General features: G+C 73.8%; 101 protein-coding genes and 1 tRNA gene (1 of these 102 cut by a window edge). 49 read left to right on the forward strand and 53 right to left on the reverse strand.

Features of this window, described 5'->3' with window-relative positions:
* From BIV57_RS06340 to BIV57_RS06355, 4 genes are all read left to right on the forward strand, one after another.
* Positions 1-229 (forward strand): substrate-binding domain-containing protein (locus BIV57_RS06340; protein WP_175548679.1); only part of this gene is annotated, 229 nt, incomplete at its 5' end.
* A gap of 142 nt (positions 230-371) precedes the next feature.
* On the forward strand, positions 372-575 hold the full coding sequence (locus BIV57_RS06345; RefSeq protein WP_336445510.1) for a DUF3311 domain-containing protein: 204 nt from the start codon (positions 372-374) through the stop codon (positions 573-575).
* A 38-nt stretch (positions 576-613) separates the two neighbouring features.
* Positions 614-2,008 carry a sodium:solute symporter family protein gene (locus tag BIV57_RS06350; protein ID WP_245797460.1) on the forward strand — a complete coding sequence of 465 codons (1,395 nt, stop codon included), beginning with the start codon at positions 614-616 and terminating at the stop codon, positions 2,006-2,008.
* 197 nt (positions 2,009-2,205) lie between these two features.
* A complete protein-coding gene (locus BIV57_RS06355) occupies positions 2,206-3,027 on the forward strand; it encodes an SAM-dependent methyltransferase (RefSeq protein ID WP_071655672.1) in 822 nt (273 codons plus the stop codon).
* A 6-nt stretch (positions 3,028-3,033) separates the two neighbouring features.
* Here BIV57_RS06355 and BIV57_RS06360 read toward each other — a convergent pair whose 3' ends face one another.
* Positions 3,034-3,540 (reverse strand): hypothetical protein, encoded by a 507-nt coding sequence (locus BIV57_RS06360; protein WP_071655673.1) that lies wholly within the window; start codon positions 3,538-3,540, stop codon positions 3,034-3,036.
* Positions 3,541-4,055: 515 nt separating this feature from the next.
* On the opposite strand from BIV57_RS06360, the gene BIV57_RS06365 reads away from it, so the two are divergent.
* The 9 genes from BIV57_RS06365 to BIV57_RS06405 all read left to right on the forward strand — a co-directional run bounded on the left by BIV57_RS06365 (position 4,056) and on the right by BIV57_RS06405 (position 13,179).
* Entirely contained in the window at positions 4,056-5,774 is a 1,719-nt protein-coding gene (locus BIV57_RS06365; RefSeq protein ID WP_071655674.1) for an NsdA family TPR-like regulatory protein, read from the forward strand.
* Positions 5,775-5,822: 48 nt separating this feature from the next.
* Positions 5,823-6,590: a GntR family transcriptional regulator gene (locus BIV57_RS06370; protein WP_071655675.1), complete on the forward strand. Its 768-nt coding sequence runs from the start codon at positions 5,823-5,825 to the stop codon at positions 6,588-6,590.
* A 100-nt stretch (positions 6,591-6,690) separates the two neighbouring features.
* Entirely contained in the window at positions 6,691-7,809 is a 1,119-nt protein-coding gene (locus tag BIV57_RS06375) for a TIGR03364 family FAD-dependent oxidoreductase (RefSeq protein ID WP_071655745.1), read from the forward strand.
* 5 nt (positions 7,810-7,814) lie between these two features.
* Positions 7,815-8,513 (forward strand): phosphonatase-like hydrolase, encoded by a 699-nt coding sequence (locus BIV57_RS06380; protein ID WP_071655746.1) that lies wholly within the window; start codon positions 7,815-7,817, stop codon positions 8,511-8,513.
* Positions 8,510-9,646: an ABC transporter ATP-binding protein gene (locus BIV57_RS06385; protein WP_079170063.1), complete on the forward strand. Its 1,137-nt coding sequence runs from the start codon at positions 8,510-8,512 to the stop codon at positions 9,644-9,646. Before BIV57_RS06380 ends, BIV57_RS06385 begins: the two co-directional genes overlap by 4 nt.
* Positions 9,639-10,532, forward strand: coding sequence for a 2-aminoethylphosphonate ABC transporter permease subunit (locus BIV57_RS06390; RefSeq protein ID WP_419185689.1), 894 nt, complete (start codon positions 9,639-9,641; stop codon positions 10,530-10,532). Before BIV57_RS06385 ends, BIV57_RS06390 begins: the two co-directional genes overlap by 8 nt.
* Entirely contained in the window at positions 10,519-11,316 is a 798-nt protein-coding gene (locus tag BIV57_RS06395) for an ABC transporter permease (RefSeq protein ID WP_071655676.1), read from the forward strand. Before BIV57_RS06390 ends, BIV57_RS06395 begins: the two co-directional genes overlap by 14 nt.
* Before the next feature lie 48 nt (positions 11,317-11,364).
* Positions 11,365-12,450, forward strand: coding sequence for a 2-aminoethylphosphonate ABC transporter substrate-binding protein (locus BIV57_RS06400; protein WP_071655677.1), 1,086 nt, complete (start codon positions 11,365-11,367; stop codon positions 12,448-12,450).
* Between the two features lie 165 nt (positions 12,451-12,615).
* The gene (locus BIV57_RS06405) at positions 12,616-13,179 is read left to right on the forward strand and encodes a GH25 family lysozyme (RefSeq protein ID WP_071655749.1); all 564 of its coding nucleotides are present in this window, start codon (positions 12,616-12,618) and stop codon (positions 13,177-13,179) included.
* A gap of 3 nt (positions 13,180-13,182) precedes the next feature.
* Here BIV57_RS06405 and BIV57_RS06410 read toward each other — a convergent pair whose 3' ends face one another.
* The 3 genes from BIV57_RS06410 to BIV57_RS06420 form a co-directional block, all read right to left on the reverse strand.
* Positions 13,183-13,962, reverse strand: coding sequence for an HAD-IIA family hydrolase (locus BIV57_RS06410; protein ID WP_071655678.1), 780 nt, complete (start codon positions 13,960-13,962; stop codon positions 13,183-13,185).
* Between the two features lie 89 nt (positions 13,963-14,051).
* Positions 14,052-14,741 (reverse strand): response regulator, encoded by a 690-nt coding sequence (locus tag BIV57_RS06415; protein ID WP_272868241.1) that lies wholly within the window; start codon positions 14,739-14,741, stop codon positions 14,052-14,054.
* On the reverse strand, positions 14,738-15,934 hold the full coding sequence (locus BIV57_RS06420) for a sensor histidine kinase (RefSeq protein ID WP_079170065.1): 1,197 nt from the start codon (positions 15,932-15,934) through the stop codon (positions 14,738-14,740). Before BIV57_RS06420 ends, BIV57_RS06415 begins: the two co-directional genes overlap by 4 nt.
* A gap of 180 nt (positions 15,935-16,114) precedes the next feature.
* On the opposite strand from BIV57_RS06420, the gene BIV57_RS06425 reads away from it, so the two are divergent.
* Together BIV57_RS06425 and BIV57_RS06430 are read left to right on the forward strand one after the other, a co-directional pair.
* Positions 16,115-16,696, forward strand: a complete 582-nt coding sequence (locus BIV57_RS06425; RefSeq protein WP_071655679.1) for a GlcG/HbpS family heme-binding protein — start codon at positions 16,115-16,117, stop codon at positions 16,694-16,696.
* 191 nt (positions 16,697-16,887) lie between these two features.
* A complete protein-coding gene (locus BIV57_RS06430; protein ID WP_071655752.1) occupies positions 16,888-17,502 on the forward strand; it encodes an ankyrin repeat domain-containing protein in 615 nt (204 codons plus the stop codon).
* Positions 17,503-17,590: 88 nt separating this feature from the next.
* On the opposite strand, the gene BIV57_RS06435 is transcribed toward BIV57_RS06430, so the two are convergent.
* The 3 genes from BIV57_RS06435 to BIV57_RS06445 are packed head-to-tail and all read right to left on the reverse strand — an operon-like array spanning position 17,591 to position 20,503.
* Positions 17,591-18,409 (reverse strand): ABC transporter ATP-binding protein, encoded by an 819-nt coding sequence (locus BIV57_RS06435; protein WP_107409483.1) that lies wholly within the window; start codon positions 18,407-18,409, stop codon positions 17,591-17,593.
* Between the two features lie 25 nt (positions 18,410-18,434).
* Positions 18,435-19,487: a FecCD family ABC transporter permease gene (locus BIV57_RS06440; RefSeq protein ID WP_071655681.1), complete on the reverse strand. Its 1,053-nt coding sequence runs from the start codon at positions 19,485-19,487 to the stop codon at positions 18,435-18,437.
* Entirely contained in the window at positions 19,484-20,503 is a 1,020-nt protein-coding gene (locus BIV57_RS06445; protein ID WP_071655682.1) for a FecCD family ABC transporter permease, read from the reverse strand. Before BIV57_RS06445 ends, BIV57_RS06440 begins: the two co-directional genes overlap by 4 nt.
* Before the next feature lie 151 nt (positions 20,504-20,654).
* Between BIV57_RS06445 and BIV57_RS06450 the strand changes: the two genes are divergently transcribed.
* Positions 20,655-21,920, forward strand: a complete 1,266-nt coding sequence (locus tag BIV57_RS06450; protein ID WP_071655683.1) for an MFS transporter — start codon at positions 20,655-20,657, stop codon at positions 21,918-21,920.
* Here BIV57_RS06450 and BIV57_RS06455 read toward each other — a convergent pair.
* The gene (locus tag BIV57_RS06455) at positions 21,904-22,314 is read right to left on the reverse strand and encodes a DUF2000 domain-containing protein (protein WP_071655684.1); all 411 of its coding nucleotides are present in this window, start codon (positions 22,312-22,314) and stop codon (positions 21,904-21,906) included. The genes BIV57_RS06450 and BIV57_RS06455 overlap by 17 nt on opposite strands.
* A 76-nt stretch (positions 22,315-22,390) precedes the next feature.
* Here BIV57_RS06455 and BIV57_RS06460 point away from each other — a divergent pair, with 76 nt between their 5' ends.
* Positions 22,391-23,254 carry an AraC family transcriptional regulator gene (locus tag BIV57_RS06460; protein WP_245797454.1) on the forward strand — a complete coding sequence of 288 codons (864 nt, stop codon included), beginning with the start codon at positions 22,391-22,393 and terminating at the stop codon, positions 23,252-23,254.
* 635 nt (positions 23,255-23,889) lie between these two features.
* Here the strand turns inward: BIV57_RS06460 and BIV57_RS06465 are convergent.
* The gene (locus BIV57_RS06465; protein WP_079170067.1) at positions 23,890-25,299 is read right to left on the reverse strand and encodes an MFS transporter; all 1,410 of its coding nucleotides are present in this window, start codon (positions 25,297-25,299) and stop codon (positions 23,890-23,892) included.
* A 66-nt stretch (positions 25,300-25,365) separates the two neighbouring features.
* Here BIV57_RS06465 and BIV57_RS06470 point away from each other — a divergent pair, with 66 nt between their 5' ends.
* Positions 25,366-26,175 carry an ArsR/SmtB family transcription factor gene (locus BIV57_RS06470; protein WP_071655686.1) on the forward strand — a complete coding sequence of 270 codons (810 nt, stop codon included), beginning with the start codon at positions 25,366-25,368 and terminating at the stop codon, positions 26,173-26,175.
* Positions 26,176-26,223: 48 nt separating this feature from the next.
* On the opposite strand, the gene BIV57_RS06475 is transcribed toward BIV57_RS06470, so the two are convergent.
* The 4 genes from BIV57_RS06475 to BIV57_RS06495 all read right to left on the reverse strand — a co-directional run bounded on the left by BIV57_RS06475 (position 26,224) and on the right by BIV57_RS06495 (position 31,299).
* Positions 26,224-27,618: an extracellular solute-binding protein gene (locus BIV57_RS06475; RefSeq protein ID WP_071655687.1), complete on the reverse strand. Its 1,395-nt coding sequence runs from the start codon at positions 27,616-27,618 to the stop codon at positions 26,224-26,226.
* Entirely contained in the window at positions 27,615-30,338 is a 2,724-nt protein-coding gene (locus tag BIV57_RS23390) for a vWA domain-containing protein (protein WP_079170068.1), read from the reverse strand. The genes BIV57_RS06475 and BIV57_RS23390 overlap by 4 nt, the downstream gene beginning before the upstream one ends.
* An 86-nt stretch (positions 30,339-30,424) precedes the next feature.
* Positions 30,425-30,805, reverse strand: a complete 381-nt coding sequence (locus BIV57_RS06490; RefSeq protein ID WP_071655688.1) for an effector-associated constant component EACC1 — start codon at positions 30,803-30,805, stop codon at positions 30,425-30,427.
* A 23-nt stretch (positions 30,806-30,828) separates the two neighbouring features.
* Complete coding sequence (locus BIV57_RS06495) at positions 30,829-31,299, reverse strand: effector-associated constant component EACC1 (protein WP_071655689.1); 471 nt, start codon at positions 31,297-31,299, stop codon at positions 30,829-30,831.
* Between the two features lie 156 nt (positions 31,300-31,455).
* On the opposite strand from BIV57_RS06495, the gene BIV57_RS06500 reads away from it, so the two are divergent.
* Complete coding sequence (locus tag BIV57_RS06500; RefSeq protein WP_245797455.1) at positions 31,456-31,950, forward strand: NUDIX hydrolase; 495 nt, start codon at positions 31,456-31,458, stop codon at positions 31,948-31,950.
* A gap of 69 nt (positions 31,951-32,019) precedes the next feature.
* Positions 32,020-33,402, forward strand: a complete 1,383-nt coding sequence (locus BIV57_RS06505) for an MFS transporter (protein ID WP_071655691.1) — start codon at positions 32,020-32,022, stop codon at positions 33,400-33,402.
* Between the two features lie 46 nt (positions 33,403-33,448).
* Here BIV57_RS06505 and BIV57_RS06510 read toward each other — a convergent pair whose 3' ends face one another.
* From BIV57_RS06510 to BIV57_RS06530, 5 genes are read right to left on the reverse strand one after another with little or no spacing between them, the layout of a single operon-like run.
* Positions 33,449-34,045, reverse strand: a complete 597-nt coding sequence (locus BIV57_RS06510) for a GAF domain-containing protein (protein ID WP_071655692.1) — start codon at positions 34,043-34,045, stop codon at positions 33,449-33,451.
* Positions 34,042-34,719 carry a GTP-binding protein gene (locus tag BIV57_RS06515; RefSeq protein ID WP_071655693.1) on the reverse strand — a complete coding sequence of 226 codons (678 nt, stop codon included), beginning with the start codon at positions 34,717-34,719 and terminating at the stop codon, positions 34,042-34,044. The genes BIV57_RS06510 and BIV57_RS06515 overlap by 4 nt, the downstream gene beginning before the upstream one ends.
* Entirely contained in the window at positions 34,697-35,074 is a 378-nt protein-coding gene (locus BIV57_RS06520; protein WP_071655694.1) for a DUF742 domain-containing protein, read from the reverse strand. The genes BIV57_RS06515 and BIV57_RS06520 overlap by 23 nt, the downstream gene beginning before the upstream one ends.
* The gene (locus BIV57_RS06525; protein ID WP_079170069.1) at positions 35,071-35,565 is read right to left on the reverse strand and encodes a roadblock/LC7 domain-containing protein; all 495 of its coding nucleotides are present in this window, start codon (positions 35,563-35,565) and stop codon (positions 35,071-35,073) included. Before BIV57_RS06525 ends, BIV57_RS06520 begins: the two co-directional genes overlap by 4 nt.
* The gene (locus tag BIV57_RS06530) at positions 35,559-37,445 is read right to left on the reverse strand and encodes a sensor histidine kinase (RefSeq protein ID WP_071655695.1); all 1,887 of its coding nucleotides are present in this window, start codon (positions 37,443-37,445) and stop codon (positions 35,559-35,561) included. The genes BIV57_RS06525 and BIV57_RS06530 overlap by 7 nt, the downstream gene beginning before the upstream one ends.
* A gap of 685 nt (positions 37,446-38,130) precedes the next feature.
* On the opposite strand from BIV57_RS06530, the gene BIV57_RS06535 reads away from it, so the two are divergent.
* The 6 genes from BIV57_RS06535 to BIV57_RS06560 all read left to right on the forward strand — a co-directional run bounded on the left by BIV57_RS06535 (position 38,131) and on the right by BIV57_RS06560 (position 44,944).
* Positions 38,131-39,477 (forward strand): acyl-CoA dehydrogenase family protein, encoded by a 1,347-nt coding sequence (locus BIV57_RS06535; protein ID WP_079170070.1) that lies wholly within the window; start codon positions 38,131-38,133, stop codon positions 39,475-39,477.
* A gap of 221 nt (positions 39,478-39,698) precedes the next feature.
* Positions 39,699-42,191, forward strand: a complete 2,493-nt coding sequence (locus BIV57_RS06540; protein ID WP_071655696.1) for a sensor histidine kinase — start codon at positions 39,699-39,701, stop codon at positions 42,189-42,191.
* The gene (locus BIV57_RS06545; protein WP_071655697.1) at positions 42,188-42,682 is read left to right on the forward strand and encodes a roadblock/LC7 domain-containing protein; all 495 of its coding nucleotides are present in this window, start codon (positions 42,188-42,190) and stop codon (positions 42,680-42,682) included. Before BIV57_RS06540 ends, BIV57_RS06545 begins: the two co-directional genes overlap by 4 nt.
* Positions 42,651-43,127, forward strand: a complete 477-nt coding sequence (locus BIV57_RS06550) for a DUF742 domain-containing protein (RefSeq protein WP_175548680.1) — start codon at positions 42,651-42,653, stop codon at positions 43,125-43,127. Before BIV57_RS06545 ends, BIV57_RS06550 begins: the two co-directional genes overlap by 32 nt.
* On the forward strand, positions 43,108-43,692 hold the full coding sequence (locus BIV57_RS06555; protein WP_071655698.1) for a GTP-binding protein: 585 nt from the start codon (positions 43,108-43,110) through the stop codon (positions 43,690-43,692). The genes BIV57_RS06550 and BIV57_RS06555 overlap by 20 nt, the downstream gene beginning before the upstream one ends.
* 136 nt (positions 43,693-43,828) lie before the next feature.
* Positions 43,829-44,944 carry a PP2C family protein-serine/threonine phosphatase gene (locus tag BIV57_RS06560; RefSeq protein ID WP_079170071.1) on the forward strand — a complete coding sequence of 372 codons (1,116 nt, stop codon included), beginning with the start codon at positions 43,829-43,831 and terminating at the stop codon, positions 44,942-44,944.
* Between the two features lie 32 nt (positions 44,945-44,976).
* Here BIV57_RS06560 and BIV57_RS06565 read toward each other — a convergent pair whose 3' ends face one another.
* From BIV57_RS06565 to BIV57_RS06595, 7 genes are all read right to left on the reverse strand, one after another.
* Positions 44,977-45,636, reverse strand: a complete 660-nt coding sequence (locus tag BIV57_RS06565) for a carbonic anhydrase (RefSeq protein WP_071655700.1) — start codon at positions 45,634-45,636, stop codon at positions 44,977-44,979.
* Between the two features lie 32 nt (positions 45,637-45,668).
* On the reverse strand, positions 45,669-46,643 hold the full coding sequence (locus BIV57_RS06570; RefSeq protein ID WP_079170084.1) for a P1 family peptidase: 975 nt from the start codon (positions 46,641-46,643) through the stop codon (positions 45,669-45,671).
* 12 nt (positions 46,644-46,655) lie between these two features.
* Complete coding sequence (locus BIV57_RS06575; RefSeq protein ID WP_071655702.1) at positions 46,656-47,945, reverse strand: GNAT family N-acetyltransferase; 1,290 nt, start codon at positions 47,943-47,945, stop codon at positions 46,656-46,658.
* Between the two features lie 21 nt (positions 47,946-47,966).
* The gene (locus BIV57_RS06580; protein ID WP_139275482.1) at positions 47,967-48,557 is read right to left on the reverse strand and encodes a hypothetical protein; all 591 of its coding nucleotides are present in this window, start codon (positions 48,555-48,557) and stop codon (positions 47,967-47,969) included.
* Between the two features lie 90 nt (positions 48,558-48,647).
* Positions 48,648-50,249: a multicopper oxidase family protein gene (locus BIV57_RS06585; protein WP_217651698.1), complete on the reverse strand. Its 1,602-nt coding sequence runs from the start codon at positions 50,247-50,249 to the stop codon at positions 48,648-48,650.
* The gene (locus BIV57_RS06590; RefSeq protein WP_071655704.1) at positions 50,246-50,770 is read right to left on the reverse strand and encodes a hypothetical protein; all 525 of its coding nucleotides are present in this window, start codon (positions 50,768-50,770) and stop codon (positions 50,246-50,248) included. Before BIV57_RS06590 ends, BIV57_RS06585 begins: the two co-directional genes overlap by 4 nt.
* A gap of 301 nt (positions 50,771-51,071) precedes the next feature.
* Positions 51,072-51,518, reverse strand: a complete 447-nt coding sequence (locus tag BIV57_RS06595) for an anthrone oxygenase family protein (protein ID WP_071655705.1) — start codon at positions 51,516-51,518, stop codon at positions 51,072-51,074.
* Between the two features lie 126 nt (positions 51,519-51,644).
* Between BIV57_RS06595 and BIV57_RS06600 the strand changes: the two genes are divergently transcribed.
* Together BIV57_RS06600 and BIV57_RS06605 are read left to right on the forward strand one after the other, a co-directional pair.
* Positions 51,645-52,232: a TetR/AcrR family transcriptional regulator gene (locus BIV57_RS06600; RefSeq protein WP_071655706.1), complete on the forward strand. Its 588-nt coding sequence runs from the start codon at positions 51,645-51,647 to the stop codon at positions 52,230-52,232.
* 84 nt (positions 52,233-52,316) lie between these two features.
* Positions 52,317-53,627 (forward strand): D-arabinono-1,4-lactone oxidase, encoded by a 1,311-nt coding sequence (locus BIV57_RS06605; RefSeq protein WP_071655707.1) that lies wholly within the window; start codon positions 52,317-52,319, stop codon positions 53,625-53,627.
* On the opposite strand, the gene mce is transcribed toward BIV57_RS06605, so the two are convergent.
* Positions 53,628-54,065, reverse strand: coding sequence for a methylmalonyl-CoA epimerase (mce, locus tag BIV57_RS06610; protein ID WP_071655708.1), 438 nt, complete (start codon positions 54,063-54,065; stop codon positions 53,628-53,630).
* A 169-nt stretch (positions 54,066-54,234) separates the two neighbouring features.
* On the opposite strand from mce, the gene BIV57_RS06615 reads away from it, so the two are divergent.
* Positions 54,235-56,187: a S53 family peptidase gene (locus BIV57_RS06615; protein WP_071655709.1), complete on the forward strand. Its 1,953-nt coding sequence runs from the start codon at positions 54,235-54,237 to the stop codon at positions 56,185-56,187.
* A 48-nt stretch (positions 56,188-56,235) separates the two neighbouring features.
* Here the strand turns inward: BIV57_RS06615 and BIV57_RS06620 are convergent, their stop codons facing one another.
* The gene (locus BIV57_RS06620; RefSeq protein WP_079170085.1) at positions 56,236-56,967 is read right to left on the reverse strand and encodes a FadR/GntR family transcriptional regulator; all 732 of its coding nucleotides are present in this window, start codon (positions 56,965-56,967) and stop codon (positions 56,236-56,238) included.
* Between the two features lie 93 nt (positions 56,968-57,060).
* Between BIV57_RS06620 and BIV57_RS06625 the strand changes: the two genes are divergently transcribed.
* The 3 genes from BIV57_RS06625 to BIV57_RS06635 are packed head-to-tail and all read left to right on the forward strand — an operon-like array spanning position 57,061 to position 59,980.
* Entirely contained in the window at positions 57,061-57,867 is an 807-nt protein-coding gene (locus tag BIV57_RS06625) for an SDR family NAD(P)-dependent oxidoreductase (protein WP_071655711.1), read from the forward strand.
* A gap of 56 nt (positions 57,868-57,923) precedes the next feature.
* Positions 57,924-59,069 (forward strand): galactonate dehydratase, encoded by a 1,146-nt coding sequence (gene dgoD, locus BIV57_RS06630; protein WP_071655712.1) that lies wholly within the window; start codon positions 57,924-57,926, stop codon positions 59,067-59,069.
* A 56-nt stretch (positions 59,070-59,125) separates the two neighbouring features.
* On the forward strand, positions 59,126-59,980 hold the full coding sequence (locus tag BIV57_RS06635) for a hypothetical protein (protein WP_071655713.1): 855 nt from the start codon (positions 59,126-59,128) through the stop codon (positions 59,978-59,980).
* Positions 59,981-60,030: 50 nt separating this feature from the next.
* Here BIV57_RS06635 and BIV57_RS23975 read toward each other — a convergent pair whose 3' ends face one another.
* Entirely contained in the window at positions 60,031-60,945 is a 915-nt protein-coding gene (locus BIV57_RS23975) for an HNH endonuclease (protein WP_107409484.1), read from the reverse strand.
* A 436-nt stretch (positions 60,946-61,381) separates the two neighbouring features.
* Between BIV57_RS23975 and BIV57_RS06645 the strand changes: the two genes are divergently transcribed.
* Entirely contained in the window at positions 61,382-62,566 is a 1,185-nt protein-coding gene (locus BIV57_RS06645) for a DNA cytosine methyltransferase (protein ID WP_336445550.1), read from the forward strand.
* A 53-nt stretch (positions 62,567-62,619) separates the two neighbouring features.
* On the opposite strand, the gene BIV57_RS06650 is transcribed toward BIV57_RS06645, so the two are convergent.
* The 10 genes from BIV57_RS06650 to BIV57_RS06695 form a co-directional block, all read right to left on the reverse strand.
* Positions 62,620-63,123: a very short patch repair endonuclease gene (locus BIV57_RS06650; RefSeq protein WP_071655715.1), complete on the reverse strand. Its 504-nt coding sequence runs from the start codon at positions 63,121-63,123 to the stop codon at positions 62,620-62,622.
* Positions 63,120-64,073: a NaeI family type II restriction endonuclease gene (locus BIV57_RS06655; RefSeq protein WP_071655716.1), complete on the reverse strand. Its 954-nt coding sequence runs from the start codon at positions 64,071-64,073 to the stop codon at positions 63,120-63,122. Before BIV57_RS06655 ends, BIV57_RS06650 begins: the two co-directional genes overlap by 4 nt.
* A gap of 309 nt (positions 64,074-64,382) precedes the next feature.
* Positions 64,383-64,553 carry a hypothetical protein gene (locus tag BIV57_RS24950; RefSeq protein WP_175548681.1) on the reverse strand — a complete coding sequence of 57 codons (171 nt, stop codon included), beginning with the start codon at positions 64,551-64,553 and terminating at the stop codon, positions 64,383-64,385.
* Positions 64,554-64,646: 93 nt separating this feature from the next.
* A tRNA-Lys gene (locus BIV57_RS06665) sits at positions 64,647-64,720 on the reverse strand.
* Between the two features lie 77 nt (positions 64,721-64,797).
* Positions 64,798-65,625, reverse strand: a complete 828-nt coding sequence (gene ehuA, locus BIV57_RS06670) for an ectoine/hydroxyectoine ABC transporter ATP-binding protein EhuA (protein WP_071655718.1) — start codon at positions 65,623-65,625, stop codon at positions 64,798-64,800.
* Positions 65,615-66,235 carry an ectoine/hydroxyectoine ABC transporter permease subunit EhuD gene (ehuD, locus tag BIV57_RS06675; RefSeq protein ID WP_071655719.1) on the reverse strand — a complete coding sequence of 207 codons (621 nt, stop codon included), beginning with the start codon at positions 66,233-66,235 and terminating at the stop codon, positions 65,615-65,617. Before ehuD ends, ehuA begins: the two co-directional genes overlap by 11 nt.
* 46 nt (positions 66,236-66,281) lie before the next feature.
* Entirely contained in the window at positions 66,282-67,028 is a 747-nt protein-coding gene (gene ehuC / locus BIV57_RS06680) for an ectoine/hydroxyectoine ABC transporter permease subunit EhuC (RefSeq protein WP_071655720.1), read from the reverse strand.
* A 13-nt stretch (positions 67,029-67,041) separates the two neighbouring features.
* Entirely contained in the window at positions 67,042-67,962 is a 921-nt protein-coding gene (gene ehuB / locus BIV57_RS06685; protein ID WP_071655721.1) for an ectoine/hydroxyectoine ABC transporter substrate-binding protein EhuB, read from the reverse strand.
* 193 nt (positions 67,963-68,155) lie between these two features.
* Positions 68,156-71,095: an FAD-binding and (Fe-S)-binding domain-containing protein gene (locus tag BIV57_RS06690; protein ID WP_107409485.1), complete on the reverse strand. Its 2,940-nt coding sequence runs from the start codon at positions 71,093-71,095 to the stop codon at positions 68,156-68,158.
* A 305-nt stretch (positions 71,096-71,400) separates the two neighbouring features.
* Positions 71,401-72,723, reverse strand: a complete 1,323-nt coding sequence (locus tag BIV57_RS06695) for an aspartate aminotransferase family protein (RefSeq protein WP_071655722.1) — start codon at positions 72,721-72,723, stop codon at positions 71,401-71,403.
* A 162-nt stretch (positions 72,724-72,885) separates the two neighbouring features.
* Between BIV57_RS06695 and BIV57_RS06700 the strand changes: the two genes are divergently transcribed.
* The 3 genes from BIV57_RS06700 (at position 72,886) to BIV57_RS06710 (ending at position 75,667) form a co-directional block, all read left to right on the forward strand.
* Positions 72,886-74,394 carry an NAD-dependent succinate-semialdehyde dehydrogenase gene (locus tag BIV57_RS06700; protein ID WP_079170075.1) on the forward strand — a complete coding sequence of 503 codons (1,509 nt, stop codon included), beginning with the start codon at positions 72,886-72,888 and terminating at the stop codon, positions 74,392-74,394.
* A 16-nt stretch (positions 74,395-74,410) separates the two neighbouring features.
* Positions 74,411-74,917 carry a DUF3830 family protein gene (locus BIV57_RS06705; RefSeq protein ID WP_071655723.1) on the forward strand — a complete coding sequence of 169 codons (507 nt, stop codon included), beginning with the start codon at positions 74,411-74,413 and terminating at the stop codon, positions 74,915-74,917.
* 105 nt (positions 74,918-75,022) lie between these two features.
* The gene (locus tag BIV57_RS06710) at positions 75,023-75,667 is read left to right on the forward strand and encodes a dihydrofolate reductase family protein (protein WP_071655724.1); all 645 of its coding nucleotides are present in this window, start codon (positions 75,023-75,025) and stop codon (positions 75,665-75,667) included.
* A gap of 65 nt (positions 75,668-75,732) precedes the next feature.
* On the opposite strand, the gene BIV57_RS06715 is transcribed toward BIV57_RS06710, so the two are convergent.
* The 3 genes from BIV57_RS06715 to BIV57_RS06725 all read right to left on the reverse strand — a co-directional run bounded on the left by BIV57_RS06715 (position 75,733) and on the right by BIV57_RS06725 (position 79,313).
* Complete coding sequence (locus tag BIV57_RS06715; RefSeq protein ID WP_071655725.1) at positions 75,733-76,785, reverse strand: ADP-ribosylglycohydrolase family protein; 1,053 nt, start codon at positions 76,783-76,785, stop codon at positions 75,733-75,735.
* A gap of 66 nt (positions 76,786-76,851) precedes the next feature.
* Entirely contained in the window at positions 76,852-78,291 is a 1,440-nt protein-coding gene (locus BIV57_RS06720) for an amidase (protein ID WP_071655726.1), read from the reverse strand.
* Positions 78,292-78,356: 65 nt separating this feature from the next.
* Positions 78,357-79,313: a D-2-hydroxyacid dehydrogenase gene (locus tag BIV57_RS06725; RefSeq protein ID WP_071655759.1), complete on the reverse strand. Its 957-nt coding sequence runs from the start codon at positions 79,311-79,313 to the stop codon at positions 78,357-78,359.
* A gap of 181 nt (positions 79,314-79,494) precedes the next feature.
* Here BIV57_RS06725 and BIV57_RS06730 point away from each other — a divergent pair, with 181 nt between their 5' ends.
* The 4 genes from BIV57_RS06730 to BIV57_RS06745 all read left to right on the forward strand — a co-directional run bounded on the left by BIV57_RS06730 (position 79,495) and on the right by BIV57_RS06745 (position 83,214).
* Positions 79,495-80,424, forward strand: coding sequence for a maleate cis-trans isomerase family protein (locus tag BIV57_RS06730; RefSeq protein WP_079170076.1), 930 nt, complete (start codon positions 79,495-79,497; stop codon positions 80,422-80,424).
* A gap of 59 nt (positions 80,425-80,483) precedes the next feature.
* Positions 80,484-81,257: a maleate cis-trans isomerase family protein gene (locus BIV57_RS06735; RefSeq protein WP_071655727.1), complete on the forward strand. Its 774-nt coding sequence runs from the start codon at positions 80,484-80,486 to the stop codon at positions 81,255-81,257.
* 32 nt (positions 81,258-81,289) lie between these two features.
* A complete protein-coding gene (locus BIV57_RS06740) occupies positions 81,290-82,000 on the forward strand; it encodes a GntR family transcriptional regulator (RefSeq protein ID WP_245797458.1) in 711 nt (236 codons plus the stop codon).
* A 146-nt stretch (positions 82,001-82,146) separates the two neighbouring features.
* Positions 82,147-83,214, forward strand: a complete 1,068-nt coding sequence (locus BIV57_RS06745; RefSeq protein WP_071655728.1) for an LLM class flavin-dependent oxidoreductase — start codon at positions 82,147-82,149, stop codon at positions 83,212-83,214.
* A 31-nt stretch (positions 83,215-83,245) separates the two neighbouring features.
* On the opposite strand, the gene BIV57_RS06750 is transcribed toward BIV57_RS06745, so the two are convergent.
* Positions 83,246-85,537, reverse strand: a complete 2,292-nt coding sequence (locus BIV57_RS06750; protein ID WP_071655729.1) for a putative bifunctional diguanylate cyclase/phosphodiesterase — start codon at positions 85,535-85,537, stop codon at positions 83,246-83,248.
* A gap of 445 nt (positions 85,538-85,982) precedes the next feature.
* Between BIV57_RS06750 and BIV57_RS06755 the strand changes: the two genes are divergently transcribed.
* The 6 genes from BIV57_RS06755 to BIV57_RS06780 all read left to right on the forward strand — a co-directional run bounded on the left by BIV57_RS06755 (position 85,983) and on the right by BIV57_RS06780 (position 92,590).
* Entirely contained in the window at positions 85,983-87,140 is a 1,158-nt protein-coding gene (locus BIV57_RS06755) for a trypsin-like serine peptidase (RefSeq protein WP_139275484.1), read from the forward strand.
* A 46-nt stretch (positions 87,141-87,186) separates the two neighbouring features.
* Positions 87,187-87,669, forward strand: coding sequence for a MarR family winged helix-turn-helix transcriptional regulator (locus tag BIV57_RS06760; RefSeq protein ID WP_071655730.1), 483 nt, complete (start codon positions 87,187-87,189; stop codon positions 87,667-87,669).
* Between the two features lie 130 nt (positions 87,670-87,799).
* Positions 87,800-88,846: a Gfo/Idh/MocA family protein gene (locus tag BIV57_RS06765; RefSeq protein WP_071655731.1), complete on the forward strand. Its 1,047-nt coding sequence runs from the start codon at positions 87,800-87,802 to the stop codon at positions 88,844-88,846.
* Positions 88,843-89,856, forward strand: coding sequence for a Gfo/Idh/MocA family protein (locus tag BIV57_RS06770; RefSeq protein WP_071655732.1), 1,014 nt, complete (start codon positions 88,843-88,845; stop codon positions 89,854-89,856). The genes BIV57_RS06765 and BIV57_RS06770 overlap by 4 nt, the downstream gene beginning before the upstream one ends.
* Before the next feature lie 677 nt (positions 89,857-90,533).
* A complete protein-coding gene (locus tag BIV57_RS06775; RefSeq protein WP_071655733.1) occupies positions 90,534-91,445 on the forward strand; it encodes an SMP-30/gluconolactonase/LRE family protein in 912 nt (303 codons plus the stop codon).
* Positions 91,446-91,504: 59 nt separating this feature from the next.
* Positions 91,505-92,590 carry a Gfo/Idh/MocA family protein gene (locus BIV57_RS06780; protein WP_139275486.1) on the forward strand — a complete coding sequence of 362 codons (1,086 nt, stop codon included), beginning with the start codon at positions 91,505-91,507 and terminating at the stop codon, positions 92,588-92,590.
* A gap of 7 nt (positions 92,591-92,597) precedes the next feature.
* Here BIV57_RS06780 and BIV57_RS06785 read toward each other — a convergent pair whose 3' ends face one another.
* Both BIV57_RS06785 and BIV57_RS06790 read right to left on the reverse strand, forming a co-directional pair.
* Positions 92,598-93,866: a trypsin-like serine peptidase gene (locus BIV57_RS06785; RefSeq protein WP_139275488.1), complete on the reverse strand. Its 1,269-nt coding sequence runs from the start codon at positions 93,864-93,866 to the stop codon at positions 92,598-92,600.
* Between the two features lie 113 nt (positions 93,867-93,979).
* A complete protein-coding gene (locus tag BIV57_RS06790) occupies positions 93,980-94,579 on the reverse strand; it encodes a TetR/AcrR family transcriptional regulator (protein ID WP_071655736.1) in 600 nt (199 codons plus the stop codon).
* A 117-nt stretch (positions 94,580-94,696) separates the two neighbouring features.
* Here BIV57_RS06790 and BIV57_RS06795 point away from each other — a divergent pair, with 117 nt between their 5' ends.
* Positions 94,697-96,166 (forward strand): MFS transporter, encoded by a 1,470-nt coding sequence (locus BIV57_RS06795; RefSeq protein WP_071655737.1) that lies wholly within the window; start codon positions 94,697-94,699, stop codon positions 96,164-96,166.
* On the opposite strand, the gene BIV57_RS06800 is transcribed toward BIV57_RS06795, so the two are convergent.
* Entirely contained in the window at positions 96,150-97,259 is a 1,110-nt protein-coding gene (locus tag BIV57_RS06800; protein ID WP_071655738.1) for an AAA family ATPase, read from the reverse strand. The two genes, BIV57_RS06795 and BIV57_RS06800, sit on opposite strands and share 17 nt — an antisense overlap.
* Complete coding sequence (locus BIV57_RS06805; protein WP_071655739.1) at positions 97,256-99,925, reverse strand: hypothetical protein; 2,670 nt, start codon at positions 99,923-99,925, stop codon at positions 97,256-97,258. Before BIV57_RS06805 ends, BIV57_RS06800 begins: the two co-directional genes overlap by 4 nt.
* A gap of 392 nt (positions 99,926-100,317) precedes the next feature.
* Between BIV57_RS06805 and BIV57_RS06810 the strand changes: the two genes are divergently transcribed.
* Entirely contained in the window at positions 100,318-101,523 is a 1,206-nt protein-coding gene (locus tag BIV57_RS06810; RefSeq protein ID WP_071655740.1) for an aldose epimerase family protein, read from the forward strand.
* A gap of 51 nt (positions 101,524-101,574) precedes the next feature.
* Here the strand turns inward: BIV57_RS06810 and BIV57_RS06815 are convergent, their stop codons facing one another.
* Positions 101,575-103,596 (reverse strand): NPCBM/NEW2 domain-containing protein, encoded by a 2,022-nt coding sequence (locus BIV57_RS06815; RefSeq protein ID WP_419185690.1) that lies wholly within the window; start codon positions 103,594-103,596, stop codon positions 101,575-101,577.
* A 159-nt stretch (positions 103,597-103,755) separates the two neighbouring features.
* The gene (locus BIV57_RS06820) at positions 103,756-104,307 is read right to left on the reverse strand and encodes a DUF2087 domain-containing protein (protein WP_139275490.1); all 552 of its coding nucleotides are present in this window, start codon (positions 104,305-104,307) and stop codon (positions 103,756-103,758) included.
* Between the two features lie 247 nt (positions 104,308-104,554).
* On the opposite strand from BIV57_RS06820, the gene BIV57_RS06825 reads away from it, so the two are divergent.
* Entirely contained in the window at positions 104,555-107,260 is a 2,706-nt protein-coding gene (locus tag BIV57_RS06825) for a beta propeller repeat protein (protein ID WP_071655741.1), read from the forward strand.
* Positions 107,261-107,357: 97 nt separating this feature from the next.
* Here BIV57_RS06825 and BIV57_RS06830 read toward each other — a convergent pair whose 3' ends face one another.
* The 5 genes in view from BIV57_RS06830 to BIV57_RS06850 are tightly spaced (at most 13 nt apart) and all read right to left on the reverse strand, a layout consistent with a single transcriptional unit that may run on beyond the window.
* The gene (locus BIV57_RS06830; RefSeq protein WP_175548682.1) at positions 107,358-109,193 is read right to left on the reverse strand and encodes an ABC transporter substrate-binding protein; all 1,836 of its coding nucleotides are present in this window, start codon (positions 109,191-109,193) and stop codon (positions 107,358-107,360) included.
* Positions 109,190-109,453, reverse strand: a complete 264-nt coding sequence (locus BIV57_RS06835; protein WP_071655742.1) for a hypothetical protein — start codon at positions 109,451-109,453, stop codon at positions 109,190-109,192. Before BIV57_RS06835 ends, BIV57_RS06830 begins: the two co-directional genes overlap by 4 nt.
* Before the next feature lie 13 nt (positions 109,454-109,466).
* The gene (locus BIV57_RS06840; protein ID WP_071655743.1) at positions 109,467-110,513 is read right to left on the reverse strand and encodes an ABC transporter ATP-binding protein; all 1,047 of its coding nucleotides are present in this window, start codon (positions 110,511-110,513) and stop codon (positions 109,467-109,469) included.
* Positions 110,510-111,694 carry an ABC transporter ATP-binding protein gene (locus BIV57_RS06845; RefSeq protein WP_071655744.1) on the reverse strand — a complete coding sequence of 395 codons (1,185 nt, stop codon included), beginning with the start codon at positions 111,692-111,694 and terminating at the stop codon, positions 110,510-110,512. The genes BIV57_RS06840 and BIV57_RS06845 overlap by 4 nt, the downstream gene beginning before the upstream one ends.
* A protein-coding gene (locus BIV57_RS06850; RefSeq protein ID WP_217651699.1) for an ABC transporter permease crosses the window boundary here: on the reverse strand, positions 111,694-112,417 show its 3' portion. It continues 155 nt past the right edge of the window; only the last 724 of its 879 coding nucleotides appear in the window; the start codon falls outside the window, past its right edge; it ends in the stop codon at positions 111,694-111,696. The genes BIV57_RS06845 and BIV57_RS06850 overlap by 1 nt, the downstream gene beginning before the upstream one ends.

Genomic DNA, 112,417 nt, shown 5'->3' on the forward strand with positions numbered 1-112,417 from the left:
GGGGGTGGCGGTGCCGGGGGCGGTGTCGGTGGTGGGTTTCGACGACGTTCCCGCGGCGCGCTGGATCGAGCCGGAGCCGGGTCTGACGACGGTGCGGCAGCCGGTGGCGGAGATGGCGGGGATGGCGATGCGGATGCTGCTGCGGCGGGTCGAGACGGGCGAGTTCGACTCGCTGCGGGTCGAACTCGCGACGGAGCTGGTGGTGCGGGGCACCACCGCGCCGCGTTGACCTGTCCGGTCCGCTGTCCTCGCTGTTGCCGCCCCCCCCGCCCCGGCACCCTCCCCGGCACCCCACCCGGGGGCGGTGACATGTCCGCGGCCAGTCTGCGGCGGGGGATACTGCGGGGATGTTGCGGAGATTGCGTGAGAGGGTGTCAGTGGTCTGGCTGGTGGGGCCGTTTGTGCTGTACGTGGGGGCCCTGCCGTTCGTCAACCGGGTGCATCCGATCGTCCTGGGCCTGCCGTTCTTCCTCTTCTGGATGCTGCTGGCCACCGTCCTCACCCCCGTGACGATCGCCCTCGCCGCCCTCGGCGATCCCCGCTTCAAGCGGGACCGGGAGGGGGACGCGCAGTGAGTGACGCCGCCATCGCGCTGGGCATCTTCGCGTTCTTCATGCTGGTGACCGTCGGACTCGGCGTCCTCGCGCTGCGCCGGTCCGCCTCCCGCTCGCTGACCGACTGGTCCGTCGGCGGGCGGAGCCTCGGGACGGCCCTGGTGTGGGTGCTGATGGCCGGGGAGAGCTACACCAGCTTCAGCTACCTCGGCGCCGCCGGCTGGGGCTACGGCTACGGCGTCCCCGTCCTCTACGTCGTCGCCTACCTGGGCTGCGGGTACGCCGTCGGCTACCTGGTCGGGCCGCTGCTGTGGCGGTACGCGCGCGACCACGACTGCGTCACCATCTCCGACATGGTGGCGCACCGGTTCCGCACCCCGGTGCTCGGCGCGGCGGTCGCCGTCTTCGCCACCGTCTTCCTGCTGCCCTACATCCAACTGCAGTTGACCGGCATGGGCGTGGTGGTCTCCACCATCAGCTACGGCAGGGTGAGCCTCGACTGGGGCTACGCCGTGGCCTTCCTCGTCACCACCGCGTTCGTCGTCGTCAGCGGGCTGCGCGGCAGCGCCTGGGTGTCGCTGCTCAAGGACGTCCTGGTGATCCTGACGCTGCTCACCGTCGCGGTGTGGATCCCGGTGCACTTCTTCGGCTCCGGCGGGCTGGGCTATCCCCATCTGCTGCACCGGATGGTCGCGGAGAAGCCGGAGTGGCTGACGCTGCCCGGCCACGACTCGCCGGGCCTCGGCATGGGGTGGTTCGCCTCCACGACGCTGCTCTCCGCGTTCACCATCACCGTCTTCCCCACCACGGTGGCCGGCTACCTGGGCGCGAAGAACGCCGGCGCGCTCCGCCGCAACGCCATCTACCTGCCCTTCTACCAGGTGCTGCTCTTCATCCCGCTGCTGCTGGGGATGGCCGCGGCCTTCGTGGTGCCGAACCTCAAGGACTCCAACCTGGCGCTCTTCCGGATGGTGGTGGACGCCCTGCCGGCCTGGCTGGTGGGGCTCACCGGGGTGGCGGCCGCGCTGTCGTCGATCGTCCCGATGGGCGTCTTCATGCTGGTGATCGGCACCATGTGGGGGCGCAGCGTGCTGGGCGCCAGCCCGCGGCTGGCAGACCGCCAGAAGGGCCTCTCCCAGCTGGTGGTGGTGATCGCTGGGGCGGCGGCGCTGCTGCTCACCTACACCTCGCCCAACACCCTCGTCCGGCTCTCGGTGGTCAGCTACGAGGGCATGGCGCAGCTGCTGCCGGTGGTGCTGGGCGGGCTGCTGTGGCGGGGGATGACGCGGGCCGGGGCGGTCGCCGGGCTCGCCGCGGGCACCGCGGTGATGCTGGCGCTGGTGCTGAGCGGCAACGATCCGCTGTGGGGGTGCAACGCCGGGGTGCCGGCGCTGGCGGTCAACGCCGTCGTCAATCTCGCGGTGAGCACGGCCCGTTGGCGCCGCGCGGACTGAACGGGCTTGGCGAAGCAGGGCACACTCCCCGCGCCGCCCGGCACGCACATCTGCGGCGTTGCCCAAGCACGCACGTAGGAACCACGACGAACGAGCTCGGGCGCCTTGCAGCTGCACGCACCGAACGACGCGGAAAGCGCACCCTACTTCGCCAAACCCGCTTAGGATCCGCTCATCGCCGGTGACCGGGAGGCGCGATGACGACGCAGAAGCAGGGCTCCGAGCAGGACTGGGTCCCCGAGGGCGTGGACACCTCCCGCCCCAGCATCGCCCGCTGCTACGACTGGTACCTGGGCGGCCGGCACAACTTCGCCGTCGACCGTGAGGTCGGCGAGCAGGTGCTGGCGGTCGAGCCGAGCAGCGCCCTCAACGCCCGCGCCAACCGGGCGTTCCTGCAGCGCGCGGTGCGCCACCTGGCCGTCGAGCGCGGGCTGCGGCGCTTCGTCGACCTGGGGACGGGAATCCCGACGGCGGGCAACGTCCACGAGGTGCTGGCGGAGTGCGCGCCGGAGGCGCGGGTGCTCTACGTCGACCACGACCCGGTGGCGGTGGCGCACAGCCGGGCGCTGCTGCGCGGCTCCGGGACGGCGACGGTGGTGCAGGCCGACTTCCGCTCGCCGCGGGCTGTCCTCGACCACCCCTTCCTGAAGGAGGCGGTGGCCGCCGGGGAGCCGGTGGGCGTGCTGATGGTGGCGGTGCTGCACTGCATCACCGACGAGGAGGACCCCTGGGGCATCGTCGCGGAGTTCCGCGACGCGCTGCCGCCGGGCAGCGCGTTCGCGATCTCGCACGCCACCGAGGACGGGCTCACCTCGGAGCAGGCGCGCCGCATCGAGGACCTCTACCGCAACTCGGCCTCGCCGCTGACGCTGCGCGGGCGGGCCGAGGTGGAGCGGCTCTTCGCGGGGTGCGAGCTGGTGGAGCCGGGCGTGGCGATGGTGACGGACTGGCGGCCGGCGGCGAGCGACGCGCCGGCCCCGGACACCGTCTTCGTCTGGTGCGGCGTCGGGGTCCACTAGGTCCTGTCAGACCGCGGCCGCCACCTCGTGGAAGGCCTTCCGCAGCAGCGGCAGCAGCGCGGCCGCGTCCCAGAGCCTGACCTCCGCGCCGCGCGAGGGCGCGGTGAGGCGGGGCGGCTCCAGCCACCACACCGGCTCCTCGCGGAAGGAGCGCGACGAGGGCAGCCACAGCAGGGCGTTGGTGGAGAGCCGGCGCGGCGGGGCGCCGCCCTCGCCCTCGCACTCGTCGAGCCCGTCCGCGGCGGGCGCCCCCGCGCCGTCCGCCGCGACCAGGAAGTAGGCCTTGCCGGCCGCGCAGTCCGCGACCGGGCCGGGCTCCTCGCCGTCCCCCGGGCGGCGGCCGCCGGCCCGCAGCGTCTCCAGCGCGCGCAGCGCCACCGGCGTCGGGACGACCAGGGCGTCGAAGTACTCCCCGAGGCGGACGCAGCGCATCGGCGTCGGCTCGGTGTAGGGGGCCCACCACAGCGGGGCGGCGCCCTCGCTGGTGACCGCCCGCGCGAACCAGCGCGTCACGGCGGGCGGTTCGGAGCCGGGCGCGGCGACGGCGGCCTCCTCCGCGGGGACGGCCGTCGCGCATCCGGTCGTGCACCTCTCCGCGGCGGCCGGTCTCCGCGTCCTGCGACGCGCTGCGGGCCGGCTCCGGGGAGCGAAGAACGACATGGGGGCTGCTGCCTGCCTCTCTGGGTCCGTCTACCGTCCGGTGGTGCGTGTGGTACGCGCGGAGGAGGTGAGGGCTACCCTTCGGCATGCGCGAAGGCGCGACAACCCCGTCCGGTGGGGAGGAATCCGCTTCGGGTGTCGCCCGGTCGCGGGTCCGCCCCCTGCAACCCCTCGCAAGGGTTGCCTTTGGACCATGCGTCCGATTCTCAGGCTCGCCGCAGGGGTGGCGATCTGTCCTCGGTTCGCAGAAACTCCCCGGCGGCCGGGGAGTGATTTCCCCGAGCGGCACCGCAGCCCCGGCCGCAGTGGGTAGCCTCCTGAGCACGGAACGTTCCCAGTCCGCGGGTGCGAAGGCAGGGGGGTGCGGTGTGGCCGGCCGACCGCGCAGCCTGAAGCAGGCCCAGCTGCTGCTCACCGCGGAGATGCGGGCCCGCGGGCGCACCTGGGTGGAGATCGCCGAGGAGTTCCGCCGCCGCTTCCGCGTCAACGCGCGGGTGGCGTTCCGCCAGGCGCACGGCTGGAGCCAGCGGCAGGCCGCCGAGCAGTGGACGTCCAACTGGCCCGACGACCCGAAGACGTTCAAGAACTTCTCCTACTGGGAGATGTGGCCCAGCCCCACCGGGCACGCGCCCTCGCTGGACGTGCTGGACCGGCTGGCGCAGCTCTACGAGTGCGCGGTCGCCGATCTGCTCGCCGACGCCTCCGACTACGGCGGGCGGGACCGCTCGGAGTCGCGCGGCGCCGGGTCGGCGGCGGCGGGCCCTGCGCAGGTCCCGCAGCAGCCGGCGCCGGGCGCGCCCCGGGGCGGTGGCGCCGAGCGCCCCGAGCCCTCCCCGGTCGCCGCGCTGCTCCGCTCGGACGGGCCCGAACTCGTCGGCTGGGCCCGCCGGCTGCGCGGCGTCGACTTCCGCGAGCTGACCCGCGCGGTGGTCGCCGAGGCGCAGCGCGTCGACCCCACCGCCGACCGCCGGGCGCTGCTCTTCCGGCTCAGCAACGCCTTCGCGGTGGCCGCCGCCGCCCCCACGTTCGAGGGGCCCGACCCCGACGAGCGGCGCCGCCCGAGCCGGCCCGCCGTCCTGCCGGTGCCCTCCCGGCTGCGCCCCGCCCGCCTCGACCCGGCCACCCTCGCCCACACCGAGCAGGTGCTGCGCAACTTCCGCCGGCAGAGCGACCTGCTGGGCCCGCGCTCCGCGCTGCAGGCGGCGCTCGGCCAGCGCACCGTGCTCGCCTCGATGGTCCGCGAGGCGCCGCCCCATCTGCGCCCCCGCGCGCTCTCGGTGTACGCGGACGTCACCCAGCTGATCGGCTGGCTGATGTACGACCTGGGCGACCAGCCCGCCGCCGTGCACTACTACGACGACGCCCGGGAGGCCGCGCACGACGCCGGCAACGACGAGCTGGTCTCCTATGTGCTGTGCACCGGCGCCCAGTTGTCGCTCTCCCGGGGCCGCCCCCGGCTCGGCGCCGACCAGGCGGAGGCCGCCCAGCACTGGGCGGCGCGCACCAGCAGCCCGCACGCCCGCGCGTACGCCGCCGATGTGGCGGCCCGGATGCACGCCGCGATCGGCGACGAGGCCAAGGCGCGCGCCGCGCTGGACGCCGAGCGCGCCCACCTCGCCGACGCCCGCCGGCTGACGGCCGCCGCCGCACCCGGCGCGCCGCCCGGGACGGGCACGGGCGCGGGCGCGGTGCCGTCGCAGCCGGTCGCCGGCTGGTGGTACTTCTACGACGAGTCCTTCTACTGGGGCACCGAGGCCGAGGTCGCCCTCCAGCTCGACCAGCCGGTGGACGCCTGGGACGCGGCCAGCAGCGCGCTGCGCCTCATCGACCGCTCCAACCTCCACGACCACGCCATGACGCTGGGCTTCCACGCCGAGTCGCTGCTCGGGCAGGGCGAGGTGGAGCAGGCCTGCGGGGTGCTCGGCGAGATAGCGCGGCTGGCCGGGATCAACAACTCCGCGCGGATCGTGGGCAGTCTGGGACGGCTGCTGCGCCGGCTGGAGCCGTGGCGGCGGCTGCCCGCGGTGCGCGAGCTGGAGGAGCGGGTGGCGCTGCACCGCGACGTCGGGCCGCGGGCCGTCCCCTGAGCCGTCCGGCGGGACGCTTCGGGACCTGCGCCGGTTACCCTCGGTCGCGTGAACGCGAGCGAAGCGATTGGGCCGGTGGCGGACGGTGTGCCGTCCCATGGTCGGGTGCCGAAGTACTACGCGGTCAAGATGCGGCTGCTGGAGCTGATCGAGACGCTCGGCGTCGGCGGGCTGCTGCCCACCGAGCGCGAGCTCGCCGCCTCGCACGGCGTCAGCCGGGAGACCGTCCGCCAGGCGCTGCGCGAACTGGTGCTGGAGGGACGGCTGCGCCGCCAGGGGCGCGGCACCGTGGTGGCCGGCCCCAAGCTGGAGCAGCCGCTCTCGCTCGGCTCCTACACCGAGGGGATGCGCCGCCAGGGCCTGCGCCCCGGCCGCCGGCTGATCGGCTTCGAACGGACCACCGCCAGCCCCGAGTTGGCCTCCGACCTGGCCCTGGAGCCTGGCGCCCCGCTGCTGCGGATGGAGCGGGTGCTCTACGCCGACGAGGAGCGGGTCGGTCTGGAGACCACGTTCCTGCCGGGGGAGCGCTTCCCGCGGCTGGAGGAGGAGTTCGAGCCGGACTCCTCGTTCTACGGCTTCATGCGGGAGCGGCACGGCATCCATCTGACCCGCGGCACCGAGCGGATCGAGACGGTGCTGGCCACCCCGCGCGAGGCGCTGCTCGTCGGGATCTCCCCGGCGCTGCCGATGCTGCTCCTCAACCGGGTGACCTCCGACCAGCACGGGGTGCCGGTGGAGCGCTGCCGCCAGCTCTTCCGCGGCGACCGGTTCAGCTTCTCGGTGGACCTCAACCCCGAGGAGCAGCAGCCCCGTTGATAACGGGACGGTAACGGGTGTAGACCCTTTGTTCCCGCGTTCGCCTTCCGGACAGCTTCCCGACACGAACCGCTCACCGCCGGACCCGAGCGTGTTCGGCATGAGAATCGCAGTGGTCGGGGCCGGTGCCCTAGGAACGATGCACGCCTGGCACGCCGTCGCCCGCGGGCACGAGGTCGTCCATCTGGAGCGCGAGCCGCAGGCCCGCGGCGCCTCCGTCCGCAACTTCGGCTTCGTCCAGGTCGGCTGCCGCGCCGAGGGCGAGGAGCTGGCCGCCGCCCGCCGCGGCCGGGAGCTGTGGGAGGAGATCGGCGCCGCCGTCCCCGGTGTCGGCTTCCGCCCCTGCGGCTCGCTCGTCCCCGTCCGCACCGACGCCGAACTGGCCGTCGCGAAGGCCCTGGTCGGTCGGCACGACGCCGCCGACCGCGGCTTCGCGCTCCTCGACGCGGACGAGGCCCGCACCCGCAACCCCGCGCTGCGCGGCGCGTTGCGCGCCGCCCTCTTCGCCGAGCGCGACGCCGTCGTCGAGCCCCGCAGGGCCGTCCGCGCCGTCCAGGAGCACCTCGCCGGCTCCGGCCGCTACACCTTCCTCGGCGGCCGCGAGGTCGTCGAGGCCGCCGGCGGCACCCTGCGCGACGACCGCGGCGAGCGCCACCACGCCGACGCCGCGGTGCTCTGCACCGGCGCCTGGCTCGGCGGCCTCGTCCGCGACCTCGCCCCCGACCTGCCGGTGCGCCGAGTCCGCCTGCAGATGATGCAGACCGAGCCGCTCGGCGAGGACTTCGGCACCGCCGTCGCCGACACCGACACCTTCCGGTTCTACCCCGGCTACGCCGGCCCCTGGACCGACGCCCTCAACGCCGAGCAGCCGCAGCACCCCACCGCCGCGTCCTGGGGCATGCAGACGCTGATCGTGCAGCGCGCCGACGGCGGCCTGACCATCGGCGACACCCACGCCTACGACGAGCCCTTCGACTTCGACCTCGACGAGGCGCCCTACGCCCACCTCACCGAGGTCGCCGAGGCTCTCCTCGGACGGCCCCTGCCGCCGGTGCGCCGCCGCTGGGCCGGCGTCTACGCCCAGGGCCTCGACCCCCGGCCCGTGGTGCAGCGCCGCCGCGTCGACGACCGCACCTGGCTGGTCACCGGCCCCGGCGGGCGCGGCATGAGCTGCTCCCCCTCCATCGGCGAAACCACCCTCGACGAGATGGGGCTGTGAGCACCATGACCGACCGCCAGAACCCCGCCGCCCAGGTCGCCGTCCTGGACATGGCCGGCACCACCGTCGCCGACGACGGCGCCGTGGAGGACGCCTTCCGCACCGCGGTCGGCCGCCTCGGCATCGAGGACCCCGCCGAACTGGACCGGATGCTCGGCTACGTCCGGGAGACCATGGGCCAGAGCAAGATCACCGTCTTCCGGTCGCTGCTCGGCGACGAGGACCGCGCGCACGCCGCCAACGCCGCCTTCGAGGACGCCTACGCCGCACGCATCGCGGCCGGCGCCGTCGCCCCCGTCCCCGGCGCCGCCGACGCGATCGCCGAACTGCGCGCCGCCGGGGTGCGGGTGGCGCTCGCCACCGGCTTCTCCCGCACCACCCAGGACACGCTGCTCGCCGCACTCGGCTGGGCCGGCGCCGTCGATCTGACGCTGTGCCCGGCGGATGCCGGCCGCGGCCGCCCGCACCCCGACCTGGTCCTCACCGCAGCGCTGCGGCTCGCCGCGGACGACGTCCGCGCGGTCGCCGCCGTCGGCGACACCGCCGGCGACATGGAGAGCGGCCGCCGCGCCGGAGCCGGCACCGTCGCCGGGGTGCTCACCGGCGCCCACGACGCCGAGACGCTGCGGGCCGCCGGCGCCACCCAGGTGCTGGGCAGCGTCCGCGAGCTGCCGGCGCTGCTGCTGGGCGGTGAGCGGCCGTGACGGCGCTCGCCGACAGCGCGGTGGAGGCGGCCGCCGCGGAGCAGCCGGCCGGGATCCGCTTCGAGGACGTCACCGTCTCCTACCACGGGACCACCGTCCTGGACGGCCTCACCCTGGACGTCCGCCCCGGCGAGGTGATGGCGCTGCTGGGCCCGTCCGGCTCCGGCAAGACCACCGCGCTGCGCAGCGTCGCCGGCTTCGTCGAGCCCGAGCGCGGCCGCATCCACCTGGCCGGCCGCGACATCACCGAACTGCCCCCGCACCGCCGCGGCATCGGCATGGTGGTGCAGAGCTACGCGCTCTTCCCGCACATGCGCGTCGACCAGAACGTCGCCTTCGGGCTCCAGGCGCAGCGCGTGCCGCGCGCGGAGATCCCGGCCCGGGTGGCGGACGCGCTCGGCAAGGTCGGCATGGCCGACTACGCCCGCCGCCACCCCCGCGAGCTCTCCGGCGGCCAGCAGCAGCGCGTCGCCATCGCCCGCGCGCTGGCCATCCGGCCGCGGGTGCTGCTGCTGGACGAGCCGCTCTCCGCGCTCGACGCGCAGCTGCGCACCGGGATGCTCGCCGAACTGGCCCGGCTCCACCGCGAGCTGCCCGAGCTGACCATCCTCTATGTGACGCACGACCAGATCGAGGCGCTCACCCTCGCCGACCGGATCGGCGTGATGCGGGACGCGAAGCTGGTGGACTGCGGCACCGCGGAGGAGCTGTACCGGGCGCCCCGGGACGAGTTCGTCGCGCGGTTCCTCGGCGGGGCCAACCTGCTGCCGGTGCGGATCGTCGGCGACGGCCCTCGGGCCGGGACGCTGGCCGCCGCGCTGGTCGGGCCGGACGGGGTGGACGCGTCCGCGGAGCCGCTCGCGGTGACGGGCGGCGGCGTCGCGGCGGGGGAGCGGGCGCTGGTGTGCGTGCGCCCGCACCTGCTGCGGCTCGCCGGGGACGCGGGCCTGCCGGGCACGGTCGTGGAGGTCCAATGGCGCGGCGCGGTGCACCGGTTGACGGTGGACGTGGCGGGCCACGCGGTGACGGTGGACGCGCCCGAGCTGAAGGCTCCGCCGGCTCCGGGCGAGACCGTCCGCCTCAGCGTCGCCGCGGAGGACGCGGTGCTGCTCGGGAGCGGACGCCGTGGCTGAGTTGACGCAACCCGGCACCACCACGACCGCGCGGCGGCCGGGTGGGGTGCCGGGGCGGAGGGTCGGCAGACCCCGCACCGCACCCACGTGGCTGTGGGCGCTCCCGCCCCTCGCCGCGCTCGCCGTGTTCTTCCTCTACCCGCTCGCGCTGGTCGCCTGGCAGTCCGTCAGCCCCGACGCCGGAGGCCGCAGCCTCGCGGACTACGGCCGCATCCTCACCTCCACCGCGTTCACCGCCGCCCTCGGCAACACGCTGTGGATCGCCGTCGGCGCCACCCTCGGCTGCCTCGTCCTCGGCCTCGCCCTCTCCCTCGTCATCGCGTTCGTGCCGTTCCCCGGCGGGCGCCTCGCAGCCCGCCTGGTGGACGTCTTCCTCTCCTTCCCCTCCTTCCTCATCACCCTCGCGCTGCTCTTCATCTACGGCACCACCGGGATCATCCACGCCGGGGCCTTCCTCACCACCCGGTGGTCCGTGCTGCTCGCCGAGGTCACCTACTTCACCCCGTTCGTGATGCGCCCGCTGCTCGCCGCCTTCTCCCGGACGGACACCGCCCTCCTGGAGGCCGCCGCCGGGCTCGGCGCCGGGCCGCTGCGCATCATCCGCCGGGTGATCCTCCCCGAGGCCTGGCCCGCGCTCGCCGCCGGCGGCGCGCTGGTCCTGGTGCTGTGCCTCAACGAGTTCGGCATCGTGCTGTTCATCGGGGCGAAGGGCGTCACCACCCTGCCCGTGCTGATCTACAGCAAGGCGATGCTGGAGTCGGACTACCCCGGCGCCTGTGTCATCGCGGTGGTCAACACGGCCGTCTCGGTGGCCCTCTACGCCCTCTACCGGGTCCTCACCTCCCGCGCCACCGCCCTCGGGGGAGGCCGCCGTGCTGGTGCCTAGCCGTACCGCCCGCCGCGTCATCCACCTGCTCTTCCTCGTCGCCTTCGTGCCGGTCTTCGCGCTGCCGTTCGCCGTCATCGTGGTCGCCTCCTTCGCGGGGGCGTGGAGCGGCGCGCTGCCCTCGCACCCGACGCTCGGCAACTACGCCGCCGCCACCTCCGGCGACTCCCTGCACGCGCTGCTGACCAGCCTGATCACCGCCGTCGCGGCGAGCCTGATCGCGCTCACCGTCGGCACCTGGGCGGCGCTCGCCGCCGACGCCGCCGGGCGCGGCCTGCGGCGTGTGCTGGACGGCGCGTTCGTGCTGCCCGTCGCCGTCCCCTCGGTGGTCGTCGGCCTCGGGCTGCTGGTCGCCTTCTCCAAGCCGCCGCTGCTGCTCAACGGCACCCCCGCGATCGTCATCGCCGCGCACACCGTGCTGGTGACGGCCTTCGCCTACCAGTCCGTCCGGGCCGCGGCCACCCGCCTCGACCCGGCCTTCGCCCAGGCCGCCGCCGGGCTCGGGGCGACGCCGCTGCGCGTCCTGCTGCGCATCCGGCTGCCGCTGCTGCTGCCCTCGCTGACCGCCGCCGCCGGGCTCTGCTTCGCCCTCTCCATGGGCGAGCTGAGCGCCACGATGATGCTCTACCCGCCCTCCTGGACGCCGCTGCCCATCCGCATCTTCGCGCTCACCGACCGCGGCAGCCTCTTCTCCGGCGCCGCGCTCGCCGTGCTGCTGATGGCCGCGACGCTCGCCGTCCTCCTCGCGGTCGGCCGCATCCGCACCCGCGCCGACCACCGCTGACTACCCTTCACCCCCGCACCCCCTCCACACCTCTAGGGAACCCCCACCATGGCCATCGACGCCTCCTCGCCCCGCGCCCGGCGCGCCCTCGCCGCGGCCGCCGCCTGCTCCGCCCTCGCCCTCGCCGCCGCCGGCTGCGGCAGCGGTGCGTCCAACACCTCCTCCCACGCCAAGACGGTCACCGTCTACAGCGCGGACGGCCTCAAGGGCGACAACAACAACGGCTGGTACGACAAGGTCTTCGCGGACTTCACCAAGAAGACCGGCATCAAGGTCGACTACGTGGAGGGCGGCTCCGGCGAGGTCGTGCAGCGCGCCGTGCGCGAGAAGACCAACACCCAGGCCGACCTGCTCGTCACCCTCCCGCCGTTCATCCAGCAGGCCGAGTCCAAGGGCCTGCTGACGCCCTACAAGCCGGCCGGCGCCGACGCGATAGCCGGCGACGCCCTGAAGGACCCCAAGGGCGAGTGGTACACGATCGTCAACAACTACCTCTGCTTCGTCTACAACAAGCAGCAGGTGAAGACGGCGCCGACGACCTGGCAGGAGCTGCTCGGCGGCCGGTACAGGAACAAGCTGCAGTACTCCACCCCGGGCGTGGCCGGCGACGGCACCGGCGTGCTGATCAAGGCCATGCACGACATGGGCGAGGCCAAGGCGCTGGCCTACTTCACGCAGCTGCAGAAGAACAACGTCGGCCCGTCCTCCTCCACCGGCAAGCTGGCCGCCAAGGTCGACAAGGGCGAGATCCTGGTCGCCAACGGCGACCTGCAGATGAGCTACGCCCAGTCGACCGGCGAGGACAAGAACCTCGGCATCTGGTTCCCGAAGGGCGCCGACGGCAGGCCGACCACGTTCGCCGACCCGTACGCCGCGGGCGTGGTCAAGAACGCGCCGCACTCGGCCAACGCCAAGAAGCTGCTGGACTTCATGCTCACCAAGCAGGCCCAGCAGGAGGCGACCACGGTCGGCGGCGGCTTCCCGGCGCGCGCGGACGTGAAGCCCACCGGCAAGGTCGCCGACGATCTGAAGAGGACCATGGCCGGCGTCGAGGTCTTCTCCGTCGACTGGAACGACGTCTCCACCAACCTGCAGAGCTACATCGCCAAGTGGCAGAACGCGACGGGCAGCTGACGCCCCCGCCCTTCCGACCTCCCGACATTCCCGCCCGGACCGCTCACACGTTGGAGTGACGGTTCATCAGAGGGGCTCGGCGCGGCCACCGTGGTCTGTCATGCTGCGAATGCAAGAGCGAATGCCGGTGCGCCGGCGCCGAGCCGACCCGACGGGGCGATGACCGTGATCAAAGGCGTTGATGTCTCCGCCTACCAGCCGACCGAGTTCACCACCGACGGGATGAGCTTCGCCCTGGTCAAGGCGACCGAGGGCCGCACCTGGACGAACTCGCGCCAGTCCGAGCAGGCCGCGCACGCCCGCGCCCGCGGGCTGGTCGTCGGCTTCTACCACCTGCTGTGGCCGGGCGACATCGCCGCCCAGGCCCGCTACTTCGTCACCGAGTGCGACAGCATCGAGGGCGATCTGCTCGCCTGCGACTGGGAGAACACCAACGAGGGCACGCACGCCAGCCACCACGAGAAGGACGCCTTCCTCAAGGAGGTGAAGCGGCTGCGCCCGCACCACCGGGTGCTGCTCTACTGCAACCGCGACTTCTGGCTGAACATCGACACCACCGGCTACAAGGCCGACGGCCTGTGGATCGCCGACTACGACGCCGAGCCGGGCCACCCCCGGATCAAGGCCAGCTGGCTGATCCACCAGTACACCGACCGCCCGCTGGACACCGATGTCGCGCGGTTCGACGACCGCGCCGCGATGTCCGGCTGGGCGAAGTCCGAGGAGTAGCCGTCAGACCAGGTCGACGAGCTCGGCGATGGACGCCCGGGTGTGCGTCGGGCGGAACGGGTACTTGTCCACGTCGGCCTGCCGGGTGAGCCCGGAGAGGACGAGGAAGGTCTCCATCCCGGCCTCCAGGCCGGCCAGCACATCGGTGTCCATCCGGTCGCCGATCATCGCCGCGACCTCGGAGTGGGCGCCGATCCGGTTGAGCCCGGTGCGCATCATCAGCGGGTTGGGCTTGCCGACGAAGTACGGCTCCTTGCCGGTGGCCGCCTTGATCAGCGCCGCCACGGAGCCGGTCGCCGGGAGCGGGCCCTCCGCGGAGGGGCCGGTCTCGTCGGGGTTGGTGGCGAGGAACCGCGCCCCGTTCCCGATCAGGCGGATGGCCTTGGTCAGCGCCTGGAAGGAGTACTCGCGGGTCTCGCCCAGGATCACGAAGTCCGGGTCGACGTCCGTCATGATGTAGCCGACGTCGTGCAGCGCGGTCGTCAGACCGGCCTCGCCGATGACGAACGCGGATCCGCCGGGCCGCTGGTCGTCCACGAACTGGGCGGTGGCCAGCGCCGACGTCCAGATCGACTCGACGGGCACGTCCAGCCCCATCCGCATCAGCCGGGCCTTGAGGTCGCGGGCCGTGTAGATGGAGTTGTTGGTGAGCACGAGGAACGGCTTGCCGGAGGACTTCAGCTTGCCCAGGAACTCCGCGGCGCCGGGGATCGGAACGCCCTCCTGGACGAGCACGCCGTCCATATCGGTGAGCCACGCTTCGATGGGCTTGCGCTCCGACATGTCCTGGTACGCCCCTTCCGGCCTCGCCGTGATCGGGATCGATCGTGGTGTCTGCCCAGCGTACGGGACCGGACCAGATCCGACCGCCGTCATCCCAGCCGGATCAGCCGCCGCTCCACCGCCGCCGCCACGGCCGCCGTCCGGGAGTCGACGCCGAGCTTGGCGTAGATGTTCACCAGATGCGTCTTGACCGTCGCCTCCGAGACGAAGAGCTCCTTGGCGATCTCCCGGTTGGAGAGCCCGCGGGCCAGGGCCTGCAGCACCTCCCGCTCCCGGACGCTCAGCCCCTGCTCGGGGCGGCGCATCAGCCGGCCCATCATCCGCGCCGCCACCTGCGGCGACATCGCCGACTCGCCGCGCGCCGCGGCCCGCACCGCGGCGAACAGCTCCTCCGGCGGGCAGGCCTTGAGCAGATAGCCCGAGGCGCCCGCCTCAACCGCGCGCAGCACGTCGGCGTCCGCGTCGTAGGTGGTCAGCATGAGCACCGCCGGCGCGGGCCCGTCCCCGCCCGGACCGTTGCCGCCCGGCCCGGAGAGGATCCGCTCGGCGGCGGCGATGCCGTCCCCGCCGTCCGCGAGCTGAAGGTCCATCAGCACCACATCGGGACGCAGCCGGCGGGCCGCCGCCACCGCCTCCTCGGCGCCCGCGGCCTCGCCCGCCACCTCCAGGCCGTCCTCCCCGGCGAGCAGCGCGGCGAGCCCGGCCCGCACCACCACATGGTCGTCGACCACCAGCACCCGCAGGGCCTCCGGCGGCGTGGCGTCCGCGGCCGCGCTCACAGCGGCACCACCGCCGCCACCGCGGTGCCCTCGCCCGACGCGCTCTCCACGATCAGCTCTCCGTCCACCTCGGCGAGCCGGGCGCGCAGCCCCGGCAGCCCGTGCCCGCGACCCGGCCCGGCCGCCGCCGACGGCGGGCCGTCGAAGCCGACGCCGTCGTCCCGCACGTCCAGCGTCACCCGGTCCGGGTGGTAACCCAGCGTCAGCACCGCCGTGCGGGCCGCCGCATGGTCCCGGACGTTGGCCAGCGCGCCCTGCGCGGTGCGCAGCAGCGCCCCCTCGACGGCGGACGGCAGCGGCCGCGGCTCCCCGTCCACCTGCACCCGGGCGTCGAGGCCGGCCTCGGCCGAGACCCGCGCGGCCAGCCGGCGCAGCGCGTCCGGCAGCGAGCCGGACTCCAGGTCGCGCGGCGGCGCCAGCGCGCGGACGAAGCGGCGCGCCTCGGCGAGCCCGTCGCCGACCGTCGCCTCGGCCATCCGGACGTGGGTGCGGGCCGGGCCCTCGTCCCCCGGCAGCGGCCAGGCCCGGTCGGCGGCGGTGAGCAGCAGCTGCACGCTGGTGAGGTTCTGCGCCAGGGTGTCGTGGATCTCCCGGGAGAGCCGCTCCCGCTCGGCCGCCGCGCCGGCCCGGTGCCGGGCCTCCGCCTCGGCGGCGCCGCGCCGGCGCAGCTCCAGCACGACCGCGACGGTCATCGCGGCGAACGCCAGCGGGCCCAGGAAGAGGGACGGCTCCACCGGGTCGGCGATCCGCACCTGACCGGCGATCACGGCGGCGACCAGCACCCCGGCCGCCGCCGGGATCGCGGCGACGGGCAGCACCTCCAGGCAGACGAAGCCGAGCGGGATGGCGCACCAGGCGTAGGCGGGGGCGATCAGCACCAGCACCACCCAGGCGGCGATCACGGCGACCAGCCAGACGATCCGCCCGGCCCGGCCGGCGTGCCGCAGCGGCTCCCAGGCGGCGACGCCGACGGCGTAGAGCGCGGCGAGGCCCAGGGTGAGGCCGAGGACCAGCGGGCCGTCGGCCTCGCCGGTGCCGTGCCGGGCGACGTAGCGGGAGGCGGAGGCGGCCAGCAGGAGGAAGAACGCCGCGTGCATGGCGGGGCGGAGGCGGCCCGCGGGGGAGTCCGCGGCGGGATCGGCGGGCGCTCCCGCGAGCCGTCCCCTGGGCGGGATGTCCGGATTGCGGCGCATGCTGCCGAGCCTACGGGGCGGCCGGGGCGGCCGGCTCCATCAAACGGTTGAGCGCGGATCGACCGGCTCTGCGATCCGCCGGCGGGGGTGCCGCGGCGAAGGTGGATCACGTCAGCACGTCAGCCCGGCCGCACCGGCCGGACCCCACCCCCACCCCACCCCCACCCCGAGGAGCACTCCATGTCCGCGAAGCACCGCATCTCCACCCGCAGCAAGGCCGTCCTCGGCGGGGCCGTCGGCCTCGGCGCCGTCGTCGCCGCCACGGTCGGCGGGGCGGCCTTCGCCGCCGACGACGGCACCGCCGCCACCGCGGCCGCGGCCGGCAACAGCGGCCGCGTCGCCGCCGTCCGCCCGGCCGAGCAGCTCACCGAGGCGGCCGCGATGAAGGCCGCCACCGCCGCGCTGAACAAGGCCGACCAGCTCAACCAGCACGTCACCGTCGCCATCGTGGACCGCGCCGGCAAGACCCAGCTGCTGGTCCGCGGCGACGGCGCCGGCCCGCAGACCCAGGACTCCGCGACCCGCAAGGCCTACACCGCGGTCGGCTGGGGCCAGCCCACCTCCAAGCTCAACGCGAACGCGCAGGGCAGCGGCCCGTCCGTGCGCGACATCCCGAACACCCTCTTCGTCGCCGGCGGCGTGCCGGTCGCGCACGACAACGCGCCGATCGCCGGCATCGGCGTCGGCGGCGCCCCGCAGGGCGCCATCGACGAGCAGATCGCCAAGGCCGGCGCCGACGCGATCGCCAAGGACCTGCGCTGAGCGCTCGCCGCTCGCGGCTGATTAGGGTGGGGCCCGCCGCCACCGCCGCGCTGCTCGCCGGCGCGCTGGCGGCGGGCTGCGCGGCGCAAGTCCCCAAGGCGGACCCCGGTCCGTCCCCGTCCCCGTCCCGGGCCGCGAGCTCCGCGACCAGCAGCCGGCACCCCCGTCCCCCCGCGAAGGAGAGCCCCCGCATGTCCGCCGACCCCCGTGCCGACCAGCACCTGCTGTCCGCCGCCCGCGACGGCGACACCGACGCGGTGCGCGCCGCGCTCGCGGCCGGCGCCGACACCGAGACCCGCGACGCGCGCCGCCGCACCCCGCTGCTGCTCGCCGTGACGAACGATCACGTCCCGGCGATCCGCGCCCTGGTGGAGGCCGGCGCGGACGCCGACGCGCTGGACGACCGGCACGACACCCCGTGGCTGGTCACCGGCGTCACCGGCAGCGTGGACGCGATGCGCGCGCTGCTGCCGGCGAAGCCGGACCTGACGATCCGCAACCGGTTCGGCGGCATCTCGGTGATCCCGGCCTCCGAGCGGGGCCACGCCGCCTATGTGAAGGCGGTCCTGGAGGAGACCGAGATCAACGTCGACCACGTCAACGACCTGGGCTGGACGGGGCTGCTGGAGGCCGTCATCCTCGGCAGGGGGACGGAGCCGTGGCAGGACATCGTCCGCACCGAGATCGCGCACGGCGCGCAGGTGAACCTCGCCGACCGCGAGGGCGTGACGCCGCTGGCGCATGCGGAGAACCGCGGGTACACGGCGATCGCGGAGATCCTCCGGGACGCGGGCGGGCACCGGTAGGGAGCCGCGCGGCGCTGCGCCGCGGGGTGCGGGGACGCGGGGTGCGGGGACGCCTGCCGGGCGGCGGGTCGGCGGTCCTCACCCGCGCTCACGCGGCGGAGCCGCACGGCGACCGCTGCCCCGCGCCCCTGCGCGGCACCACCAGCGGGGTGCCCGTCTCGGGGTCGTCGATGACCCGGCAGGGGAGCCCGAAGACCTCCTCCACCAGCTGTTCCGTCACGACCTCCGCCGGTGCGCCCTCCGCCACCACCGCGCCCTCGCGCATCGCGATCAGATGGGTGGCGTAGCGGGCCGCGTGGTTGAGGTCGTGCAGGACGGCGACCAGGGTGCGGCCCTGCGCGCCGTGCAGCTCCGCGCACAGCTCCAGCACGTCGATCTGGTGCGCGATGTCCAGGTAGGTGGTCGGCTCGTCCAGCAGCAGCAGCGGGGTGCGCTGGGCGAGCGCCATCGCCAGCCAGACGCGCTGCCGCTGACCGCCCGACAGCTCGTCCACCGGCCGGTCCGCGAGGTCCGCCGTGCGGGTCGCGGCGAGCGACTCGGCGACCACCCGCTCGTCCTCCTCCGACCACTGCCGGAAGAGCCCCTGGTGCGGGAAGCGGCCGCGGGCCACCAGCCCGGCGACGGTGATCCCGGCCGGGGCGGTGGACGACTGCGGCAGCAGCCCCAGCGTCCGGGCCACCTCCTTGGCGGGGCGGGCGTGGATGGCCCGCCCGTCCAGCAGCACCTGCCCACGCTGCGGCTTCAGCAGCCTGGCCAGGGCGCGCAGCAGCGTCGACTTGCCGCAGCCGTTGGGCCCGATGACGGCGGTGAACCCGCCGTCCGGGATCGCCACGTCGAGGTCCGCGGCGATGACCCGGTCGTCGTAGCGGAGCTCGGCGTGCTCGGCACGGAGGCGCGGTTGCGTCACAGCAGGTCCTTCCAGGGGTGAGTGCTCATGTCCGGCCAGCCCGGCGCTCCCTGACGAGCAGCCACAGCAGGTAGCCGCCGCCCAGCGCGGCGGTGAGGACGCCGACCGGCAGCGGGGTGCCGGGCAGCACCCGGCCGTCGGCGAGCCAGTCGGCGCCGGCGGTGAGCGCCGCGCCCATCGCGGCAGCGGTGCCGATGCCCGGCTCGGGGGAGCGGGTGAGGCGGCGGGCCAGCTGCGGCGCGGCGAGCGCCACGAACGGGATCGGCCCGGCCGCCGAGGTGGCCACCGCGGCGAGCAGCACGCCCGCGGCCGACAGCCACAGCCGGGTCCGCGCGGTGTTGACGCCCAGCGCCACCGCGGCGTCCTCGCCCATCTCGGCGAGCGCCATCCGACGGGACGTCAGCACCACCGCGGGCAGCACCGCGACGAGGACGGCCGCCACCGGCAGGGCGTTGGACCAGCCGCGGCCGTCGAGGCTGCCGGTGAGCCAGAGCAGCGCCTGCTGGGCCTCGGCGAAGCTGGCCCGGGTGAGCAGATAGCTGTTGAGGGCGCCGAGCACGGCGGTGACGCCGATCCCGGTGAGCACCAGCCGTCCGCCGGCGCCGCCCACTCCGCGCCGGGCGAGGCCGTGCACCAGGAGGGCCGCCACCACCCCGCCGAGCACCGCGCCGAGCGGGACGCCGACCGCGCCGCCGCCCAGCACCACGATCACCAGCAGCGCGCCGCCGGCCGAGCCGGCGGTGAAGCCGATGATGTCCGGGCTGGCCAGCGGGTTGCGGGCGAGCGACTGGAAGATCCCGCCGGAGGCCGCGAAGGCCGCGCCGACCAGCAGCCCGGTGGCGATCCGCGGCAGCCGCAGCTCGGTGACGACGAAGGAGGCGCCGGGCGGCCCGCCGCCGGCGAGGGTGGCCAGGACCTGGCCGGGCGTCAGCCGGTACTCGCCGGTGCCGAGCGCCACCACCCCGACGGCCGCCGCGGCGAGCAGCAGTGCCGTGCAGACGACCACCGTGCGCGGCCGCACCAGCAGGCTGAACCGCCCGGCGCGCAGCGGCTTCCCGGTGCCCGAGGTGATGCTCACAGCTCCGCCATCCTTCGGCTCCGGACCAGCAGGACGAAGGCGAGCCCGCCGAGCACCGCGGTGACGACGCCCACCTGGAGCTCGGAGTCGGAGCCGGCGGCGACCCGGGCGAGCACGTCCGAGCCGAGCAGCAGCACCGGCGCCAGCACCATCGAGAACGGCAGGATCCAGCGCTGGTCGGGCCCGGTGAGGGCGCGCGCGGCGTGCGGGATCATCAGCCCCAGGAAGCCGATCGGCCCGCAGGCGGCGGTGGCCGCCCCGCACAGCAGGGTGATGGCGAGCACGGCGAGCGCGCGGGTGCGTCCGGGCCGGGCGCCGAGCGCGCGGGCGCTGTCCTCGCCGAGCGCGACGGCGTTGAGCGGACGGGCGAGGCCGAGCGCGATCAGCGCGCCGAGCAGCATCAGCGGCCCGGTCTCGGCGAGCACATGCATGCCGTTGTCGACGGTGAGCGCGCCGACCACCCAGAACCGCATCTTGTCCAGCGCGGCCGAGTCGAGGATCTGGAAGGCCTGGTTGACGCCGAGCAGGGCGGCCTGCACGGCGGTGCCGGCGAGCGCCAGGCGGACCGGGGTGGCGGCGGCGCCCCGGCCGGAGCGTCCGGCGCCGAGCAGATAGACGACCGCGGTCGCGGCGGCGGCGCCGGCGAGCGCGAACCAGACGAAGCCGGACGGGGATTGGACGCCGAGCAAGGAGATGGCGGCGACGGCCCCGAGCGAGGCGCCGGCGTTGACGCCGAGGATGCCGGGGTCGGCGAGCGGGTTGCGGGTCAGCCCCTGCATCAGCGCCCCGGCGAGGCCGAGCGAGGCGCCGGCGGCGAGGCCCAGCGCGGTGCGCGGCAGCCGCAGCCTGCGGACCACCGTGTCGTCGTAGGTGCCGGTGGGGTGGGCGAGGGCGTGCCAGATGCCGGCCGGGCCGATGCCCTTGGTGCCGACGGCTATGGAGAGCGCGGCCGTGACGGCCAGCAGTGCCAGCGCCGCGACGAGCAGCGCGGCGAGCCGCGGCGCGGTCCTGGGCAAGCGGGGTCTCCTTCGTCGTCCGCGGCGAGCGGGTCGAGCGGGTCGAGCGCGTCGAGCGAAGGAAAGGCTAACCTAACTTCTCCGGGCGGGGAACGGGGGCCCCGAATATCGGGTGCGCCGCGCGCCCCGCGAGCCGTAGGATCTCGCGCTCGTGGCTCTCAGCGAACGCGCCGCACTGGCGCCCTTCAGGGAGGCCTCGTTCCGGGTGCTGTTCTCCGGACGGGTCGTCAACTTCTTCGGCAACGCCTTCGCCCCGGTGGCACTGGGATTCGCCGTGCTGGACGCCACCGGGTCGACCGCCCGGCTCGGGCTGGTGGTCGGCGTCCGGATGGTCGCCAACGTGGTGTTCCTGCTCTTCGGCGGGGTGCTCGCCGACCGGCTGCCGCGCGCCGCGGTGCTCGTCGGCTCCAACGTGCTCAGCGGCCTCAGCCAGATCGCCCTCGCCGCGCTGGTGCTCACCCACCACACCAGCCTGCCGCTGCTGCTGGTGCTCTCCGCCTTCAACGGGACCGTCTCGGCGCTCTCCAACCCGGCCTCCGCCGCGCTCACCTCGCAGACCATCCCGGACGCGCTGCGCACCCAGGCCAACGCGGTGATGCGGCTGGGGCGCAGCGGCGCGATGATCCTCGGCTCGTCCTGCGCCGGCATCCTGGTCGCCGGGTTCGGCGCCGGCTGGGGGCTCGCCGTGGACGGCGCCACCTTCCTCGCCTCCGCCGCGCTCTTCGCCGCGCTGCGCGTGCCCAGCGCCGCGCCCGCCGAGCGGGCGAGCACCATCACCGAACTCCGCCAGGGCTGGACCGAGTTCGCCTCCCGCACCTGGGTGTGGCTGGTGGTCGTCGCCTTCATGATCGTGAACGCGGTCTTCTCCTCCGCGCAGCAGGTGCTCGGCCCGGCCGTCGCCGACCACACCTTCGGCCGCCGCGCCTGGGGCTTCATCATCGCCGCCCAGACCGCCGGCATGGTCGTCGGCGGGATGCTGGCGATCCGGCTGCGGCCCCGCCGGCTGCTCCTCTTCGGCTGCGTCTGCGTCCTCGGGCAGGTGCCGCTGCTGCTCGCGCTCGGCGTCTGGCCCATGGTGCCGGTGCTGCTGGTCGCCGGGTTCGTCGACGGACTGCTGCTGGAGCAGTTCGGCGTCGCCTGGGAGGTCTCGCTCCAGCAGCACATCCCGGCCGACCGGCTCGCCCGCGTCTACTCCTACGACATGGTCGGCTCGTTCGTCGCCATCCCCATCGGCCAGATGTCCATCGGACCGCTCGCCGAGGCGTACGGCAACGGCCCCGTCCTGGTCGGCGGCGCCGCCCTCAGCGTCGCCATGGTCGCGATGATGTGCGCGTCGCGCAGCGTCCGCGGCCTGGTGAACGAGGCCCGCGCCCCGGAGGCCGACGCCGAGGCCGTCGCGGTCACGGGTGCAGCTTGAGGCGGTCCGCGGCCTTGTCGACCTCCTTGCGGGGGCCGTAGATCCCGATGCCGACCAGGTCCAGCTCGTCGGCCGGGACCTCGGCGACGGCGGCGCGGTTCGCCTCGTCCCAGCCGGTCTCGAACATCTGCCGGGTGTAGACGGCCACCCGCAGCCCGCGCTCGACGGCCCGCGCCCGGGTGCGGGCCAGCACGGCGGCGTCGCCCGCCAGGCACATCACCGGCTCCCGGGAGAGCGCCAGGTACTCGGTGCCGTCGGCGTCCAGGTACGGCTTGCCGATCACCTCGTCCGTCGCCTGCCCCAGGCCGGTGCCGAGGAAGGCGACGACGTTCAGCTTCTGCCAGGTCTCCAGGTCGGCGCGGACGGCGACGGCCATCTTGGTCTCGAATCGCATGGCCCGAGTCTCGGTCCGTGGGACGGCGGCCGTCTTGAACGCCGGTGCGCGGCCCGCCGGGTGCAGGATGGCAGGCATGGGCACGGCGACCACCTCCACCGAGCGGTCGCGCTGGTGGCGGTCGGCGGACGGCGCCGTCGAGGCCATGCGCGCGGACTTCCGCAGCCACACCTTTCCGCTGCACATCCACGGCACCTACTCGTTCGGCATCACCGACGGCGGCGCGCAGGCGTTCCGCTGCCGCGGGGAGGGGCACGTCTCGGCGGCGGGCCTGGTGATGGCCTTCAACCCGGACGACCCGCACGACGGGCATGCGGCGGACCTGGGGGGCTACCGCTACCGGATGCTGCACATCGCCGAGTCGGCGGTGCGCGGCGCGCTCGGCGGGGACGGGGCGGTGCCGCTGCCGCTCTTCGCCGAACCGGTGCTGGACGCGCCGCGGTTGGGGCGGGCGCTGGCGCGGCTGCACGCCGCGGTGGAGGGCGGCGCCGACCGGCTGGTGGTGGACGAGCGGGTGGTCGCGGCGGTGCGCGGCATGGTGAGCGGGGCGGCGACGCGGGCCGCGCCGGGCGTCCCGCGGCAGGCGGCCGGGCCGGGGGACGCGGTGGCGGCGCGGGCGCGGGCGGTGCTGGAGGAGCGCTGGGCGGAGGATCTGGCGCCGGAGGAGCTGGCGCGGTTGGCGGGGGCGGGGAGCCGGTTCGCGCTGTACCGGGCGTTTCGGGGGCGGTACGGGATGGCGCCGAGCGAGTTCCGCAGGGACCTGCGGCTGCGGCGGGCGCGGGGGCTGTTGCGGGGGCGAGACGGCATGCCCCTGGTCGACGTCGCCGCGGTGACGGGCTTCGCCGACCAGGCGCACCTCACGCGGTGGTTCACGCGGGTGTACGGGGTCACCCCCGGCGAGTACCGCGCGGCGCGCGGCGGCCCCTCCTCACCACCCTGACCCCCGCCACCCCGCGCGGCGTTGGCGTGTCCCGGAGGGGTGCGGGGGGCTGCGCGGGCGGCCGCGTACGGCCCGCGGTGTTGGCGCCCGGCGCCGGGTCGGCGGGATCGCGGCGGGTGCTTTTCCGGCCCATCCCACCGGAGGTGTGCGCGGCGTTGGCGTGTCCCGGAGGGGTGCGGGGGGCTGCGCGGGCGGCCGCGTACGGCCCGCGGTGTTGGCGCCCGGCGCCGGGTCGGCGGGATCGCGGCGGGTGCTTTTCCGGCTCACCCCACGGGAGGTGTGCGCGGCGTTGGCGTGTCCCGCGGGGGGCTGCGCGGGCGGCCGCGTACGGCCCGCGGTGTTGGTGCCCGGGGCCGGGTCGGCGGGATCGCGGCGGGTGCTTTTCCGGCCCATCCCACCGGAGGTGTGTGCGGCGTTGGCGTGTCCCGGAGGGGTGCGGGGGGCTGCGCGGGCGGCCGCCTACGGCTCGTGGCGTTGGTGTCCGGGGCCGGGTCGGCGGGATCGCGGCGGGTGCTTTTCCGGCCCATCCCACCGGAGGTGTGTGCGGCGTTGGCGTGTCCCCGCGGGGGCGCGGGGGGCTGCGCGGGCGGCCGCGTACGGCCCGTGGCGTTGGCGCCCGGGCGCAGCCGAGAGGCTCAGCCGCGTCTCCCCATCAGGCACGCGGTGACGGTGGCCGCCGCGTACAGCGATGCCGCAACCAGCGCGGCGGCGTGGAGGCCGTCCACCAGGTGCGCCGCGGCGAGCGTGCCGAAGAGGGCGACGCCGACCGTGGAGCCGGTCTGGCGGGAGACGTTGAAGACCGCGGAGGCCACCCCCGCCGCATCCCGCGGCGCCGCCTCCATCAGCGCGGACGTCGCCGCCGGCATGCACAGCGGGGTGCCGATGCCGCAGCAGACCAGCGCCGGCAGCAGCGCCCAGTAGGGCGTGTGCGGGCCCGCCACCAGCCAGCAGGCGAAGCCGACCGTCCCGAACGCCAGCCCCAGCCGCATCGGCAGGTACGGGCCCGTCCGCGCCGCGATCCGCCCCGACAGGGGCGAGGACGCGATCCCCATCGCCATGCACGGCAGCAGCGCCAGCCCCGCCGTCGTCGCCGAATAGCCGCGCACCTGCTGGAAGTAGAGCGTCAGCAGATACAGCAGCCCGTAGAAGCCCAGGTTGAGGACGACTCCGATCAGCGCCGACGCGGAGAACGGCACCCGCCGGAAGAGCCCGAGCGGCAGCACCGCGTCCGCCCCGCGCCGCCGGGCGACCGCGACGAAGCCGGCCGCCGCGGCCACCGCCACCGCGAACCCGCCCAGCACCGGCGCCGACGCCCAGCCCACCGTCCCCGCCTCGTTGAGCCCGAACGCCAGCCCCAGCAGCGTCGCCACCCCCAGCGCCAGCCCGGGGAGGTCGAAGCGGGTCGTCGCCGCCCGCCGCGCGACCGGGCCGATATGACGCAGCGTCACCGCCACCGCGGCCGCCGCCACCGGGACGTTGAGCCAGAAGACCGAGCGCCAGCCCAGCGCCTCCACCAGCACCCCGCCCACCACCGGCCCCGCCGCGGCCGCCGTGCACGCCACGCCGCCCCAGATGCCCACCGCCCGGGCCCGCGCCGCCCGGTCCGGGTAGGACGCCGAGAGCAGCGCCAGCGACGCCGGGATGAGCAGCGCCGCCCCCACCCCCTGCGCGAACCGCGCCGCGATCAGCGCCCCCGTCGCCGGCGCCAGCGCACACGCCGCCGAGGCCGCCGCGAAGACGCCCAACCCGCCCAGCCACAGCCGCCGATGGCCGAACCGGTCGCCCAGCCCGCCGCCGAGCAGCAGCAGCCCCGCGAAGACCGTGGTGTAGCCGTCGACAACCCACTGCAACCCGGCCGGGCCCGCCCCCAGCCCGGAGCGCAGCGCCGGCTCGGCCACCGTCACCACCGTCACGTCCAGGATCACCATGAACTGGCCGAGGCAGAGGGCGACCAGCGGGAGCACGGACAGCGGGGCGCGAGCGGGACCGGGGGCCGGGGGCGCGGGACGGGTGCCGCTCAGAGGAGTGCTCAAGGGGGTGCTCATGGGCGCCAGTGTCGAACCGGGACGCTTCGGTGGCCGCCGAAACAACGCCGACCTACGCTCGTTCCCATGAGCCGCACCCATGACCCCAGCGCCGGTGCGCAGCCCCAGGCGGACATCGCCCGGGTCGCCGCCGCCATCGGCGATCCCACCCGCGCCCGGATCCTGCTCGCCCTCGGCGACGGCCGCGCGCTGCCCGCCAGCGCGCTCGCCCGCGAGGCCGGCGTCGCCGCCTCCACCATGAGCGGCCACCTGGCCCGCCTCGTCGAGCTGGACCTGGTGCGCGTCGAGCCCAACGGCCGCCACCGCTACTACCGGTTGAGCGGCGGAGAGGTGGTGGACGCCATGGAGTCGCTGGCCGTCATCGCCCCGCCGATGAAGATCCGCTCGCTGCGCGAGGGCACCCGCTCGCACGCGCTGCGCCGCTCCCGGCTCTGCTACGACCACCTCGCCGGACGGCTGGGCACCGCGCTGATGGGGGCGCTGCTGGACGGCGACGTCCTGGAGGGCGGCGACGGGATGCACCACCCGGAGGAGGCCGTCCAGGACCGGCTCTCCGCCTACGGCCGCGACCTGGACTACCGGCTCACCGCGCACGGCCGCCGCGCCGTCACCGGCTTCGGCGTCGACCTGGAGTCGATGCCGGCCCGCGGGCGGCCCGCCGTCCGCTACTGCGTCGACTGGTCCGAGCAGCGCCACCACCTCTCCGGCGCGCTGGGTGCGGCGCTAGCCTCCCGGATGTTCCAGCTCGGCTGGCTGAAGGACGGCAGCTACGCGCGCGTCGTGCACCTCACCGAGGTGGGCCGGCGCGGCCTGGTGGAGACGTTCGGGCTGGACCCGGAGTGGGAGCAGGAGGCGCACCCCGCGCCCGCCGCGTGAGCGGCGCCCGCCGAGCCGTGCCCGGTGATCGCGAGCCGTGCCCGGTGGTCAGTGCCCGGTGAGCGCGGCCCGCAGCTTCGCCGGCACCTGCTCGGCGATGCGCTCCGCCGCGCCGCGGGACGGGGCGCGCAGCACGCGCGTCGCCTCCGCCTGGAGGGTCTGGCTGAAGTCGGAGTAGTAGGGCGTGCGGGGCCGCAGCACCGCCCGGTCCAGCTGGTCCTTTATGGTCGTCGCGATCGGCACCAGGCCGGCGTCCGGCGGCGCGGAGTAGACGGCCGCGGGGCAGGGCCGCCGCTGGTTGTCGTCGTAGGAGGAGGCGAGCACCGGCGGATTGCCGCCCTGCAGCAGGCAGTCCTGGCTGGTGGGTGAGGTGAGGAAGGCGATCAGCTGCTGCGCCCAGTAGGCGTGCGGCGAGTTCTTGGCCACCGCCAGGTCCCAGCCGCCGAGGACGGTGGCGCCGGGCAGCGCGGTGACGCCGTAGGCGGTGCCCGCACGGAACTCGGCGGCGGAGCCCTTCTGGTTCTTCCGCGAGTCCATCGCCTCGTAGGCGTAGGGCCAGTTGCGCATGAACAGCGCCTGGCCGGCGGTGAACGCGGCCTGGCTGGAGGCCTCGTCCATGCTCAGCGAGCTCTTGTTGTCCCAGGTGTAGTTGACGTCCGTCCACAGGTCCACGAGCCCCTTGACGACCGCCTTGCTGGTGTCCCCGCTGATGCTGGCCTGCCCGTCCTTCCCGGTGAGCACCGGGCCGGGGGCGGCGTTCAGATCACCGGCGACCGACTCCAGCGCGTTGACCGTCAGGCCCTCGTACTGCTTGAGCTGGGTGGCGTAGCGGTCCTTGAACTTCGCCTGGTTGCCGCTCAGCAGATGGTTGATCTGCTGCCACGTCCAGCCCCCGGACGGCGCCGGCCCCAGCTGGTCCTTGCGGTAGTAGAGCAGGCCGACGTCGGTGCGGAAGGGGACGGCCCAGGTGCGGTGCTTCTCGTCCTGCCCGGACTGCCGCACCACCGGGATCATGCCGTCCAGCATCCGGTTGGGCAGCTGGTGGACCAGCCCCGCCTTGACGAACTCCGGGATCCAGGTGACGTCGAGGGAGACGACGTCCAGGGCGCTGCTGCCCAACTGCCCCTCGGCGGCCAGCTCGGCGTGCTCGGGGTCGGAGTCGGACGTCAGCTCGACGACCTCGGCGCGCGGCCGCTCGGGGTGCTGCTTGCGCGAGTCGTTCCACGCCTGGACGAGCCGGTAGTCGATGCGGGAGGTGGTGAAGTCCTCGCCCATCGCGATCTTCAGGGTGTAGCCGGCGGCGCCGGCGGCCGGGCGGGGCGGTCCGGGGGTGTCCGACGGGGCGTCGGACGGCGCGAAGGAGGACGTCCCCGCCGAGCAGCCGCCGATCAGCAGCAGGGTCGCGGCGGCCAGCGCGGCGGCGCGGATGCGGGCGGGGCTCACTGCACGTCACCTCCCTCCCAGGTCTTGGCGAAGACGTTGCCGAGCTCGGTGCCGAGCACCGCCGCCGACGACGGCCGCGGTGTGCAGGCCTTCGGGTTGATCACCGCGAGGTTCTCCTGCTTGCCGCACGCGCCCTCCGAGCCGCGGCGCATCGAGAAGACCGTCACCGGCACATCGGGCTTCAGCTGCGGGGCCATGTCCGCCAGGTCGCTGGAGGTGCTGGCGTTGTCGCCGTCGGAGATGACCACGATCGACCGGTAGGGCTGCTCCTGCTGCCGGGCGAACCCGAGGCCGCGGGTGACCAGATGGAAGATCCGCGCGTCGCGGCCGCCGCTGCGCAGCGCCTTCAACCGGTCCTGCACGGCCTGCCGTCCGGAGTCGCTGCCGACCGGCAGCGGCGGGGAGCCGGTGTTGGCGCCGTTGACGGGCCACAGCTCGAACCGGTCGTCCGGGCCGGCCCGGTTGACGGCGGTGCGGATCGCGGCCTGCGCGTCCTGCATCTTGCCCTCGTCCCACATGGAGTCGGAGTTGTCGAGGATGACCAGCACGAACCCGGGCGCGTGCGCGCTGCGGTACTGCGCCGAGGTGGTGGCGGCGGTGTCGGCGGGGGGCGCGGCCGCGGGGTCGGGGGCCCGGATGCCGAACCCGGCGAGGACCGCCCGCCCGCCGTCCGCGCCGGTGGCGGTCAGCCAGTCGCGGAAGTGCCCGACGGCGTCGGCGCGCGCCGAGCTGTCGGTGCCCTCCTCGGGCACCTGGACGAAGGGCAGGTCGAGCGCGGGGCCGCCGGAGGGGGCGACGTAGTTCGCGCCGGGGGAGACCGTCTGGTAGCCGTCCCGGCAGGTGCTGCCGTGCGCGTCGACGGCCTCCTGGAGCGCGAGGAGCGAGGCGAGCGCCGGGTAGCGGGTGGCGCCGGGCCGGCAGAGCACCGCGAGCGCGCCGTCCGCCTGGCGGTCGCTCAGGGCGTAGCCGCGCTCCAGGTCGCGGCGGCCGGCGACGTCGGTCGGGGCGAGGGCGTTGTCGTACTCGTTGCGGGCCTGCAGCAGGCCGGTGCCGGATGTGGTGGGCAGCGGCCGCAGGACGGTGCCCGTCTTCGGCGACAGCTGCCTGAAGACCTGCCGCCAGGTCGGGTTCGGGCCGAGGTTGAGGTTGTGGTCCACGTCCCCGGGGAGCGTCATGATCAGCGGGGAGGAGCCGATCGAGGTGCGCTGCGCCTTCCGGAGCAGGCGGAGCGCGTCGCCGCTCCCGGCGGTGGCCCGCAGCGAGGTGACGACCTGCTGGTACTCGGCGGAGGAATCGGGGATCCAGACGTCCGGGCGGGGGCCGACGTCCCGCAGCGGCTCGAACGCCTCGTCGGGCGCGGCGGAGGCGCCCGGGGAGGGGCCCTGCTCCCAGGCCGTCAGATTGCCGAAGGAGTGCACCGCCTGGTCGGTCGAGGCCGGGTAGAGCACCAGCGTGGAGCGCCGGCAGCCGTCGGCCGCCCGGTTGGCGCCGCTGCTCGCGTAGGCGTCGGCGGCGGACTGCAGGGCGCTGATGTTGTCGACGGACGTCATGATGCGCAGCGCCACCGGGACGGGGCAGGCGCCCGCGAACGGGCCGGTTCCGGCAGCGAGATCGGGACCCAGCCAGGACGCGGCGGCGACGGCCAGCACGACAAGCGCGGTGGCCGCGCGCCGCGGCCAGGTGCCGGCGGCGAACTCCCAGGCGCGCCGCCACCGGTGATCCGGCTCGGGCCCCTGTTCCGGCTCCTGTTCCGGCTTGGGCTCAGGCTCCGGCCCCGGCTCAGGATCCGGCTCCAGTTCCGGCTTGGACTCCTGTTCCGGCTTGGGCTCCGGTTCCGGTTCCTGTTCCGGCACTGAGGGCGGATCGGGCGGCGCCGAGGGCGGTACGGGGTTCGCCTCGGTGCGGCCGGGGCTCGCGTCCGAGGAGTTGCGCTCCCCGCTCGCCGCGGGCCCCGCCTCCGGCGGCCCCGGCCGTACCGCGCCGCGCCGCAGCGCGATGTCCCCGCCGCCGTTGCTGAAGGTCGAGAAGGGCACCCAGTCGTCGCCCACCTCGGTCTTCCACAGGTCCGCCTTCATCCGGGCGTCGATGTAGGCGGCGGCCTCGGCCGCGGTGACCCGGTAGCCGTCCGTGGCGCCCGCGCTGAGGACGTCGAGCAGATGGCTGGTGAACCAGGTGGGCGAGTCATCGCGGCCCTCGACGGCCGGCCGCTGGATGCGGACCCGTCGGCCGACGGGGCACGCCGTCAGGATCGCGAAGGGCTTCGGCCAGGGGAGGGGGCCGGCGATCAGGGAGGCGTTTCCGCCGTAGCAGCAGTCCAGGATGAGGGTGAGCTCGGAGAGCCGGCCCGCGCCCATCGCCGCGTTGAGGTTGCCCAGCAGCTTTCGGACGCTGATGGAGGCGTGCTCGGGGTGGGTGTACTCGGCGCCGCGCAGCACCAGGAACAGATCGTCCGGGTCATGGTGGTGCAGGCTCTCCCGGTAGTAGCCGTGGCCGCAGAAGTAGACCAGCAGCGAGTCGACGTCGGGGTCGGCGACCGCGTCCTCCAGCGTCCGCCAGAAGTCGTCGCTGAACTCCGGGTCGAGGTGGATGGGCGTGCGGGCGCCCGGCTCCCGGTCGCCCAGCAGGCCGCGGAGCCCGGTGGCGCTGGTGTACGCCGGCCGGATGTCGTGGAAGTTCTCGTCGCGGTAGGCCGGGACGCCGATGAGGATCGCTTGGCGCATGCCGTCACACCCGCCCGGGGCGGGCGGACGGGACGGGCGGGTGCGGTCGGTGCTTCCTCACGTCTCTCCCCTGGAGACCGGACCGGTCAGCGTGCGGGCTGGAGCATGGCGGCGACGGCGGCGATCACCTCGTCCACCCGGGCCACGTTCTCGTTGTCGGAGGCGAGGGAGAACTCCTCGCCGCCGACCTTGAGGGTGATCGAGGAGCCGGGGCGGACGGCGCGCCGCCGGCTGCGGGTGACCCAGGCGAAGACGGACCGCACCAACTGCCCGTAGTTCTCCCGCGTCAGACGGAGGATCAGCTCCCCCTGGCCGCCGGGCGGCTCGGGCGCGGACGTCTCGGCGGCCTCCTGGAGGTCGCCGCCCTCGTTGATCAGCCACCGGCGGAGCAGGTTGCGCTCCTCGGCGGTGGCCGCGCCGAAGTCGGACAGGATCAGCCGGGCCTCGGCGGCAGCAGGCGTGCTCATGGCACCCTCGTCTTCCCCTGCGGCTAGCGCGCCGCGCCGGTGTCCTGGTGGTCCGTCAGCCGGCGGATCAGCTCGTCCAGCTCCTTGGTGGGGACGCTGGCCGGGACCTCGATGCGCACCATCTCCGGCGGGACGATGATGGTGAGCCGCGCCTCGTCGGGCTCCGCGCAGTAGTCGGGCCACTCCTCGGAGCGGCGCGGCCCGTCGGCCTGCGGGGGCACCGTCACCTGCACGTCGCACGGCTGCTTGCGGCGGTCGAGCCAGGCGAGGGCCGAGCGGACGAGCAGTCCTATGCCCACGTCCTCGACGAGCTTGAGCAGCACGACGGCCTCGACGCTCAGGTGGTCGCGGTCGGAACCGGGGGCGGCCCGCTGCTCGGCGTGCTCGACGAGCCCCGGCTCCTGCTGCAGCCACCTGCGCAGCTTCGCCAGCTGCTCGCCGTTCTCCGCCTCGTTGGGATATCCCTCGATGGTGATGCGGACCTCAGTGTCCACCTCAGCCCCCCTGGATAGGCTCCTGACGGTAGTTCACATGATTCCACGTTTCCCTGAGAGAGGTGTGAGGGACGGCACATGGTTGCAACGGATGGCTGTGCATCCCGGTTTCCGGAGCTGTTCGCCCCCGGGCGGTGGGAGTGGTGCCGGGCGGATGTGCAGTTCTCCCTCCGGCCGCCGGACGACGAACTGGTCACCAACATCCATGTGATCGGGTTCGCGGACGGCGGGATCGTGGTGTGCCGGGACGCGCGGCGGGAGGGGCACTGGTTCCTGCCCGGGGGGACGCGGGAGCAGGGCGAGAGCGTCGAGGAGTGCGTCCGCCGGGAGCTGGCGGAGGAGGCCGGCGCCTCGCTGGTGGGGCCGCTGCACTGGCTCGGCGCGCACTTCGCGGAGACCGATCGGCCCCGGCCCGGCTACGAGTGGCAGCCGCATCCGTACCGCGCCTGGCTGTGGTGCACCGCCGAGCTGCGGCTGGACGGCGAGCCGAGCAACCCCGAGGACGGTGAGCAGGTCGCCGAGGTGCGGGCGGCGCCGCCGGAGGAGGCGGTGCGGCTGATCGCGGCCTCCGAGGGCGAAGAGTTCGGACAATTGGTGCAATTGGCGCTTGAGTCCCATGAATCAGACGCTTCTCGTCGCAACCTGTCGTGAACACAACCCTCTTGAGTGAGGGATGTCATTCCCGTGCATGATCCACCGTTCGTCGGTTAGACGACGGGGATGACTGGCACAGAGACAACGGCGGACGATGCCGCGCGGCCCTCCGCGACCGAGGTCGACCTGCCCACCGTGCGGCGGGCCATCGCGGGCGCGGCCATGGGCAACTGCATCGAGTGGTTCGACTTCGGCGTGTTCGCCTACCTCGCGACCACCCTGGGCAAGGTCTTCTTCCAGGGCGGTGCCAACGGCACCCTCGAGACGTTCGCCACGCTCGCCGTGGCCTTCCTGATGCGTCCGCTCGGCGGGGTCTTCTTCGGACCGCTGGGCGACAAGATCGGGCGCCAGAAGGTGCTCGCCACCACGGTCATCCTGATGTCCGGCGCCACCCTGCTGATCGGCGTGCTCCCCTCCTACGCCGCGATCGGCATCTGGTCGCCGATCCTGCTGCTGGTCGTCCGGCTGGTACAGGGCTTCGCCACCGGCGGCGAGTACGGCGGCGCCGCCACCTTCATCGCCGAGTACGCCCCCGACAAGCGCCGCGGATTCTTCTGCAGCTTCCTGGAGTTCGGCACCCTCGGCGGCTATGTGCTGGGCGCGGGCATCGCCACCGGCCTCCAGCTGGGCCTCTCCGACCAGGCCCTGATGACCTGGGGCTGGCGCATCCCGTTCCTGATCGCCGCGCCGCTCGGCATCGTCGGCCTGTGGCTGCGGATGAAGCTGGAGGACACCCCCGCCTTCCGCGACCTCACCAAGCGCTCCCAGCCGGAGCACACCGCCCTGAAGGCGACGCTCACCAGCGCCTGGCGCCCCATCCTGTTCTGCATCGCCCTGGTGCTGGTCTACAACGTGGTCGACTACACGGTCCTCACCTACATGCCGACCTATCTCTCGCAGGTGCTGCGCTACTCCACCACCACCTCGCTGCTGATCTCCATCGGCATGATGCTGCTGATGATGGCCGGCATCAGCCAGGTCGGCCGGCTCTCCGACCGGATCGGGCGGAAGCCGCTGCTGGTGGGCTCCTGCGTGGGCATCTTCGTGCTCTCCGCGCCCGCGTTCCTGATGATGGGCACCGGCAACATCGTGCTCACCTGGGTGGGTCTGCTGCTGCTCAGCGCGCTGCTGCTGGGGATGCTCGGCACCATGTCGGCGACGCTGCCGAACCTCTTCCCCACCCAGTACCGGTACGGCGCCTTCGCGGTCGGCTACAACGTCTCCACCGCGGTCTTCGGCGGGACGGCCTCGTTCGTGATCTCCGCGCTGATCGACTCGACCGGCAACCACCTGATGCCGGCCTTCTACATGATGGCCGCCGCGGCGATCTCCGTCGTCCCGATCATGAAGATCAAGGAGACCGCCGGGAAGCCGATGATGGGCTCCAAGCCCGTCGTCACCCGTACCCGGCGCCCCGCCCGCGCGACCACCGCGTCGTCGGTCGGCTGAGGCGCCGGTGGGCCGAGGCGCCGGACGGGGCCCGGGAAGGGCCCGCTTAGAGCGCCAGGCGCGCGTCCAGCTGCTCCTTCATCGCGGCCGCCATCTCCTTGATGGTGGCCAGGCCCTGGCGGCCCCACGGGCGCGGCTCCTGGTCGACCACGCAGACGGTGCCGATCGCCTGGCCGGTCCGGTCGTCCAGCAGCGGGGCGCCCAGGTAGGAGCGGATGCCCAGCTCGTCGACGACCGGGTTGCCCGCGAACCGCGGGTAGTCGCAGACGTCGTCGAGCACCAGGGCCTTCTTGCGGACGATCACATGGGGGCAGAAGCCCTGGTCGAGCCGCATCGTCCGGCCGGTCGGCAGCGGCGCCGGGCCTGCCCCGGAGCCGTCCGCCGGGCCGCTGGAGCCGCTGGAGCCCTCCGGGGTGTAGAGGCCGGCGAAGAACTGCCGCCGGTCGTCGATGAAGTTGACCATCGCGTACGGCGCCTTGGTGATCGACGCCAGCTGCGCGGCGAAGTCGTCGAACGCCGGATCCGGCTGTTCGCCGAACCCCAGTTCGCGCAGACGCGCGGCGCGGGCCTCCGCGCCGGTGTCGTTGGGCCGCAGCAGTTGATGGCCCGTCAGGTCGAAGTCGGGGACGTCGTAGTCCTTCATGAGAGGGTCTCCATGGGGGAGGGCGGAGAGGGGGCGGGCACGGTGCCGATGGTGCCGTCGGCGTACCGGATCAGGTGCTGGACCAGGTCGATGAGCACCTGCGTGGCCGAGCTGCAGCGCCGCGCGTCGCACATCACCACCGGCGTCTCGGGGCGCAGGTCGAGCGCGACGCGGACCTCCTCGCGGGTGTACCGGTAGGCGTTGTCGAACTCGTTGACGGCCACCACGAAGCGGATGCCGCGCCGTTCGAAGTAGTCGACCGCCGCGAAGCTGTCGGAGAGCCGCCGGGTGTCGGCGAGCACCACCGCGCCCAGGGCGCCGTTGGACAGCTCGTCCCACATGAACCAGAACCGCTCCTGGCCGGGCGTGCCGAACAGGTAGAGCACATGGCGGCCGTCGAGCCCGAGGCGGCCGAAGTCCATCGCCACCGTGGTGGTCGACTTCTCCTCGACGCCGAGCAGCGAGTCGTGGCCGACGCTCACCTGGGTGAGCAGTTCCTCGGTGGACAGCGGCTCGATCTCGCTCACCGCCCCGACGAACGTGGTCTTGCCGACCCCGAATCCGCCCGCGATCAGCACCTTGAGGGCGGTGGGGAAGGGGTCGTGCGCGAAGCCCGGCGGGGGCGTTCGATCGGACGGGGACAGCAGGGTGTCAGAGTCGTCGGCGCAGGCCATCGAGGACCGCCTCCAGGACGGGTCGGTTGACGGGAGTGGCCGTCACCAGCTCCGGCGCGCGGGCGATCAGGGCCCCGCACTCCACCAGGTCGGCCAGCAGGACTTTGGCGACGACCGCCGGCAGCCGCAGATGCGCGGCGATCTCGGCGACCGACATCGGACCCCGGCACAACCGCAGCGCGGAGTTGTGGTCGGGGCCCAGGTCGACGCCGCGCGGCGAGGAGCCGGTGGCCATCACGAGCGTTATCAGGTCGAGCCGGGTCGCGGGGCGGGTGCGGCCATTGCTGATCGCATAGGGCCGGACGAGGCGCCCCGCGTCGTCGTCGACCCAGGGGTCGTTGTCGGGGGCCGTCACGGCCTGATGGTGCCCTGGTCAGCAGAGAGCGACGGCGCGCCGCCGGGTCTGCTGGGCAGCGGCGCGCGCTGCTCGGGCGGCCGCTGCGGCATCCGGGCCGGGGTCGTCAGATGCTGGCGGACGCTCTTGACGAGCATCGCCATCTCGTAGCCGATCACACCCGCGTCGGCCTCCCGGCCGGCGAGCACCGCGAGGCAGGCGCCGGAGCCGGCCGTCGAGACGAACAGCAGCGCGCTGTCCAGCTCGACGACCACCTGGCGCACATCGCTGCCGTCGGCGAACCGCTGGCCGGCACTGCGGGCCAGCGAGTAGAGGCCGGAGGCGAGCGCGGCCATGTGGTCGGCGGCGTCGGTGTCGAGCCCGCAGGCGGCCTTGACCAGGCCGTCGGATGACAGCAGCAGGGCGCTGCTGGTGTGCGGAATGCGCTGCACCAGACCGCTGAGCAGCCAGGTCAGATCGGTGGCAGCTCCGGTGCGCACGTCAGTCACCATGATCCTTTCTCGTACGAGCCGTCGACCGCCGGGGTGGCGGCGGGCGGGGGCTCGAACTCGTCTTCCGCGCCGGCCCGGCTGACGCCGCGTTGGAAGGCGGCCATCAGCCCCGGGTCGTGCTCGGGGGGTTCGCCGTCGGGACCGGCGGGGGCGGGTCGGTTCGTCGGGGCGTCGGTGCGCAGCTGGGGCACCAGGTGCTCCTGGCGCCGGCGCTGCGGCAGAGGGGGCCGGGCGCCGCCGCCCGCCGTGGCGGGCTCGGGGTCGAGATCGGGGTCGGGCCCCGGGACGGGCTCGGGCGCCGGGGCGGGGGCCGCGGGCGCCGCCGGACGGGTGGACTGCCGGGCGGGCAGCCGCAGTTCGGCGGTGCGCTCGGAGGGCGTCTCGGCGGCGGGGAGCACCGCGGGGGCGGGCGCCGGCGGCGGGGCGGGCTCCGCGGAGGCGTGCTCCACCGGCGCGTGCTCCACGGGTGCGTGCTCCGCCCGGGGCAGCGCGGACTGCGCGGCCGGGGCGTGGCGCGCCTCGTGGACCTGGCGCGGCTCGCGGGCCTCCCGGGCGTCCTCGCCGGGGGCGTCGCCCATCAGCGCGGGCGGCAGGATCAGCACGGCCTGCACGCCGCCGTAGATGTTGGTCTGCAGCCGGACGACCACACGGTGCCGCCGCGCCAGCGACGCCACCACGTAGAGCCCGATCCGCCCGTCCTCCAGCAGCCGCCCGATGTCGAACCGCTCGGGGTCGGCGAGGAGTTGGTTGTACTGCTCCTGGTCGTCCGGGGCGAGGCCGAGCCCGCGGTCCTCCACCTCGACCGCGATGCCGGACGTCACCATCTGGGCGCGCAGCAGCACCTGGGAGCCGGCCGGGGAGTAGGTGGTGGCGTTCTCCACCAGCTCGGACAGGAGGTGGATGATGTCGGCGACCGCGTTGCCGCGCACCGTGCCGGGGATCGGCGGGACCAGCTTGACCCGCGGGTACTCGTCCACCTCGGCGATCGCCGAGCGCAGCACCTCGGTCATGGTGACCGGGCGCGTCCACTGCCGGCGGGAGACCGCGCCGCCCAGCACCGCCAGGTTCTCGGCGTGCCGGCGGATGCGGGTCGCCAGGTGGTCGACCTGGAAGAGGCCCTTGAGCAGGTCCGGGTCCTCGACCTCGTTCTCCAGCCCGTCGAGCAGCTGGATCTCGCGGTGCACCAGGGACTGCAGGCGCCGCGCCAGGTTGACGAAGACCTCGACCTCGTGGGCGGTGGTGCGGCGGCGCTGGATGCCGGCCGCGCCCGCGTCGGCGGCCCGGTCGGGGCCGGCCTGCGGATGCGGGACGGGCGCCTGCGCCGGGGCGTGCTGGTCGGCGGGCCGCTCGGACCCGCCGCCGAGCGCGGCCGCCTGGAGCACCGCCGCCTCGGCGCGGCGCCGGACGCGCTGCAACTCCTCGGCGAGCAGCTCCAGTTCGTCGGCGTCGCCGGAGCGCTCGTCCGGCGGCAGGAAGAAGGCGGTGGGCTCGCCGCGCCGCAACCGGTCCAGCAGCTGGTCGAGTTCGGCCTGGCCGCGGGCCGCGCCGCGGCGCAGCTCGGTGACGCGGTCGGCGAGGGTGCGGTGGGTGCGTCCGGCCGCGGCGCCGCCGACGAGCAGCGCGGCGACGGCGACGGCGGCGCCGCCGGCGAGCATCGTCCAGCCCTGGGAGCCGAGCCGGACGCCGGCCGGCAGGGTGCGCGCGGCGAGCACCGCGGCCGCGGCGCAGGCGGCGAGGGCGACGAGGCCGGGCAGGACCGCGAGGCGGACCAACCGGGAGTGCAGGGCGCCGGCGCGACGGCTCCCGGGGCGGGTGGTGCGCCCGTGGCGGGCGCGCTCGCGCACCTCCCCGGACTGCGGGTGGGGCGCCGGCGATGTCATGGTCGGCCGCCTTCCCGGGCCCGGCCGGAAACCGGCGGTGCGCACGCCGGGGCGCCCGGGGCTGCGGTGCGCGCCGGGGCGGCAGCTATCGGAGACGCCGCGGGGGGTGGGGGTCGGTGCATGGTGGATCCTCGGGACTCGGGGGTTTGCTGGGGGAGGGCTCCGGAAGTTTCGGGGAACATGTCTTCGAAATAGGACCCGAAATACTCGAGGAGTTGTCGGCGCGCGGCCCTGTACCGCCCTCCTCGACCCTGTCGGGTGCTGCCCTCTTGACCGCCTGACGGTACGTCAACTGCCGTGGATCTCCAGGTGGTGGGGGCACGCTGACGGTACGTCGGGCGACAGCCCCAAATGTAGCCCGACTGCGGGAGGGGCTTCAGCCCACCCGGGAAATCCGCGCACCAACGGGTGTATCGGGGGTGTCCGGAGGGGACGCGTCCGCGGGCGTTCGTCCGCTGTTCGACTCCGCCACGCCCTCTTGTCCCGGGGTCGGCACATCCCCGAAACTGAGGCTCCATCGGTTTCAGATATTTTCAGACAAGTAGCCGCTATGATCTTGACCCGCCTGACGATTTGTCGACCCTGGTAGATGTCGGCCTCACCTGCGGAAGCCGAGTGCTCACCCGACCCGCCCGGTCCCGCGGACGGGCCTGACCGACCATCACCTCCTGGAGGGGGCCGCGCTATGACACTCGGTTCGGCAGCCAAGGCAGCAACCGCGCCAACTCCGCTTCCCACGGCCGCGGAACCCGCGGACCCGCCGTCCGGCAGACCCGCCGGCGCCGCCGGTCTCACCGGCCGGCGCCACGAGGAACTCCGCGACGCCGTCCGCCGGTTCGCCGAGGAGGAGGTCCGCCCCCGCATCCCCGAGATGGAGCGCGGCCGCACCGCCGAGCACGAGCTGTCCCGGCTCATCGCCCGGCAGGGCTGGATCGGCGTCACCGTCCCCGCCGCCTACGGCGGGATGGACGCCGGCCACCTCGCCAAGACCGTCATCATCGAGGAGCTCTCCCGGGTCAGCGGCGCGATGGGCGCCATGGTCCAGGCGAGCCAGCTGGGTGTCGCCAAGATCGTGCACTTCGGCAGCGCCGAGCAGAAGCGCGCCTGGCTGCCCGCCGTCGCCGACGGCCGCTGCCTGCCCACCATCGCCGTCACCGACCCCGAGTCCGGCGGCCATGTGCTCGGCATGGAGGGCACCGCCGAGGCCTCCCCCGACGGGCGGCAGTACCGGCTCAACGGCCGCAAGGTGTACGTCGGCAACAGCCATGTCGGCGATCTGCACGGCGTGGTACTGCGCACCGGGCCCGGCTCCCGCGGCCTCTCCGCCTTCCTCGTCGAGGCCACCCGCCCCGGGTTCGGCCTCGGCGAGCAGGTCGAGGCGATGGGCCTGCACGGCTTCAGCTTCGGCGAACTCGTCTTCGACGACTGCCGGATCCCCGTCGAGAACCGCCTCGGCGAGGAGGGCGACGGCCTCGCCGTCGCCTACTCCTCCAGCGTCCTGTACGGGAGGCCCAACCTCACCGCCGTCTCGCTCGGCATCCACCAGGCCCTCGTCGACGAGACGGTGCGCTTCTGCGCCGAGCGCCGCCGCTACGGCAAGGCGCTCTCCGCGCTGCCGTCGATCAAGCTCAAGCTCGGCGAGATGCAGTCCCGGCTGATGACCGCGAGGCTCACCGCCTACCACGCCGTCCATCTGCTGGACCGCGGCGAGGCGTGCGACGCGGAGCTGATGAACGCGAAACTGGTCAATGTCGAGTACGCGCTCGACACCGCCCGCAACGCCATGGAGATCCACGCCGCCAGCGGGCTGTTCACCGACCGCCCACTGGAGCGCTACCTGCGGGACGCCCACCACATCTTCGCCCCGGCCGGCACCAGCGACATCCAGCGGCTGCGCCTCGCCGAGTCCGCCCTGGGCACCGATCGCGGCCAGTGGTCCGAGCGCCTCTCCGACCTCGTCCGCCACCACCCCGACGACCCCGCCGGCCCGGCCGAGCCGCACCCGCATCCCGACCTGGCCCGCTCGGCGTAGGCCGCCCCCGCCCCGACCCGGTCCCGCCGGAACGCCCCCGGACCCGCGCGCCCTACCACCCTCGGAACCGTCCTGTCAGCTATGCGCGGGTTATGGGGACTTGATGCCACCCGATGCGCGAAAGCCGCCCGTATTACGGTCCGGATCCTGGCCGTGGGCGTTCAAATCCCCCCATCCGTATGACTAGTATCGCTGGGTCAAGTCCGCCTCGGGGGAAACCGATGCCTCGCACCCAGCAGAACACCGCCCGCGAGCCCGGCCGGCTCAGCCTCCGAACGGCGCTCGTCGTCCTCGCCCTGATCCCCAGCCTGGCGCTGATCTCCCTGCTCGGGGTCGCGTCCGGGAACCTGTGGAACCAGTGGCGCGCGCTCGACGGCGCCGCCCGGCTCGCCGAGCGCGCCGAGCCGCCGGCCTACTCCCTGATGGTCGCCCTCCAGCAGGAGCGCCGCCTCAGTGAGGTCGTCCTCGCCGGAAAGCACGGCGCCCGCGCCCAGTTGAAGGCGCAGCGCGTCCGCACCGACAACGCCGCCGACCGGCTGCGCGCCGTCGCCTCGGACGCCACCGGCCCCGACGCCGGCAACGTCCCCGGCACCTCGGCCCGCGCCCTGGCCGTCACCGCCGCCGCCCTCGGGCCGCTGTCCGGCGTCCGCGCGCAGGTCGACGAGAACGCCGGCAACCGCGGCTCCGCCTTCGACGTCTACACCTCCGCCATCGCCGCCGACGTCGCGCTCTTCAACGCGCTCGGCCGCACCGACGACGGCGGCGTCACCGCGGCCGCCCGGCCGATGGTCGCCCTCTTCTGGGGCGGCGAGATGCTCTCCCGCGAGGACGCACTGCTCACCCGGGCGGCCGCCTCCGGACGCCTCACCTCCGACGAGTACACCCAGTTCGCCGGGTGGGTCGGCGTGCAGCGCTTCAGCTACGAGCAGCAGGCCGCGCCCGAACTGCCCGCCGGCGACAGATCCGTCTACGACAAGGTCACCACCGGCGGCCAGTGGGCCGACAAGACCTCCGCCGAGGACGCCGTCATCCAGTCGCACCTGGGCGGCAACTCGCCGGGCGCCGCGATCCAGGACGAGACCCTGACCGCCTGGGGACGCTCCATCCCCACCATCACCGACCAGATGCAGAAGCTCGCCTGGTCGCGCTCGGTGGGCGTGCAGCAGACCGCCAAGGACGCCTCCCGGACGCTGCTCTGGCGGCTCGTCGCCATCACCGCCGTCGGCCTGGTCGGCGTCGTCGCCGCCGTGCTGATCGTGCTGCGCCTCACCCTGATGCTGCGCCGCCGCATCGCCGCGCTCCGCGCCGAGGCCCTCGACCTGCAGACCCGCCTCCCCGATGTGCTGGAGCGGCTGCGCCGCGGCGAGACCATCGACACCAGCCAGGAGATCCCCGAGATCCGCCGCACCAGCGACGAGCTCGGGCGCCTCGGCGACGCCCTGAACCTGGCCCGCCGCACCGCCCTGCAGACCGCCGTCGAACAGGCCGAGCAGCACCGCGGGTTCGAGAAGCTGCTGCAGCGCATCGCGCGCCGCACCCAGCTGCTCATCGGCCTCCAGCTGCGCAAGCTCGACGAGATGGAGCGGCGCCACGAGAACCCCGAGGTCCTGGAGGGGCTCTTCGACCTCGACCACCTCACCGCCCGGCTGCGCCGCTACGAGGAGAACCTGGTCATCCTCGGCGGCGGCCAGCCGCAGCGCCGCTGGCGCAAGCCGGCCCGGCTGCTGGACGTGCTGCGCTCCGCGCAGGGCGAGGTGCAGGACTACACCCGCATCCAGATCGACATCGAGGGCTCGGCCTGGATCCATGAGCGGGCCGTCGGCCCGGTCGTCCACGTCCTCGCCGAACTGATGGAGAACGCCGCGTCGTTCTCCAAGCCGCCCACCCCCGTCGAGGTGCACGCCTCCGCGGTGGGCCGCGGCGTCGCGGTGGAGATCGAGGACCGCGGGCTCGGCATGGAGCCCGGCCAGTACCGGGCCGCCAACGCCATCATGGCCGATCCGCCCGCCCCGGACGTGCTCTCCCGGGTCGACGACATCCGCCTCGGCCTCTACGTGGTCGCCCGGCTCGCCTCCGCGCTCGACATCCAGGTGGAGTTCCGGCCCTCGGTCTACGGCGGCACCCGCGTCATCGTCCTGGTGCCCGCCGACCTGATCGTCCGTCGGCCGCCGCTGGAGGCCGCCGCCGACCCCGAGACGGACGCCGGGCCCGAGCGGCCCCGGCTGCCGGCCCGTCAGCTCGCCGCCCTGCCCGGCGGCGCGGGCCACCACCCGGAGCCGGCCCAGGAGCGTCCCGGGCGGGCGGCCGACCCGGCCCCGGAGCCCGCCCCGACGGCGATCGCCCCCGCACCCCCGACGCCGGGGCCCACCCGGATGCCGTCCCCGGCCTCCGCCCCGGTCCCCGCTCGGCGGCCCGGCTCCGGACGGGTCCTGCCCAAGCGGGTCCGCCAGGCCAACATCGCCCCCGAGCTGCGCGTCGACCCAGACGCCCCGGCCCCCGCGCCCGGACCCGCGGCCTCCGCCTCCATTCCCGCGCAGCGCCGCTTCGACGGCGAGGAGACCGTCGACCTGCGGCCCGAGTCGGCCCGCCGGGCGGGCGCCGCGATCGGCGCCTTCCAGAGACAGTCCCGGCGCTCCCGGTCCACGGCCCCGACCCCGCCGCCCAGCAACGCCTCCGCGAAAGCCCAGTCCTCCACGGAAGAGCCCGAAGCATGACGCAGCAGCCGTTCCGCCCCGCAGGCACCTCCAGCACCGCCACCGACCGCGACCTCGACTGGCTGCTCGACGGCCTCCTCGAGAAGGTGGCCGGCGCGCTCCACGCCATCGTGCTCTCCGACGACGGCCTGGTCATCAGTCAGTCCCGGACCATCGACCGGGCCGACGCCGAGCACCTGGCCGCCGTCGCCACCGGGCAGCAGTCGCTGGCCCGCAGCGTCGGCGGCCGCTTCCGCGGCGGCCCCGTCCACCAGGTCATCGTCGAGATGGCCGACCTGTGGCTGTTCATCACCGCGGCCGGCAACGGCACCCATCTCGCGGTGATCGCCGACGCCCAGGTGGACGCGGAGATGATGGCCGTCGCCATGCACACCCTCATCCAGCAGGTCGGGCAGAAGCTGGGCACGCCGGTGCGCGGCATCTCGACCAGCACGCTGACCGGCGCCCCGGGGAGCGACGATGGCGGACACGCCGCCGCGTTCGACCGGTGAGCCCGGGCCGGGCGGTGACGGCAGGGGCACGACGCACTGGACCGAGGACGCCGACGACGGCCTCGGCCTGAGCGACGGCGACTCCGAGAGCCTGGTCCGCCCCTACACCATCACCCGCGGCCGCACCGCCCCCGAGCGCACCGACCTGACCCTCATCACCCAGGTCACCGCGAGCGACCGCGCCGGGGAGGAGAACAGCCGCGACGCCCGCCGGCTGCAGCCGGAGCACCGCGCGATCCTGGGCCGCTGCCGGCACCCGGCCGCGGTCGCCGAGATCGCGGCCGCGGTCGATCTTCCGGTCTCCGTCACCAAGATCCTCATCGGGGATCTGATCGCCGAGGGGTGGGCCTCCGCACGCCCGCCCCTGGCGGTCGCCGAGGGCGAGGGCGGCGCCCCCGACATCCGACTCCTGCAAGCGGTGAGAGATGGCCTTCGCAAACTCTGAATCCTCCCCCGCCATGCCGTCCCCCGAGGCTGTCAAGATCCTTGTCGCCGGGGGGTTCGGCGTCGGCAAGACCACCATGGTCGGCGCGCTCAGCGAGGTGGCCCCGCTGCGCACCGAGGAGGTGATGACCGAGGCCAGCGTGGGCGTGGACGACCTGGACGGCATCGACAGCAAGGACACCACCACGGTCGCGCTGGACTTCGGCCGCATCACCCTGGACGACTCGCTGATCGTCTACCTGTTCGGCACCCCCGGCCAGGAGCGGTTCTGGTTCATGTGGAACGACCTGGTGCAGGGCGCGCTGGGCGCGGTGGTGCTGGTCGACACCCGCCGCCTGGAGGCCTCCTTCGCGGCCATCGACTTCTTCGAGGGCCGCGGGATGCCGTTCATCGTCGGGGTGAACTGCTTCGACGGCATGCGGGAGAACGAGGAGGAGGAGGTCCGCGAGGCCCTCGACCTCGACCCGGACGTGCCGCTGCTCTTCGGCGACGTGCGGCGCCGCGACTCCAGCCGGGACCTGATGATCGCGCTGATCGAGCATCTGATGGCGGGCGTTCCCGCCTGAGGCCCGCCCGGGCCCGTTCTCCGCCCTGAAATACGGACAAACCGGTACTAAACCTCTGAACTCATGTCATATTGGGTCGGTCGGGGAACAGGTACCGGAGAGCAGCTCCGGACGAGGCAGCGGAGACGGGCACGGGATGACGACGCAGCCGCAGCGCGCCCTCCCCGACTGGTTCCCCGCCTGGATGCGCTGGGTGGCCTGGGTCCCCCCGCTGATCATCGCGGTCGCCTTCGCCGGCGACTTCGTCATCCCCGGCGGCTACTGGTCCAGCACCCCGCTGCTGGTGGCCGCCGCCCCCATCGCCGCCGCGGTCAGCTCGCTGCGGGTCACCGTCCTGACCGCCGTCGCCGCGGCCGCCGCCGGCGCCGGCGATGTCTACGAGCGCTTCCAGCTGCACCGGCGCCACTTCGACGGGGTGCTCACCGCCGTGGTGATCGCCGGGCTGGTCGCCGTCGCCAGCGCCCTGGTGCGGCACCGCCGCGAGCTGGCCCTCGCCGCGGTCCGCGACGTCGCGGCCGCGGCGCAGCGCGCGGTGCTGCCCCGCCCCTCCGCCTCGGTCGGCCCGTTCACCGTCGCCGTCCGCTACGAGGCCGCCGACGACGCCGCCGAGATCGGCGGCGACCTCTACGCCGTGCAGGACACCCGCTGGGGCGTCCGCTTCCTCGTCGGCGACGTCCGCGGCAAGGGGATGGGCGCGGTCGGCGCCGTCGCCCTGCTGCTCGGCGCCTTCCGGGAGGCCGCCGACACCGCCCCGGACCTGGCGGCGCTGGTGCGCAGCCTGGAGCACTCGCTGCGCCGGGAGGGCGAGCGGCGCGGCGGCGACCGGTCCATCGACGCCGTCGAGGGCTTCACCACCGCGCTGGTCGGCGAGACCAGCCCGGACGGCGCGCTGCTGCGGTTCGCCATGCTGGGGCATCCCCCGCCGCTGCTGCTGGACCGCTCCGGGCATGCCCGGTGGCTCGCCGACTGGGAGGGCGACCTGCCGCTCTCCACGAACCTGGACGCCCCGCCGCCGCGGATCCACCGCGTGGAGCTGCCGTCCGAGGCGCTGCTGCTGCTCGTCACGGACGGCGTCACCGAGGCGCGGAACGCCGCCGGCGAGTTCTACGACCCGGTGGCGCGGCTCGCGGGGCGGCGCTTCCGCACGCCGCGCCAGCTGGTCGACTGGGTCGCCGAGGACGTCCACCGCCACACGGTGGGGCGGCGCGGCGACGACATGGCCATGCTCGCGATGCGCTGCCCGGCGCCCTGAGCGGGGCGGCAGCGCCCCGTACGGCGTCCGCGCTATGCCGCGTTCTCGCTGTCCAGCTCGCCGATGGGGCCGCGTGCCGTGACGATCCGCGCGCGGCCGTCCGCCAGGCGGTAGGAGAGGCCCACCACCGCCGCGCGGCCCGCGTCGACCTCGTCGGCGAGCACCCGGGAGCGCTCCAGGAGGTGATCCACCGTCAGCCGGATGTGGGTGTCGATGGTGTCCTGGCCGTCGGCCAGCCCCGCCGCCCGCGCCGCGAGCACGCTCGGGGTGACCCGCTCCACCAGGTCGCGGATGAAGCCGGGGGGCTGCGTGCCGCGGTCCACCGCGTCCGTCGCCGCCGCCACCGCGCCGCAGGAGTCGTGGCCCAGCACCACCACCAGCCGGCACCCCAGCACCGCCGGCCCGTACTCGATGCTGCCCAGCGCCGCGGAGTCCACCACATGCCCGGCCGTGCGCACCACGAAGAGGTCGCCGAGGCCGCGGTCGAAGATGATCTCGGCGGCGAGGCGGGAGTCCGAGCAGCCGAAGAGCACCGCGAACGGGTGCTGCACCGGCGCCAGCGAGGCGCGCCGCTCGGCGTCCTGGTTGGGGTGCAGCGGCTCGCCGGCGACGAAGCGCCGGTTGCCGTCCATCAGGAGCGCGAAGGCCTCTGCCGGATCCAGTTGCTGGGGGGATGCGTCTATGCCGGTCATGGTCATCAGGGTAAGGGGCGCGCGCCGGGGCGTCAGGGGCGCGCCACCGCATCCGGGGGGAGCGCCGGGGCGAACGCGCCGTCCGGGCCGTGCGTGTCCTCGGCCGCCAGCAGGGCATTGAGCACCGATTCCTCGACGGCGTCGAGAACCGCCTCGAAGAGCGGGGAGAGGGCGTACTCGGACGGCGGAGCGACGCCCGCGCCGACCGGCACCACCGAGAACGCCAGCCCGTAGTCGCCGCTGCCGTTGGAGAACGCGGCGCCCGTCCGGGCCAGCCCGTAGACGGCGCGGCGCGCCAGCCGGGTCAGCTGGCGGCCGTCCAGCGGGGCGTCGGTGGCCAGCACCACCATGCACGAGCCGTGCTCGGCGGGGCGGGCCTGCTCCACCGGAGTGACGGTCCGTCCGCCGATCCGCAGGGTGCCGTCGAAGTTCGCCTGCACCAGGGCGCCGACGGTGTGCCCGCCCGCCACTCGGGACGCCGTCCCGATGCCCGCCTTGAAGCCCAGCGCCACCGTCCCCGTCCCGGCGCCCACGCAGCCCTCCGCGACGGGGCCGTCGGAGGCGGCGTCCAGCGCGGCCCGCACCTGCGCGGCGCCCACCGGGCGGGAGCGGATGTCGGAGAGCTGCCCGTCGTTGCACTCCCCGACCACCGGGTTGAAGGAGCGCACCGCGGCGCAGTCGGGACGCTCCAGCATCCAGTCCACCAGCGCGTCGGCGGCCCGGAAGGCGGAGAGCGTGGCGGTGAGCACGATCGGCGACTCCAGCTGCCCCAGCTCGGCGAGCTGGGTGGAGCCGATCAGCTTGCCGTAGCCGTTGCCCGCGAACACCCCCGCGGGCAGCGGCCGATGGGGCAGCGCGCCGGCGTCGATCGCCGTGCAGCCGGAGTTGACCCGGGGCGGGCGGCGCAGCGTGGTGTGCCCCACCCGCACCCCGGGGACGTCGGTGAGCGCGCCCCGCGGCCCGGACGGGAACGGGCCGGGGGCGAGGCCGAGTTCGGCGGCGCGCACCCCGCGGGCCACCTAGAACCCGTCCGAGCAGAACGGCGCCGCCGACGTCCGCAGCTGGAGGTCGGCCAGCTCCACGGCGCCCGGGGTGAGCTCCTGCACCAGGCCCGCCTCGACCAGCCGGGGCGTCGACTCGCCGCCCAGGCACAGCGCCGACCAGGCGGAGACGTCCAGGGCCAGATCCGCGGCCGTCCCCTGCGCGGCGCGGGTCAGCCGGCCGCCGCCCTCGCCGTCCGTCTCCAGCACCCAGGTGCCGGCCGCGTAGCCGAGCGCGTCCGCCACCTCGAAGACCGTCCGCCCCGGAACCCGGCGGTAGGCGCGGCCGTTGAAGACCTGCTCCGGATCGAGGATGCGCAGCCACAGCCACTCGCTCGGCGCCTCGGTGCGGCGCGCGCCGCGCGGGTTGACGAGCAGCAGCGGCAGCGCCGAGTCGGGCTGCAGCCGCGGCACCTTCAGATGCCGCACCCAGTCCACCTCGCTGAGGTAGCGCCAGAGGGCTTGCTCCGTCGCGGTGTCGAGGGCGAACAGCTTGTCCACCTTGAGGACCCCGTCCGGGGTGCCGTTCTCGAACCGGCGCTCGACGGCGTAGACGGCGAGCCCGGTGACCGTGCCGGAGGCGTCCCGGTGCACCGCGACGAACGGCGGCTCGAACGGCTTGTCGGAACCCGGGCCGGGGAGTTCGCCAGTGAGCACCTTCCAGATGTCGGGCAGCCGGTTGACCGTGCCCGGCTGGGTGCGGCGCCACCGCTCGTGCAGCCCCGGGCCGATCTTGCGCAGCTCGGCCATGGAGGCCAGGTCGATCCGCGCGCCGGGGGCGAGCGCCCCCACCTCCGCGCGCAGCCCCCCGCTCCGGTTGAGGTCGACGTCGTAGCCGACCTCGTTCGCCACCGCCCGGCCGAAGCCGAACCGCCCGTAGATGCCGTGCTCGGCGGCGTAGAGCCCGGCCAGCGGCTCGCCCCGGCGGACGGCGTCCTCCAGGCCGGCCGTCATCATCCGCCGCAGCAGCCCCCGACGGCGGTGCGTGGGCTGGACGGTGACCGCCGAGACCCCCGCCATCGGCACGGAGCCGCCGCCGGGCGTCGTCAGCTCGAACCCGTAGGTGCGGTAGGTGCCGACGCAGTGGTCGCCCTCCCACGCCCCGATGATCCGCGACGGGTCGAAGGCGAGTCCCCGGAGGAACGCCAGGATCTTGGAGACGTCGTCCTCGACCGGCGGCGAGAGGAAGCCGGTGTGCACGGCCCGGCTCCACTCGGTCAGATCGTGGTCGTCGTCGCGGACAGTGCGGATGTCGATGGCAGCATTCACCCTGCCACGCTAGGACGCCGCCTACGTCTCCGGCACCTGCATTTCCGCCGGGCGCGCCGGCAGCCCGTGCTCCTCGGCGAAGAGCAGCAGGCAGGCCTCGCTGCAGAAGCCGAGATCCAGTTCCTCGAACCGGAGCGCGAGCGTCGCGGCCTGCGGCACCGCCATGCCGCACACCGGGTCGATGCCCGGCTCCGGCCGGTGCCCGGCCGACCGGTACGGCTCGGTGATCAGGGACGTCAGCGCGGACTGGGAGAGCAGCCGGCCCTCGGCCCCCAGCCCGCCCTCGGCGGCCGGCACCACGTACACCCACACCCCGTCCTTGCCCAGGAGCCGGCTGATCCTCTTGACGAAGATCCCGGCGCCCGGCATCCAGTCGTGCGGGAGCGTGATCCGCACCGACCAGCGGTGCGCCGGGCCGTCCCCCGGAGCGCCGGTGACGGAGACCGCCGGGCGGTGGAAGACCACCCGGCTCAGCGCCTTGGTGCGGTCCAGGACCGCCCGGGGGGCGGTCTCCTCCTGGACGATCTCGTCGATGATGCGGCGCCCCAGCGCCACCAGTTCGTGGTCCCTGCGGGTGTCCCCCATGGGGACGACTATCTCGATGAGCAGCATGGGGAAACGATGCGCCGGGCGGACCGGGGTGCGCATCGCACGTCCGGCGCACCTTTGCGGTACTTCCCGGGGCGCACGCCCGATACCCCGTCAGGAGGCGGTGAAGTCCGCCATCATGCCCATGTCCTCGTGCTCCAGGTTGTGGCAGTGCAGCAGGAACCGCCCGCTGTAGTCGGAGAAGCGCACCAGCACCTCCGCGGACTCCGCGGACCGCAGGTCGATCGTGTCCTTCCAGCCGTGGTCGTACTCGCCCGGCGAGGCGCCGTTGCGGGCCACCACCTGGAACGGGTCGAGGTGGACGTGGATGGGGTGGTGGACGTCGGTGACGAACCGCCAGCGCTCCACCCGGCCCAGCCGCGGCGCCGCGAGCGTACGCCCCGGGTGGTAGTCCTCGCCGTTGATGGTCCAGCCCATCCCGGTGCCGTCGCCCTTGCGCTGGAAGAGGAAGCTGCGGGTGACGGTCGCCGACCCGGCCGCCAGCGGCTCGATCGCGGACAGCTTCGCCGGCACCCGGCTGTCGTCCGCGGCGCCGGAGGTGGAGCGGACGGTGAACCGCATCACCTTGCCCGGGCCGCCGGAGGCGAACAGGTTGCGCAACTCCACCTGGGTGCCCGGCTTGTAGCGGGAGAAGTCCACCACCACGTCGAACCGCTCGGCCTGCGCGATGTCGATGCGGTCGTGCGGACGCGGCCGGTCGAGCAGCCCGCCGTCCGAGCCGATCTGCACCAGCGCCCCGCCGCCGGCCGGCTGCGGGTCCAGCTGGAGCCGGTAGCGGCGGGCGTTGGAGGCGTTGAGGATGCGGAAGCGGTAGCGCGCCCGGTCCACTTCGAGGGTCGGCCAGGGCGCGCCGTTGACCAGCACCACGTCCCCCAGCACCCCGTTGATCCAGGAGCGGGTGACGCCGGGGTCGCCGTGCGGGGCGGCCGGGTACTGGAAGGAGCCGTCGGCCGCGAACGACCGGTCGGCGATCATCAGCGGGATGTCGCGGTCGCCGCGCGGCAGCGGCAGCGCCGCCTCCTCGTCGTCGGTCACCAGGTGGAAGCCGGCGAGCCCGTGCCAGACGCCCGGCCCGGTGAACCCCATGACGTGGTCGTGGTACCAGAGCGTGGCGGCGCGCTGCTGCGAGGGATAGCTGTAGGTGCGGCTGCCCTGGGTGACGTCGCCCTTGGGCAGCGTCATCCCCGGCATCCTCGGCATCCCGGGCATGCTGTCGTGCATGCCGCCCATGTCCTTCATGCCGGCCGGCATGATCAGGTCGATGGGGTAGCCGTCGCTGTCGTGCGGGGTGTGCCCGCCGTGCAGATGGACGACCGAGGGCCGGTCCAGCTCGTTGCGGTGCGCGACGGTCACCGGACGGCCGCGCTTGGCGACGATGGTCGGCCCGGGGAACGTCCCGCCGTACGTCCACAGCGGGGTGACCAGCCCGCCCGGCAGCAGCCGGGCGTTCGCCGGGCGCTGGGTGATGGCGTAGTGGTCGGTGCCGCCCGCGGTGCTCGCCGGCCGGGCGACGGCCGGTATCGGCAGCGGCACCTGGTACGCGGCCGGCAGCTTGGCGCGGCTGGCCAGCAGCGAACCCGGCTGGCCGGGGCGGGCGATGTCCTTGCCGAAGCCGATGCCGAGCCCGGCGATGCCCAGCCCGCCGGCGAGGCCGGCGCCCAGCACGGCGCGGCGGCGCAGCTGACGCTCGCTCATGACCGGGCCTCCGCGCCGCTCTTCTTCTCCTTGCGGCGGCGCTGCGGGACCGCGGCCTGCTGGGCCGCCGTCACCGCGCCGATCAGCAGCAGCAGCGCCAGCGGGATGTGAACGATCAGCACCCGGCTGTAGCCCAGGATCATCTCCACGGGGACGAGCACCATCATCACCGCGGCGCGCACCGCCGTCCCGCCGGCGCCCGGCACCCGGCCCGGCCGCCAGGCGAGGATCGCGGCGATCAGCCCCACCAGCAGCACCAGGGCGAGGATCCCGGCGTTGGCGGAGTGCGTGTCGAGGAATCCGTAGCGGCCCTGGAGGAAGCCGCCGGCGGTGACCGACTGAACGATGATCAGCAGCGCCGTGAGGCCGAGGGCCACCCGCGCGGTGATCATCGAGCGCCGGCCGAAGGCGGTGCCCCGGGGCCGGTCCGGCCGCGCCTCGCCGTTCGCGGTGGCGGTCGTGGGCGGGACGCTGGTCGCGGGTGCCGCCCCGGAGGGGGGCGGTGAGACGGGGGATGCCATGGCTCGCTCGACCTTCCTTGTTTCTGCGGCTGATTGCGGTTCGGCTGGGGCGTGTACGGGGTTCTCCCGCGGAGGGAGGAGCGGCGTCCCGTGCGGCGAGCGTGTGTGCCGGGCGTCGCGACGCCGCGGGAGAGCCCCGTACACGCCCTAGATGGTGCGATGCCGCCCCGGGCGCACGCGTCCCACCGGGGGAGCGGCTTTCCGCGCTCCGGATACCGCGTGCGGAGTAGGGGTGCCTGCGCCCGGCGCCGGGTGGGTGTAGGGGCCCGGGACAGGCGCCGGCCGGCGGCCCGACGCTCCGTCAGACCAGCGCGCAGACCTGAAGGGCGAAGGCGGCGATGATGACCGTGACGCGGAAGTAGTGGTAGACGTCCCACTTGTGCGCCAGCTCCCGGGAGTTCTCCGGCGCGGTCTCCGGCGTCCAGTTCTTGCTCTGGTTGTTGATCGGCACGAGCACCAGCACCGACATCAGGACGCTGACGACCAGCATCGCCGCGGCGGCGACCACCAGCCCGGCGCCGTGGTCGCCCCAGGCGAAGCCGGCCCAGATCGCGCTGAGCCCCAGCGCGGTGAAGTACCAGAAGGGCATCAGCCGGCCGAGCATCCGGCCGCCGTGCGCCCGGCCGGCCAGCTCGGCCTCGGCCCCGAGCCCGGCGAAGATGCGGTTGAGCACGGTGGCGACGGCGAACTCGACCCCGACCATCACACCGGTGACGACGACGGTGACGACCTCGAGTGCGTTGAGCATGACCCCTCCAGGGATGCCGGGCGCTGGTGCACCGTCCTCCGGTGCGAGGTTTCCTAGCGCCGCTAGGTGGTGAGGCAAAGCTAGTACTACTGCCGCTCTCATGTCTAGCGGTGCTAGGATTCTTTTATGTCGGTACAGGAACGCAAGGAGCGCGAGCGGGCCCGGCGAGAGCGTCTGATCGTCGAGACGGCCCGGGAACTCGCCGAGAAGGACGGCTGGGACGCCGTCACCACCCGAAGGCTCGCCGAGCGCATCGAGTACAGCCAACCCGTCCTCTACAGCCACTTCCGCGGCAAGCGGGAGATCATCGGTGCCGTCGCCATGGACGGCTGCACCGAGCTGGCCCAGGTGGCGCGCGCCGCGGCCGCGGGCGCGGAGGGCCTGCGCGCCAAGGTCACCGCGGTCGCCCGCGCCTATCTCGACTTCGGGCGGCGCAACCCGGCGCTCTACGACGCCATCTTCCAGCTCGACGGCGGCCTGCTGTTCGCCTCCGACGAGACGCCCGAACCGCTCAAGGACGCCTTCGCCGCGATGCTGGAGGTCTTCGGCGAGGTCGCCGGCGACGGCGTCCACCCGGCCCTCTTCACCGAGGTGTTCTGGACCTTCCTGCACGGCCAGGTCACCCTGGCCCGCGCCGGCCGGACCCCCGAGGAGTTCACCGACCAGCGCCTGGAGCTGTTCATCGGCCGGATGGCGGTCTTCCCGCCGGACTGACGGCGCGGGGCGGGGCGGGGAGGGGCGGCCGGATGGTGACACGCCCCTTTACGGCGGGCCCGCCGGAATGAATGAATCCCGGTCATGACCACCGCACCACAGCCGACCGGCGAGCCCGCCGCCGCCACGCTCACCAACTGGGCCGGCAACCTCGCCTTCGGCGCCGCCCGCCTGCACCGTCCCCGCACCCTCGACGAGCTGCGCCGGCTGGTCGCCGACGCGCCCGGACGCGTCCGCGCCCTCGGCTGCGGCCACTCCTTCAGCACGGTCGCCGACACCGACGGCGACCTGGTCCGCCTCGACGCGCTCGGCGCCGACCCGGACGCGATCACCGTCGACGAGGACGCCCGCACCGCGACCGTCCCCGCCGGGATGCGCTACGCCGAGGCCGCCGCCGCGCTGGACGCCCGCGGCTGGGCGCTGCACAACCTCGCCTCGCTCACCCACATCACCGTCGCCGGCGCGGTCGCCACCGGCACCCACGGCTCGGGATCCGGGGTGCCCTCGCTCGCCGCGGCCGTCGTCGGCCTCGAACTGCTCACCGCCGACGGCGCGCTGCGCACGCTGACCCGGGAGGCCGACCCGGAGGTCTTCCCCGGCGCGGTCGTCTCGCTCGGCGCGCTCGGCATCGCCACCCGGATCACGCTGCGCATCGAGCCGGCCTACCGGGTCGCCCAGTGGGTCTACACGGACGTCGCGCTGGACGCGGTCGCCGCCGACTTCGCGGCGGCCTTCGAACTGGCCGACAGCGTCTCGGTCTTCACCAGATGGGACGACGGGCGCGCCAAGCTCTGGCTCAAGCAGCGCCTCGGGGCGGGGGCGTCCGGGCCGGCGTCGTCGCTGCTGGGGGGATCCCTCGCCACGGAGAACGTGCACCCCATCCCGGGCACGCCCGCCGAGCGGATCGCCGACACCACGCCGCAGTGCGGGGTGCCCGGGCCGTGGCACCGCCGGCTCCCGCACTTCCTCCCCGAGGGGACGCCGAGTGTCGGGGCGGAGATCCAGTCGGAGTGGCTGCTGCCCCGCGAGGAGGCGGTGCGCGGGATGGCGGCGCTGCGCGCGCTGGGGGACCGGATCGCGGCGGTGGCGCAGGTGTCGGAGATCCGCACGGTCGCCGCCGACGACCTGTGGCTCAGCGGCGCCTACGGGCGGGACACGGTGGCCTTCCACTTCACCTGGGTGCGCGACGAGGCGGCGATCCTGCCGGTGGTCGGCGCGATCGACGAAGCGCTGGCACCGCTGGGGGCGCGGCCGCACTGGGGGAAGGTGTCGACGCTGGCGGGACGTCAGGTGCGCGAGGCGTATCCGCGGTTCGCGGACTTCGCCGCGCTGCGCGAGGAGCTGGACCCGTCCGGGACGTTCCGCAACGCCTACCTGGACGCGCTGCTCGGCTAGTCAGTGCTGGACCAGCTCCAGCAGCACGCCGCCGGCGTCCTTGGGGTGGACGAAGTTGACGAGGGACCCCGCCGTGCCGCGGCGGGGCGCCTCGTAGAGCAGCCGCACCCCGCGCTCGCGCAGCGTCCGCGACGCCGCCTCGATGTCCGCCACCGTGTACGCGAGCTGCTGCAGCCCCGGCCCGCGCCGCTCCAGGAAGGTGGCGATGGTGGACGTCGCGTCCAGCGGCGCCAGCAGCTGGATCCGCGCGTCCCCCTCGCCGACCGCGAGCATCGCCTCGCGCACCCCCTGCTCCCGGTTCTCCTCCACATGGACGCAGCGCAGCCCGAACGTCCGCTCGTGGAAGGCGATCGCCTCGTCCAGGTCCGGCACGGCGATGCCCACGTGATCGATCCGCAGTACCCCGATGCCGTCCGCCACCGCTCCGCCTTCACTCATGGCACGAGGATATCCCCACCCAAAACCACGCCTCACAACCGGACTTGGTCAATTCTTGACCCTTGCATGACTGCATCAGCCACCCGTCGAACGGCAGTATGACGAGTTGTCTGCGCGCCCCAGGGCGCGCACGCGTTTCGGGTCCCTCTGGTGTACCGCAAGGAGTCCCATGAGTTCCGCGCACACCGCACGTCTCAGAAGGCGCGCAGGCGTCGGCATAGCCGCGACGCTCCCGCTCATCGCGGGGGCACTCGTCCTCGGCTCGCCGGCGAACGCCGCCCCGTCCGCGTCCGGCGCACCCGCCGGCCGCGACGCCGTTCCCGGCACCCACCCCGCGTGGGCCAAGCCGAGTGCCGCCCAGGGGGCCACCGCCTCCACGGCGACCGTCAACGCCCGGGTCTACCTCGCCGGACGCGACCCCCAGGGCCTCACCGCCTACGCGCGGTCCGTCTCGGACCCCCAGTCGGCCTCGTACGGCAAGTACCTGACGGCGGGCCAGGCGCAGGCCAGGTTCGGCGCCAGCGCCGAGCAGCAGGCCGCCGTCTCCCAGTGGCTGAAGGGCCAGGGGCTCACCGTCACCGCGGCGAACCGCCACTACATCGCGATCAGCGGCACCGCCGCCGCGACGCAGAAGGCGTTCTCCACCCAGCTGCGCAACTACCGCAAGTCCGGGCACACCTACCGCGCGCCGGCCACCACGGCCTCGGTGCCCGACAGCCTCAACGGCGCCGTGCTCAGCGTCACCGGCCTGGACAACGCCCCGCACATGGCGAAGCACGACGACACCCTGCCCGGCCCGGGCGCGGCGTTCGTCAACTCGGGCCCGTTCAGCAGCTACTACGGCTCGAACACCGCCAAGAACGTGCCGGACGCCTACGGCACCTCGCACCCGTACGTCGTCAAGGGCTACACGGGCAAGCAGCTGCGCGCCGCCTACGGCGCCGGCGGCCTCACCGGCAAGGGCTCGCGCATCGCCATCGTCGACGCGTACGCCTCGCCGACGATGCGCGCCGACTCCGACCAGTACATCAAGAACCACGGCGACAAGGCCTGGGCGTCCGGCCAGTACTCCGAGGTGCTGCCGAGCTCCTACAACTCCACCACCGAGTGCGGCGCCTCCGGCTGGTACGGCGAGGAGTCGCTGGACGTGGAGTCCTCGCACTCCGTCGCGCCCGACGCCAAGGTCACCTACGTCGGCGCCTCGTCCTGCATGGACAACGACCTGGTCGACGCGCTGAACACGGTCGTCGACCGGCACCTGGCCGACATCGTCTCCAACTCCTGGAGCGGCGGCGAGGCCGGCGAGACCGCCGCCGACGCGGCCGTCTACGACCAGACGTTCCAGATGGGCGCGGTCGAGGGCATCGGCTTCTACTTCTCCACCGGCGACGACGGCGACGAGCTGGCCGCCACCGGCACGAAGCAGATCGGCTCCCCGACCAACTCCGCGTGGGCCACCGCGGTCGGCGGCACCTCGCTCGCCGTCGGCAAGGGCGACCACTACATGTGGGAGACCGGCTGGGGCACCGAGAAGACCACGCTCGCCGCGAACGGCAAGAGCTGGACGAGCCTGCCGGGCGCCTTCCAGTCCGGCGCGGGCGGCGGCACCAGCGTCCTGATCAAGCAGCCCTTCTACCAGAAGGGCGTCGTGCCGAACTCCATCGCGAAGGCCAACGGCTCCACCGCGATGCGCGCGGTCCCGGACATCTCGGCGGTCGCCGACCCGCAGACCGGCTTCTCGGTGGGTCAGACCCAGGCGTTCCCCGACGGCACCGACAAGTACTCCGAGTACCGCATCGGCGGCACCTCGCTCTCCTGCCCGGTGATCGCCGGCGTCGAGGCGCTGCGCCAGCAGGCCCAGCACCGGGTGATCGGGTTCGCCAACCCGATGATCTACTCGCAGTACCGCACCGGCGGGTACCACGACGTGACGGACAACCCGCTGGGCAAGACCCCGATCGCGAACGTCCGCGTGGACTTCGTCAACTCGGTGGACGCCTCCGGCGGCCTGGTCACCTCGCTGCGCACCTTCGGCCACGACAGCTCGCTGCACGCGACCCGCGGCTGGGACGACGTCACCGGCGTGGGCACGCCGACCGCGCGCTACTACTGGGCGTGGTGAGCACGGATCAGTTGAACGGCTGACGGCCCGTCCGTCGGTTCTTCCCCCTCACCGCGCCGGGTGCCCCGCACCCGGCGCGGTGGTGTGTGCGGCGCCGGGTGAGCTGCCGGGTGCGGTGCCGTGCGCGGCCTGGCGGGCGTCGTGCTCCGCATGGGCGAGCAGCTCGGCCATGGCGCGGGCGGCGGCGTCCGCGTCCCGCGCGCGGACCGCGTCCAGCACGGCGCGGTGCCCCGGGACGGGGTCGTCCTCGCCGCCGGACGAGCTGTGCACCAGGGTGTCGCGGGCCCGCAGCGCCGGCTCCAGGAGGCTGTGCAGCCGGGCCAGCATCTCGTTGCCGGTGGCGGCCTGCAGCGCGCGGTGGAACTCCGCGTCGGCGGCGGCCGCCCCGTCCGGCTGCTTGGCCGACGCCATCGCGGCGAGGGCCTCCTCCAGCGCTTCGAGGTCGGCGTCGGTGCGGCGCTCCGCCGCCAGCCGGGCCGCGGACGGCTCGACCAGCGCCCGCATCTCCGCGAGATCGCCCAGCAGCGCGCTCCCCTCGCCGCCGGCCATCCGCCAGCGGACCACGTCCGCGTCGAGCAGGTTCCACTCGGCGCGCGGCCGGACGAAGGTGCCGCGCCTCTGCCGCGCCGCGACCAGCCCCTTCGCGGAGAGCACCCGCAGCGCCTCGCGGATCACGGTGAGGCTCACCCCGAACTCGGCGCCCAGGTCGCGGGGGTCGAGGCCCTGCTCCGGGTCGGCCACGATCCGCGCGCCCAGCGCCTCCACCACCTGGGCATGCATCCCCTGGGCCCTGCCGTCCCGCTGGGTCACTGCGCGGCTCCCGTCCTGGCTGTCGCCTTGGCATCGCTCAATAATTCATATTTAATATGCCCGATGACTCCAGGATCCGCCACCGCCACCAGCAGCGCGAGCCCGACCCCGCGCTCGACCCCGCACCCGCACCCGCGCTCCGCCCTCGTCACGGGCGGCGCCACCGGGATCGGCGCGGCCGTCGCGCACCGCCTCGCCGCCGACGGCGCCGGCGTGCTCATCGCCGACATCGACGCCGAGCAGGGCGAGCGCACCGCCGCCGCCCTCCGCGACCGCGGCCACCGGGCCCGCTTCCAGCGCTGCGACGTCGCCGACGAGGCGTCCTGGACCGAGGCCGTCGCCGCCGCCCGCGCCGCCTTCGGCCCCGTCGACGCCCTGGTCGGCAACGCCTACACGGTGCGCGTCGCCCCCGCCGACGCGCTGCCGCCCGCCGAGTGGCAGCGCCAGCTGGACGTCAACCTCACCGGCGCCTTCCTCGGCGTCCGCGCCTGCCTCGACGACCTGCGCGCCACCGGCGGCAGCGCGGTGCTGGTCTCCTCCGTGCACGCCCTCGTCGGGCTGCCCGGCCGTCCCGCCTACGCCGCCACCAAGGCCGGCCTCACCGGGCTCGCCCGCCAACTCGCCGTCGAGTACGGGCCCGAGGTGCGCGTCAACGCCGTGCTGCCCGGCCCCGTCCTCACCCGCGCCTGGGACGGCATCGACGAGGCGGACCGGCGGCGCAGCGCCGAGCAGACCGCCGCCCGCCGCCTCGGCCGCCCCGAGGAGGTGGCCGGCGCCGTCGCCTTCCTGCTCTCCGCGGACGCCTCCTTCGTCACCGGCGCCTCGCTCGTCGTGGACGGCGGCTGGTCCGTCTACAAGACCTCCTCCTGAACCCGAACACCCCGTTGCACACTTCGCTTGCACCACGTTGTCTGGAGCCACACCCCATGAAGATCACCCGCGTCGAGACCTTCGCCGTGCCGCCCCGCTGGCTGTTCTGCCGCATCGAGACCGACGAGGGCCACATCGGCTGGGGCGAGCCGGTCGTCGAGGGCCGCAGCGCCACCGTCCGCGCGGCCGTCCAGGAACTCGCCGAGCAGTACCTCATCGGCGCCGACCCGCTGCGCATCGAGAGCCTCTGGCAGCAGATGACCAAGGCCGGCTTCTACCGCGGCGGTCCGGTGCTCTCCTCCGCCGTCGCCGGCATCGACCAGGCGCTCTGGGACATCGCCGGCAAGCACTTCGGCGCCCCCGTCCACCAGCTGCTCGGCGGCGCGGTGCGCGAGCGGGTGCGCGCCTACACCTGGGTCGGCGGCGACGAGCCGAGCGAGCTGCGCGAGCAGATCGGGAAGCATGTCGAGGCGGGCTTCACGGCGGTGAAGATGAACGCCTCGGGGCGGATGAGCCGCCTCGCCACCACGTCCGAGATCGACGGGGTGCTGGAGCGGGCGGCGATCGCCCGCGATGTGCTGGGCCCGGACCGCGACTTCGCCCTCGACTGCCACGGCCGCTTCACCGCCGCCAACGCCCGCAAGGTGCTGCCCCGGCTCGCCGAGCTCAACCCGCTCTTCGTCGAGGAACCGGTGGTGCCGGAGTACCCGCACCTGCTGGCGGACGTGGTCGCGGCCTCGCCGGTGCCGATCGCGCTGGGGGAGCGGCTCTACTCGCGGGCCGAGATGCTGCCGGCGCTGCAGGCCGGCGTGGCGGTGCTGCAGCCGGACCTCTCGCACGCCGGCGGGATCTCCGAGGTGCGGCGGATCGCGGCGCTGGCCGAGGCGTTCGACGTGCCCGTCGCCCCGCACTGCCCGCTGGGGCCGCTGGCGCTGGCGGCGAGCCTCCAAGTGGCCTTCTGCACCCAGAACTTCCTGATCCAGGAGCAGAGCATCGGCATCCACTACAACGTGGGCGCCGAGCTGCTGGACTACGTCGCCGACCCGGAGCCGTTCCGCTTCCACGACGGCTACCTGCTGCGGACGGACCGCCCGGGGCTGGGCGTCGACATCGACGAGAAGGCGGTGCGGGAGGCGGACGGCTTCGACTCCTGGCACAACCCCGTCTGGCTGCACGAGGACGGCTCGTTCGCCGAGTGGTGAGTGCTCACAGCGTCTACTGACGCCCTGCTTGCACGGCCGCGCCTACCCTCGATCGGGTGAGCGACTACACGCCCCCGCCCGCGGGCTGGTACCCGGTCGAGAACGGCTTCGAGCGCCGCTGGGACGGCGACGCCTGGACGGACGACATCCGCCCCGCGGCGCCGCCTGCTGCGCGGCGCCGCAACCGCCGCGTCATCGGCGCGGCCGTGGCGGCGGGCGTCATCCTCCTCGCCGCGGGGGCGGGCGGGACGTACCTCGCCCTCCGCGGCAACGGCTCGCCCTCCCACACGGCGGCCGCGTCGCCGTCCCCGCGTCCGTCCGCGCCGCGCCCGTCCCAGGGCGGCGGAGGCGGATCCGCGGCCCCGTCCGCACCCGCCGCACCCCCCGGCACCGTCCTCGACGCCGTCAACGGCATCACCCTCCCCGTCCCCAAGGGCTGGACCGCGGAGGCCGCCAGCAGCACCAACGGGCTGGCCTTCATGTCGATCGGCAAGTACTCCTGCCCCCAGTCCAAGCAGGGCTGCGTCCGAGGCTCCGCCTCGACGTACCTCGCCAAGGGCGCCACCGCCAAGGCCGCGGCTGCCTCCGACATCGCCGCCAACGCCAAGGACGGCTACGGCACCCTGAAGTCCCACACCGTCCTGGAGCAGAAGCCCGTCACCGTCGCCGGCAAGCCGGGCTACCTCATCCGCTGGAAGGTCACCCCCACCTCGGGCGCCTCCGGCTACGTCGAGTCCGTCACCTTCCCCAGCCCCAACCCCCAAGCCACCGCCGGCCACTACTACGCCACCCTCCGCTTCGGCTTCGACGCCACCCCGACGGCCCCCAAGCCGTCCGTGATGGACACCATCGTCACGGGCACCCAGCTCTACACCGGCGGCACGACCTCGGGCCCGACAACGGCGACCTGAAGCAGGTTCAGGCAATCCCCATGCCTAGGATGGGCGTCACGCCCAGGGGCCTAGCCTGCGTGGCCGCGTCGTCGCATTTCCTCTGCTTTGCGGAGTTTGCGCTCATGTTCGATCTTGGCTACGGCAAGGCCTGGCCCGCCCTCCGGCCACGGTTCCCAGTGTTCGACTCGGTAGAAGGACAGCATTCGTCGACCATCCCTCTTCTTCCTATTGACGATTACCCAGCCGATTTGGCGCAGTTCCCGAAGCCTCTTCGTTGGGTCGCCACGGTTCTCCTCGCGGGCGACGAGATTGATCAGGGCGACGGGAACATCCTGCCCCTCCTTGGCCTTGAGTAGCTCCCCGATGCGCATATGCACTTCGTCCAGGACAATGGCGCGGCGGAGGGGCTCGAAGTCCTCCTTGAAGTCCTTGAACATCGCCTGCTTATCGTGGTTGCAGGCCGTACAGAGAGTCTGGAGGTTGTCCGGTTCGCTGTCGCCGCCGAGAATCTGAGGGATCTTGTGGTCGATCTGCAGTTTGACGGCGTCATCCTTGGGAGAGCGTCCGCAGGCTGCGCAGCGGTACCCGTACTCCATGCGTACCTGGGCGGCTACCGAAGGCCGGACCTCCTTGGACCGCTCAGCGCCGGCCTTGACCGCGGCGCTCCAACCGGCAAGCGGATAAACGAATTGGTTGGCAGCGCCTGGCGTTCTCGTGGCCGGGACGTTGAAGTAGCGGCGTAAATGGCGCAGTCGCCGGTTGGTCCAGCTGTTCTGCACTCCGTACTGGTGCTGGACTCGGTCCTCGATCTCGCGCATGGTCAGTGGTGCGTCGCGGGTCTCGTAGAGGATCTGGTAGACGATGCGCTCTTCAGTGCCCCGGACCAGATCGTAGAGTTCTGGACTGCCGGGGAGCGGGAGCGGCTGGTCTTCAGGCTCGCCATTCATGAGTTGCCCGACCACAGGGGCCACCGGTAGGTACATGCGTTCGACATGATGCTACTCCTGACGGGGCGTCGGGTGCCGGAGATGCGCGGATCGCGGAAGGGTGACGAGGATACCGGAGCCGCGTGTCCGGCCGGGAGCACCGCACTGGCCAGCAGGGTTGGATGCCTCTGCGGCGTGGGCTCGCGCCGTGGCTCCTTGCCGCCGCTGGGGCTGCGGACGCCGATGTCCGAGGTTGAATCTAGACTGACTCTCTTGGGCCGGACGGATGCCATGGTTCGGCCGGTTCAGTGGAGGCCGAGTGAGGCGCTTGGAACTCTGTGCCCCTGCTGGCACGATCGACGCGACGGGCCGACCGGTTCGTAGTTCAGCGGTGCAGGTGGCGGCGGCAGACTCCGCAACTGCCCACAATCCCGTGCATGAGCGCGGCGCAGGGAGGGTCCTGATGGCGGCTGCAAGGCGTAGGTTCACATCCGTGGAGATCTGCGCGGGCGCTGGCGGCCAGGCTATTGGCCTGCACCAGGCGGGGTTTCAACACCTGGCTCTCATCGAGTACGACAAGGATGCCTGCAAGACTCTGCGGAAGAACGCCGCACGCCTTAGCGCAAAGGAAACTGCAGTATTCGAGCGCGACCTCAACGGGTTCACCGTTGATCCGGATCCGAAGGCGGCAGGGAGCTTTGGAGCCTCGGCCCTCGGCCTGGTCAAGGACGGCGAGGTGGTTGAGATCGATCTGCTTGCCGGTGGAGTGCCATGCCCGCCGTTCTCCCTCGCCGGAAAACAACTCGGCCGGGATGACGAGCGCGACCTCTTCCCGGTGATGATGCGTATGGTAGAGGCTCTGCGACCCAAAGCGGTCATGATTGAAAACGTCCGCGGATTGCTGGAGCCGCCTGAGAAGTTCTCCGAGTATCGTAGCGAGATCCTCCAGGACCTCCGAAATCTCGGATATGAAGCCCGTGAGGAATGGTGGAAGGTTCTTGAGGCGCGCGACTTCGGCGTCCCTCAGCTTCGTCCAAGGGCCATCCTCGTCGCAGTGAGGAGGGAGTACGCCCCGTACTTCAAGGGGCTTCCCGAGGGGGCGGATGAGGAGATTTTCACGGTTCACCGAGCGCTGCAGCCTTCGATGAGGCGGCGATATGACGAACTGACTGCATGGGCGAAGGAGAATGACGAGCACAGCCTGCTGCCCCTCATTGAGGAGCGGTACGCAGCCTGGGAGAAGCGCGCTTCTGAGTCCGGTTCCGTTGCCCCGACCCTGGTCGGCGGTTCGAAGAAGCACGGAGGTGCAGACTTGGGGCCGACTCGCGCGAAGAAGGCTTGGAGCGTACTGGGTGTCAATGGGCTCGGTGTTGCCGATGAGGTTGCCGATGCCAACTATGTGCGGCACCTTCTAGGCGAAGATGGCCCCATGCTGACACCGAGTCAGGCCGCTCTGATTCAAGGCTTTCCTGAGGGCTGGGAGTTCGAGGGCCGCAAGACCGCAAAGTACCGGCAGGTGGGTAATGCCTTTCCTCCGCCGGTCGCCCGCGCGGTCGGCCAAGCAATTCGCAAGGCCCTCGCTGATGCCGAGGAGCAAATGTCAACTGTCCCTGTGCAGGATCCGGCAGGTTTCGATGCGAAGTCGAGCGGCGAGCGTCAATACGCGGGGAGCCGCTGATTCTGCGCATGGAAGCGTGTCCACCATCCCTGTGGCGATGCTGAGTAACGTGGCTACGCACGCCGTCGCCGCCCAGTTCCAAGAGCCTGACGGCGGGTGCGGACTGCGTCTTCTACGATCGCAGCGCATTCTTCGGCTGGCTGGTGCTCCCAGAAACGCAGCACCAGCCAGCCTTCATCGGTGAGCCGCTGGTCGGTTTCGCGGTCGCGGCGGATGTTGCCCCCGATCTTATTCTCCCAGTACTCCGGGTTGGTCTTCGGCTGGACAAAGTGATCGGGGCAGCCGTGCCAGTAGCAGCCGTCAATGAAGACTGCGATGCGGGTTGGGCGGAAAACCATGTCGGCGGTGCGGCGCATCTTGGCGAGGGGCTTCGCGGCAACTCGGTAGCGCAGGCCGGCGGCATGGACCAGACGGCGAAGCGCGAGCTCTGGGGAAGTATCTCTGTTGCGGTTGCCGAGCATGCTCTTGCGGTTGGCTGCTGACGACGCCCAGGAGCCTTCGGGGGCAGCCCATGAGCCGCTGTTCTCGTCAGTTTGCGGGCTCTTCTTCTTGCTCATCGCTTGGGCAGGGTTGGAGCTGGCTGCACGGGGTCTTCCGGTCGTGCGACTCTCCATTGCGCACCGTTGATTTCAACCACCGGGACGTCAGGAAAGGACAGGTCGACGCGGGCCAGCCGCACACTGATGGAGTCGCCGCGTCCGGGGACCGGCACGCCAAGTGCCCCAGCTAGCTGGGCGTCGCTGGAGTACTGCCCGAGGACGATGATGCCCTCCGGACGGAGGTGGGTGCGGGCGCCGCCGTTGCCTCGGACGCGCTTCATGTAGTCCTCCTGTTGCGCCACAGTAGCGATGGTGGCGCGGCTGATGATCCGGCCCTGGGCGCGACGGAAGAGCTCATTGACTCTGGCCTGGCCGGAGCTCTGGCCGAAGATTGCGTCGATGTCACTTTGAGGTAGGCGCAGCAGCACGTTCTCAGGCAGAGTGGCATCACGGTGTAGCCAGGTGATGCGTCCGCGTTTGGCGGCGCGGATGGTGCTCTTACCGTCGCGGTTGCGACCTTGGTTAAGGATATCGTCGGTGATCCGGGCAAGGCCGGCGCTCCATATACCGGCTTGGTCGTCTGCCCACACCAAGAGGCAGATGTGACCGATCGCCTCGGGCGGGATTGTCCAATGCCACATGGCCTGGGAGTATTTGCAGTCCACGTCGATACCGGTAACCGAGTAGTCCATGGACTGACCGCCATCGAAGCCGAACTCCCGCTGGAGGTTGATCTCTACCAAAGTACCGCAGTGGGTCTTCTCGGTCTTGAACAGCTGTTCCCAGCGGAAGCGGCCAGTATTGCGACCGTCGAGGAGCATGTCGAAGGTCCGCCGGATCGCTGCGGCGAAGCGGCGGCCGTCCGGGTCTAGCGCCTGGAGCTCGATGCGCACCTGTTCGATCTCGCTATCGCGCGGTGGCTCGGACCCAGGCAGCACGGGCTGTGCGTTGTGCACCGAGTTCTCCACTCGAGTAACTCTAGCGGCGCCGAAGGGGCCGTGCGGGGCGAGTTGGGCGTCACATGCACTGACTTTGTGGTGGCGGTGCCGTGAGGGCCTGAGGCCGCCGCAACTGGCAGCTATCGGTTCCTCGCGGCTTCGCCCTCCGGATGCGGGGAACCGGGCTGGTGGGCTCGTGCGGACGGCATCCGGGGTGGTGTGAATGGCTTGCGGAGGATGTCGATGATCTCCTTGCCGCACAGAAGTGCCACGGGGTTCATGGTGACGAAGATGCCGAACTGGTCGGCGGCGCAAGCGGGAGGTGAGGCGGGATGCGTCCTAGGTGCCGACGGAGGTGGTGCGGCCGTAGCACCTGGGCCTCCAGGGCGAACAGCCCTGCTCCCGGGCCAGCCGCGCGAAGGCGAGCAGCTCCACCTGGTCACTCGGCGCGACGGCCAGGGCGAGGGCGTCCAGCAGGCGGCGGCCGGCCCCGCCTACCCGTGCGGCCATCCGGCCGCGTGCGGCTTCGATGTCGGCGCGCGGGATCGATGCCACCAAACGGAAAAAGCCCCCGGTCGTGATGCCGGAGGCCTTTTCTGCGGGTGCGCCGCCAGGGACTCGAACCCCGGACCCGCTGATTAAGAGTCAGCTGCTCTAACCAACTGAGCTAGCGGCGCGTTGTCGGCGTTGCCGTCGACAGGAGGAAACATTACACGACCTTCGGGGGTGCTCGTGACCACCCCCGAAGGGGTGGTCAGCGCTCCTCGAGGACCGCGCGGAGGAAGCGCTGGGTGCGCTCCTCGGTGGGGTTGCCGAAGATCTGGTCGGGGGGGCCGGACTCGACGATGCGGCCGTGGTCGAACATCAGGACGCGGTGCGAGACGTCGCGGGCGAACTGCATCTCGTGGGTGACGATCAGCATGGTGATGTCGGTTTCGCGGGCCACGTCGCGCAGCACGTTGAGGACGTCGGCGACGAGCTCGGGGTCGAGCGCGGAGGTGACCTCGTCGAGGAGGAGGATCTCCGGGTCCATGGCGAGCGCGCGGGCGATCGCCACGCGCTGCTGCTGGCCGCCGGAGAGCTGGGAGGGGTGGGCGTCGGCGCGGTCGCCGAGGCCGACCATCTCCAGCAGCTCGCGCGCCCGGGCCTCGGCCTTGGCGCGGTCCTGGCCGAGGACGTGGATCGGCGCCTCGGTGATGTTCTGCAGCACCCGCATGTTGGGGAAGAGGTTGAACTGCTGGAAGACCATGCCGATCTTCCGGCGGATCGCGGAGAGGTGCTTCTCGTTGGCGGGGCGGAGCTGGCCGCCGGGCGTGCGCATGTGGGAGAACGGCTCGTCGTCGACCCAGATGACGCCGTCGTTCACCTTCTCCAGCGTCATCAGCAGCCGCAGGATGGTGGTCTTCCCCGAGCCGGACGGGCCGATCAGGGTGACGCGCTCGCCGCGGTCGACGGAGAAGTCGAGGTGGTCCAGGACGGTGTTGCTGCCGAAGCGCTTGACCACCTGGTCGAATTTGATGCAGGCGGCGGACGGCGCGGTCGCGGAGGCGTCCGCCTCGGGGTTCGCGGGTTCAGTGGCCAAGGCGCTTCTCCAGCTTTCGCATCGCCAGGGACGTCGGGTAGCTGGCGGCCAGGAAGATCAGGCCGCACAGGGTGAAGACCGGCGGGTACTCGAAGTGGTTCGAGCCGTAGTCCTGCGCGGTCCGCACCATCTCGCCGACGCCGATGACGGACAGGAACGGGGTGTACTTGAACATCGCGATCGCGTAGTTGCCGAGGCCGGGCAGCACATTGCGCACCGCCTGCGGGAGGATGACGGCCCGCCAGGTGTGCGACCGCGGCAGCGACAGCGCGGTGGCGGCCTCCCACTGGCCGCGCGGCACCGCGTCGATGCCGGCCCGGTACACCTCCGACATGTACGTCGAGAAGTGGATCCCGAGCATGGCGATCCCGATGACCTCGGTGGGCAGCGAGCCGAGCAGCACCCACAGCGCGAAGAGCTGGATCATCAGCGGGGTGGAGCGGATGAACTCCACGACCACCTTGACGGGGACGGTCACCCAGCGGGTGCGGGAGCGTCCCAGGATCGCCCAGACGAGGCCGAGCGCGGCCGCGACCGCGGTGCCGACCACCGTCGAGACCAGCGTCACCTTGAAGAAGGCGGCGATGACGGAGGGGAAGGCGTCTCCCATTGCGGACCAGTTCACGGGCGGACCACCCCTCCCATTGCGGACCAGTTCACGGGCCGACCACCCCTTCTCCGCCGGGGCTGCCGGCTCCGCCGGGAGCGGTGCGGGCGGTGAAGAGGCCCCGCACGCCGCGGCCCTCGCCCAGCTTCGCCTTGGCCTGCATCTCCAACAGGTTCATGATCAGCGTCAGCAGGTAGGCGAGGACCAGGTAGACGAGCAGCACCAGCCCGTACGCCGCGATCGAGTTGCCGGACGCCTGCCGCACCTGCTGCATCACGTAGGTCACGTCCGCCATCAGGATCAGCGACAGCAGCGGGGTGTCCTTGAGCAGCTGGATCAGCAGGTTGGTGAACTGCGGGATCATCCGCGCCCAGGCCTGCGGCAGGATGACGCGCCGCATCCGCTGGCCGGCCGTCATGTTGAGCGCGACGCCCGCCTCCCACTGCGGTGCGGGGATGGAGTTGATCGAGCCGCGCACGATCTCCGCCCCGTACGCGCCGTAGTTGAGGCCGAACGCCAGCACCCCGCAGAAGAGCGGCGCTAGCTGGAAGCCCAGCCCCGGCAGCGCGTAGAAGAGGAAGAACAGCTGGACGAAGATCGACGTGCCGCGGAAGAACTCCACCACGAAGCGCGCCAGCCCGCGCAGCACCAGCGTCTCGGACCGCAGCATCAGGCCCAGGACGAAGGAGAGCACGAAGGCCAGCGCGCCGCCCAGCAGGGTCGCCTCGACGGTCAGCCAGACGCCCGACCAGAACCGGGGGAGGACGAGGTCGAGTTGGTGAAAGAAGGTGTCCATGTGCTCCCGTCCGTCAGGCCTTTCCGGCGCAGAGCTTCGCCGTGGTGAGGCCCTTCGGCGGCACCTCGGAGTTGCCGAAGCCGTACTTGCCGAGGAGCTGGACGTACTCCGACGGGTTGCCGGTGATCGCCAGCAGCTGCTTGTTGAAGGCGTCGCGCAGCGAGGTGTCGGCCTTGCGGAAGACCGCGCCGCCCGGGCTGTACTGCTTGACGCCCTTGACCTCGGGCACGAACGGGGTCAGCACCTGCACCGGCTTGCCCTTGTTGCTGCCCGACTTGGAGAGCCAGTTGAGGGAGATCCCGGTCAGCGCGAAGGCGTCGATGCGGCCGGCGACCAGCGCGTCCAGGCCGTCCTGCTGGGCGGGCAGGGTGGTGATGCTCTTGACGCCGGCGCTCTTGGCGTAGCCGTCCTCGACCGCCGCGGTCAGGACGCCGACCTTGGCGTTCGCCTTGGCGCAGGAGGCCAGGTCGGTGAGCTTCATCGGGTTGCCCTTCTTCACCATCAGCGCGGTGGGCCCGATGAACTCCGGCTCGGAGAAGATGACCTTCGCGCAGCGCTCCGGCGTGATCGCCATACCCGCGCTGACCACGTCGAACTTATTGGCGTTCAGGGAGGGGATCAGGGCGTCGAAGTCGACGACGCTGGCATGGATCTCGGGGATGCCGAGCTTCTTGAAAATAATCTTGTGAAGGGTGGGCGCCTCGCCGGTCGGGGTGTTGCCCTGGTTGAAGCCGTACGGCGCCTCGCCGGCGAACCCGATCTTGATGTAGCCCTGCTTGCGGGCCTTCTGCAGCGTCGACTGCCCCTCGGCCTGGCCGGTCTTGGGGTTGGTCTTGGAGCAGGCGGTCAGCAGTGCGGGGACCGCGATCAGGCCTCCGACCGCGGCGCCTCGGGTCAGAAAACCTCTGCGGCTCAGGCCGTTCGAGTCCGTCATGGACGCTGTCCTCCGTATCGTGCCGCTCGTGCGGCTGCGGGTACTTCCGGATGCGCCTGCCCCAGGGTGGGAGTTCATGCGTTTTCGCGGCCGGCCGTAACCGAACAGTGTCTTCACGGAGATCTCGAACGAGGTGCGCGGGACGCGTGTGACGGAGGGTCAACGGGAGGCGGCGGGGCGGGCCCCGCCGCCGTTAGCGGTGGTCGTCGCCTCGCGCGGCCGGCAGCGCCGCCGCCAGCAGCTCGGCCAGATGGAGCGGACGGCGCTCGGTCAGCTGCGTTACCTGGGTGCGGCAGGAGAAGCCGTCCGCCAGCACCGCTGTCCCCGGCGCCGCGTCCCGGATCGCCGGAAGCGGCCCGTTCTCGCCCACCGCGACGGACATGTCGTAGTGTCCCGCCTCATAGCCGAAGTTCCCGGCGAGCCCGCAGCAGCCCCGGTCCAGCCGCTCGTTGGCGACGCCGACGCGGGCCAGCACGGCGTCGTCCGCCGCCGAGCCGAGCACCGCGTGCTGGTGGCAGTGCGTCTGGCTGAGCGCCGCGCCCCGTGCGGGAGGGACGCTGCCCAGATCGGCGTCCGGGGCGTGCCGCTCCAGCAGTTCGGCGAGGGTGAGCACCCCGTCCAGACCGGGGACGCCGAGTTCGGCCGCGTCCGAGCGGAAGACCGCCGCGCAGCTGGGCTCCAGCGCCACCACCGGCACCCCGCCGTCCAGCGCCGGCGCCAGCGCCTCGCGGGACCGCGCCAGATGGCGGCGGGCCGCGTCCAGTTGGCCGGTGCTGATCCAGGTCAGCCCGCAGCACAGCGGCCCGCGGGCCGGCTCCGGCGGCAACGTGACGGTGAACCCGGCGTGCTCCAGCACCGCCACCGCCGCCCGCCCCACCTCGGGGACGAAGGCGTTGGTGAAGGTGTCCGCCCACAGCATCACCGGCCGGGAGGCGGCCGAGGGCGTCGGCGCGGCCCGCCGCGCGAACCAGCGGCGGAACGGCTCGGCGGCGAGCGGCGGCAGCGGCCGCTCCGGGGCGATCCCGGCGGTCCGCTTCAGCGCCCGGGACGCGACCGGGTTGCGCATCGCCGCGTTCGCCGCCCGCACCGCGGACGGCGAGGCCGTCGCCGTGTGCAGCCACTGCGGCAGCCGCCCCAGCGAGTAGTGCGACGCCGGCCTTCGCCGCCCCGCGTAGTGGTGGTGGAGGAACTCCGCCTTGTAGGACGCCATGTCCACGCCCACCGGGCAGTCGCTGCGGCAGCCCTTGCAGGACAGGCAGAGGTCGAGCGCCTCCCGCACCTCCTCCGAGCGCCAGCCGCCGCCCGTCACCGGCGCCTCGGCGGCGTCCGGCGGCACCGCGGCGAGGCCGCGGAGCATGTCGTCGAGGAGCCGGGCGCGGCCGCGGGTGGAGTGCATCTCCTCGCCGGTCGCCCGCCAGCTCGGGCACATCACCCCGCCCGCCTCGGGCGCGGTGCGGCACTTGGCGACGCCCACGCAGCGGCGCACGGCCCGCGCCAGGTCGCCGCCGTCCTCCGGAAGCCCGAGGAAGACCGGGACGGGACGGGCGCGCAGCTCGTCCGGGACGATCCGCAGCGCGGCGTCGAGGCGGTGCGGCTCCACCACCGCGCCCGGGTTGAGCAGCCCGGACGGATCCCAGGCCCGCTTGAACGCGGCGAAGGCGTCGAGCAGTTCGGCCGGGTAGACCAGCGGCATCAGCTCGGAGCGGGCCCGCCCGTCGCCGTGCTCCCCCGACAGCGTCCCGCCGTGCTCGGCGACCAGCCGGGCCGCGTCCTCCAGGAAGGCCCGGAAGCGCCGCCGCCCGGCGGCCGTGGCCAGGTCGAAGTCGATCCGGACATGGACGCAGCCCTCGCCGAAGTGCCCGTAGGGGGTGCCGCGGAGCCGGTGCGCGTCCAGGAGCCGCAGGAAGCCGCGCAGATAGGCCCCCAGGCGCTCCGGCGGGACGGCCGCGTCCTCCCAGCCCGGCCACGCCTCGGCGCCGTCCGGGGCGCGGGTGGCGAGCCCGGAGGACTCCTCGCGCAGCCGGGTGAGGCGGCGCTGCTCGGCGGGGTCGGCGACGGCGCGGGACGAGGCGGCGCCCGTCCCGTCCTGGAGCTCCTTGGGGTCGGGCGGGGCCGGCGCGTCCGGGGAGGCGTCGAACTCCACCATCAGCCAGGCCCGTCCGGGCGGCAGCAGCTCCCCGGGGTCGCTGCCGGGGGAGCGGCGGCGCAGCGTCTCGATCATCTCCGCGCCCAGCCCCTCGCAGGCCAGCGGCCGGTGCGGGAGGATCGCCGGGACGGCGTCCCCGGCGGCCGGCAGGTCGTCGAAGCCGAGGACGACGGTGGTGGTCGCCTCGGGCAGCGGCACCAGCCGGACGGTCGCGGCGAGCACCACCGCGCATCCGCCCTCCGTCCCGGTGAGCGCGGCGGCGAGGTTGCGGCCGTGCTCGGGCAGCAGCCGGTGCAGGCCGTAGCCGGAGATCTGCCGCGGGAAGCGGCCCAGCGTGGTGCGCAGCGCCGCCATGTGGCGGGTGGTCAGCTCGACCAGGGCGGCGGTGAGTTCGGGGGCCGGGGGCGCGGTCTCCAGGGAGTCGTGGCGGACGGTGAGGCGGCGCCCGTCCGCGGTGAGCACGTCCAGGGCGAGGACGTTGTCGGCGGTGGTGCCCCAGGCGGGGGAGTGCGAGCCGCAGGAGTTGTTGCCGATCATCCCGCCGAGGGTGCAGCGGGCGTGGGTGGACGGGTCCGGCCCGAAGCGCAGCCCGTGCGCGCGGGCTGCGCGCTGCAGGTCGTCGAGGATCACGCCCGGCTCGACGGTGGCGGTGCGCGCCTCGGGGTCCAGCGCGAGGATGCGGTGCAGGTGCACGGAGGTGTCGGCGACCACCCCGCCCGGGCCGGCCGCCGTGGCGTTGCCGGCGATGGAGGTGCCGGCCCCGCGGACGGTGAACGGCGCGCCGTGCTCCCGGCACACCGCGAGGGCGGCGGCCAGCTCGTCCGCCGTCCGCGGCACCACCACCGCGGCCGGGACGCTGCGGTAGTTGGACGCGTCGTACGCGTACAGCGCCCGCGCGGCGGCGTCGTCGCGGACGTCGCCGCCGGGCAGGGCGGCCCGCAGGGCGGGGACGAGGGCGGGGGAGGCACTGGCACGGGGCGCGGGCAACGGATCTCCTGATGACGGCTCGATGGGCGACGCGCGGTCCTGGCGCCGCGGCCGGACGCGGGTGGCGGGGCGTGCGCCGGGGCGCGGCCGGACGCGGGTGGCTGGGCGCGGTTCCCGGTGCAGTTTCCCGCGAGACGGCGGATCGCGGCGTCGCGCGGTGCCGTGCGCCGCGGGCGGGTGCGTGGGCCGGATGAGCGCGCCGGGGCGCGGCGCTCGGCGTGGTCTCCCGCGGGGCGGCGGATCGCGGTGCTTCCGGGTGCCCGCGCGGGATCCGGCGCACGCATCCGGCCGCGGCGCCGGGCCGGCTATCCTGCCGCCGCCACCGCGTCCGCCCAGATGCCCAGCGCCTCCTCGACCTGCTCGGCCGTCACCACCAGCGGCGGGATCATCCGCACCACATTGCCCGCCGGGCCGCAGGTGAGCAGCAGCAGCCCGCGTTCGGACGCGGCCGCCTGGGCGCGCGCCGCGGCGGCGGTGTCGGGGGAGCCGTCGCCGTGCGAGAACTCCGTCGCCGCCATCAGGCCCAGCCCGCGGACCTCGCCCGGCAGGGCGCGCGCCGCGGCCACCCGCCGCAGCCCGGCGAGAAGTTCGGCGCCCCGCTCGGCGGAGTTCTCCACCAGCTTCTCGTCGCGCACCACGTCCAGCGTGGCCAGCGCGGCGGCGCAGGCCACCGCGTTGCCGCCGTAGGTGCCGCCCTGCGAGCCGGGCCAGGCGCGCTCCATCAGCTCGCGCGGCGCGGCGATCGCGGAGAGCGGGAAGCCGGACGCCAGCCCCTTGGCGGTGATCAGCACATCGGCGAGGCGGCGCCCGCCCAGGCCCCCGGTGAAGTGCTCGTGGCCCCAGAAGCGGCCGGTGCGGCCGACGCCGGTCTGCACCTCGTCCAGGATCAGCAGGATGCCGTGCCGGTCGGCGCGCTCCCGAAGCCCGGTCAGGAAGGCCTCGTTGGCGGGGATGTAGCCGCCCTCGCCGAGCACCGGCTCGACGATGAAGGCCGCGGTGTCGTCCGGGGCGGTCACCGTCTGCAGCAGGAAGTCCAGCTCGCCGAGGGCGAAGTCGGTGGCCGCCTCGGTGTTCTCGGGCGACATGCCGTAGCGGGAGAGCCGGTAGGGCGCCGGGAACGGCGCCGTCACCTGGCCGCCCATCAGCGGGCCGATGCCGGCGCGGATCTTCACCCCGGAGGTGGTGAGCGAGGCGGCGCCGAAGGTGCGGCCGTGGAAGCCGCCGTGGAAGGAGACGATGTTCTGCCGGCCGGTGGCCTGCCGGGCCAGCCGCACCGACGCCTCCACCGCCTCGCTGCCGGAGTTGACGAAGAAGAGCGAGTCGAGGCCGTCCGGCAGCACCTCGCCGAGGCGCTCGACGAGGTCGAGCAGCGGCCGGTGCATCACCGTCGTGTACTGGCCGTGGATGAGGGTACCCACCTGCTGCTGGGCCGCCGCGACGATGCGCGGGTGGCAGTGCCCGGTGCTGGTCACGCCGATGCCGGCGGTGAAATCGAGGTAGCGGCGGCCGTCCTCGTCCCAGATGTGGACACCCTCGCCGCGGGCCGCCAGCACCGGTGTGGCCTGCTTGAGCAGGGGCGAGAGCGCCGCGGTGTGTGTCGCTGCCCGTTCGGTCGATCGGCCGGTCATGGCCCCGCCTCCCGTAGGATTGTCGACAACCTGGGATCATGTAAGCATGGATCCCGGCCGCCCCTCAAGGAGGCGGTGCACCGCGGGTTCTGACGGAGCTTCACTTCCAGGGGCCCGACAGTGGCCCGAGCACGGTCCGGGCATGCGGCGAAAGGCGGCACGATGAGCGGCAGCAGCGGTAGCGGAGCAGCCGGCGGCACCGGCGGCACCGGCGGCAAGCGCGAGCAGATCGTCGTCGAGCAGGTGCGCAAGGACCTACTCATCGGCGGGCAGTGGCGGCCCGCCGCCTCGCTCGCCCGCTTCGCCGTCGAGGACCCGTCCCGCGCCGAACCCCTCGCCGAGGTCGCCGACGCCTCCCGGGAGGACGCGCTCGCCGCGCTCGACGCGGCGGCCGCCGCCCAGCCCGGATGGGCGCGGACGGCCCCGCGGGAGCGCGGCGAGATCCTGCGCCGCGCCTTCGCGCTGCTGATGGAGCGCCAGGAGGACCTGGCGCTGCTGATGACGCTGGAGATGGGCAAGCCGCTCGCCGAGTCGCGCGGCGAGATCGCCTACGCGGCCGAGTTCTTCCGCTGGTTCGCGGAGGAGGCGGTGCGCATCGACGGCGGCTACACCACCGCCCCGGACGGCAACGGGCGCATCCTCCTCACCCGCCAGCCGGTCGGCCCCGCGCTGCTGGTCACGCCGTGGAACTTCCCGATGGCGATGGGCACCCGCAAGATCGGGCCCGCGGTGGCGGCCGGCTGCACGATGATCGTCAAGCCGGCCGAGCAGACCCCGCTCTCCATGCTGGCGCTGGGCTCGATCCTCGCCGAGGCCGGGCTGCCGGACGGGGTGCTCAACATCGTCACCAGCAGCCGCCCCGGCGACGTCGTCGAGCCGCTGCTCCGCGACGGCCGCGTCCGCAAGGTCTCCTTCACCGGATCGACGCAGGTCGGACGGCTGCTGCTGGAGCAGTCCGCCGGGCAGGTGCTGCGCACCTCGATGGAGCTGGGCGGCAACGCCCCGCTGGTGGTCTGCGCGGACGCCGACCTGGACAAGGCGGTCGACGGGGCGATGGCGGCCAAGATGCGCAACATCGGCGAGGCCTGCACCGCGGCCAATCGCCTCTACGCGCATGAGTCGGTGGCCGACGAGTTCGCCCGCCGGCTCGCCGAGCGGATGGGCGCGCTGGTCGTCGGGCGCGGCACCGAGGACGGCACCCAGGTCGGCCCGCTGATCGACGCCGACGCGGTGCAGAAGGTCGGCGGCCTGGTCGGCGCGGCGCTGGAGGCCGGCGCCCGCGAGGTGACGCCCCGCCGGGACGTCCCGGAGCGCGGCTACTACTACGCGCCGACGGTGCTCGCCGACGTCCCCGCGGACGCCCGGCTGCTCCGCGAGGAGATCTTCGGCCCGGTGGCGCCGGTGATCCCGTTCGCGGACGACGAGCAGGCGCTGCGGCTCGCCAACGACACCGAGTTCGGCCTGGTCTCCTACGTCTTCACCGAGGACCTGCGGCGGGCGTTCCGCTTCGCGGAGGGCCTGGAGACCGGCATGGTCGGCGTCAACAAGGGCGTCGTCTCCACCCCGGCGGCGCCGTTCGGCGGCGTCAAGCAGTCCGGCCTCGGGAGGGAGGGCGGCCGGGTCGGCATCGAAGAGTTCCTGGAGACCAAGTACATCGCGCTGGACCTGTGAGGCCGGAGGGCATCGGATGAGTGACCGGTTCGTCGAAGTCTCGCTCGACAAGCGGGGTGTGGCCTGCACGGCCCGCCTGCTGGACGACAAGGCGCCGGCGACGTGCGCCGCGGTGTGGGACGCGCTCCCGCTGGGCGGCGACGTCTACCACGCCAAGTACGCGCGCAACGAGATCTATGCGCTGGTGCCCTCCTTCGCCCCGGAGGGCGCCGTGCCGGGCCTGGAGAACCCGACGGTCACCCCGATCCCGGGCGACCTGGTCTACTTCGCCTTCGCCGACTGGCAGCTGGGCACCGCCTCGCACGGCTACGGCGCCGCCGCCTCCCATGCGGGCCACCGGGCCGTCGTCGACCTCGCCTTCTTCTACGAACGCAACAACCTGCTGCTCAACGCGGACACCGGGTGGGTGCCGGGCTCCGTCTTCGGCACGGTCGTGGACGGCCTGGACCGCTTCGCCGACGCCTGCCAGGACCTGTGGCGGCGCGGCGCGGAGGGCGAGACGCTCTCCTACCGGCGGGCGTAGCAAGAGGCCTCCCGCCGGGTGTCGATCCCGCCGGGTCCCGTTCGTCGCTCCCATGTGCGGCGCGCCGCCGCACCAGGACGGAACAGGACCCGACGAGGAGGGCACGTGGAGCAGCTGCTGCGCGTCATGAACTTCAATGTGTCGAGCGACGGCATCGCCGCCGGCGAGAACCAGACCCTGGAACGGCCGTTCGGACAGGACCGTCCCGAGCGGCTCTTCGGCTGGGCCGGGGCCACGGCGAGCTGGCCGATGCGCACCGACCCCGGCGGCAGCCGCGGCCTCGACGACCTCTTCACCCGGGACTTCTCCCGCAACATCGGCGCCGAGATCATGGGCCGCAACAAGTTCGGGCCGCAGCGCGGGCCCTGGCAGGACCACGAGTGGCAGGGCTGGTGGGGCGGGGAGCCGCCGTTCCGCACGCCGGTGTTCGTGATGACCCACCACCTCCGGCCCTCGTTCACCCTCTCCGACACCGCCTTCCACTTCGTCGACGACGACCCGGCGGCCGTGCTGGCCCGGGCGCGGGAGGCGGCGGGCGGCAAGGACGTCCGGCTCGGCGGCGGGGTGACGGTGATCCGGGAGTTCCTGGACGCGGGCCTCGTCGACACCCTGCATGTGGCGGTCGCCCCGGTGCGGCTCGGCTCGGGGCTGCGGCTGTGGGAGTCCCCCGAGGAGCTGCTCGACCGCTACCACCTGGACGTCGTGCCCAGCCCGAGCGGAATGACGCACCACCTGTTCTGGCGCCGGTGACGCGGCGGCCGCGCCGCCGGCGGCGGCGCGGCCGCCGAAGGGGCGCGCCAGGTGCGTCAGGTGCGTCAGACGTCCCAGGCCAGGGCGAGGGCCGCGAGGTGGTCGCGGTACTCGATGCGGTCGGTCCACTCCGCCGGCCAGGCCTCGGCACCGTGCCGGGCGCCGGCGAACGCGCCGGCGAGAGCGGCGATGGAGTCGGAGTCGCCGGAGGAGTGGGCGGCGCGGCGCACCGCGGCCGCCGGGTCGTCCGGGAAGAGCAGGAAGCAGTAGAGCGCGGTGGCCAGCGCCTCCTCGGCGATCCAGCCCGCGCCGATCAGCGCGCAGGGGTCGGTCTCCTCGTCGCGCGGGGCGCTGCCGTCGGTGTGCGCCCGGACGCGCCCCAGCACGGCGAGGCACTCGTCCCAGCCGGGGGCCATGAACGACGGTCCGTCCGCGGCGCCGGCGCGCTCGGCGAGGTCGCCGAGCCATCCGGCGCGGTAGACGGACCGCTGCCGGGTGGCCCGCTCGACAAGCCGGTCGACCAGGCCCTGCGGCGCGATGCCGTCCGCCAGGTCCCGGATCGCGGCGGCGGTCAGCTCGGTGGCGGCGATCGCGGTGGGGTGACCGTGCGTCAGCGCGGCCTGCTGCTGGGCCGCCCCGGCCCGGTCGTCGTCCGACAGGCCCGGCACCAGGGCGATCGGCGCCACCCGCATGTTGGCGCCGCAGCCCTTGGAGCCGAGCACCGACGACTGCTGCCACGGCCCGCCGCGCTCCAGGCCGGCGCAGGCGTGCAGGCAGGTGTTGCCCGGCGCCCGGTTGTTCTCCGGGTCGTGCAGCCACCGCACGAACCGGGTGCGGACGGCGTCGGCGTGCCGCGCCGGGTCGAGCGGGCCGCCGCCGGCGAGCAGGTCGCGCAGCGCGTCGCCGTAGGCGAGCGTCATCTGGGTGTCGTCCGAGACCAGCGCCGTGCCGGAGGAGCGGACGGGGAAGGGCAGTTGCCGCCAGCTCCCGTACCTGCCGTCCAGCGCGGCGATGTCGCTGAACTCGGTCGGGTAGCCGAGCGCGTCGCCGATGGCCAGCCCGAACAGGGTGCCCTCGGCGGCCCGGCCGCCCTTGTGCTCCTCGCCCCTTGCTGCCATGCGGCCCCTCCCGGCTCTCGGCTGCTGCTTCGGCCCCACAGTAGCCGCGCCGCCGGACGGGTGGACTCAGACGACCAGCGGCGCCGCCGTCGACGGCGGCCGCACCGCGTCCTCCACGGCCGCCGACGCCGACAGCACCAGCGCGTCGGCGTGCCGGGGGCCGACGAGTTGGAGCGCGGCCGGCAGCCCGCCGGCGAGCCCGCAGGGGATCGCGGCGGCCGGCTGCTGGGTGAGGTTGAAGGGGTAGGTGAACGGCGTCCAGTCGGTCCAGCGGCCCTTGCCGGTGGGCGTCTCCTGCCCGGCGAGGAAGGCGGTCAGCGGCAGCGCCGGGGTGGCGAGCAGGGCGTGGCCGCCGTCCCGGTGGAAGCCGCCCATCGCCGCGCCGAGCCGCATCCGGACGTCGACGGCGTCCAGGTACTCGGAGGCGGAGAACCCGGCGCCCTGCTCGGCGACCTCCTGCAGGGCCGGGTCGACCAGCGCCCGGGACTGCGCGGAGAGCGGCTCCAGCACCTTGGCGGCGCCCGCGAACCACAGCACGTGGAAGGCCTGCTGAACCTCGCTCAGCTCGCCGATCGGCGGATCGGCCTCGACCACCTCGGCGCCCAGCGAGGCGAGCACGTCCACCGCCGAGCGGACTTCGGCGGCCACCGCCGGGTCGACCTCCACCTGCCCGCCGAAGGTCGGCGAGTAGGCGATGCGCAGGCCGTGCAGCACCCCGGCGTCCAGCCGCACCGGCGGGGTCGGCGCCAGCGCCGACCAGTCACGCGGGTCCGGCCCGGAGACGACGTCCAGCAGCAGCGCCGCGTCGGCGGCGGAGCGGGCCAGCGGGCCGGCGTGGGAGAGCGTCCCGAACGGGGACGCCGGGTGGAGCGGGATCCGCCCGTAGGTGGGCTTGAGGCCGAACACCCCGCAGAACGCCGCCGGGATGCGCACGCTGCCGCCGCCGTCCGTCCCGATCCCCAGCGGGCCGATGCCCGCCGCCACCGCCGCGGCCGCGCCGCCGCTGGAGCCGCCGGAGGTGGCGGAGGGGTCCCAGGGGTTGCGGGTGACGCCGGTGAGCGGGTTGTCGGTGACGCCCTTCCAGCCGAACTCGGGGGTGGTGGTCTTGCCGAAGAGAACGGCCCCGGCCTCCCGCAGCCGGGCCACCGCGGGGGCGTCCTCCGTCCAGGGGCCGGCCGGGGCGACCGTGCGGGAGCCGCGCAGGGTGGGCGAACCGGCGGTCAGCAGCAGGTCCTTGACGGAGACGGGGACGCCGTCCAGCGGGCCGCGGGCGGTGCCGGAGCGGCGGCGGCCCGCCGCGGCCTCCGCGTCCCGCCGCGCGGCGTCGGCGTCGACCAGGCAGAAGGCGTTGAGCTCGCCGTCGACGGCGGCGAGCCGGTCCAGCACCGCTTCGAGGGCGTCGACGGGGGTGAACTCGCCCGCCGCGAAGCCCTCGTCGAGCCGGCGGGCGGAGAGGCGGAACAACTCGGCGGAGCAGTCGGCGGAGTGGTCGGTGGGCTGGTCCATGGGACGGCCTCCGGATCGACGCGGATCGGGTCTGGGCGAATCGGGGCGGATCAGGGCTGAGCGGATCAGGGCTGAGGGGTCATGGGCACGTAACCGAGGTGCAGATCGACGGCGTTGCGGGCGGGGCGGTCCGCCGTCCAGCGCTCGAACTCCGCCAGGAAGACCTGCGCCAACTCCTCCTCCCAGCCCACCGCGTCGCCGCTCATGTGCGGGGAGACCAGCAGGCCGGGCGCCTCCCACAGCGGCGAGGCGGCCGGCAGCGGCTCGCGGCAGAAGACGTCGAGCGCGGCGCGGGCCGGGCGCCCCGTCCCGGAGCGCAGCGCGGCGAGCAGGTCGTCCTCGACGACCAGCGGCCCCCGGCCGACGTTGACGAAGGCGGCGCCGGGCCGCATCCGGGCGAAGGCGGCCGCGTCGAAGAGCCCGCGGGTGGCGTCGGTGAGCGGCGCCGCGGCGACCACCCAGTCGGCGCCGCCCAGCAGCTCGCCGAACTCCCCGTCGACGCCGGAGGAGCCGTGGATCCGGCCGAACTCGGGGTCGTCCGCGCGCTCCCGACGCCCCGTCAGCCGCACCCGTGCGCCCAGCGCGCGCAGCGTGCGCCCCACCGCGCGTCCGATCGGGCCCGCGCCGACCACCAGCGCCGTGCTGCCGTGCACGCGGCGGGTCTCCCGGTGCTCCCAGACCCGCTGGCGCTGCCGCTCCCAGCTGCCGGGCAGATCCTTGGCGAAGGCGAGCACCACGCCCGCCACCCATTCGGCGATGGGCTGCTCGAAGACCCCTCGGGAGTTGGTGACCCGCAGGCCGGGGGTGCCGACCAGCTCGGGGAACATCAGCCGGTCGACGCCGGCGCTGGCGGCGTGCACCCAGCGCGGGGCGCGCGCCGGGTCGCGCGGCCAGGCGGTGCGCACCGCGTCGGAGTTGAAGTCCCAGGCGAGCAGGGCGTCCGCGCCGTCCAGCAGCGCCGCCAGCTCCGCGGGGCCGTCCGCCGTCTCCAGGGCAGCGCGCCCGGCGAGCCGGCGGCGCATCAGCCGAAGCACCTCGGCCGGGACGGAGGAGCCGCCCAGCACCACGATCCGCAAGTTCTGCAACACGTCCGTAATCCCCAACGTCCACACTGAGCAGGGCGATTGACGACGCTACGGACAGAATCGTACGGTTGTCAACAATCCGCATGTCCGCCATTGGCCCAACCCCGAGGGGCTCTTCATGGACATTCCTCTGGATCCACTTGACGTGGCATTTCTCGGCGGTCCACCCCAGCAGCAGGGGGTGGGGATCGTCGCTCCGTTCGACTTCGCGCTCGATCGCGAGCTGTGGCGATGGGTGCCGGACGACCTCTCGCTCCATCTCACCCGCACGCCCTTCGTGCCGGTGGAGGTCAGCCTGACGATGGCCCGGCTGGTCTCGGAGCACTCCACGCTGCGCGACGGCGTGCAGGCGCTGATGGCGGTGCGGCCGGAGGTGGTGGCGTACGCCTGCACCTCGGGCAGCTTCGTCGGCGGGCTCGCCGGCGAGCGGGCGATGTGCCGGGCGATGCAGGAGGCGGGCGCGCCGGCCGCGGTCACCACCTCCGGCGCGCTGGTGGAGGCGCTGCGCGAGCGCGGCGCCGGCCGGATCGCGGTGGTGACGCCCTACACCCGCTCGGTGACGGACTCGCTGGAGGCGTTCCTCGCCGAGGCGGGCGTCGCGGTGGTCGGCCGCGAGTACCTGGGGCTGACCCGGGAGATCTGGCGGGTGCCCTACCGGGAGGTGGTGGCGATGGCCCGGCGGGCGCTGGACGGCCCCGGGCAGGCGGCCGGGGAGCGGGTGGACGCGCTCTTCATCTCCTGCACCAACCTGGCGACCTACGACGCGATCCCGCAGCTGGAGGCCGAGCTGCGGGTGCCGGTGCTGGCCGCGAACCAGGTGACGGTGTGGGCCGCGCTGCGGCGGATGGGCAAGCACGCGGTGGGCCCGTACCAGTCGCTGCTGATGCGGTCGGCCGCGGCGCTGCTGCCGGACGTGGTGCCCGAGATCGTCACCGATGTCGTGACGGAGATGCTCGCGCCGGACATGGGCGCGGACCCGGGGCGGGATGCGCTGGATCCGCCGAATGTCAACAACCCTACGAGCGAACCGTATACTGACGATCAGTAGCACGATCGGCACCCGGTTCCGCGGCGGCGGCGGGTGAAGCGAGCCGGGGGGAAGGGGAGATGACCGTGAACCATCCCAGTGACCGCGTCCCCACGGTGGGCTTCCTCTACCCCGGGTACTCCGCCGAGGACGACTACCCGCTGCTGGAGCGGCTGCTGAGCCGCTCCGGCGGTCCCGTCCAACTGCCGCTGGTCCACACCGACATCGGCGAGGACGCCCACCGGGTGGACGCGCTGCTGCGGATGGGCGGCGCCGAGCGGCTCGCCGCCGGCGTCGGCCCGCTCAAGGAGCGCGGCGCCGAGGCGGTGGTCTGGGCGTGCACCTCGGGCAGCTTCGTCTTCGGCTGGGAGGGCGCGCGGGAGCAGGTGCGCGGCCTCGCCGCCGCGGCGGGGATGCCGGCCTCCTCGACGTCCTTCGCCTTCGCGCACGCCGTGCGGGCGCTGGGGCTCGCCAAGGTGGGCGTCGCCGCCACCTATCCCGACGATGTGGCCGAGCACTTCGTGGAGTTCCTCAAGCACGCCGGCGCGGAGACGGTCAGCTGGCGCGGGCACGGCATCGTGACGGCGGCCGAGGTCGGCACGCTGGGCCGGGACCGGGTGATCGAGCTGGTCCAGGCCGGCAACCACTCCCAGGCCGACGCGGTGCTGCTGCCCGACACCGCGCTGCACACGGCGGCGTGGCTGGAGGATCTGGAACGGGCGGTCGGCAAGCCGGTGCTGACGGCCAATCAGGTCACGGCGTGGGAGGGGCTGCGCCTGGTGGGCGCGGCCGGTGTGCCCAGGCCGGGCCTGGGCACGCTCTTCAAGACGGGGGCCGGGGCTCCGCAGGCCTGACGGCGGATCCCGGACGCAAACAAAGGCAGACGGTGACGACAACAGCACGAGCGGCAGCGGCGGCGGCACGGAAGGCGTCGGGCGGCGCGAAGGCGCCGGGGCTGCGCCCGGTGAAGCGGGAGCCGGCCGCGCTGGTCATCGCCCGCCAGCTCACCGACGCCATCATGGACGGCACGCTGGCGCCGGGCGCCCAGCTCGGCGAGGCGGAGCTGGCGGCCCAGCTGGGGGTGAGCCGCGGGCCGCTTCGGGAGGCGCTGCAGCGCCTCGTCCAGCAGGGCATCGCCCGCAGCGAGCCGCACCGCGGGGTCTTCGTCATCGAGCTGGACGACGAGGACGTCCGCGACATCTACCTCTCCCGGACGGCGATCGAGGTGGCGGCGTGCCGGCTGGTGCTGGCCCGCGACCCGCGGCGGACGGCCGAGAAGCTGGGGCGGGCGCACCGGCAGATGGCGGCGGCGGCCGAGCGGGAGGACCGGGCGGCGCTGGCGGCGGCCGACATGGAGCTGCACCAGCTGCTGGTCGCCGAGTCGGGCAGCGTCCGGTTGCAGCGGATGGCGGCGACGCTGTTCGTGGAGGCGCGGATGTGCCTCTCCGCGCTGACCGTGCGGTACACCGCGCCGATCGATCTCGTCGAGGAGCACGGGGCGATCATCGAGGCGCTGCGGGCGGGCGACGAGGCGCTCCTGTTCGAGCTGCTCGACGAGCACATGCGCGACGCGGTGCGCCGCCTGGCCCCCGCCTAGGCCGCCCCCGGCGGCCACCGCGCCGGGCACCGGGCCCCGGCCGACGCATCCGGCCGTGGCACCGGGGCGGCGCGCCCCGGGGAACATCGCGGTCCGGGGGCGTGTTGTACCCCGGGTATCTGTCCTCCGTCCCGCAGGAGTGCCGCATGACCCCGGCCGACCCCGATCCGATCCGCGGCGCCGCCCGCGGCTCCGCGCCCGTCCCCCTCTCCGTGCTCGATCTGGCCGGGGTGGGCAGCGGGCAGACGGCGGGGGAGGCGCTGGAGGCCACCACCGAGCTGGCCCGGCTCGCCGAGGCGCGCGGCTTCCACCGGCTGTGGGTGGCCGAGCACCACAGCATGGCCGCGGTGGCGAGCAGCTCCCCGGCGGTGCTGATCGCGCATCTGGCCGCGCACACCACGAGCCTGCGGATCGGGTCGGGCGGCGTGATGCTGCCGAACCACCCGCCGCTGGTGGTCGCCGAGCAGTTCGGGACGCTGGAGGCGCTGCACCCGGGGCGGATCGACCTCGGGATCGGCCGGGCGCCGGGCACCGACCCGGCGACCGCGGCCGCGCTGCGGCGGCATCCGGACACCCTCTCCGCGGACGACTTCCCGGAGGCGCTCGCCGAGCTGGAGGCGTTCCTGGAGGACGCGGTGCCGCAGGGGCACCGCTACGCCCGCATCCACGCCTACCCCAACCCGTCCTCGCGTCCGCCGGTGTGGCTGCTGGGCTCGTCCGGCTACAGCGCGCAGCTGGCCGGGACGCTGGGCCTGCCGTTCTCCTTCGCGCACCACTTCAGCTCCCGCAACACGCTGCCGGCGCTGGAGCTGTACCGGGAGGCGTTCCGGCCCTCGGAGTGGCTGGAGAAGCCGTACGCGATGGTGGCCGCCGGGACGGTGTGCGCCGAGACGGACGCCGAGGCGCGGGCGCTCGCGCTGGCCGGGGCGCTGCACATGCTGCGGCTGCGGACCGGCCGGGCCGACGGGCGGCTGCTGCCGACGCCCGAGGAGGCGGCGGCGTACGAGTTCTCGGACGCCGAGCGGGAGTTCGTCGACGCCTGGCTGGCCGACTACGAGGTGGGCGCGCCGGAGACGGTGCGCAAGGGCCTGCTGGCGCTGCAGGAGCGGACCGGCGCGGACGAGCTGATGCTCACCGCGCAGATCGCCGGGCGGGAGCGGAAGCTGCGCTCCTTCGAGCTGATCGCGGACGCCTTCGGGCTGCCGCGGGCCTGAGCCGGGGCGCTCCCCCGGAGCGCCTCAGGTCCTAGATGCCCGCGGCCCGCGCGTGGTCGCCGGGCGGCGCGTCGCCGTCCAGGGCCGCGCCCGCCGTGCCGCCCTTGAGCGGGGCGGCGTCCTTCAGCGGCGGCAGCGCCGCCGGCCGGCCGCGCTTCCGGTCCTCCGGAAAGCCGCGGTCGGGCAGGCCCCGGCCGAGCAGCGCGGTGATCGACTCGGGCGTCTGGGCGCGGGCGTAGTACCAGCCCTGGGCGGTGTCGCAGCCGGTGTCGCGGAGGCGCTTGGCCTGCTGGAGCGTTTCGACGCCCTCGGCGGTGACGCCCAGGCCGAGGCCGTGGGCGAGCTGCACGACGGCGGCGACGATCTGCGCGTCGGCCGGGTTGGGGTGCTCGGCGCTCTGCAGGCCCTCGATGAAGGAGCCGTCCAGCTTCAGCTCGTGCACCGGCAGCCGGTTGAGGTAGGCGAGGTTGGAGTAGCCCGTCCCGAAGTCGTCGATGGCGATCCGGACGCCCATCCCGGCCAGCGCGCGCAGCGCCTCCAGGGGGCGGCCGGCGGGGCCCATCACCGCGGACTCCGTCAGCTCCAGCTGGAGCAGCCGCGGCGGCAGCCCGGTGCCGTTGAGCACCGCGGCGACATCGCCCACCACGTCGGAGTCCCACATCTGGCGGGCCGCCAGGTTGACGCTGACGTAGATCGGGTCGGACGGGTGCCGCAGCTGCCACCAGCGGGCCTGCCGGCACGCCTCCTGCAGCACCCACCGGCCGAGCGGGACGACGGCGCCGGTCTCCTCGGCGATCGGGATGAAGCGGTCCGGGCCGAGCCGGCCGAAGCGCGGGTGCTGCCAGCGCACCAGCGCCTCGACGCCCTTGATGACGCCGGTGTCGAGGTTGACCAGCGGCTGGTACTCCAGGAAGAACTCGCCGTGCTCCAGGCCCGACCGCATGGTGGTGGAGAGCGCCTGGCGGGTCATCTGGTGCTGGTTGCGCTCGGGGTCGAAGACCGTCCAGCGGGCCTTGCCGTCGGCCTTGGCCCAGTAGAGCGTGGCGTCCGCGGCCTTCATCAGCTCGGTGGGGGTGGAGCCGTCCACCGGGCGCTCGATGACGCCGATGGAGGCGGTCAGCGAGAGCCGGTGGGTGGCGACGTCGAACGGTTTCTCCATCTCGTTCAGCGCGCGCTGGGCGAGTTGGGCGACCTGCTCGGAGCCGTGCGAGTCCTCGACGAGGATGACGAACTCGTCGCCGCTGATCCGGGCGACCATGTGGCCGAGCGGGCCGAACGCGGCGAAGAGCCGTTCGGCGACGGCCACCAGCAGCTCGTCGCCGACATGGTGGCCGAGCGTGTCGTTGATCGCCTTGAAGCCGTCGAGGTCGACGTAGCAGAGCCCGACGCGGCTGCCGGAGCGGGAGAAGACCAGGTCGAGGCGGTCGAAGAAGAGGGTGCGATTGGGGAGCTGGGTGAGCGGGTCGTGCATCGCCTGGTAGCGCAGCCGCTCGCGCAGCCGCCGCTGCTCGGAGACGTCCTCGACCATGGAGAGGGTGAACCGCGGCCCGCCGTTGGCCTCCCGCAGGGTGGTGGCGGTCAGGGTGAGCCACATGGTGTGGCCGTCCTGGTGGCGGCAGGGGATCTCCAGGCGGAGCCGCTCGTGCCGGCCCTCCTTCAGCTCCTGGTAGAGCCGGGCCAGTTCGTCGCGGGTCTCGGCGAGGACGATGTCGACGGCGACGATGCCGACCAGGACGTCGGGCGAGACGTAGCCGACCATGTCGGCGAGCGCCTGGTTGGCCTCCACCACCCGGCCGTCGAAGTCGGTGATGAGCATGCCGATGCCGGCCCGCGCGAAGACCTCGCGGAAGCGCGACTCGCTGGCCCGCAGCTCCTCCTCGACGGAGCGGCGCGCGGTGATCTCGGCGCGCCGCAGCGCCTCCTGCTGGGCGAGGGTGCGGTTGCGCAGCGCCTGGACGTACCCGGCGGTGAGCGCCTCCAGCCCGGCCTCGAAGGCGTTCTGAAGGGGCGCCAGCGGGGAGCCGGCCGTTATGGCCGGGGAGAGGTGGCGGCGCAGCACCAGCAGGGTGCGCCCGAGCACCTCGGGGCCCACGAAGTGGGCCTCCACCAGCAGTCGGCCCGCGTCGTCCTCCGCGCGGCCGGGCGCGGGAAGGCGCCCCGCGGCCCGTTCGCGCAGCGCGTCGACGAACCGCTCGGCCAGATCGCGGAGGAGGCGCCTGGCGTCGGCCTCGCCCATGGCGGCATGCCCGGCGTCGGCCAGCGCGTTCGCCCATTCCTCGACGAGCTGGCCGAGACCGTCTGCTCCACCGGTCGGCCCCTGCAACGCCCCGCTCCTGTGTCCCATTCGGTATCGCCACTCGAATCGTCGGCGGCACCGTCCGCGACGAAGGGACGCGCAGGGTGCCTCGTGCCATGGTGACATTGCTGATGGCGTTTCACCCGTTCTTTGGCCCTCGTCGGCGCGGACGGTTGCCGCTTTGGAGGGGCCCTCGGCCACCTGTCCGTATCGGATCACCCCCGTGGTAGACGCAGTGTGTCGAGATGTCGACCCTGTGTCAGAAAAGCGGACCGGCCGCCACCGGAGAGCGCGCTCGGGGGAGTTGGGGGCGGCCATCGCTTCTGTCACAGGAGTGACACAGTCAGATGAAATGACCTTGGACGGCCGGACACCACGTCGCGTTCACGCCAGGATGGGCGGGTCACTGCACACCGACCGTACGCAAAACGGGGGATACAACCGCATGATGTCCATGCGCTCCGCTCTCCGCGTGTCCGGAGCCGTTGCCGCCGCCACGGTGCTGACCCTGGGGGCCGCGGCCTGCGGCTCGTCCGGCGGGCACGCCAAGGCCGACGCCGCGCCGAGCAAGCAGTCCGCCGACTCCGGCTCGGGCGGCAGCTCCGGCAAGGGCAAGACCGGCCTCTCCCTGGACGGGATCAAGCTGCCGGCCAAGCTGCCGGCCAACATCCAGGACGTGAAGAGCTCCGACTGGAAGAACTGGAAGAACTGGGCCAAGCAGTCCTTCGCCAACAAGCGCATCGAGGGGTTCTGGACCCCCAAGCGCATGGCCCAGGCGAAGGAGAACTCGCTCAAGCTCTCCAGCAAGGACGCCGCCGTGGGCGGCTCCCAGACCACCGCGGCGCCGCCGCCGGTCGGCGCCAAGAAGGCGCCGCGCCCCTACACCGCGGGCTCCGCGGTGCTCGGCAAGATCTACGGCGAGGGCCCGGAGGGCGAGTTCGTCTGCTCCGGCACCGTCGTGGAGGACCCGGCGCACCCCGGCAAGAGCAACCTGGTGTGGACCGCGGGCCACTGCACCTCCGGCGGCGCCGGCAAGGGCTGGTACCACAACATCATGTTCGTGCCGGACTACAACAACGGCGGCAAGGCGACCGACCAGACCAGGCTCACCAATGACAAGGACCTGGCGCCCTACGGGTACTGGTGGGCCAACGCCGCCACCACGTCCAACCAGTGGTTCACCCAGGGCGACGAGCACGGCGGGCAGACCCAGTACGACTACTCGCTCTTCCAGGTGGTGCCGCCGAAGGGGACGACCAAGTCCCTCCAGGAGACCGTCGGCGGGGCCATGTCGATCTGGTTCAACGCGCCGCACAAGATCTCGAAGATCACCGCGTGGGGCTACCCGGCCGCGCCGCCCTACACCGGCGTCGACCTGTACCACTGCGACGGGGCGCCCGGCGACCTGTCGGCCGACCCGTCGGCCCCGGCCGACTACCGCATCGGCTGCAGCATGACCGGCGGTTCCTCCGGCGGCGGCTGGTTCGCCAAGAAGCCGAACGGCTCGGTGGCGCTGGTCAGCAACACCTCGATCGGCCCGGCGGACGCGCCGGTGTGGCTCGCCGGCCCGCGCCTGGACGGCGCCGCGCAGAACATGTTCCAGCAGTTCGACTCGCGGATCGCGGGCTGACGGACCGCGAAGGGGCGCCTGGGCCCGGCATGGATACCCTGGTCACATGACCGCCGCCGCCGATCCCAGGCCCCCGCAGCAGCCGCCCGGCGCCGACCGCGTCGCCGAGGCCTCCGCCGAGCTGCGGGCCCTCGCCGGGCGGCTGATCCGCCGTCTGCGGCACGCCGCGCGCGCCGATGTGACGGACTCCCAGGCGGGCGTCCTCAGCCGCCTGGAGCGGCACGGCCCGGCCACCATCGTGGCGCTGGCCCGCGCCGAGATGGTGCGCCCCCAGTCGATGGGCGCCACCCTCGCCGCCCTGGAGGAGCTCGGGCTGGTGGAGCGCGGCGCGCACCCCACCGACCGCCGCCAGGTCGTGATGTCCCTCACCGAGGACGGCCGGGCCCGCCTCACCAAGCTGCGCCGGCTGCGCGAGGGCTGGCTCTACGACGCCATCACCACCAAGCTGACCCCCGACGAGCAGGCCGTTCTCGTCGAGGCCGTGGGGCTTTTGGACCGCATCGTCGGGGATGAGCCCCCGGAGGCCTGACCCCCTCCGGCCCAACAAGATCCGATCTTTGGGCAAGTGATCGTGCTCGCGGTCTGGTGCGCACGGCGAAAGTGGGGAAAGACTGATCCACGGCAGATGACCGCACGCCCTGGAGAGGGACGCTCCCCGCATGATCCGTACCGCAATGCTCAGCTTCTGGCATGTGCACGCGCGTGACTACGCGCGCCAGGCCAGCGAGCACCCCGACATCGAACTCGTCGCCGCCTGGGACGAGGACGCCGACCGCGGCGCCGCCAACGCCGAGGTCCTCGGCCTGCCGTTCCACGCCGACCTCGCCGAACTGCTGGCCCGCCCGGATGTCGACGCGGTGATCGTCGACACCCCGACCAGCGCCCACCCCGAGGTGATCCTCGCCGCGATCCGCGCCGGGAAGCACGTCTTCACCGAGAAGCTGCTCGCCCTGGAGCCGGCCGCCGCCGACGAGATCCTCGCCGCCGCGGAGCGGGCCGGCGTGGTGCTGACCGTCTCGCTGCCGCGCCTCTCCGAGCCCGCCACGCTGGCCGCCCACGCCGCCCTCGAACAGGGCCTGCTGGGGCAGTTGACGCAGGTCCGGGTGCGGGTGGCGCACAACGGGGCGGTGGGGGCCGGATGGCTCCCCGAGCACTTCTACGACCCCGAGGCCTGCGGCGGGGGCGCGCTGATCGACCTCGGCGCCCACCCGGTCTACCTGGCCCGGCTGTTCCTCGGCCGGATGCCCGAGGCAGTCACCGCGTCGCTCGGCTCCGTCACGGGACGCGCCGTCGATGACAACGCTGTCACCGTCTTCCGGCGGGACGACGGCGCCGTGGCGATCGCCGAGACGGCCTTCGTCAACCGCCACTCGCCGTACACCCTGGAGCTGCACGGCACCGAGGGCAGCCTGCTCTTCGGCACCCCCGAGGCGCGGATGCTGATCCGCTCCGGCGCCGAGGCGGCCGGCGGCCGCTACGACGAGTGGACCGAGCTGCCGCTGCCGGAGCACGCCCCGATGCCGATGGTCCGCTGGGCCGCCGCCATCCAGGGCCTCGCCGACGGCGCCAAGCCGGCCGACAACCCCGACATCGCCAAGAACCTCGAACTCTCCCGCGATCTCACCGCGTTGATGGACGCCGCGTACCGCGCGGCCCGCAGCGGCACCGAGACCACGCCCACCGCGCCCACAGGAGGCACCCGATGACCGACTCCACCGCCATACCCCGCATCGCCCTCATCGGAGCCGGCGGCATCGCCGGCGCCCACATGCGCGGCTACACCGCGCACGCCGACCGCATCAAGGTGGTCGCCGTCGTCGACCCGGTCACCGCCAACGCCGAGCGGCGCGCCGAGGAGGCGGGCGGCGCGACCGTCTACGCCACCCTGGACGACCTGCTGGCCACCGCGCCCGACTCGATCGACGCGGTCGACATCTGCCTGCCCCACCACCTGCACCGCGACGCCATCGTCAAGGCGGCGGAGGCCGGCAAGCACATCCTCTGCGAGAAGCCGCTCTGCCTCACCCCGGAGGAGGCGGCGGACGTCCGCGCCGCGGTGACCTCCTCCGGCGTCACGCTGATGTGCGCGCACAACCAGCTGTACATGCCGCCGGTCGCCAAGGCGCGCGAGCTGCTGCACGCCGGCGAGATCGGCAAGGTCTACGAGCTGCGCACCACCGACTCCTTCTACAACAACTTCGACCCGGCGAACGCGGGTTGGCGTGCGAAGAAGGAGACCAGCGGCGGCGGCGAGCTGATCGACACCGGCTACCACCCGACGTACCTGCTGCTCAACCTCGCCGCGTCGGCACCGGCGGCGGTCTCCGCGATGATCTCCAGCCACCGGCTGGAGTTCATGGACGGCGAGGACTCGGCCCAGGTGCTGGTCCGCTTCGCCGACGGGGCCGTCGGCCACCTGGTGACCAGCTGGGCGTACAACCCCGCGGGCTGCACCGAGCGGTTCTCGGCGGTCGGCGAGAAGGGCAGCCTCTGGAGCGACGGCAAGTCGCTGTGGGTGCGGCAGAACGGCGCCGAGGCGGTCAAGCACGAGTTCGAGGACATCGAGAACTTCGTCGCGGAGATCGCCGACTGGGCCGAGGTCGCGGCCGGACGCAAGGGGCCGGTGAACGGCCACGAGGAGGGCCTGGCGGTGCTGGACGTCATCCTGGCGGCCTACACGTCGGCCGCCGAGGGGCGGACCGTCTCCATCGGCTAAGCGCGGGTTTGGTGAGGTCGGGGGCTCCCCCAGCCTTCGGCCGGGAGGGGCCCCCTCTCCGCGTCGTTCGGTGCGTGCGGCTGCAAGGCGCCCGAGCTCGTTCGTAGTGGTTCTTACGTGCGTGCTTGGGCAACACCGCAGATGTGCGTGCCGGGCGGCGCGGGGAGTGCGCCCTACTTCGACAAGCCCGCGTAGACCGTTTCCGACGGATATCCGTGGCGGTAGGGGCGGCGTCCGGCGTGTCCTGCCGGCGTGCCGCACGAAGGCCGTCGAGGGGCACCTCCCGGACGAAGTCCGAGGGAGTGCCGGGCGTCGCGACGCCGCGGAGATCCGCCGCGGCTACGCGCCGCAGGGGGGCAGGTGACGGGCGGCGGCCCGCCACCCGCCCCCCCGCGGCGGAGCCGCACAGGCACCGGGCGCCGTCGGCTTCTCCGCGGCAAAGGCCCGTCGGAAGCGGCCCGGCCGCGGGGACGGGGCCCGCTGCCGGACGGGCGGCAGGCGCTCGCAGAGCCGGATGCCGACCCTGCCCCGCGCCGCCCGCCGCGCCTGCGGGGCGCCCGGGGCGCAACGTGCTGAGAACTGCTTGAGTGTCGGTGCTTTGCCCTTCGGAGGCGGGTCGGGCAGGGGATAACCTGCTGACACCATCGAACCGTTGAGCGGAGGAGCGGAGCACTCGTATGTCCAAGGCGGAGCAGATCACCGGGGCGGATGCCTATCACGGCGAAGGTCCCTGCTGGTACGACGGCTGGGGCGGTCTCCGCTGGGTGGACATGCTGGCGGGGTGCGTCCTGTCGCTGGATGCCGGGCACGGCACCGTGCGGCGCCATCCGACGGCCTCCCGGGTCGCCGCGGTGGTCCGGCCGCGGGCCCGCGGCGGGTCGGTGCTGGCGCTGGAGCGCGGCTTCGCCGTGCTGGGCAGCGGACCTGACGGCTCGTGGGACGGGCTGGAGGTCGGCATCCGCCCCGAGGCAGTCCAGCTGTGGGACGCCGGCGAGGGCGTCCGGATGAACGAGGGCGGCTGCTCGCCCGACGGCGTGCTCTACGTCGGCTCGATGGCCTACGACCAGTCCGGCGGCAGCGGCACCGGCCGGGGCCGGGTCTGGCGGCTGGCCCCCTCGGGGACGGTCGAGGTGGCCCGCGCCTTCGGGGACGTCACCATCTCCAACGGCCTGGAGTGGTCGCCGGACGAGACGCTCGCCTACTACGTCGACACCCCCACCGACCGCATCGACGTCTTCGACTGGACGGCGGAGGAGGGCCTGCGGAACCGCCGGCCGTTCGCCCGCGTCGAGCATCCGGACGGGCTGACCGTGGACGCCTCCGGCCGGGTGTGGGTGGCCCGCTACGGCGGCGGCTGCGTGGAGTGCTACGGCCCGGACGGCAAGCTGGAGGAGGTCGTGGAGGTGGGAACGCCGCGCGTGACGGCGTGCACCTTCGGCGGCCCGGGCCTCGGCGAGCTGTGGATCACCACGTCCGCCGAGGGCATGTCCCCGACGGACCGGGAGGCCGACCCGGCGGCGGGCGCGCTCTTCCGCCATGTCCCGGGGGAGGGCGTGCGCGGGATGCCGGTGCGCCCCTACGCGGGCTGAGACCCCCGGAGGCGCAGGGGTCTTGACAGGCCGTCGGGGCCCGATGGAACGATCTATCCGTGATCTTTCGAACCGTTGCGCACCGGGACCCGATACGCGTCGCACTCGTCGGCGCCGGGGGGATGGGCCGCGCCTGGGCGCGGCTGCTGAAGGAGAGTCCGCTGGCCGAGCCGGTGGGCGTCGTCGATCTGGACACCGACGCGGCGCGCGCCGCGGCCGAGGAGCTGGGCCTGCCCGACCCCGACGCGTCCTCGGCGCCGTCCCTGACGGCCCTGGTGGACCGGCTGCCCGCCGAGCGGCGGCCGGAGGCGGTGGTGGACGTCACCGTGCCGGTCGCGCATCTGCCCGTCACGCTGGAGGCGCTGGGGCTGGGCCTGCCGGTGCTGGGCGAGAAGCCGCTGGCCGCCTCGCTGGCGGAGGCGCACCGGCTGGTGCGGGCCGCCGAGGAGGCCGGGCAGCTGTTCATGGTGAGCCAGAACCGCCGCTACAAGCGCGGGCTGTGGCGGCTGAAGTCGCGGGCCGGGGCGCTGGGCGGGGCCGGCATCCTGCTCCACGAGTTCTCCAAGGCCATCCACTTCGGCGGGTTCCGCGAGACGATGGCGCACCCGCTGCTGTCCGACATGGCGATCCACAACTTCGACGCCGCCCGCTTCCTGCTGGACGCCGACCCGGTCGCCGTCTACTGCGAGGAGTACAACCCGGAGTGGAGCTGGTTCGGCGGGGACGCCGCCTGCACGGCGATCTTCGAGATGTCGGGCGGCGCCCGGTTCGTCTACACCGGCTCCTGGTGCAGCCCGGGGCTGGAGACGCCGTGGGACAGCCGGTGGCGGGTGAGCGCCCCGCGCGGGAGCGCGGTCTGGTGCGACGGGGGCCCGGGCGAGGACGGGGTGGTCACCGAGGCGGTGGAGGGCGCGGCGCCGGATCCGGCCGCCGACGCGCTGCCGCCGGACGTCGATCTGGCGGGCTCGCTCAGCGACTTCGTGGCGGCGCTGCGCTCGGGCGAGGCGCCGATGACGGCGGCCCGCGACAACCTGCTGAGCCTGGCGATGGTGGAGGCCGCCGCCGAGTCGGCCGGCCGCGGGGCGCGGGTGCGCATCGCGGAGACGGTCGAGTCGGCGGCGGCGGAGGCGGCCGCGGCCGCCTGAGCGGGCGTCAGCCGGTCGGGCTCGGCGTGGGGCCGGTCGGGCTGCCGGACGTCGCCGAGGAGCTGGGGCTCGGGGTCGGGCTCGCGCTGCTCGACGGCGTCGGGCTCGGGCTCGGCGTCGCCGAGGAGCTCGGCGTCGCGCTGGGCGACGGGGGCTGGGCCGGCGGCGCGCCGGCCACGGCCGCGTTGTACAGGGCGCGGGTGGCGGCCCCGAAGTAGGCGCTGTAGGAGACGCTTTCGGTGTTGCCGCCGCCGTGCACGCCGCCCACCACGCCCACCACGCCCCAGCCGGACGGCGAGTCGCCGTCGTGGACGATCATCGGGCCGCCGCTGGTGCCGCCGATGAACGCCTGGCAGGGGATCCGCGGGAAGTCGCCGGGCGCCGCCGGGTCGGTGGAGACCCAGTGGGTGGTCAGCGAGTGGCACTCGATGGGCTTGGTGTGCGAGGCCCCGCCCGGGTAGCCGATCATCGTCGCCGGGTAGTGGATGTAGCCGGTGTCGGTGTGCAGCCGGTAGCCCGGGCCGGTGGCCTGCTCCAGCCACTGCCCGCCGGCGTTCTTCAGCGTCTGGGCGATGGCGAAGTCGTACTCGGCGCCGGCGTTCTGGCCGAGCGTCAGGAACTGCTCCGGCTCGTAGACCCCGTTGACCTTTATCGGGAAGAGCCCGTAGGGCGTCAGGCCGTCGTGGTAGTTGGGCGCGAAGACCAGGTGGCGGGCCGGGTTGGGGCCGACGTAGGCCCGCAGGCAGTGGCCGGCGCTGAGCACCAGGTTGCGGCGGGGGCTGTTGAGGACGGAGCCGCTGCAGGTGCGGCCGGTGCCGGTGGAGTCCGTCCAGAAGAAGGTGCCGGCCTGCGGGACGCCGTTGAACTCGGGGCTCGGCGGCACGTACTCGCCGGGGTAGGCCCCGTCGTAGAGGTTGTCGCCGGGCGAGGCGGCGGCCTTCTTCATGCCGCCGGCGCCCTTGGCGGTCGACTGGGCGCTGCCGGTGCCCGCCATCGCGGCCTTCATCCGGGCGGGCGTCCAGTAGGCGGTGAGCTGCTTGGCGTCCTGCTGGGTCTGGCCGGCGCCGCCGCTTATGGCGATCTTGATGCCGTCGTGGCCGGCGACCACGGTGGTGGTGCCGTTGCGCGAGACCAGGTGGATGTCGGTCGGCTCAGGACTCGCCGAGGCGCCGGCGCCGGCCGGCGCGCTGCCGGACGCCGCCCAGGCCGGCACGAGTGCTCCGCCCGCGGCGAGCAGCGCCCCGGCGGCCCAGAGCGCCGTCCCCCTGTGTCGCATTCCGCGTAGCCGCATGTGCCGTCTCCCTCCGGACGGGCGTGGCAAAGGTCGGCCAACTGTACTGATGCGCTGTCACGGGCGGGAAGGGAAGCACAGGTTGAGGGCTGGCAAATTCATGTCGACGGGTGACGTGGTGCCGTTGGGGCGGCGATTCCGTCGATCAGGAGATCGATCATCCGGGAGGCGTCCGAGACCGTCCCGGGGTGGTGCGCGGCGGATTTGTGGAGTGCCGCGATGGCACCGTGCACGAGGGCGAACATCTCGACGGTGGTGACGTCCGAGCGGACGCCGCCGACCCGCCGGGCGCGCTCCAGGAGGCGGTCGCCGCCGTCCCGGACCTGCTTCCAGGCGCGGTGCATCTCGCTCTCCGGGTCGGACATCAGGCGCAGGCAGGCGTCCGGCAGGTCGCGGTAGAGGAGGGTGCCGCGGGCGACGGCGGTGAGCCAGGTGCGGAGCGCCTCGACGGGGTCGCCGTCCTCCTCGTGGAGCTTCTCGGCGAGGGCGGCCTGGTCGATCCAGCGCTCCTGGAGGAGGGCGGCGAGCAGGGCGTCGCGGTTGGGGAAGTGGCGGTAGAGCGTGCCGATGCCGACCCCGGCGTCGCGGGCGATCTGCTCCAGCGGCGCGTGGGTGCCGTGCGCGGTGAAGGCGTGCTCGGCGGTCTCGAGGAGGCGCTGGTAGTTGCGGAGCGCGTCCTTGCGCACGGGTCGGGTCATTGCAGGGGCCACGTTTCCTTGCGATCCGGAGGGTTCCTCCGTATCGTAACTCGGGCGAACCGGAGGTGGCCTCCGCTTCGTCTTCTTCCACCATGCTCAAGGGGGTTGAGCACAGTCATGTCTGTTTCCCGAGCATCCACCGTACCCGCATCCACCCCGCCCGAGGCGGCCGCGTCCGGCCCGCCAGCCGCGCCCGCCGCGCCGCGGCGGGCGGGGGTGGCGCTCGCCGTCATCCTCGTCGCCCAGCTGATGTTCATCCTGGACGCCTCCGTGGTGAACGTCGGGCTGCCCGCCATCCGCAGCCAGCTCGGCTTCTCCGCCACCGGCCTCACCTGGGTCGTCACCGCCTACAGCGTCGCCTTCGGCGGGCTGCTGACGCTCGGCGGCCGGGCCGGCGACCTCTTCGGGCGGCGCCGGCTCTTCCTCGCCGGGATCGCGCTCTTCACGCTCTCCTCCGCGGCCGCCGGCGTCGCCCAGACGTCCGGGCAGCTGCTCGCCGCCCGCGCCGTGCAGGGTCTCGCCGCCGCCTGCGCCTCGCCCAGCACCCTCGCGCTGATCTCCACGCTCTTCTCCGGGGAGCGGCGCAACCGGGCGCTGTCGGTCTTCTCCGCGATCATCGCGGCGGGCGCCACGCTGGGCCTGCTGATCGGCGGGCTGCTGGTGCAGTACGCCAGCTGGCGCTGGACGATGTTCCTCAATGTGCCGATCGGCATCGTGGCGCTGCTGCTCATCCCGCGGTTCGTCCCGGAGACCGAGCGCCATCCGGGGCGGCTCGACATCGCCGGGGCGCTCACCTCGGGGCTCGGCATCGCGATCGCCGTCTACGCCTTCAACCGGGCCGCGCAGCACGGCTGGTCGGACGGGGTGGCGCTGGTCGGGTTCGCGGCCACGGCGCTGCTGGTCGCCGCGTTCCTGGTCAACGAGACGCGGGTGGAGAACCCGCTGCTGCCGCTGCGCCTGTTCGCCGACCGGGCACGCGCGGCGTCCTTCACCGCGATGTTCCTGATGCCGGCCGCGATGTTCTCGGTCTTCTACTTCCTCACCCTCTACATGCAGGGGCACGGCGGCGGGATGCTGGGCTTCTCGCCGCTGCGCACCGGGGCCGGGTTCGTCCCGATGACCGGGCCGCTGCTGGTCGTCGCGGGCCTCCAGCTGGCGCCGCGGATCATGCAGCGGACGGGGCCCAAGCCGGTGGCCGTCGCCGGCGGGGTGCTGGCGGTCGCCGGGCTGGTCTGGCTCACCGCGCTGTCGCCCGGCGACGGCTACGGAGCCTCGCTGATCGGGCCGTTGGCGCTGATCGGCACCGGGATGCCGTTCGTGATGGCGCCGATGAACATCGCCATCCTCACCACGGTCGGACCGGCGGACGCGGGCGCCGCGGCGGGCGCGCTGCAGGCGCTGCAGCAGTCCGGGGCGGCGCTCGGGGTAGCCGTGCTGACCACGGTCGCCACCGCGGGCGGCGGCGGAGTGGCGGGCATGGCCGACGGCTTCCGCGTCGGCACCGGGTTCGCCGCGCTGGTGCTGCTGCTCGCGGCGTTCGCGCTGCGCGGGAGCGTGCTGCCGAGGCGGCCTAGCGTTCGAGGCTGACGTCGACCGCGCCCGGGGCGGGGGCGTGCTCCGCGCAGGTGAGGCGGAGCACGCCCCCGCCGGGCTGCGCGGCCTCGTCGAGGCGGGCCAGCAGGCGGGGGACGAGGGCGTGCACGGCGCGCTCCACGTCGCGGGCGTTGCCGCCGCTCGGGTTGGCGGTGGTGCTCCAGGCCGCCCGGGCGAGGCGGTCGGCGGCGGACGCGTCCCAGACGAGGCGCGCGCCGAGCTGGGTGCGCAGCCGGCCGTCGAGGCGGTGCAGCGCGGACTCGGTGAGGGCGCGCAGTTCGCTGGGGCCGAACGGGGCGAAGGGGATCACCTCGTCGACGCGGTCCAGCAGTTCGGGCCGCAGCCGCACGCCGAGCGCGCGGCGCAGCGGGGAGTCGGCGCCGGGGCCGCGGGGGAGCAGGTCCTCGGCGTCCAGGGGCGGACGCAGCCCGGCGGTGAGGACGACGACGCAGTCCCGGGCGTCGTGGCCGGCGCCGGCGACGCGGCCCTCGTCGAGGAGCGGCAGGAGGCAGTCGAGCAGGTGCGGATCGGCGCGGTCGACGTCGTCGAGGAGCAGGACGCGCCGCGGGCCGGGGGCGAGGGCCGCGGCGAGGCGGGCGGTGAGGCCCTCGGGGGTGGCCGGCCGGCCGACGTCGACGACGGCGAGGGCGTCGGCGGTGCCGTGCACGGCCTCGGCGATCAGACGGGCCGTCAGCGTCTTGCCGGTCCCGGGCGGTCCGCAGAGCAGCAGCACCGAGCGGGGGCGGTCCGCCCAGCGGAAGCCGGCGGCGAGGCCGCGGGCGGCGGCGTGCAGATGCGGGGCGAGGCGGTCGACGGCGTCGTCCTGCCCGATCAGGCGCTCCCGCAGGAGCGCGGGGAGCAGGTCGTCCTCGGCGATCCGCGGGCTGCCGCGGCGTGCGGCGGAGTCGGCGGCGGCGTGCAGGGCGGCGCGCAGGTCGGGGGCGAGGGTGACGGCGGAGACGACGGACCCGGCGAGCGTGGCGAGCACGGACCGCGCCCCGCGGGTGAACGCGGTGGCGTTGAGGCGGCCGGTGGGGTCGAAGAGGGGGGTCGTGGCGGTGGTGGCGGGGGCTGCGGCTTCGCTCATCGGGGTGCGTGGCCTTCCCGGTAGGCGCGGAGGAGGGTGCGCATCAGGCGGTGCGGGGTGTAGCCGTTCTTCCACCGCTCGGAGAGCTCGGTGAGGTACCGCACGGCCAGCTCCGGGTCGCGCCGCACCAGCGCGTCCGCGGCGTCCTGCCACCCCTGGTCCAGCCCCCGCTCGGCAACAAGCGCCTCCCACATCCCGAGCCCGAGCCCCCCGGGGGTCCCGCCCCCGGGTATGAGCCGGAGCTCCTCGATGCGGACGAGCGCGGCAGCGGGTTCAGCGGCGGCGAGGTGCGCGAGCACGACGGGATCGGCGGCGTCGGACGCGGAGTCGCGCGCGGCCGAGCGCTCTTGGGGGACGCCCCCCGGCGGGAGCCCCCCGGCCGCGCCAACCCCATCGACGTCGCCCCCGGCTGGCGCGGGCACCGGGCCGCCGAGGGAGCGGTCTTCGTGCGGGAGGTCTGCGGCCCCGGCCGCCGCGCCTGCCGGCGGCGCGGTGGCGGCGGGGGAGGGCGCGGGCACCTGGTCGTCGAGGGAGCGGTCTTCGTGCGGGAGGTCTGCGGTCCCGGACGCCGCGCTTGCCGGCGCTGCGGTGGCGGCGGGGGAGGGCGCGGGCGCCGGGTCGTCGGCGTGCTGAGCCTGCGGGCCGCCTGCGTCCCCGCCGCCGGCGGCTGCGGTTGTGGGAGTGGCCGACGGGTCGTCAGGGCCTGGGTCCTGCGGGCCGCCTGCCGTCCCGTCGCCGGAGGCTGCGATGGTGAGCGTGGCCGACGGGTCGTCAGGGGCGGGGACTTGCGGGCGGTCTGTTCCCGCGGTCGCCGCGCCGACGGTGGTACCGGCTTGGGCCGGGGAGAGCGCGGGCGCCAGGTTGCCGAGGGGCGGGTCCTCCTGGGGGCGGCCCGCGGCCGGGATGGCCGTGTCTGCCGGCGCCGCGGTCACGGCGGGGGAGGGTGCGGGCGCCTGGTCGTCGGCGTGCCGGCCCTGCGGGCCGCCCGCGTCCCCGCGGCCGGGGTCCGCGGTTGCGGGCGTGGCCGACGGGTCGTCAGGGGCGGGGACTTGCGGGCGGTCTGGTGCCGCGGTCGCCGCGCCGACGGTGGCGCCGGCTTCGGCGGGGATGGGCGCGGGCGCCAGGTTGCCGGGGGGCGGTTCCTCCTGGGGGCGGCCCGCGGGCGGGATGGCCGTGCCTGCCGGCGCCGCGGTGGCGGGCGAGGGTGTGGACGCCGGGTCGTCGGTGTGCCGGCCCTGCGGGCCCCCTGTCGTCCCGTCGCTGCGGGTCGCGGTTGGGGGCGTGGCCGACGGGTCGTCGGGGGTGTGGTCCTGCGGGCGGTCTGGTGCCGCGGTCGCCGCGCCGGCTTCGGCCGTGGGGGGCGCGGGCGCCGGGTCGTCGGCGTGCCGGCCCTGTGGGCCGCCTGTCGGCCCCTCGTCGGGGGGCGTGGTTGTGGCCGACGGGTCGTCAGGGTTGGTGCTCTGCGTGCGGTCTGCCGCCTCGGACGACGCGCTGTCGACGGCCGCGGCGCCGGTCTCGGAACGGAAGGGCGCCGCCGTCGAGTCGTCGACGGGTTGGCTCCGGGAGGGTTCCGCCGTCTCGGACGCGGCCCCCGCGGACCGCCCGTCGGCGTGCGCGCCGTCCGTACGGGCTGCGGCTGCGGGGGACGGCTGTGGTGTGGCGAGAGCGTCCTCGCCGCGGTGGTGCGCGCCCTGTCCGGCAGCGCTCGTCGATGCGGACGCGCCTGCAAGGGAGGACTCGCCGTCGGCCGGGCCGCCGGCCTCGCGCGCCGCGGCAGCCGCGTACCACTCGTCGACCTGCGGGAGGCCGCCGGATCCGTCGGACCAGCCGCCGGGCGCGTCACCCATGTCGGCGGGCGTGAGTGCGTTGCCGGCCGGGGGTGCCGCGTGGTGGTACGCGGCCGGTTGCGGGAGGCCTTCGTCAGTGGCGGACCAGGCGCCGCCGGCGGGCCAGCCGCCTGCCAGAGTCGCGGCCTCTGTGCCGGCCCAGCCGGTGGGCTGCGGGGAGTCGTCGGTGGTGGTCGTGGTGGCGAAGACCTGGAGGGGGGCGGCCGGCGCCCACGGTTGGCCGGCGAGGGTCGACGGCTCCGATTCCGCCGCGGGAGCCCCCGCGTGCGCCCCCGCCCCACGCTGCTCCGGCACGGCAGCCGCCCACGTCGGGCGGCGGCCCGCGCGCTGGTCCTGGGCGAGGCGGTGGAACTCCGCCGACGGCGTCAACCCCCGGTTGAGCAGCACCGCGACGAAGTCGCGGCCGCCCCCCAGGGCCGGCCCCGCGCCCGCGCGGTCCAGCTCGCGCCAGGTCTCGGCGAACCGCTCCGCGTCCGGCGCCGGGTCGGTGAGCCACGCCCGCAGCGCCGCGTCCAGGACGTGCACCGGCACCGCGTCCACGCACGCCGCCAGCCCGACCAGCACCGACTCCGGATCCGCGAGCGAGAGCGAGGGCAGCACGTCGTCCAGCAGCGCCGCCCGCCGGGACCCCGTCACCGGCCCCCCGGTGAGCCGCCGCAGCGCCCCGCGCAGCAGGTGCGTCCGCGCCATGGGGTCCGCCGCGGCGCGGGCCTCCGCCACCGCGCGGCGGAACTCGGCCGTCGCGCGGGAGCGTTCACCGCGGGTGCCCCGCGTGTCCGGCGTGTCCGGCGTGCCCCGCGTGCTCGTCGTCGTCCCCATCGGCGTTCCCGCCCCTTCCAACCCCTCGGGTTGCTCCTCGCACCGGGATAGACGCGGGGTCCGGGCCGCCGGTTGCGGCCGGCGCGCGCCACCGCTGTCCGGTTTCTCCTGGTCATCCGCGGGTCATCCGCTCCGACAAGCATTAAACCTGCCCTGCCCCGACCCCGTCCCCGACCAGCGGCTCCGCCGCCCCCGCCGCCGCCCCCTCCGCAGCGCCTCCCGCGCACGGCCGGATGTGGCCAACGCGGCGTCGTTGACGGCCCTTCAGGGTGTGGCTAGCGTCCGCTCTGCTGTCAGTGATTGCACCGTTGATCCCGATATCGCGTGCGGGCCCCGCTCGCGCGTGCGCAGGTCGCGTCCGATAAACCTGGAGGGAAGGTCGGATGACAGGGATGGACATGAGCAGACGCACGTTCGGTACCGCCGCCGCGGCCGCGGCCGCCTCCTCCGCGCTGGGCCTCGGCACCGCCGACGCCGCGCACGCCGCCTCCGCGAGCGGCTCCGCCGCGCCGAGCGGCAGGGCCCGTGTCACCAGCGCGCCGTTCGGCAAGCTCGCCGACGGCAGCGAGGTGACGCTCTACACCGTCGACACCGGCACGGGCTTCCGCGCCACGGTGATGAACTACGGCGGGATCATGCAGACCCTGGAGGTCCCCGACCGGCACGGCCGACTCGGGAACGTCCTCCTCGGCTACGACAACCTCGCCGCCTACGTCGCCGGCACCACCTACTTCGGCGCCCTCATCGGCCGGTACGGCAACCGCATCGGCGGCGCCAAGTTCACGCTCGACGGGACGACGTACCACCTGTCGGCGAACAACAACGGCAACACCCTGCACGGCGGAGCCGTCGGCTTCGACCGGCACATCTGGGCCACCGAGCCGTTCACCACCGCCGACGGCTCCGCGGGCCTGGTGCTCAGCCTCACCAGCCCCGACGGCGACCAGGGCTTCCCCGGCACGCTGCACGCCAAGGTGACGCTCACCCTGACCGCGCGCCACCAGCTGCGCTTCGACTACGAGGCGACCACCGACAAGCCGACGGTCGTCAACCTCACCAACCACAACTACTTCAACCTCGGCGGGGAGGCCTCCGGCGACATCTACTCCCACCAGGCGCGGATCGACGCCTCCCGGATCACCCCCACCGACGCGCTGCTCATCCCCACCGGGAAGTTCGCCGACGTGGCCGGGACGCCCTACGACTTCCGGCGGCCGAAGGCGATCGGCGCGGACATCCGCGACGGCCGCAACCGGCTCTCCCAGCAGCTGCTGAACGCCAAGGGCTACGACATGAACTTCGTCCTCGACAAGGGGATCACCGGCAGCCCGCAGGAGTTCGCCCGCTTCGAGCACCCCGGCACCGGCCGGGCGATGGCGGTCGCGACCACCGAGCCCGGCGTGCAGTTCTACTCGGGCGCCCAGTTGGACGCGACGCTGGTCGGCACCAGCGGCCACATCTACCAGCAGGGCGACGGGTTCGCGTTCGAGACCCAGCACTACCCGGACTCCCCGAACGAGCCGTCCTTCCCGAGCACGGTGCTGCGCCCCGGCCACACCTACCGCAGCTCGTCCGTCTACACCTTCTCCGCGAGCTGAGAACGGCGGCGCCCGGCACCCCCGCAGCGGGTGCCGGGCGCCGCCCGCACGCTACTCGCAGTGCACCACCGCGTCGCCCCAGTCGGCGTGGTCGTAGTCCGGCCCGTCACCGCCGTCGGTGACCACCAGGTCCACCACCTGCGCTCCGGTCACGTCAGCCGAGACCGCCACCGGCGGCTGGTGCAGCAGCCGGAGCCCGGAGTCGTAGACCTTGGCGCCGTCCGCGTGCACCTCGAAGGTGACCGAGCCGCCCTGCGTCACCTCGTCGTCGACGCCGACCTGCGCGGTGAGCCGGGTGCAGCGCCCGCCGGTGTAGATCTGCACGTCGCTGGGCGCGTTGGTGCCCAGTCCCTTGGTGAACTTCGTGCCGTCGACGGTGATGGTGTGCCCGTCGCCGGCCGCCGCCTCGCCGTTGCTGGTGTCCCGCTCCACCGGGCCCCAGTCGTTGGTGGCCGAGACGAACGGGAGGTCGCTGACGTAGCTGTCGCCGGACGGCGGCGGCTGCACCAGCTGCACCGCCTCGTCGAGCGAGCTGCTGACCGGTGTCCCGTCCGGCGCCCGGTAGCTCAGCGTCCAGGTGACGGTCGCGGTGTCACCGGAGGTGCCGCCCGGGGCCGGCGTCAGCGTCCAGTGGGTGCCGAGCGCCTGACCGGTGGTCAGCTCCTTCGCCGCGGTGGGCCCGTTCGGCTTCAGCGCCCAGCCGGAAGCCGAGACGGTCGCGCTCACCCGCACCTCGCGGGCCGGGGTGCGGCCCAGATCGGTGGCGGTGAACCCGAGCGGCCCGGTGCCGCCCACCGGCACCAGCGGCGACCCGGTGGTGCCGCCGGCCACCGCCGGCGGGTGCGAGGCCCAGTGCGGGTCGGCCGACACCCGGTACATCACCGTGCCGTGCGCGGGGACGGTGGCCCGCACCGCGCCCGCGGTGCTGTAGTCCTTGTGCTGCCACAGGTCGCGCAGCGTGTAGCCGCCGCGGGCGGGCAGGCCCGCGGCCGCGGCGCTGGTGCCGATCGACCGCGGCGTGGACGAGGAGTTGAAGAGCGCCACCGCGCGGCTGCCGTCCGCCATCGGCTTGACGATCACCCAGGAGCCGTCCGCGGTGCCGTCCTTGAGGACGGTGCCCTGCCGGCCGAGCCGGTCCTGGTCGACGGCGATGACGTCCTTGTTGCCGAGGATGTCCAGTGTCGCCTGGCTCGCCTTGCGCAGATCGGTGCCGATCAGCAGCGGCGAGGCCATGATCGACCAGAGCGAGAAGTGCGACCGGTACTCGGTGTCGGTCATCCCCCCGTTGCCGACCTCCAGCATGTCCGGGTCGTTCCAGTGGCCGGGGCCGGCGTACTGGGCGAGCTGGACGTTGCTCTCGAAGCGGGAGAGCATGCTCGCCCAGTTGTCCGAGATGTCGCCGGTGGTGCGCCACAGGTTGCCGACGTCCTTCGCCCACAGCCAGGGCTTGTTCTGGCCCCACTCGCAGAGGCTGTAGACGATCGGCCGGCCGGTGGCGGCGAGCGCGTCCCGCATCGCGGTGTAGCGCTGCACGGCGTCGACGCCCTGGTTGTTGCAGTTGTCGTACTTGAGGTAGTCGACGCCCCAGGAGGCGAACTGGTCGGCGTCGGACTGCTCGTGGCCGAGCGCGCCGGGGAACCCGTTGGGGTTGCAGGTGTGGGTGCCGGCGCTGGTGTAGATGCCCAGCTTGAGGCCCTTGGCGTGGACGTAGTCCGCCATCCCGGAGATGCCGTCGGGGAAGCGGTTCGGGTCGGGGACCAGCTTGCCGTCGGCGTTGCGCTGGGTCTCGGCCCAGCAGTCGTCGAGGTTGACGTACCGGTAGCCGTCGGCGGCGAGGCCCTTGTCCACGATGATGTCGGCGATCTGCTTCATCGTGGACTCGTTGAAGGAGCTCCCGCAGCCCAGGGCGTTCCAGTCGTTGTAGCCCATGGGCGGGGTGCGGGCCAGGCCGTTGTCGAGGGCGGCGGCGGGCGGTGCGGCGGCGGTGCCGGCCGCCGCGAGTCCGGCGGCGGCCAGCGCGGTGGCGGCGGCGGTCGCGGTGAGGCGCCGGAGGCGCCTGGCTGACGATGGCACGGTGCGGCCTCCATGAGGGGGAAGGACGGAAGGCGGCTCGTTCGCTTCCGTCAGCTCTCGTTGGAAGTTGTGCACTAGCTGTGCCCAGTCAACCGCCGCACCGGCCCCGCCAACAACCCCTCGGATCAGCCACTCCCGGGCGCCCCCGGAGCCGCGCGGTCAGCCCGCGCGCCAGTAGGCCGACCCGTCGCGGGAGCGCTCCAGCAGACCGCGGTCCACCAGCTCGCGCCGCAGCGTGACCACATCGTCGGTGACGACCGCGAGCCGCTCGCCGACCTCGGCCTCCGTCCACTGCTTCCCCGACTCGTCGCCCAGGCAGCGCTCGACGACATGCGCCACCACCCGGGCGCGCAGCGGCTCGGCGAGCGGGAGCGTGTCGAGGCGTCCGCGAGAGAAGCAGCGGGCGACGTCGATCGGGGCGCCCTCCAGCACGGCCGCGTTGGCGGCCTCGGCGGCGGCGCGGGCCTCGTTCGCGGCCTCCCGGAAGGGCGCGGCGCCCGCGGTGACGCGTCCGGAGCCGTCGTCCGCCCGGCGGGCGGCACCGGCGGCGATCAGCCGTCCCAGCGCCTTCTGCGTCCGGGCGTCCAGCGACCCCGGCGCCACCCCCTCCGGCCCGGCCGCCACCACCCGCGCGAAGAGCGCGAGCCGCTCCTCGTCGGCCAGCACGGCCACCAGACGCTCACATGCCGGAATCTCCTCGGACGCGCTCACGGCGTTTCACTCCCCACATCTGCCCGACTCCTGACGACCCGCAACGGTAGGCGGCAGCCCCGCCCCGCGTCGCCGCATTTTCCGCGGTGACGCCAGGAGAAGCGCGGGCGCGGGTGAGCACCACGGCGCGGGAACTCCGCAACCCACCCCCCGCCGCCCCCTCCCCACCGCGTCACCCCCCGCAGTACTCTGCGCGCGCACTGCAGTTCACAGGACGTCACCTTGCTCGAAGGGATGCCACTTCCCCATGCGTGCACACTTAACACGACGACGCGCCACCACCACCGGTGCGCTCCTCGGAGGCGCCCTCGCCGCGGCGCTGATCGCGGCCGCTCCCGGCTCGCCCGCCTGGGCCGCGACCGCCGCTCATCCGGGCCCGTCGAAGTTCCGGTCCGTCGACCCCCTGCACCCGGCCGTCACCAAGGCCGACAGCGGCGACGACGACGGCGGCGAGGCCAACGAGCTCGCCGAGTCGCTCAACGCCTTCGACGAGCCCCGGCAGTCGCCCAACGCCACCGTGATGCCCGGCGCCTACACGGCCGCCTGGCAGCACGCGCTGCGGATGCCGGTGGCCCGCGCCGCCTTCCACGAGGCCACCACCAGCCCGTACAACTCCGACGCGCTGCACTACAAGGACCAGAACGCGTCCAACTCCTCCGGCGGGGCCGGCTACTCGGCCGGCCGGATGACGGCCGTCGCCGCCGACCCGCACCACCCCGGGGTGGTCTTCGCGGCCGGCGCGGACGGCGGCGTCTTCCGCTCCACCAACGACGGCAGGAGCTGGACGCCGATCTCGGACCACCTCTCCTCGCTCTCCTCCGGCTCGCTCGCCTTCGCGCCCGACGGCAGCCTGTGGGTCGGCACCGGCGAGGCGAACACCTCCTCCGACCAGTACCTCGGCAACGGCGTCTACCGCCTCGCCGACCCGCTGCACGGCGAGCTGACGCAGGCGGACCGGGTCGGCGGCACCGAGCTGGACAGCTCCTCCGTCCGCCGGCTCGCCTTCTCCCCGGACACCGGCTACGCCTACGCGGCCACCACCCACGGCCTCTTCCGCCGCGCGCTGCGCAGCAGCACCTCCACGGCCTGGACGAAGGTGCTGGCGCCGTGCGTCAACGTCGGCGTCAGCGGCACCGGCTGCGGCGTGGACACGCACTACGCGGACATGGCCAACGACGTGGTGATCAAGCCCGGGACGCACGGCAGGCAGCTGCTCGCCAACGTCGCCTGGCGCAGCGGCGCCGCCTACAACGGCTTCTACGCGTCCGACGACGCCGGCACCACCTGGAAGCGCATCACCCTCCAGGGCGACGTCGACTCCACCGCGATCGGCAACGCCACGTTCGCCTACGCGGCCGACGGCAGCAAGCTGTACATGGTGCTGGAGAGCTCCAAAACCACGGTGCTGGCGGGCGTCTACGCCTCGCCGGACGGCAGCTTCGCCGGGCCCTGGCACCTGGTCGCCGACGAGGACACCCTGAAGGCCGACGGCTCGGCGATCGACGACCCGGGCAGCCAGGCCTGGTACAACCAGTCGCTGGCGGTCGACCCCAAGGACCCGGACCACGTCTACATGGGCCTGGAGGAGATCTTCGAGACCCATGACGGCGGGGCGAACTGGTCGACCATCGCCCGCTACTGGAACTTCGGCCAGCCCTGCTGGAACGAGGACCCGGCCAAGGACACCTGCGACGGCAACGTCACCCACTCCGACCAGCACGCGCTGGGCTTCTCCGAGTGGCCCGGGCACACCGCCGAGGTCTACGCCGGCAACGACGGCGGGATGTACGCCCGCCCGGTGCAGAACGCCAAGGGCTGGCGGAACCTCAACACCAGCGGCACGCTGCGCACCCTGCAGTACTACTCGGTGGGCACCGGCGCGCTCGGCCGGTCCACGGCGATCTGGGGCGGGCTGCAGGACAACGGCGTCTCGCTGCTGGCCCCGCGCGGCGCCACCTACAGCTACACCTACCCGGGCACGACCTCGCCGGTCACCGAGAACCTCAACCCGAACGGCGAGATGACCGAGCCGTTCGGCGGCGACGGCGGCGACCAGCTGGTCAACCCGAAGAACGGCTGCCAGACGGTCGGCGAGTACGTCGACCTGACGCTGCAGATGACCAACAACTGCGGGTACACGGCGAACGACGACGGCACCCCCGGCGCCGTCACCGCGATCAACCCGACGGACGCGGGGGCGCGCTTCATCGCCCCGTTCGCGGCCGACTCCAACGACCCGGGCTTCTGGGTCGCGGGCGGCGAGTACGTCTGGGGCAACAGCAAGACCTGGGCGTCCACCTCGGGCGCCGACTGGTCCAAGCTCGCCGACACCGGCACCGGCCACTCCATCACGGCCATCGCCTCCCGGAAGAACCCGGCCGGCGCCCATGTGGTGTGGGCGGCCTGGTGCGGCGGCACCGGCTGCGGCCCGGGCGACGACTTCGCGCGCGGCGTGATGACCAACTACGGCGGCTCCTTCCACCAGCTGAGCCTGCCGTCGGACGTGCCGAACCGGTACATCGCCGGGGTCACCATCGACCCGTCCGACGCGACCGGGGCCACCGCCTACCTCACCTTCTCCGGCTACAGCCGGCAGTGGAACGAGGGCCCGGGCGCGGGCTACGGCCACATCTGGCGCACCACGGACGGCGGCGCCACCTGGCACGACGTCAGCGGGGCCGACGGCGCCCGCGACCAGCTGGTGGACGCGCCGGCCAGCAAGCTGCTGATCGCCCCGGACGGCACTCTGGTGGCCGCCACCGACCTGGGCGTCTACACCGACGACGTCCGCAGGGACGGGCTGGGGCACTGGAAGCGCGTCGGGCTGCCGAACCCGTCCGCGGACGGCAACCTGCCGAACTCGCCGGCGGTGTACCTCAACGCGGGCCCGGACGGCCGCGAGCTGTACGTCGCCACCCACGGCCGCGGCATCTGGACGGTGAGGATGCCGTAGCACGGCACGACCGGGGCAGTCCTTCGCCCCGCCCCCCGCTCTGGCGGGGGGCGGGGCGAAGGCACGAGGAGGCGAAGAGGAGAAGGGACGCGGGCCGCTACACGGGTTCGATGGTCCCGGCCAGCAACCCCATGATCACGAAGTTGTCCGCATACGCCGAGTTGAGGATGTCCGGATCCGACGCCGGCGGCATCTTCTTCACCCGGTCACCGTCCAGCACGGGGTTGTTCCCGTACCGCTCGAAGAGCGGGATGATCGGCAGCAGCTCGTTGAACGCCAGCGCCGCCTTGGTGATGTTCGTCTTCTGCTGGGCGACGTCCAGGCCCTGTCCGGAGGCGTTGACCACCTTCTGCAGGTCCAGCGGGCCCGTCGCCTTGGTGTTCACCTTCAGGTTGAAGTTGATGCCCTTGCCGCCGTTGTTGATGGCGATCGGGTAGTTGTAGGTGAACAGGTCGGTGACGAAGGCGAAGTAGGGGTGCGGGTGCTGGGACGACCCCCACTGCTCGATCGCCAGCTCGAAGTTGCCCTTGTCGATCTGCACCACGAACTGGTTGAACGTCACGCCCTGGGCCTGCAGCTTGATACCGAAGCTGCTCAGCTGGGAGGCGACGTCGTCGCCGGACGCCGACCAGTCCGCGTACTCCGCCGGGTACTTGATGGTGTACGAGGCGGGCTTGCCGTTCGGCAGGTGCCAGGTGGAGCCCTGCTTCTTCCAACCGGCCGCCGTCAGCAGCTGGGCCGCCTTCGCCTGGTCGTAGTCGTAGGTCTGGAGCTTGGAGACGTCGGAGGCCGCCATCCAGTCCGGCACCTGGATGTCGGAGAAGCCGGCCATGTACTTCACGCCGACACCCGACTTGCCGAGCGCCACCTCGCCGTTGGTCTTGCGGTTGATGGCCATCGCGAGCGCCTGCCGCACCCGCGGGTCGGAGAACTCCTTCAGCTGGTCGTAGTTGATGTACAGGGCCGGCCCGGAGTAGTTCGGCGGGCGCAGGATGCGGTAGCCCTGGGCGACGAAGGACTTCTCCTGGGCGACGGTGAAGCCGTGCGTCGCGTAGTCGATGTCCTTGCCGCGCACCAGCGGCGCCACCGCCGGCGTCTCGCCGTTGTAGAGCACCACGCTGTCGAACTTCGCCGTGGAGGCGCCATAGCCCTTGGGGTTCTTCACCAGCGTCATCCGCGAGTCGGTGATCGACTTGGGGTCGATGATGTACGGCCCGCACGCCACCATCGCCTTGGGGCGGAACTTGGTGAACTTGGCGTTGAGCGCCTTGTTCTCGGCGCTCGCCATGTCCTTGCCCGCGTCCGCCAGCGCCTTGGACTGGTCGGCCCAGGTGCCGTAGGTCCCGGTGTCCAGCACATTGGCGCGCAGCACATAGCGGTCGATGACGGCCGACGGGTTCTGCAGGTGCACCACGAGCGTCTGCTTGTCCGGCGCCTCAAGCTTGGAGATGGAGGACCACACCGGGCCGTTGAGGATCCGCCCCACATAGAGCGTGGTCAGCAGGTCCTGCGAGGTGAGCGGCTTGCCGTTGGACCAGGTCAGCCCGGACTTCAGCTTGACGGTGAACGTCGACCCGTCCGAGGCGAACGCGCTGCTCTCGGCCAGGTAGTACTCCCACTTCTTGGCCTTCCAGTGGTACAGGGCGCAGGGCATCATCATCAGGTCCAGGTACGGGCTGCCGCCCTGGATCGAGTTGGGCAGGCCCGCGAAGGGCTGCCCGCCCTCGTTGAAGACGCCGTCGGGCGGCGACTGGTACGGGAACGCCCCGTGGAACTCCTTCTTCCCGCCGCCGCTGCTGCCCTTGGGGGTGGCCTTGGAGCAGCCGTCCAGCGTGGCGACCCCCGCCACGCCGAGAGCGCTCAGTCCCATCACCTCGAACAGGCGTCTGCGGGAGATGCCCGCTCCGGCGCTCTCCGCGCGCTCTTCGCTCATCGGTCGCCCTCCTGGCTTCCTGTGTCGATCTTGTCGATCTCGGTAAGGCTTTCGGTGTCGTGCTCTCGTCGCCTGGTGACGCGGCGCTGGTGGACCTTCATCAGGACGATCGTCCCGGTCAGCGCCGCGACGCCGCCCGCGAGCGCCGCCAGGGAGACGTCGCGCGGGGCGGTTCCGGACCGGGTCGCCGCCAGCATCAGCAGCGATCCGACGATCAGCAGCGACGCGAAGTTCAGCGCCGCTCGGGCCAGCACGTACATACGGCCCCTCCGTTCATGACGCCCTCCCGGCCTCCGCCACGGCCTCCCTGACGACATGGCAGGAGACGTCGCGGTCGGCGCCGCCCGCCACCGCGAGCGGCTCCAGCGGCGGGTCGGCCGTGTCGCAGAGGCCTTCGCGGAACAGCGGGCAGCGGGGGTGGAAGGTGCAGCCCGAGGGGAGCGCCAGCAGGCTGGGGATGTCGACCCCGCGCAGCTTGCGGGCCTCGCCCGCGACCGCGCCCACCTCGTCGTCGTCCATGGTGGGGACGGCGTCCAGCAGCGCCCGGGTGTAGGGGTGCTGGGGGTTCTCGATGACCTCCTCGGTCAGGCCGTGCTCGACCACCCGGCCCAGGTACATCACCGCGATCCGGCCTCCGGTGCCGAAGTAGCGGGCGATGGCGAGGTCGTGGGTGATGAAGACGAAGCCGGTGCCCAGCTCGGTCCGCAGCTTGCTGAGCATCTTCAGCAGGCCGACGCGGATCGAGACGTCCAGCATGGAGGTGGCCTCGTCGGCGACGATCAGGCTGGGCTTCAGGGTGAGCGCCCGGGCCACCGCGACGCGCTGCCGCTGCCCCCCGGAGAGCTGGTGCGGATACTTGCTGAGGAAGTTCTCCGGCGGCCGGAGGTCGACCTGCTCCAGCAGCCGGCACGCCTGCTCCCAGGCGTCCTTGCGGGACGTGGCGAGACCGTGCTTGCGCAGCGGCGCCGCCAGGGTGGCGAAGACGGTCCGGATCGGGTTGAGCGAGGCGTAGGGGTCCTGGTGGACGAACTGCACGCCCCGCCGGTACTGCACCTTCTCCTCGGAGCCCATCTCGGACAGGGCCCGGCCGCGGTAGAGCACCCGCCCGCCGGTGGGCGGGGCGAGGCCGGCGGCGATCCGGGCGGTGGTGGTCTTGCCGCAGCCGGACTCGCCGACCAGGCAGAGCACCTCGCCCTCGTTGACGTGCAGGTCGACGCCGCGCACGGCGGGCACGTCGCCCTTCTTGGTGCGGAACACCTGCTCGACGGCGTCCAGTTGGAGCAGCGGGGTGCCGTCGGCGGATGCGGTGCCGGTTGTCATTCGGTGGCGCCCTTCTGCTGGGGAAGCTCGGCCTGCTCGGCGTCGTCGGTCTGCCCGGCGTCGGCCGCCTGCTCGGCGTCGTCGGCCGCAGCAGCCTCCTCGGCGAGCTCCCGCCACCGCAGGCAGGCCGCGCGGTGTGCGGTCAACTCGGGTCCGTTGGACACGGCGACCGTCTCCAGCGGCGGATCGGTCTCGTGGCAGGCGTCCCGCACGTGCGGGCAGCGTGCCGCGAAGGCGCAGCCGGCCGGGGGATGGGCGAGGTCGGGCGGGGAGCCCGGGATCGAGACGGGGCCGGGCCCGCCGCCGCGCACCCGGGGCACCGCGCGCATCAGCCCGGAGGTGTAGGGGTGGCGGGGATGGGCGAACACCTCGGGGGTGGCGCCGGTCTCGATGATCCGGCCCGCGTACATGGTGGCGACCCGGTCGGAGAGCTCGGAGGCGAGCGCCAGGTCGTGGGAGATGAAGATCAGGGCGAAACCCCGTTCCTCGCGCAGCTCGCGCAGCATGTCCACGATGGACCGCTGGGTGAGCAGGTCGAGGGCGGTGGTGGGCTCGTCCATGAGCAGCACCTGGGGCTCCAGCACCAGGCTGAGCGCGATCAGGACGCGCTGCCGCATGCCGCCGGAGAGCTCGTGCGGGTAGGAGCCGAGCACCCGGGCCGGCTCCAGCCGGACGGCCCGCAGATTCTCCGCGGCCCGCTCCCGCACCTCTCGCATCGAGGGCCGGGCGGCCCGCCCGTTCCCCTCCGCATGGGCGCGGATGGTGTCGGCGAACTGGTCCTCGATGCGCAGCACCGGGTTGAAGGCGTTCATGGCGCCCTGGAAGACCATGGCGACCTCGCTCCACCGCCAGGCGCGGAGCCGGCGGCCCTCCAGTGCGCGGACGTCGACGGGGTCGCCGCCGCCCTGCGGCTGGTAGCGGATGCTGCCGCCGGATATGCCGCCCAGCCGGGGCAGCAGCCGCAGCAGCCCGAGGGCGAGCGTGGACTTGCCGCAGCCCGACTCGCCCACCAGGGCGAGCGCCTGACGCGGATACAGGTCGAACGAGACGCCGCGGACCGCCTCCACGGCCCGGCCGCTGCGACCGGTCCGGTAGGTGATCCTCAGGTCCTCGACCTGGAGGACGGGACGGTCCGTGGAGGAGCCCGTCCCGGACCTCTCCTGGTTGACCACGGTTGCCATCAGCCCTCCGCCAGCCTCGGGTTGAAGACCTCTTCCAGCGACCGCGTCAGCATCACCAGGCCGAGCTGCACCAGGGCGATGGCGAACACCGGGGCGAGGATGTACGGGGTGCCGGAGGCGATGTAGATCGCGCCGTAGGTCCAGGCCTGGTGGATCATGATCCCCCAGTTCGCCCCGGAGAGCGGTGCCAGTCCCAGCACGTACAGGCCGACGAGCGCATAGATCGCGTTGGTCACCGCGATGATGAAGTTGATCAGGATGTAGCCGGCCATGTTCGGCACGATCTCGACGAAGACCACCCGCAGGGTGCCCAGGTCGAGCGAGCGGGCCGCCTCGACGAACTCGCGCTCCTTCAGGGTGAGCACCTGCGCCCGGATGGAGCGCATCAGCACCGGCCAGGAGAACGAGCCGAGCAGCAGTGCCAGCAGGATCGGCGAGGTGAGCTGGAAGAACGACCCGAGGACGGCGAGCAGCACGATCTGCGGGATCGTCATGAAGATGTCGGTCAGCTGCAGCAGCGCGCTGTCCACCCAGCCGCGCAGATAGGCGGCGAGCGAGCCGAGCGCCACGGCGATGACGGTGGTGACCGCGGCGGCGCCGAGGCCGACGAAGATGACCGTCCCGCCGCCGAGCAGGACCTGCTTGAGCACGTCCCGACCGGAGTTGTCGGTGCCTAGCAGATGGCCGCCGCTGGGCCCCTCCCAGGCGTGCGCGGGATCGGGC

Source organism: Mangrovactinospora gilvigrisea (assembly GCF_001879105.1).
Taxonomy (GTDB): domain Bacteria; phylum Actinomycetota; class Actinomycetes; order Streptomycetales; family Streptomycetaceae; genus Mangrovactinospora; species Mangrovactinospora gilvigrisea.

What these genes read in the sequence shown, in the direction of transcription:
- BIV57_RS06625 (WP_071655711.1), top strand. Translation starts at nt 57,061, where the DNA reads ATGACTCCAGGATCCGCCACCGCCACCAGCAGCGCGAGCCCGACCCCG.
- BIV57_RS06460 (WP_245797454.1), top strand. Translation starts at nt 22,391, where the DNA reads ATGGGCACGGCGACCACCTCCACCGAGCGGTCGCGCTGGTGGCGGTCG.
- dgoD (WP_071655712.1), top strand. Translation starts at nt 57,924, where the DNA reads ATGAAGATCACCCGCGTCGAGACCTTCGCCGTGCCGCCCCGCTGGCTG.
- BIV57_RS06775 (WP_071655733.1), top strand. Translation starts at nt 90,534, where the DNA reads ATGTCCAAGGCGGAGCAGATCACCGGGGCGGATGCCTATCACGGCGAA.
- BIV57_RS06540 (WP_071655696.1), top strand. Translation starts at nt 39,699, where the DNA reads ATGCCTCGCACCCAGCAGAACACCGCCCGCGAGCCCGGCCGGCTCAGC.
- BIV57_RS06505 (WP_071655691.1), top strand. Translation starts at nt 32,020, where the DNA reads ATGACTGGCACAGAGACAACGGCGGACGATGCCGCGCGGCCCTCCGCG.
- BIV57_RS06380 (WP_071655746.1), top strand. Translation starts at nt 7,815, where the DNA reads ATGACCGACCGCCAGAACCCCGCCGCCCAGGTCGCCGTCCTGGACATG.
- BIV57_RS06735 (WP_071655727.1), top strand. Translation starts at nt 80,484, where the DNA reads ATGACCGTGAACCATCCCAGTGACCGCGTCCCCACGGTGGGCTTCCTC.
- BIV57_RS06650 (WP_071655715.1), bottom strand. Translation starts at nt 63,123, where the DNA reads ATGAGCAAGAAGAAGAGCCCGCAAACTGACGAGAACAGCGGCTCATGG.
- BIV57_RS06795 (WP_071655737.1), top strand. Translation starts at nt 94,697, where the DNA reads ATGTCTGTTTCCCGAGCATCCACCGTACCCGCATCCACCCCGCCCGAG.
- BIV57_RS06420 (WP_079170065.1), bottom strand. Translation starts at nt 15,934, where the DNA reads ATGCGCCGCAATCCGGACATCCCGCCCAGGGGACGGCTCGCGGGAGCG.
- BIV57_RS06835 (WP_071655742.1), bottom strand. Translation starts at nt 109,453, where the DNA reads ATGTACGTGCTGGCCCGAGCGGCGCTGAACTTCGCGTCGCTGCTGATC.
- BIV57_RS06350 (WP_245797460.1), top strand. Translation starts at nt 614, where the DNA reads ATGCTGGTGACCGTCGGACTCGGCGTCCTCGCGCTGCGCCGGTCCGCC.
- BIV57_RS06550 (WP_175548680.1), top strand. Translation starts at nt 42,651, where the DNA reads ATGGCGGACACGCCGCCGCGTTCGACCGGTGAGCCCGGGCCGGGCGGT.
- BIV57_RS06770 (WP_071655732.1), top strand. Translation starts at nt 88,843, where the DNA reads ATGACCGACTCCACCGCCATACCCCGCATCGCCCTCATCGGAGCCGGC.
- BIV57_RS06785 (WP_139275488.1), bottom strand. Translation starts at nt 93,866, where the DNA reads ATGCGACACAGGGGGACGGCGCTCTGGGCCGCCGGGGCGCTGCTCGCC.
- BIV57_RS06510 (WP_071655692.1), bottom strand. Translation starts at nt 34,045, where the DNA reads ATGAAGGACTACGACGTCCCCGACTTCGACCTGACGGGCCATCAACTG.
- BIV57_RS06760 (WP_071655730.1), top strand. Translation starts at nt 87,187, where the DNA reads ATGACCGCCGCCGCCGATCCCAGGCCCCCGCAGCAGCCGCCCGGCGCC.
- BIV57_RS06830 (WP_175548682.1), bottom strand. Translation starts at nt 109,193, where the DNA reads ATGAGCGAAGAGCGCGCGGAGAGCGCCGGAGCGGGCATCTCCCGCAGA.
- BIV57_RS06465 (WP_079170067.1), bottom strand. Translation starts at nt 25,299, where the DNA reads ATGAGCACCCCCTTGAGCACTCCTCTGAGCGGCACCCGTCCCGCGCCC.
- BIV57_RS06745 (WP_071655728.1), top strand. Translation starts at nt 82,147, where the DNA reads ATGACCCCGGCCGACCCCGATCCGATCCGCGGCGCCGCCCGCGGCTCC.
- ehuC (WP_071655720.1), bottom strand. Translation starts at nt 67,028, where the DNA reads ATGGACACCTTCTTTCACCAACTCGACCTCGTCCTCCCCCGGTTCTGG.
- BIV57_RS06825 (WP_071655741.1), top strand. Translation starts at nt 104,555, where the DNA reads ATGCGTGCACACTTAACACGACGACGCGCCACCACCACCGGTGCGCTC.
- BIV57_RS06425 (WP_071655679.1), top strand. Translation starts at nt 16,115, where the DNA reads ATGTCCGCGAAGCACCGCATCTCCACCCGCAGCAAGGCCGTCCTCGGC.
- BIV57_RS06695 (WP_071655722.1), bottom strand. Translation starts at nt 72,723, where the DNA reads ATGACCGGCCGATCGACCGAACGGGCAGCGACACACACCGCGGCGCTC.
- BIV57_RS06375 (WP_071655745.1), top strand. Translation starts at nt 6,691, where the DNA reads ATGAGAATCGCAGTGGTCGGGGCCGGTGCCCTAGGAACGATGCACGCC.
- BIV57_RS06805 (WP_071655739.1), bottom strand. Translation starts at nt 99,925, where the DNA reads ATGGGGACGACGACGAGCACGCGGGGCACGCCGGACACGCCGGACACG.
- BIV57_RS06490 (WP_071655688.1), bottom strand. Translation starts at nt 30,805, where the DNA reads ATGAGCACGCCTGCTGCCGCCGAGGCCCGGCTGATCCTGTCCGACTTC.
- BIV57_RS06615 (WP_071655709.1), top strand. Translation starts at nt 54,235, where the DNA reads ATGAGTTCCGCGCACACCGCACGTCTCAGAAGGCGCGCAGGCGTCGGC.
- BIV57_RS06845 (WP_071655744.1), bottom strand. Translation starts at nt 111,694, where the DNA reads ATGGCAACCGTGGTCAACCAGGAGAGGTCCGGGACGGGCTCCTCCACG.
- BIV57_RS06430 (WP_071655752.1), top strand. Translation starts at nt 16,888, where the DNA reads ATGTCCGCCGACCCCCGTGCCGACCAGCACCTGCTGTCCGCCGCCCGC.
- BIV57_RS06590 (WP_071655704.1), bottom strand. Translation starts at nt 50,770, where the DNA reads ATGGCATCCCCCGTCTCACCGCCCCCCTCCGGGGCGGCACCCGCGACC.
- BIV57_RS06525 (WP_079170069.1), bottom strand. Translation starts at nt 35,565, where the DNA reads ATGGTGACTGACGTGCGCACCGGAGCTGCCACCGATCTGACCTGGCTG.
- BIV57_RS06705 (WP_071655723.1), top strand. Translation starts at nt 74,411, where the DNA reads ATGAGTGACCGGTTCGTCGAAGTCTCGCTCGACAAGCGGGGTGTGGCC.
- BIV57_RS06620 (WP_079170085.1), bottom strand. Translation starts at nt 56,967, where the DNA reads ATGCATGCCCAGGTGGTGGAGGCGCTGGGCGCGCGGATCGTGGCCGAC.
- BIV57_RS06470 (WP_071655686.1), top strand. Translation starts at nt 25,366, where the DNA reads ATGAGCCGCACCCATGACCCCAGCGCCGGTGCGCAGCCCCAGGCGGAC.
- BIV57_RS06765 (WP_071655731.1), top strand. Translation starts at nt 87,800, where the DNA reads ATGATCCGTACCGCAATGCTCAGCTTCTGGCATGTGCACGCGCGTGAC.
- BIV57_RS06560 (WP_079170071.1), top strand. Translation starts at nt 43,829, where the DNA reads ATGACGACGCAGCCGCAGCGCGCCCTCCCCGACTGGTTCCCCGCCTGG.
- BIV57_RS06565 (WP_071655700.1), bottom strand. Translation starts at nt 45,636, where the DNA reads ATGACCGGCATAGACGCATCCCCCCAGCAACTGGATCCGGCAGAGGCC.
- ehuD (WP_071655719.1), bottom strand. Translation starts at nt 66,235, where the DNA reads ATGGGAGACGCCTTCCCCTCCGTCATCGCCGCCTTCTTCAAGGTGACG.
- BIV57_RS06530 (WP_071655695.1), bottom strand. Translation starts at nt 37,445, where the DNA reads ATGACATCGCCGGCGCCCCACCCGCAGTCCGGGGAGGTGCGCGAGCGC.
- BIV57_RS06595 (WP_071655705.1), bottom strand. Translation starts at nt 51,518, where the DNA reads ATGCTCAACGCACTCGAGGTCGTCACCGTCGTCGTCACCGGTGTGATG.
- BIV57_RS06605 (WP_071655707.1), top strand. Translation starts at nt 52,317, where the DNA reads ATGACCACCGCACCACAGCCGACCGGCGAGCCCGCCGCCGCCACGCTC.
- BIV57_RS06515 (WP_071655693.1), bottom strand. Translation starts at nt 34,719, where the DNA reads ATGGCCTGCGCCGACGACTCTGACACCCTGCTGTCCCCGTCCGATCGA.
- BIV57_RS06600 (WP_071655706.1), top strand. Translation starts at nt 51,645, where the DNA reads ATGTCGGTACAGGAACGCAAGGAGCGCGAGCGGGCCCGGCGAGAGCGT.
- BIV57_RS06790 (WP_071655736.1), bottom strand. Translation starts at nt 94,579, where the DNA reads ATGACCCGACCCGTGCGCAAGGACGCGCTCCGCAACTACCAGCGCCTC.
- BIV57_RS06730 (WP_079170076.1), top strand. Translation starts at nt 79,495, where the DNA reads ATGGACATTCCTCTGGATCCACTTGACGTGGCATTTCTCGGCGGTCCA.
- BIV57_RS06545 (WP_071655697.1), top strand. Translation starts at nt 42,188, where the DNA reads ATGACGCAGCAGCCGTTCCGCCCCGCAGGCACCTCCAGCACCGCCACC.
- BIV57_RS06580 (WP_139275482.1), bottom strand. Translation starts at nt 48,557, where the DNA reads ATGCTGCTCATCGAGATAGTCGTCCCCATGGGGGACACCCGCAGGGAC.
- ehuB (WP_071655721.1), bottom strand. Translation starts at nt 67,962, where the DNA reads ATGACGGACTCGAACGGCCTGAGCCGCAGAGGTTTTCTGACCCGAGGC.
- BIV57_RS06725 (WP_071655759.1), bottom strand. Translation starts at nt 79,313, where the DNA reads ATGCGCCGCCGGCTCGCCGGGCGCGCTGCCCTGGAGACGGCGGACGGC.
- BIV57_RS06720 (WP_071655726.1), bottom strand. Translation starts at nt 78,291, where the DNA reads ATGGACCAGCCCACCGACCACTCCGCCGACTGCTCCGCCGAGTTGTTC.
- BIV57_RS06355 (WP_071655672.1), top strand. Translation starts at nt 2,206, where the DNA reads ATGACGACGCAGAAGCAGGGCTCCGAGCAGGACTGGGTCCCCGAGGGC.
- BIV57_RS06800 (WP_071655738.1), bottom strand. Translation starts at nt 97,259, where the DNA reads ATGAGCGAAGCCGCAGCCCCCGCCACCACCGCCACGACCCCCCTCTTC.
- BIV57_RS06455 (WP_071655684.1), bottom strand. Translation starts at nt 22,314, where the DNA reads ATGCGATTCGAGACCAAGATGGCCGTCGCCGTCCGCGCCGACCTGGAG.
- mce (WP_071655708.1), bottom strand. Translation starts at nt 54,065, where the DNA reads ATGAGTGAAGGCGGAGCGGTGGCGGACGGCATCGGGGTACTGCGGATC.
- BIV57_RS06535 (WP_079170070.1), top strand. Translation starts at nt 38,131, where the DNA reads ATGACACTCGGTTCGGCAGCCAAGGCAGCAACCGCGCCAACTCCGCTT.
- BIV57_RS24950 (WP_175548681.1), bottom strand. Translation starts at nt 64,553, where the DNA reads ATGGCCGCACGGGTAGGCGGGGCCGGCCGCCGCCTGCTGGACGCCCTC.
- BIV57_RS06555 (WP_071655698.1), top strand. Translation starts at nt 43,108, where the DNA reads ATGGCCTTCGCAAACTCTGAATCCTCCCCCGCCATGCCGTCCCCCGAG.
- BIV57_RS06715 (WP_071655725.1), bottom strand. Translation starts at nt 76,785, where the DNA reads ATGGCAGCAAGGGGCGAGGAGCACAAGGGCGGCCGGGCCGCCGAGGGC.
- BIV57_RS23975 (WP_107409484.1), bottom strand. Translation starts at nt 60,945, where the DNA reads ATGTACCTACCGGTGGCCCCTGTGGTCGGGCAACTCATGAATGGCGAG.
- BIV57_RS23390 (WP_079170068.1), bottom strand. Translation starts at nt 30,338, where the DNA reads ATGCGCCAAGCGATCCTCATCGGCGTCCCGGCCTACCGCGACGAGAAC.
- BIV57_RS06810 (WP_071655740.1), top strand. Translation starts at nt 100,318, where the DNA reads ATGGACATGAGCAGACGCACGTTCGGTACCGCCGCCGCGGCCGCGGCC.
- BIV57_RS06410 (WP_071655678.1), bottom strand. Translation starts at nt 13,962, where the DNA reads ATGTCGGAGCGCAAGCCCATCGAAGCGTGGCTCACCGATATGGACGGC.
- BIV57_RS06400 (WP_071655677.1), top strand. Translation starts at nt 11,365, where the DNA reads ATGGCCATCGACGCCTCCTCGCCCCGCGCCCGGCGCGCCCTCGCCGCG.
- BIV57_RS06700 (WP_079170075.1), top strand. Translation starts at nt 72,886, where the DNA reads ATGAGCGGCAGCAGCGGTAGCGGAGCAGCCGGCGGCACCGGCGGCACC.
- BIV57_RS06585 (WP_217651698.1), bottom strand. Translation starts at nt 50,249, where the DNA reads ATGAGCGAGCGTCAGCTGCGCCGCCGCGCCGTGCTGGGCGCCGGCCTC.
- BIV57_RS06840 (WP_071655743.1), bottom strand. Translation starts at nt 110,513, where the DNA reads ATGACAACCGGCACCGCATCCGCCGACGGCACCCCGCTGCTCCAACTG.